The organism is Clostridium sp. TF06-15AC, assembly GCF_003481165.1.
GTDB classification, from domain to species: Bacteria; Bacillota; Clostridia; order Lachnospirales; family Lachnospiraceae; genus Otoolea; species Otoolea fessa.
The window spans coordinates 53,151-168,493 of the sequence record NZ_QUKS01000003.1; the positions used below are offsets into that span (position 1 = coordinate 53,151).

At 48.3% G+C, this 115,343-nt stretch carries 97 protein-coding genes, 2 tRNA genes and 3 pseudogenes (1 of these 102 only partly in view); 25 read left to right on the forward strand and 77 right to left on the reverse strand.

Annotation, left to right across the window (positions count from 1 at the left end; genetic code table 11):
- Positions 1–7: 7 nt before the first annotated feature.
- The 8 genes from DXC57_RS07670 to DXC57_RS07700 form a co-directional block, all read right to left on the reverse strand.
- Positions 8–811 carry a PD-(D/E)XK nuclease-like domain-containing protein gene (locus DXC57_RS07670; protein ID WP_317346892.1) on the reverse strand — a complete coding sequence of 268 codons (804 nt, stop codon included), beginning with the start codon at positions 809–811 and terminating at the stop codon, positions 8–10.
- Positions 812–814: 3 nt separating this feature from the next.
- Positions 815–1,774 (reverse strand): DUF1351 domain-containing protein, encoded by a 960-nt coding sequence (locus DXC57_RS07675; protein WP_118651946.1) that lies wholly within the window; start codon positions 1,772–1,774, stop codon positions 815–817.
- Between the two features lie 15 nt (positions 1,775–1,789).
- A complete protein-coding gene (locus tag DXC57_RS07680) occupies positions 1,790–2,758 on the reverse strand; it encodes a RecT family recombinase (protein ID WP_118651948.1) in 969 nt (322 codons plus the stop codon).
- Positions 2,661–3,014 carry a hypothetical protein gene (locus DXC57_RS15340; protein WP_147354088.1) on the reverse strand — a complete coding sequence of 118 codons (354 nt, stop codon included), beginning with the start codon at positions 3,012–3,014 and terminating at the stop codon, positions 2,661–2,663. Before DXC57_RS15340 ends, DXC57_RS07680 begins: the two co-directional genes overlap by 98 nt.
- 189 nt (positions 3,015–3,203) lie before the next feature.
- Positions 3,204–3,755: a cell wall hydrolase gene (locus tag DXC57_RS07690; RefSeq protein ID WP_182457238.1), complete on the reverse strand. Its 552-nt coding sequence runs from the start codon at positions 3,753–3,755 to the stop codon at positions 3,204–3,206.
- Positions 3,756–3,789: 34 nt separating this feature from the next.
- Positions 3,790–3,945, reverse strand: coding sequence for a hypothetical protein (locus tag DXC57_RS15490; RefSeq protein WP_177957878.1), 156 nt, complete (start codon positions 3,943–3,945; stop codon positions 3,790–3,792).
- A gap of 5 nt (positions 3,946–3,950) precedes the next feature.
- Positions 3,951–4,412, reverse strand: a complete 462-nt coding sequence (locus DXC57_RS07695) for a helix-turn-helix transcriptional regulator (RefSeq protein WP_118651954.1) — start codon at positions 4,410–4,412, stop codon at positions 3,951–3,953.
- 21 nt (positions 4,413–4,433) lie between these two features.
- Entirely contained in the window at positions 4,434–4,676 is a 243-nt protein-coding gene (locus DXC57_RS07700) for a helix-turn-helix transcriptional regulator (RefSeq protein WP_118651956.1), read from the reverse strand.
- Positions 4,677–4,860: 184 nt separating this feature from the next.
- Between DXC57_RS07700 and DXC57_RS07705 the strand changes: the two genes are divergently transcribed.
- The 3 genes from DXC57_RS07705 to DXC57_RS07715 all read left to right on the forward strand — a co-directional run bounded on the left by DXC57_RS07705 (position 4,861) and on the right by DXC57_RS07715 (position 7,255).
- A complete protein-coding gene (locus DXC57_RS07705) occupies positions 4,861–5,220 on the forward strand; it encodes a helix-turn-helix transcriptional regulator (protein ID WP_118651958.1) in 360 nt (119 codons plus the stop codon).
- A 68-nt stretch (positions 5,221–5,288) separates the two neighbouring features.
- A complete protein-coding gene (locus DXC57_RS07710) occupies positions 5,289–5,474 on the forward strand; it encodes a hypothetical protein (protein ID WP_118651960.1) in 186 nt (61 codons plus the stop codon).
- A gap of 41 nt (positions 5,475–5,515) precedes the next feature.
- Positions 5,516–7,255 (forward strand): recombinase family protein, encoded by a 1,740-nt coding sequence (locus DXC57_RS07715; RefSeq protein ID WP_118651962.1) that lies wholly within the window; start codon positions 5,516–5,518, stop codon positions 7,253–7,255.
- Between the two features lie 121 nt (positions 7,256–7,376).
- Here DXC57_RS07715 and queA read toward each other — a convergent pair whose 3' ends face one another.
- On the reverse strand, positions 7,377–8,402 hold the full coding sequence (gene queA / locus DXC57_RS07720; protein WP_118651964.1) for a tRNA preQ1(34) S-adenosylmethionine ribosyltransferase-isomerase QueA: 1,026 nt from the start codon (positions 8,400–8,402) through the stop codon (positions 7,377–7,379).
- 72 nt (positions 8,403–8,474) lie between these two features.
- Positions 8,475–9,260 (reverse strand): hypothetical protein, encoded by a 786-nt coding sequence (locus DXC57_RS07725; protein WP_118651966.1) that lies wholly within the window; start codon positions 9,258–9,260, stop codon positions 8,475–8,477.
- A gap of 120 nt (positions 9,261–9,380) precedes the next feature.
- Here DXC57_RS07725 and DXC57_RS07730 point away from each other — a divergent pair.
- Together DXC57_RS07730 and DXC57_RS07735 are read left to right on the forward strand one after the other, a co-directional pair.
- A tRNA-Arg gene (locus DXC57_RS07730) sits at positions 9,381–9,452 on the forward strand.
- Between the two features lie 75 nt (positions 9,453–9,527).
- Complete coding sequence (locus DXC57_RS07735) at positions 9,528–10,427, forward strand: MBL fold metallo-hydrolase (protein ID WP_182457240.1); 900 nt, start codon at positions 9,528–9,530, stop codon at positions 10,425–10,427.
- Between the two features lie 33 nt (positions 10,428–10,460).
- Here DXC57_RS07735 and DXC57_RS07740 read toward each other — a convergent pair whose 3' ends face one another.
- The 22 genes from DXC57_RS07740 to DXC57_RS07845 all read right to left on the reverse strand — a co-directional run bounded on the left by DXC57_RS07740 (position 10,461) and on the right by DXC57_RS07845 (position 33,011).
- A complete protein-coding gene (locus DXC57_RS07740; protein WP_118651970.1) occupies positions 10,461–11,063 on the reverse strand; it encodes a DedA family protein in 603 nt (200 codons plus the stop codon).
- Between the two features lie 107 nt (positions 11,064–11,170).
- Positions 11,171–11,833 (reverse strand): phosphate signaling complex protein PhoU, encoded by a 663-nt coding sequence (gene phoU / locus DXC57_RS07745; protein WP_022359896.1) that lies wholly within the window; start codon positions 11,831–11,833, stop codon positions 11,171–11,173.
- A 72-nt stretch (positions 11,834–11,905) separates the two neighbouring features.
- Positions 11,906–12,661: a phosphate ABC transporter ATP-binding protein PstB gene (gene pstB, locus DXC57_RS07750; RefSeq protein WP_118469519.1), complete on the reverse strand. Its 756-nt coding sequence runs from the start codon at positions 12,659–12,661 to the stop codon at positions 11,906–11,908.
- Positions 12,662–12,682: 21 nt separating this feature from the next.
- Positions 12,683–13,558 carry a phosphate ABC transporter permease PstA gene (gene pstA, locus DXC57_RS07755; protein WP_118524736.1) on the reverse strand — a complete coding sequence of 292 codons (876 nt, stop codon included), beginning with the start codon at positions 13,556–13,558 and terminating at the stop codon, positions 12,683–12,685.
- Positions 13,548–14,486: a phosphate ABC transporter permease subunit PstC gene (gene pstC / locus DXC57_RS07760; RefSeq protein WP_022359893.1), complete on the reverse strand. Its 939-nt coding sequence runs from the start codon at positions 14,484–14,486 to the stop codon at positions 13,548–13,550. The genes pstA and pstC overlap by 11 nt, the downstream gene beginning before the upstream one ends.
- A 197-nt stretch (positions 14,487–14,683) precedes the next feature.
- On the reverse strand, positions 14,684–15,601 hold the full coding sequence (locus DXC57_RS07765; protein WP_118651972.1) for a phosphate ABC transporter substrate-binding protein: 918 nt from the start codon (positions 15,599–15,601) through the stop codon (positions 14,684–14,686).
- 323 nt (positions 15,602–15,924) lie between these two features.
- On the reverse strand, positions 15,925–17,148 hold the full coding sequence (tyrS, locus tag DXC57_RS07775) for a tyrosine--tRNA ligase (RefSeq protein WP_118638585.1): 1,224 nt from the start codon (positions 17,146–17,148) through the stop codon (positions 15,925–15,927).
- Between the two features lie 891 nt (positions 17,149–18,039).
- Positions 18,040–19,107, reverse strand: a complete 1,068-nt coding sequence (locus DXC57_RS07780) for a M56 family metallopeptidase (protein WP_118651976.1) — start codon at positions 19,105–19,107, stop codon at positions 18,040–18,042.
- Positions 19,104–19,499: a BlaI/MecI/CopY family transcriptional regulator gene (locus DXC57_RS07785; protein ID WP_107001486.1), complete on the reverse strand. Its 396-nt coding sequence runs from the start codon at positions 19,497–19,499 to the stop codon at positions 19,104–19,106. The genes DXC57_RS07780 and DXC57_RS07785 overlap by 4 nt, the downstream gene beginning before the upstream one ends.
- 64 nt (positions 19,500–19,563) lie before the next feature.
- Positions 19,564–19,869: a hypothetical protein gene (locus DXC57_RS07790; protein ID WP_107001485.1), complete on the reverse strand. Its 306-nt coding sequence runs from the start codon at positions 19,867–19,869 to the stop codon at positions 19,564–19,566.
- 17 nt (positions 19,870–19,886) lie between these two features.
- The gene (locus tag DXC57_RS07795) at positions 19,887–20,294 is read right to left on the reverse strand and encodes a hypothetical protein (RefSeq protein ID WP_147354089.1); all 408 of its coding nucleotides are present in this window, start codon (positions 20,292–20,294) and stop codon (positions 19,887–19,889) included.
- 31 nt (positions 20,295–20,325) lie between these two features.
- Complete coding sequence (locus tag DXC57_RS15495) at positions 20,326–20,469, reverse strand: hypothetical protein (protein ID WP_182457242.1); 144 nt, start codon at positions 20,467–20,469, stop codon at positions 20,326–20,328.
- Positions 20,470–20,664: 195 nt separating this feature from the next.
- Positions 20,665–24,195, reverse strand: coding sequence for a transcription-repair coupling factor (mfd, locus tag DXC57_RS07800; protein ID WP_118651978.1), 3,531 nt, complete (start codon positions 24,193–24,195; stop codon positions 20,665–20,667).
- Entirely contained in the window at positions 24,192–24,821 is a 630-nt protein-coding gene (gene pth, locus DXC57_RS07805) for an aminoacyl-tRNA hydrolase (protein WP_022359889.1), read from the reverse strand. The genes mfd and pth overlap by 4 nt, the downstream gene beginning before the upstream one ends.
- A 239-nt stretch (positions 24,822–25,060) precedes the next feature.
- Positions 25,061–26,329: a S41 family peptidase gene (locus DXC57_RS07810; protein ID WP_022359888.1), complete on the reverse strand. Its 1,269-nt coding sequence runs from the start codon at positions 26,327–26,329 to the stop codon at positions 25,061–25,063.
- Between the two features lie 212 nt (positions 26,330–26,541).
- Positions 26,542–27,819, reverse strand: coding sequence for a M23 family metallopeptidase (locus tag DXC57_RS07815; protein WP_118651980.1), 1,278 nt, complete (start codon positions 27,817–27,819; stop codon positions 26,542–26,544).
- A gap of 67 nt (positions 27,820–27,886) precedes the next feature.
- Complete coding sequence (gene ftsX, locus DXC57_RS07820) at positions 27,887–28,795, reverse strand: permease-like cell division protein FtsX (RefSeq protein ID WP_022359886.1); 909 nt, start codon at positions 28,793–28,795, stop codon at positions 27,887–27,889.
- Positions 28,785–29,468, reverse strand: a complete 684-nt coding sequence (gene ftsE / locus DXC57_RS07825) for a cell division ATP-binding protein FtsE (protein WP_022359885.1) — start codon at positions 29,466–29,468, stop codon at positions 28,785–28,787. The genes ftsX and ftsE overlap by 11 nt, the downstream gene beginning before the upstream one ends.
- Before the next feature lie 79 nt (positions 29,469–29,547).
- On the reverse strand, positions 29,548–30,636 hold the full coding sequence (locus DXC57_RS07830) for a helix-turn-helix domain-containing protein (RefSeq protein ID WP_118651982.1): 1,089 nt from the start codon (positions 30,634–30,636) through the stop codon (positions 29,548–29,550).
- Between the two features lie 293 nt (positions 30,637–30,929).
- The gene (locus DXC57_RS07835; RefSeq protein WP_118293414.1) at positions 30,930–31,304 is read right to left on the reverse strand and encodes a RidA family protein; all 375 of its coding nucleotides are present in this window, start codon (positions 31,302–31,304) and stop codon (positions 30,930–30,932) included.
- Between the two features lie 21 nt (positions 31,305–31,325).
- Positions 31,326–32,159 carry a S1-like domain-containing RNA-binding protein gene (locus tag DXC57_RS07840; protein WP_022359882.1) on the reverse strand — a complete coding sequence of 278 codons (834 nt, stop codon included), beginning with the start codon at positions 32,157–32,159 and terminating at the stop codon, positions 31,326–31,328.
- Positions 32,160–32,294: 135 nt separating this feature from the next.
- Positions 32,295–33,011, reverse strand: a complete 717-nt coding sequence (locus DXC57_RS07845) for an acyl-ACP thioesterase domain-containing protein (RefSeq protein WP_118522683.1) — start codon at positions 33,009–33,011, stop codon at positions 32,295–32,297.
- Between the two features lie 283 nt (positions 33,012–33,294).
- On the opposite strand from DXC57_RS07845, the gene DXC57_RS07850 reads away from it, so the two are divergent.
- A tRNA-Gln gene (locus DXC57_RS07850) sits at positions 33,295–33,367 on the forward strand.
- 183 nt (positions 33,368–33,550) lie between these two features.
- Here the strand turns inward: DXC57_RS07850 and DXC57_RS07855 are convergent.
- Both DXC57_RS07855 and DXC57_RS07860 read right to left on the reverse strand, forming a co-directional pair.
- Positions 33,551–34,051 (reverse strand): DUF1700 domain-containing protein, encoded by a 501-nt coding sequence (locus DXC57_RS07855; RefSeq protein ID WP_107001476.1) that lies wholly within the window; start codon positions 34,049–34,051, stop codon positions 33,551–33,553.
- Between the two features lie 90 nt (positions 34,052–34,141).
- A complete protein-coding gene (locus DXC57_RS07860) occupies positions 34,142–36,079 on the reverse strand; it encodes a fructose-bisphosphatase class III (RefSeq protein ID WP_022359879.1) in 1,938 nt (645 codons plus the stop codon).
- A gap of 233 nt (positions 36,080–36,312) precedes the next feature.
- On the opposite strand from DXC57_RS07860, the gene DXC57_RS07865 reads away from it, so the two are divergent.
- Complete coding sequence (locus DXC57_RS07865) at positions 36,313–37,125, forward strand: MBL fold metallo-hydrolase (RefSeq protein WP_118651984.1); 813 nt, start codon at positions 36,313–36,315, stop codon at positions 37,123–37,125.
- A gap of 15 nt (positions 37,126–37,140) precedes the next feature.
- Here the strand turns inward: DXC57_RS07865 and DXC57_RS07870 are convergent, their stop codons facing one another.
- Together DXC57_RS07870 and DXC57_RS15835 are read right to left on the reverse strand one after the other, a co-directional pair.
- Positions 37,141–37,590, reverse strand: coding sequence for a PaaI family thioesterase (locus DXC57_RS07870; RefSeq protein WP_182427328.1), 450 nt, complete (start codon positions 37,588–37,590; stop codon positions 37,141–37,143).
- 53 nt (positions 37,591–37,643) lie between these two features.
- Positions 37,644–37,769, reverse strand: coding sequence for a hypothetical protein (locus DXC57_RS15835; RefSeq protein WP_279221093.1), 126 nt, complete (start codon positions 37,767–37,769; stop codon positions 37,644–37,646).
- 126 nt (positions 37,770–37,895) lie between these two features.
- Between DXC57_RS15835 and DXC57_RS15710 the strand changes: the two genes are divergently transcribed.
- Positions 37,896–39,173, forward strand: a complete 1,278-nt coding sequence (locus tag DXC57_RS15710; protein WP_347501888.1) for a M23 family metallopeptidase — start codon at positions 37,896–37,898, stop codon at positions 39,171–39,173.
- A 199-nt stretch (positions 39,174–39,372) separates the two neighbouring features.
- On the opposite strand, the gene DXC57_RS07885 is transcribed toward DXC57_RS15710, so the two are convergent.
- From DXC57_RS07885 to scfA, 10 genes are all read right to left on the reverse strand, one after another.
- A complete protein-coding gene (locus DXC57_RS07885) occupies positions 39,373–40,536 on the reverse strand; it encodes a phosphoglycerate dehydrogenase (protein WP_022359875.1) in 1,164 nt (387 codons plus the stop codon).
- A gap of 140 nt (positions 40,537–40,676) precedes the next feature.
- The gene (serC, locus tag DXC57_RS07890; protein WP_107001472.1) at positions 40,677–41,762 is read right to left on the reverse strand and encodes a 3-phosphoserine/phosphohydroxythreonine transaminase; all 1,086 of its coding nucleotides are present in this window, start codon (positions 41,760–41,762) and stop codon (positions 40,677–40,679) included.
- A gap of 54 nt (positions 41,763–41,816) precedes the next feature.
- Positions 41,817–43,499, reverse strand: coding sequence for a biosynthetic-type acetolactate synthase large subunit (gene ilvB / locus DXC57_RS07895; protein ID WP_107001471.1), 1,683 nt, complete (start codon positions 43,497–43,499; stop codon positions 41,817–41,819).
- A 239-nt stretch (positions 43,500–43,738) separates the two neighbouring features.
- Complete coding sequence (gene ilvD / locus DXC57_RS07900; RefSeq protein WP_107001470.1) at positions 43,739–45,415, reverse strand: dihydroxy-acid dehydratase; 1,677 nt, start codon at positions 45,413–45,415, stop codon at positions 43,739–43,741.
- Between the two features lie 107 nt (positions 45,416–45,522).
- A complete protein-coding gene (gene leuB, locus DXC57_RS07905) occupies positions 45,523–46,608 on the reverse strand; it encodes a 3-isopropylmalate dehydrogenase (protein ID WP_118651986.1) in 1,086 nt (361 codons plus the stop codon).
- A gap of 257 nt (positions 46,609–46,865) precedes the next feature.
- Positions 46,866–47,141 carry a preprotein translocase subunit YajC gene (gene yajC, locus DXC57_RS07910; RefSeq protein WP_022359870.1) on the reverse strand — a complete coding sequence of 92 codons (276 nt, stop codon included), beginning with the start codon at positions 47,139–47,141 and terminating at the stop codon, positions 46,866–46,868.
- A 17-nt stretch (positions 47,142–47,158) separates the two neighbouring features.
- The gene (gene tgt / locus DXC57_RS07915) at positions 47,159–48,295 is read right to left on the reverse strand and encodes a tRNA guanosine(34) transglycosylase Tgt (protein ID WP_118524726.1); all 1,137 of its coding nucleotides are present in this window, start codon (positions 48,293–48,295) and stop codon (positions 47,159–47,161) included.
- 17 nt (positions 48,296–48,312) lie between these two features.
- The gene (secD, locus tag DXC57_RS07920; protein ID WP_118651988.1) at positions 48,313–50,475 is read right to left on the reverse strand and encodes a protein translocase subunit SecD; all 2,163 of its coding nucleotides are present in this window, start codon (positions 50,473–50,475) and stop codon (positions 48,313–48,315) included.
- 19 nt (positions 50,476–50,494) lie between these two features.
- Positions 50,495–51,898, reverse strand: coding sequence for a thioether cross-link-forming SCIFF peptide maturase (gene scfB / locus DXC57_RS07925; RefSeq protein ID WP_118652179.1), 1,404 nt, complete (start codon positions 51,896–51,898; stop codon positions 50,495–50,497).
- Positions 51,899–52,083: 185 nt separating this feature from the next.
- Positions 52,084–52,230 carry a six-cysteine ranthipeptide SCIFF gene (gene scfA, locus DXC57_RS07930; protein ID WP_022359867.1) on the reverse strand — a complete coding sequence of 49 codons (147 nt, stop codon included), beginning with the start codon at positions 52,228–52,230 and terminating at the stop codon, positions 52,084–52,086.
- Between the two features lie 149 nt (positions 52,231–52,379).
- Between scfA and DXC57_RS07935 the strand changes: the two genes are divergently transcribed.
- Positions 52,380–52,739, forward strand: a complete 360-nt coding sequence (locus tag DXC57_RS07935) for a TIGR04086 family membrane protein (protein WP_118651990.1) — start codon at positions 52,380–52,382, stop codon at positions 52,737–52,739.
- On the opposite strand, the gene DXC57_RS07940 is transcribed toward DXC57_RS07935, so the two are convergent.
- Positions 52,674–54,002 (reverse strand): hemolysin family protein, encoded by a 1,329-nt coding sequence (locus DXC57_RS07940; RefSeq protein WP_107001466.1) that lies wholly within the window; start codon positions 54,000–54,002, stop codon positions 52,674–52,676. The two genes, DXC57_RS07935 and DXC57_RS07940, sit on opposite strands and share 66 nt — an antisense overlap.
- A gap of 604 nt (positions 54,003–54,606) precedes the next feature.
- Between DXC57_RS07940 and DXC57_RS07950 the strand changes: the two genes are divergently transcribed.
- Positions 54,607–55,449 carry a BadF/BadG/BcrA/BcrD ATPase family protein gene (locus DXC57_RS07950; RefSeq protein ID WP_118651992.1) on the forward strand — a complete coding sequence of 281 codons (843 nt, stop codon included), beginning with the start codon at positions 54,607–54,609 and terminating at the stop codon, positions 55,447–55,449.
- On the opposite strand, the gene DXC57_RS07955 is transcribed toward DXC57_RS07950, so the two are convergent.
- On the reverse strand, positions 55,379–55,918 hold the full coding sequence (locus DXC57_RS07955) for a signal peptidase II (RefSeq protein ID WP_118523802.1): 540 nt from the start codon (positions 55,916–55,918) through the stop codon (positions 55,379–55,381). The two genes, DXC57_RS07950 and DXC57_RS07955, sit on opposite strands and share 71 nt — an antisense overlap.
- A 137-nt stretch (positions 55,919–56,055) precedes the next feature.
- Between DXC57_RS07955 and DXC57_RS07960 the strand changes: the two genes are divergently transcribed.
- Positions 56,056–57,747, forward strand: coding sequence for a S8 family peptidase (locus tag DXC57_RS07960; RefSeq protein WP_118651994.1), 1,692 nt, complete (start codon positions 56,056–56,058; stop codon positions 57,745–57,747).
- Between the two features lie 110 nt (positions 57,748–57,857).
- Here the strand turns inward: DXC57_RS07960 and clpX are convergent, their stop codons facing one another.
- Positions 57,858–59,345, reverse strand: coding sequence for an ATP-dependent Clp protease ATP-binding subunit ClpX (gene clpX, locus DXC57_RS07965; RefSeq protein ID WP_022358527.1), 1,488 nt, complete (start codon positions 59,343–59,345; stop codon positions 57,858–57,860).
- A gap of 291 nt (positions 59,346–59,636) precedes the next feature.
- Positions 59,637–61,166, reverse strand: coding sequence for a trypsin-like peptidase domain-containing protein (locus tag DXC57_RS07970; RefSeq protein ID WP_118523799.1), 1,530 nt, complete (start codon positions 61,164–61,166; stop codon positions 59,637–59,639).
- A gap of 290 nt (positions 61,167–61,456) precedes the next feature.
- Here DXC57_RS07970 and DXC57_RS07975 point away from each other — a divergent pair, with 290 nt between their 5' ends.
- Positions 61,457–62,665, forward strand: coding sequence for a class I SAM-dependent rRNA methyltransferase (locus DXC57_RS07975; RefSeq protein ID WP_118469426.1), 1,209 nt, complete (start codon positions 61,457–61,459; stop codon positions 62,663–62,665).
- Positions 62,666–63,202: 537 nt separating this feature from the next.
- Here DXC57_RS07975 and DXC57_RS07980 read toward each other — a convergent pair.
- The 9 genes from DXC57_RS07980 to DXC57_RS08020 form a co-directional block, all read right to left on the reverse strand.
- A complete protein-coding gene (locus DXC57_RS07980) occupies positions 63,203–64,117 on the reverse strand; it encodes an AEC family transporter (RefSeq protein WP_182457244.1) in 915 nt (304 codons plus the stop codon).
- 28 nt (positions 64,118–64,145) lie between these two features.
- On the reverse strand, positions 64,146–65,846 hold the full coding sequence (locus tag DXC57_RS07985; RefSeq protein ID WP_118651996.1) for an LCP family protein: 1,701 nt from the start codon (positions 65,844–65,846) through the stop codon (positions 64,146–64,148).
- A 13-nt stretch (positions 65,847–65,859) separates the two neighbouring features.
- A complete protein-coding gene (locus DXC57_RS07990; protein ID WP_118651998.1) occupies positions 65,860–67,281 on the reverse strand; it encodes an undecaprenyl-phosphate glucose phosphotransferase in 1,422 nt (473 codons plus the stop codon).
- A 21-nt stretch (positions 67,282–67,302) separates the two neighbouring features.
- Positions 67,303–69,168: an LCP family protein gene (locus DXC57_RS07995; RefSeq protein WP_118652000.1), complete on the reverse strand. Its 1,866-nt coding sequence runs from the start codon at positions 69,166–69,168 to the stop codon at positions 67,303–67,305.
- Between the two features lie 159 nt (positions 69,169–69,327).
- Positions 69,328–70,326, reverse strand: coding sequence for a glycosyltransferase family 2 protein (locus DXC57_RS08000; RefSeq protein ID WP_118652002.1), 999 nt, complete (start codon positions 70,324–70,326; stop codon positions 69,328–69,330).
- A gap of 6 nt (positions 70,327–70,332) precedes the next feature.
- Positions 70,333–72,519, reverse strand: coding sequence for a glycosyltransferase family 2 protein (locus tag DXC57_RS08005; protein WP_118652004.1), 2,187 nt, complete (start codon positions 72,517–72,519; stop codon positions 70,333–70,335).
- Positions 72,509–73,483, reverse strand: a complete 975-nt coding sequence (locus tag DXC57_RS08010) for a glycosyltransferase family 2 protein (protein ID WP_107001455.1) — start codon at positions 73,481–73,483, stop codon at positions 72,509–72,511. The genes DXC57_RS08005 and DXC57_RS08010 overlap by 11 nt, the downstream gene beginning before the upstream one ends.
- Positions 73,484–73,734: 251 nt before the next feature.
- Entirely contained in the window at positions 73,735–74,670 is a 936-nt protein-coding gene (locus tag DXC57_RS08015; RefSeq protein WP_118652006.1) for an NAD(P)-dependent oxidoreductase, read from the reverse strand.
- A 16-nt stretch (positions 74,671–74,686) separates the two neighbouring features.
- The gene (locus tag DXC57_RS08020; protein ID WP_118652008.1) at positions 74,687–76,618 is read right to left on the reverse strand and encodes a thiamine pyrophosphate-binding protein; all 1,932 of its coding nucleotides are present in this window, start codon (positions 76,616–76,618) and stop codon (positions 74,687–74,689) included.
- A 624-nt stretch (positions 76,619–77,242) separates the two neighbouring features.
- Here DXC57_RS08020 and DXC57_RS08025 point away from each other — a divergent pair.
- From DXC57_RS08025 to DXC57_RS08045, 5 genes are all read left to right on the forward strand, one after another.
- Positions 77,243–78,049 (forward strand): 3-deoxy-manno-octulosonate cytidylyltransferase, encoded by an 807-nt coding sequence (locus DXC57_RS08025; protein ID WP_118652010.1) that lies wholly within the window; start codon positions 77,243–77,245, stop codon positions 78,047–78,049.
- Positions 78,046–78,711 carry an HAD hydrolase-like protein gene (locus tag DXC57_RS08030; protein ID WP_022359155.1) on the forward strand — a complete coding sequence of 222 codons (666 nt, stop codon included), beginning with the start codon at positions 78,046–78,048 and terminating at the stop codon, positions 78,709–78,711. The genes DXC57_RS08025 and DXC57_RS08030 overlap by 4 nt, the downstream gene beginning before the upstream one ends.
- 30 nt (positions 78,712–78,741) lie before the next feature.
- The gene (locus DXC57_RS08035; protein WP_118652012.1) at positions 78,742–80,352 is read left to right on the forward strand and encodes an aldolase catalytic domain-containing protein; all 1,611 of its coding nucleotides are present in this window, start codon (positions 78,742–78,744) and stop codon (positions 80,350–80,352) included.
- Positions 80,353–80,663: 311 nt separating this feature from the next.
- Positions 80,664–82,043: a cell wall-binding protein gene (locus DXC57_RS08040; protein ID WP_118472958.1), complete on the forward strand. Its 1,380-nt coding sequence runs from the start codon at positions 80,664–80,666 to the stop codon at positions 82,041–82,043.
- 224 nt (positions 82,044–82,267) lie between these two features.
- The gene (locus tag DXC57_RS08045) at positions 82,268–82,807 is read left to right on the forward strand and encodes a hypothetical protein (protein ID WP_118472959.1); all 540 of its coding nucleotides are present in this window, start codon (positions 82,268–82,270) and stop codon (positions 82,805–82,807) included.
- Between the two features lie 154 nt (positions 82,808–82,961).
- Here DXC57_RS08045 and DXC57_RS15500 read toward each other — a convergent pair whose 3' ends face one another.
- Positions 82,962–83,117: a hypothetical protein gene (locus tag DXC57_RS15500; protein ID WP_182427968.1), complete on the reverse strand. Its 156-nt coding sequence runs from the start codon at positions 83,115–83,117 to the stop codon at positions 82,962–82,964.
- A gap of 269 nt (positions 83,118–83,386) precedes the next feature.
- Complete coding sequence (locus tag DXC57_RS08050; RefSeq protein ID WP_118472960.1) at positions 83,387–85,042, reverse strand: O-antigen ligase family protein; 1,656 nt, start codon at positions 85,040–85,042, stop codon at positions 83,387–83,389.
- A 465-nt stretch (positions 85,043–85,507) separates the two neighbouring features.
- On the opposite strand from DXC57_RS08050, the gene DXC57_RS08055 reads away from it, so the two are divergent.
- The gene (locus tag DXC57_RS08055; protein WP_243101386.1) at positions 85,508–86,692 is read left to right on the forward strand and encodes an IS110 family transposase; all 1,185 of its coding nucleotides are present in this window, start codon (positions 85,508–85,510) and stop codon (positions 86,690–86,692) included.
- 14 nt (positions 86,693–86,706) lie between these two features.
- On the opposite strand, the pseudogene DXC57_RS15715 reads toward DXC57_RS08055, so the two are convergent.
- Positions 86,707–87,147, reverse strand: a pseudogene (locus DXC57_RS15715) (glucan-binding protein); the annotation flags it as partial.
- Between the two features lie 107 nt (positions 87,148–87,254).
- Between DXC57_RS15715 and DXC57_RS08065 the strand changes: the two are divergent.
- The 3 genes and pseudogenes from DXC57_RS08065 to DXC57_RS15885 all read left to right on the forward strand — a co-directional run.
- Positions 87,255–87,575, forward strand: a complete 321-nt coding sequence (locus DXC57_RS08065; RefSeq protein ID WP_107001446.1) for an AAA family ATPase — start codon at positions 87,255–87,257, stop codon at positions 87,573–87,575.
- Positions 87,576–87,677: 102 nt separating this feature from the next.
- Positions 87,678–87,965 (forward strand): hypothetical protein, encoded by a 288-nt coding sequence (locus DXC57_RS08070; RefSeq protein ID WP_107001445.1) that lies wholly within the window; start codon positions 87,678–87,680, stop codon positions 87,963–87,965.
- Positions 87,966–88,031: 66 nt separating this feature from the next.
- Positions 88,032–88,156: pseudogene (locus DXC57_RS15885) on the forward strand (hypothetical protein); the annotation flags it as partial.
- 40 nt (positions 88,157–88,196) lie between these two features.
- Here the strand turns inward: DXC57_RS15885 and DXC57_RS15890 are convergent.
- From DXC57_RS15890 to DXC57_RS15505, 3 genes and pseudogenes are all read right to left on the reverse strand, one after another.
- A pseudogene (locus DXC57_RS15890) lies at positions 88,197–88,411 on the reverse strand (type II toxin-antitoxin system YafQ family toxin); the annotation flags it as partial.
- 75 nt (positions 88,412–88,486) lie between these two features.
- A complete protein-coding gene (locus DXC57_RS08080; protein WP_118481949.1) occupies positions 88,487–89,815 on the reverse strand; it encodes an RNA-binding domain-containing protein in 1,329 nt (442 codons plus the stop codon).
- A gap of 1 nt (position 89,816) precedes the next feature.
- Positions 89,817–89,957 (reverse strand): hypothetical protein, encoded by a 141-nt coding sequence (locus DXC57_RS15505; RefSeq protein WP_182430020.1) that lies wholly within the window; start codon positions 89,955–89,957, stop codon positions 89,817–89,819.
- 106 nt (positions 89,958–90,063) lie between these two features.
- Between DXC57_RS15505 and DXC57_RS08085 the strand changes: the two genes are divergently transcribed.
- Together DXC57_RS08085 and DXC57_RS08090 are read left to right on the forward strand one after the other, a co-directional pair.
- Positions 90,064–91,611: a glucan-binding protein gene (locus tag DXC57_RS08085; RefSeq protein ID WP_118468350.1), complete on the forward strand. Its 1,548-nt coding sequence runs from the start codon at positions 90,064–90,066 to the stop codon at positions 91,609–91,611.
- A gap of 228 nt (positions 91,612–91,839) precedes the next feature.
- On the forward strand, positions 91,840–93,516 hold the full coding sequence (locus tag DXC57_RS08090) for an AAA family ATPase (protein WP_118468352.1): 1,677 nt from the start codon (positions 91,840–91,842) through the stop codon (positions 93,514–93,516).
- A 203-nt stretch (positions 93,517–93,719) separates the two neighbouring features.
- Here the strand turns inward: DXC57_RS08090 and DXC57_RS08095 are convergent, their stop codons facing one another.
- Both DXC57_RS08095 and DXC57_RS08100 read right to left on the reverse strand, forming a co-directional pair.
- Complete coding sequence (locus tag DXC57_RS08095; RefSeq protein ID WP_107001442.1) at positions 93,720–95,291, reverse strand: AAA family ATPase; 1,572 nt, start codon at positions 95,289–95,291, stop codon at positions 93,720–93,722.
- Positions 95,292–95,652: 361 nt separating this feature from the next.
- On the reverse strand, positions 95,653–97,251 hold the full coding sequence (locus DXC57_RS08100) for a glucan-binding protein (protein ID WP_118472622.1): 1,599 nt from the start codon (positions 97,249–97,251) through the stop codon (positions 95,653–95,655).
- Between the two features lie 630 nt (positions 97,252–97,881).
- Here DXC57_RS08100 and DXC57_RS08105 point away from each other — a divergent pair.
- Both DXC57_RS08105 and DXC57_RS08110 read left to right on the forward strand, forming a co-directional pair.
- Complete coding sequence (locus DXC57_RS08105) at positions 97,882–99,669, forward strand: phosphotransferase (protein ID WP_118468357.1); 1,788 nt, start codon at positions 97,882–97,884, stop codon at positions 99,667–99,669.
- A gap of 324 nt (positions 99,670–99,993) precedes the next feature.
- Entirely contained in the window at positions 99,994–101,364 is a 1,371-nt protein-coding gene (locus tag DXC57_RS08110) for an N-acetylmuramoyl-L-alanine amidase family protein (protein WP_118652014.1), read from the forward strand.
- A gap of 113 nt (positions 101,365–101,477) precedes the next feature.
- Here the strand turns inward: DXC57_RS08110 and DXC57_RS08115 are convergent, their stop codons facing one another.
- From DXC57_RS08115 to DXC57_RS08160, 10 genes are all read right to left on the reverse strand, one after another.
- Positions 101,478–103,595 carry a glutamine synthetase III gene (locus DXC57_RS08115; protein WP_117796044.1) on the reverse strand — a complete coding sequence of 706 codons (2,118 nt, stop codon included), beginning with the start codon at positions 103,593–103,595 and terminating at the stop codon, positions 101,478–101,480.
- A 103-nt stretch (positions 103,596–103,698) separates the two neighbouring features.
- A complete protein-coding gene (fba, locus tag DXC57_RS08120; protein ID WP_022360285.1) occupies positions 103,699–104,562 on the reverse strand; it encodes a class II fructose-1,6-bisphosphate aldolase in 864 nt (287 codons plus the stop codon).
- A 118-nt stretch (positions 104,563–104,680) separates the two neighbouring features.
- Positions 104,681–106,165 (reverse strand): threonine synthase, encoded by a 1,485-nt coding sequence (gene thrC / locus DXC57_RS08125; protein WP_118472626.1) that lies wholly within the window; start codon positions 106,163–106,165, stop codon positions 104,681–104,683.
- 188 nt (positions 106,166–106,353) lie between these two features.
- Positions 106,354–107,865: an SEL1-like repeat protein gene (locus DXC57_RS08130; RefSeq protein ID WP_243023768.1), complete on the reverse strand. Its 1,512-nt coding sequence runs from the start codon at positions 107,863–107,865 to the stop codon at positions 106,354–106,356.
- A 37-nt stretch (positions 107,866–107,902) separates the two neighbouring features.
- On the reverse strand, positions 107,903–108,784 hold the full coding sequence (locus DXC57_RS08135) for a TPM domain-containing protein (protein WP_118652016.1): 882 nt from the start codon (positions 108,782–108,784) through the stop codon (positions 107,903–107,905).
- The gene (locus tag DXC57_RS08140; RefSeq protein WP_107001436.1) at positions 108,781–109,866 is read right to left on the reverse strand and encodes an ATP-binding protein; all 1,086 of its coding nucleotides are present in this window, start codon (positions 109,864–109,866) and stop codon (positions 108,781–108,783) included. The genes DXC57_RS08135 and DXC57_RS08140 overlap by 4 nt, the downstream gene beginning before the upstream one ends.
- A 5-nt stretch (positions 109,867–109,871) precedes the next feature.
- Positions 109,872–111,182, reverse strand: a complete 1,311-nt coding sequence (locus DXC57_RS08145; RefSeq protein ID WP_118481937.1) for an SPFH domain-containing protein — start codon at positions 111,180–111,182, stop codon at positions 109,872–109,874.
- Positions 111,183–111,237: 55 nt separating this feature from the next.
- On the reverse strand, positions 111,238–112,131 hold the full coding sequence (locus DXC57_RS08150) for an ABC transporter permease subunit (RefSeq protein WP_243023767.1): 894 nt from the start codon (positions 112,129–112,131) through the stop codon (positions 111,238–111,240).
- 7 nt (positions 112,132–112,138) lie between these two features.
- The gene (locus DXC57_RS08155; protein ID WP_118570288.1) at positions 112,139–113,101 is read right to left on the reverse strand and encodes an ABC transporter ATP-binding protein; all 963 of its coding nucleotides are present in this window, start codon (positions 113,099–113,101) and stop codon (positions 112,139–112,141) included.
- Positions 113,101–115,343: the 3' portion of a hypothetical protein gene (locus DXC57_RS08160; protein WP_118652020.1), read on the reverse strand. 214 nt of this gene lie beyond the right edge of the window; 2,243 of the gene's 2,457 nt are visible here — the last part of the coding sequence; its start codon lies beyond the right edge, outside the window; it ends in the stop codon at positions 113,101–113,103. The genes DXC57_RS08155 and DXC57_RS08160 overlap by 1 nt, the downstream gene beginning before the upstream one ends.

The following is a 115,343-nucleotide window of genomic DNA, read 5'->3' on the forward strand; positions in this document are numbered from 1 at the left end:
AATTTCTCTAAACTTCTGCTACAAGGTCGGCTATTCCTATCGGTCTTTTCAGGACTTTAGTTTCCCGGCAGTAATCGCAGCAATGGCATCTCAAAGGTTCGATTTCTCCTCTCTTTACTGCCAGTACGTGATTGATATTTGCTTTTACAACCTCCCTCGCCTCTCTCAGGTAATTATCCTGTACATGGATAATCTCAATATTCGGTGTGCTTTCCTTACTGATTCCGGCAATATAGAACGGCAATCTCTTTCCGGTATTCTGATATACGACTTCCTGATATATTGCGCCCTGGATGTCGTACCCCCAGTAGCGGACGAAATCTAAGTATCCTATATCTCGCACCCACTCCAATTTTGTAAGGGATGCCATAACTTTAAGGTCCACAATCGCAACTCCCGGAATATAACTGTCCATTTTGATTTTCCAGGGTGTTCCATACAGTTCTGCGGTCATTATGACCTGCTTTTCCCCGGACATATATTTCATAAAGAGTTCGTCCCTCTCTGCTCTCTGAATCAGCGCATCCGCTTTTACATATTCCGCTTTCAGATTTCCATCTTTTTTGAACATTTCCGTGTGTTCACTCTTAAATGCATCAAGTGTACCCTCGAAATATCTATCAACATAGCTGCCAACCATCAATGCTGTTGAGCTTGCCTGCGCATACTCGCCTTTGAGTTTTGCAAGGGCAGCCTCCTCGCAAGCCACCCTGCCATATGTACCGTTGAAATCCTTGAACTGGGATACGGACATATACTCATAATTTGCAATGTCTGAATAATAATTTTCTTCTGTCAACTGCATTCCCATTTCTTAGACCTCCCTGTACTCTGCTCCAACAAATTTGATATAATCCAGAATCTTTTTATGCTGTTCTTCGTTTCCTCTGACCTGGATTGTCCAAATCTTTTTGCCTCCACTTAATCCCGGCTGCTGTGTTACCGGATTAGCAATCGTTCCGGTTACTGCCTGCTGATATGCGTGTCTTTCAATGCTTTCGATTGCCTTTCCCATTTCAGTCTTAGGTTCTGCAGAAGCGACAGGCTCCGGTGCTTTCTCTGGTTCCTGCGGCTGTTCTTCCTTTTTGGCAAGTGCTTCACGCTTTGCCGCCTCTTCTCTCTCCCTCTTCTGTCTTTCTCTTTCCAGAATCATTTCTTTCTGCTTGCGAAGCTCCTGGACCTTAGATAACGCCTCGGATAATACCAGATTTCTCTCATATACCTTTTTCGCATCCTCTCTGAAATCTTCCTCAATTCCATCAAGGATGTTCAGGTCGCCTTTTGTATTCTCAAATGCAGTATTTACCGCATCCTGCCAGGTTTTCTTCGTGGTGGATTTGTTCTCCCACTTACTGTCATAAATCTTAGATTTCAGCTTAGAGGCAACTGTTTCCGGTAATTCTGCAAACACTTCTGCCATGTATGCAAGAATTTCCTCTTTTTTCTTCTTTTTCTGTTCCTCTTCGTAATCCTTTACCTGCTTTGCAATCGTATTGATAGGCTCATCAATAAGCTGTGTCAGCTCCTTTGCCTGTTTTTCCATCTCATTGTATGGCTCCAGGCACTTCTTTTTGACGTCTTTTCTTCTGTCCTCAACGGATTCTTTTAACTTTCTAAGATATGCAACGGTTTTCTTCGCATCTGCGATTGAATCATCGTCAAACACAATGCCAGTGTATTTCTTCATCTCTGTGGCAAGTGCCGTTTTCAATTCTTCAAAATTCCAGTTAATTTTTCCTACTTCCTGTTTTACTACTACCTGTAATTCGTTCATTTTCTCATCCTCCTGTTATTTCCAAGGTAAATCGTCCATTGCTGATTCATCCGGCATCATAAAACCCGTGCCATCAGGCATCGGCTGTGGCTGTTCCTCCTGCTGCTGTTCAAAAGGAATTGCCTGCTGTGTCGGTTCTTTTGTTTCCTGCGGTTGTGACTGTTCTACCGGTACAGGCTCTTTCTTCGCCTGCTCCATCTGCGCGAACACATCAACCGGCGCGCCATTATCCGGTAATGCGGCTGTAGCTGTTCTTCCATCAATGAACACCGGCTGACCGTTTTCAAACTCCACATCGCCGCCTGCAAGATATGCTTTCTGCTGTTCGATGTTGTCAAAATCAAGGTCAATCAGCTTGCACAATCTGCGGAGGACTGTCTTTTTATACATCTCTCCTGTGCTACTCTTCCAAGCCTGGCTGTCTTTGGCTTTGGAATATGTATTTCTGACATTCTCGATTTCTTCTACGCTCATGGTGTCATACATCATTGAGCCATCTTTGAAAACTACAATCGCAAAAGCTCCAATCATTGGCTTGTTGGAAAACGGCTGTGGTCTGTAGATTACATTCTGAACGCCTGCGTCCACCTCTTCTGTAAAGAAATCATCCTGTCGGACCACTTTTGCAAAAATGTCCTTAATCGGATTTCTGGAAAATCTCTTGCACATTTTGATTTCGCCTTTATAGTCCGTTTGAAAATTAAGTTCCCCTCCATACGGAATTGCGTAACATTCTCCGTTGAAATAATCCAACCCCAGATATGCCGCTTTGCACAAGCACACTGCCATTGATTCAAATGTCAGCTTGCAAAGCTCCGTCTTTTTCTTTTTGTCTTTCAGCATTTCGGAAATAACCGTAACCGTATTCAAGGCGAAACGCTCCTGATTAAATCCTGCTGGCAATGCTGCTTTGTGGGTAGTTAATTCCTTGATAATCGAACTCTGCACCCCTGAAAGCCACTGTTTTTCTGTCATTTCTGCCATCGTCTGTAACCTCCTGTTTTTGTGTTTTTATATATCTCTCAAATTCCATCATCCCGGTTGAAACTTCATTTATTGCATTTCTGATAAAATATTCTTTTATCACGTCCGGGAGTAAATACGGAATGTAAGATTCATCCTTACCGGCTACTGCCGCTTTTCTCTCTGCGTACTGCACCAGTTCTGTAAACTTCCTGTCTGTCATGCTGTACCCTTGCTTTTCTGCGTCTTTTCTTATGTCCTCGTATAATTCCTGCATCAATCAGCACTCCTCTCATCATCCTTATGAGCCATTCCAGAAAAAGCATAAATGCCGGTGCTAACCATTCGCCGCCTATTGCAAAATGCCCCTGCGTGTTGTATCTCACTCTGATGAGCACTCCTAACAGTGTGAATCCAACAGTTAATGCTATCCAGTGTTTCACTATCATGCGTTCCAGCATCTTTCTCATTCCTCCCTGTCTATGTAAAAATCATGCCCGCCATGCGAATACAGGTAATTCAGATTATCTCTGTGCCATGTTCTACTGCTTTCACTCTCGAAATAGGTTGCTCCCAGGCTGCCGTCCCATTTTTCTGATACAATCATCTGCAAAGCCTCAAAGCATTCTTTGTTCGGCTCAACTTTTTGGAATCTTCCGTTTGCAACCGGTGTGAATTGCCCTTTTTCGTAAATCACTTCTGACACCGTATCAGGAAATCCCTCTGCTTTTGTTCTATTCAGAACTACCAACATGACAAGAGCTTTCCCCTCCACATCTTCGCCCTCGGCTTCTGCCATGGCTATTTTGCAAAGCATATAGGCATCATCTGCATTTATTTCTTCATTCATGATTGTGCTGGTATATTCTGTCTTGAATGTTTCCTGCGGTTCCTCTGTGGTAATTGTTTGTGTGTTATCTTCAATAGAAACTTCATAACCAGATACATCCTGCGCTGATGCAGTATATCTTTGTTTCCCATGCATACACACTGTCATTTGAACTGCGGCAAACATCATCGCCGCATCAACTACAAGGACCTTAATTTTTCTTTTATGCGCTCTTTGCATTGTTATCTCCTTTCAGCGGCGTAACGAATATCCCTAAATCAAGTTCTGGCATCGACTGTACAGCCTCCAAAAGTTCCTCGTCAGAGCAAATATTAAATTCTTCTTTCAGGACTTCTTTCAGTCTGTCAATCAGTTCCATGATTTTTACTTCCTCTCCGCCATCATTCGCAGTTCTGTAATAGCCTTATAAACTCCATCTAAAGACTGAACCATTTCTTTCAGTTCTTCTCTCTCGGCTGCCTCAACCTTTCCGTCCTCGGCAATCCTCAATAATGTTTTTTGGATTTTGTCGATTTTCTCATCCTCCAACCCTGAAAGCATTCTTACCGTAATGCCCTCTATGTTCCCTGCCTCTGTTGCTATTGGCAGTTCCTTTCCTATCGGACATTCGCTCTTGCAGTAGATGCATTTCAGCTCTGGTGCGTTGTACACCTCCGCCATCATCACAACCACATCTACAGGAATGTTTTTCGTTATTCCCAATTCGTAATGTGCAAGGGTTGATTCGGAAATCCCAAGTATTTCAGCCGCCCCGGCTCTGCTGTTCAATCTCTCATTATGTATTGCAGCTCTTTTCCTGCACTCAAAATACACGTTTTCGTTCATATCCTGTAACCATCCTCTATGTCAGTTCTCTTCGCTTTGCCCTATACTATTAGCAGGTTGATAAATGGCGTCGTAATCATTGCTGATTCCCAGGCAATCGCTCACTTTGTTTACTGCCGGTTGGCTGTAAATCCTGCCGTTAATAATTGAGGATAAATATGGTCTTGCCAGCCCGGTTTTTGTTGCCAGCTCGGACACATCCATGTCCTTGTCAATTAAGGTGTGCTTTACCAACTTGCACCAAGGCGGAAGTCTTTTCTTCATCTCGCACCCTCCCTTTCTCGGTTCCGCTTATTCTTTACTTTTGTAAGGTTCTCATGTAAAATAATGAGTATGTAATCTTTATTTCATTCTCAAATGCATCTTACATTGGTAACTATAACTCATAGTTTTGAGTAGGTCAACCCCTGTAACGCATTTTTTTGAGTTTTTATTTTAGGAGGTCATTATGTTATACGATAGATTTCGTGAAGCCTGTGAAAAGCGAGGCACTACAATAACACAAGTTCTGCGTGATATAGGGCGTGCAGAGGGAAATACAGGGAGCTGGAAAGCAGGAAAATCCCCGAAACTGGACATTGTTATGGAAATGGCTGAACACCTCAACATGACATTGGATGATTTTGTATATGGCGATAATCCACCTATCGCAAAACCATCAACGCAAAATAGTGAGTTATCCGATATGGAGCAGGAACTTCTTGAGGTTTTCTCCCACATACCGGCGGACAGACAGCAACTGTGTCTGGACTTCTTACGCACTCATATGGTCCAACCCGAAAAGTATGCCGACAAGATGAACGCGTAATCACTTTGGACTATGCCAGATACCGGCGTCTTAATAAACCGGAATAATTTCAGAAAGGACGGTGTGCTATGTCAAAAACTGACAATATCATAAAGCTGTATGAGCCATCATCCAAAGGCAATGACAGCGAGCGTGATGCTTACGTTCAGGAACTCCAACGTTTGCTCGCTTGCTATCAGCTTGCCAGTTCAGATGATAAAAATGTCGTTTGGGCAGTGCTGAACAAATATGCACCGCATATCGACACGATATAGCCCCAGGCATGGGGCTTTTCTTGTTGTATGGGAAAATCATTATGAGAAATAAATCATTGGCAGGAAGAGCCAATAACCGGGCAGAACGCCCTCGTAAGGTTGCTATTTACATTCGTGTATCTACAACCCATCAGATAGATAAGGATTCTCTGCCAATGCAGCGCAAGGACCTTATCGCATATTGTGAACTTATCCTCGGCATTGAGGATTACGAAATATTTGAGGATGCAGGGTACTCCGGGAAAAACACCGACCGGCCTGCGTTTCAAGAAATGATGCAGAAAATACGTGCCGGCTCATTCTCCCATTTACTTGTCTGGAAGATAGACCGTATCTCTCGTAATCTTCTGGACTTTGCAGAAATGTACGAAGAGCTTCAATCCCTGCGAGTAACTTTTGTCAGCAAAAATGAGCAGTTCGATACTTCAAATGCTATGGGTGAAGCTATGCTCAAAATCATTTTAGTGTTTGCGGAACTCGAACGCAACATGACATCGGAGCGTGTTACTGCAACAATGATTTCAAGAGCTAACCAGGGATTGTGGAATGGCGGCAGGATTCCTTATGGATATTCCTACGATGCGGAAACTTCTGCGTTCTCCATCATCCAGGATGAAGCGGATGTGTGTCAGCTTATGAAAACAGATTATTTTGAGCATAAATCCATTATTCATACTGCCAGGTTACTGAACGATAAGAAAATTCCTACCCGGTCAGGTGCGCTCTGGTCCCCTACTGCGGTATGGAAAATACTGTCCAGTCCTTTTTACGCCGGTGTCTACCGGTACAACCATTACAAAGGAACTGAAAACAGAACTCTCAACCCGGAGGAAGAATGGGTGCTTGTCCCAGACCATCATCCTGCAATATTCACTTTGGAAGAACACGAAAAATTATGTGATATTCTTGATGCGAACAAAAGAACCGCCAATCTTCCAGGGCAAAAACACCGGGCAAAAAATGTGTATGTGTTCTCCGGCATCCTTTATTGCGGAAAATGTGGTAATAAACTGGTTTCCACTCCCGGCAGATTGCAGGCAGATAATTTCCGCACTACCACTTACTCATGCCCGAAAAAGAGGAAAACGCACGAGTGTGATAATCCATCTGTAAATGATTTGATTGTTGGAGAATTTGTTATAAATTATATTTTGAATATGCTCAACGCAAAAAGTTCTTTTTCCTCCATCAACTCCCCTGCGGAACTTGAAGAGCGTTTGCTTTATGGTGGCTCATTCAAGGACGTGCAGCATATCTCGGAAGATGGTCTGAATGAATTTTACAATCTTCTATCTCGGTACGGCTCGGATAGTTCCTATGTCTTTGCTGTAAAACACCCTCGCAAGAAAAAGGCTGCTGTCAATCCAGAAGTCGAAGCTCTCCGTAAGGATAAGGAAAAGCAGGAACGTGCCTTGAAGCGATTGCAGGATTTATACCTTTATTCCGAAAGAGCAATGACCGAAAAGGATTTCATCATACAGAAAAATGAAATATCCTCCAGGATTCAGGACATTAACACCCGGCTTGGTATGGTTACGCACGATGCCAATTCCACATTATCGGATGAGGATTTTGTGCGGCAAGCAAGCCATCTCCTCATTACGAAAAAACTCATTGGTCGGGATTATATTTATTATAAAGCCCTGGCACAGACCGTTTCGCCGGATGTCCTCAAAATATACATGGAAACTATTTTAGATTCTGTTTATGTGATTGATGGGCGTGTTTCCTCCATCGTGTTTAGAAATGGTCTTACTCATACTTTCATATACCAAAAATGATACCGGCATGAATGTCGGGAACAAAATAACCCAGAAGCCGCATAGCTCCTGGGTTTCATTTTATCCCATTATTCAATTATTTTTCAGATGTGGGATTCCTTACTTTTGTAAGAAAACGGTGTTATTCTATAAACATGGCATCCCCAAAACTAAAGAACCGATATCTCTGCCGGATCGCCTCTTCATACGCCGTGAGCACGTGTTCTCTGCCTGCCAGTGCGGATACCAGCATGACGAGTGTGGACTCCGGCAGGTGGAAGTTTGTGATCAGGCAGTCCAGAATCTTGAACTGGTAGCCCGGATAGATGAAAATGTCGGTCCAGCCGCTGCACGCGCGGATCGTGCCGTCCTCAGCTGCTGCGGATTCAATCGTCCGGCAGCTTGTCGTACCGACACAGATGATGCGTCCGCCATTTTTCTTCGTCTCATTGATCATGTTGGCGGCATCTTCCTCGATACGATAGAACTCCGAGTGCATATGATGATCCAGTACATTCGAAACCTTGACCGGCCGGAAGGTTCCCAGACCCACATGAAGTGTGACGTGCGCGATCTTGACGCCCATTTCCTGAATCTGTGCCAGCAGCTCTTTCGTGAAATGCAGACCTGCTGTCGGTGCAGCCGCCGATCCTTCATGTTCCGCATAAACCGTCTGATAGCGGTTCTTGTCCTGCAGACGGTGTGTGATGTATGGCGGCAGCGGCATCTGGCCGAGCTGGTCGAGAATCTCCTCGAAAATACCCTCGTAGGAGAACTGAATCAGCCGGTTTCCTTCCTCTACCACATCAATGACGGTTCCCTTTAACAGACCGTCGCCAAAATTAATCACGGTTCCCGGCTTTGCCTTTTTGCCCGGCTTTACCAGCGTCTCCCAGATATCGTTCTCACGGCGTTTCAGAAGAAGAATCTCGATGTGTGCATCCGTTCCCTCCTTGCTTCCGATCAGACGCGCCGGGATAACCTTTGTGTCATTGATCACCAGGCAATCGCCCGGATGAAGATAATTGACAATATCCTTAAACACCTTATGCTGCATCTCACCCGTCTTTTTATCCAGCACTAAAAGCCGGGAAGAAGAACGATCTTCCAGCGGATCCTGCGCGATCAGCTCCTGTGGTAAATCATAATAAAAATCTTTTACATCCATTCTTTCTGCCTCTTTTTCTTTCTATCTATAAATCTCTTTATTTTTCCATTCAGTTAGACAAAGTAAAACATTTTAAGGATTCGACGCAGACGGCTCTGTCTCATCCCGCATATACGACGCGCCCTGTTTCATAAATTCCACGCGCTCTTTCAACGCCTCATCCTGCTCCATCGCCGCATCCATTGCTTCATCCGTCTGCTTGCTGAGAAGGCGCACATCCTCATTGACCGACAGCTCTTCAAAATACTGCGTCAGCTCTTCGGACATTTTCCCGTCATCGATCTGCCAGCTTCCGTCCTCCGCCCGGATTGCATAGATCCGCACCAGACTCGGTGCCGGTGTCTCCACGCCCGTATACAAAATCTCATAATACACATACGCTGCCATCTCACCGTCCCTAAGCCCCGGCGTCGTATAACATTTCACATTCTGGTACCCGGAAATGTACTGCTTCTGTTCTTCAAATTCCTGACGGTAGTGTTCTTCCTCACTCGTATCCTGTGAGGTAAACAACTTCACAAACGTATCCATATCACAGTCGGAAACCGCCTGAAAATAAGTATTCATCAGCTCTGTGATCCCCGACTCGCCATTCTCTGTCAGAATACATCCGCCAAAGTCCTGAATATATTCTTTCGTGTCCGGCTCAATCACCATTCCAGATCCGCCTGTATCCACCATTTCTGCCGGTAAGCCATCCTTTTTCCCCAGAATGTCTGTTATTTTCCCGGAAAACATCGCCACCGCGCCAATCAGAATCAATACAATCACCGCCGCAAGCAGCATCACATAGCGGCGCAGTTCCCAGTCCGTTCCGTTCTTCCGGCTGCGTCCCGGTTTCTTTTTCGGTTCTCCCACCCGACCGCCTCCTGACTTATTCGATTGTTAATATTATAGCGGTGATTTGGTTACTCGGCAAGCGGTATTTCCGAAAAAAAACTTGCAATTTTCTAAATATTATAGTATCATATAAGTAATGCGTCTGTAGCTCAGTGGATAGAGCGCCGGCCTCCGGAGCCTGAGGCGTAGGTTCGATTCCTATCAGACGCATTCTTAAAAAGCGACAGCGGAGATATCTCAGCCGTCGCTTTTTGCGTTATTCATGATAAAAGGAGGACTCTTCCCGTGGAACTCATACACGTTTCTGGAAATACAGACTGCCTGCTTGGCAAAACAGCCGTCGGCATCTACCGCATCGACGACACCCGCTGCATCCTGTTTGACAATGGTTACTCAAAGGAATATGACGAGCTGGTCGGCTCTCTGAAAGATGCCGGGCTGACCCCGGCGGGGCTGATCGTTTCCCACGCGCACATCGACCATCATGGAAACAGCAAACGCCTGCGCGAAGTCTTTCAGATTCCACTGGCTATGTCGCTTGGCGAAGCCGGGCTGATCGCCTCCCAGGCGGCGCTGGAACGGTATACCAATTATTTCGGGCGCTCCGAGGAGGAAAAGATTTCCATCGACACCGAGCAGCGCTGCCCGGTTGACTGTATCATCCAGCCGGAGGATACTTCCGTGACACTCTGCGGCGTAACCTTCCAGGTTCACCATATGCCGGGGCATTCCCTCGACCACATCGTCATCGGCACACCGGACGGCGTCTGCTTTGCCGGGGACGCGCTTTTAACCGAAAATGTCCTGCGTCACGTCAAGCTTCCATACTGCGACCACGTCGGTCTGGATCTGAAAAGCAAGGAAGCAATCACAAAACTGCCTTACCAGCACTGGATTTTATCGCACAAAGGTCCATTTGATGGCAATATCCGGGAACTGGCGGACAAAAATATGGATCTTGTCCGTCTGCGTCTCGCAGAGCTGGCAAAGCTTTTGCAGAGACCGATGACGCGTGATGAATTTTATCAGGAAAGCCGACGCCTGATCGGAATGCACATCGGTACCTACGACCAGCTCATCCGTCAGGAACGCCACCTGCGCCCATATCTGGAACAGCTGGTGATCGATGGGACGGCACGGCTGGAAGTAAAGAATGACACGATATATTTTTACTTGAATGAATAAACTCTTTCTGCATGAATTTTCACTCTCCTGTTGTTATCGTTTCCGAAAATACACACACGCCACCGCAAATCCCAAGATTCCCGCTCCCATCACGGCGAAGCGGGAATATGTTTTTAACAGCACCAGAATACGTTCCCACGATGCCCCCGCCACCGCGCCGGCTCCGATGAGCACCGTATTCCAGATAAGACTGCCCGCTGTTGTCAGAAGGAGAAACGGCAGCAGTTCCATCTTTGCCATCCCCGCCGGAATCGAGATCAGGCTTCGGATGATCGGAACGAACCGGCAAAAAAAGACGGCTGACCGTCCCGTTCTCTCCAGCCATCCGTCTGCATCTTTCACATCTTCCACTTCTACTCCCAGCCGTTTTCCCCATGCCCCGCCCAAAAATGCATAAAACTTCTGCACGGGAATGTGCCGCCCCAGCTCATACAGAATCAGCGCCCCCAGCACCGAGCCCGCCGTCGCTGACAGAACTGCCCCGGCTATGTTCATCCGTGTATATGTTGTCATAAATCCACCAAAGGTTAAAATCACTTCCGACGGGATCGGCGGAAACAAATTCTCAATTAGAATCAGGGCAAACATTCCCGCATATCCGTATGAACTTAAAAGTTCCAGCACTATATCACGCATGATATATCGCACTCCACGTTATTTCCACATATTCTATTTATTTTATGCGGAACGGAAAAAATCCAGGCATCTAATTTTCATTTTTCATGCCCGGATTTTAATTAAACCTAGAGAATCATCACATCCCCCACGGCCCCCGTATCCGAGAACTCTGTCCACTCGCACACATTGACCGCGTGATCGGCGATTCGCTCCAGGTACTTGGCAACCATCAGCACATCCACCGCCACATCGGATTTGTCTCCATCTTTTTTCAGAAATTCGATGACTTCCCGTTTGACACGCTCAAAAAAGGCATCAATCAGGTCATCTCTCTGCTCAAAGGTTTCTGCGGTTTCGGTATCGCGCTCGATGAAAGCGCGAATTGCATCTTTAACCATCGTTTTTACATTTGCCACCATCGCCGGAAGGTGTTTGCTCACAAGACCGTAATCCGCTGCCTCTAAGCGCAGGGACAGATCGGCAATATCCGCTGCCTGATCGCCCATCCGCTCCAGATCGGTCACTACCTTCAGTGCCGTCGAGATATGGCGCAGATCGCTGGCGACCGGCTGCTGCTTTAACATCAGCATCAGGCAGTGTGTCTCGATCTTTCGTTCCATATTGTCCACATCGCGGTCGCCTTTGATTATCTTGTCTGCCAATTCCGTATTATGTTCGCTGAGAGCCTGAAAGCTGCTGTCAATCGCATCCTGCACCATCTGGCTCATCGTGATTACCTCCTGATTCAGGTTCTTTAACTCCTGTAAAAATGTTTCTCTTGTCGCCATCCCGCGTCTCCTCCGTTTATATTGTTTTCTGCCTGATTTTCTACCCATTCCAAATTTCCAACCATCCGGTTATCATCCAAACCGTCCGGTAATATAGTCTTCCGTCTTCTTCTCCCGCGGATGCGAGAACAGATCCGTCGTCGGTGCATACTCGACTACCTCTCCCACCAGGAAAAATGCCGTGTAGTCCGCAATACGGGTCGCCTGCTGCATATTGTGGGTAACGATGACAACGGTATAATTCTTCTTAAGCTCGCCCATCAGATCCTCGATTTTCAGCGTGGAAATCGGGTCCAGTGCCGAGGTCGGCTCATCCATCAGGAGAATCTCCGGCTCAACCGCCAACGCACGCGCGATGCAGAGACGCTGCTGCTGTCCGCCGGAAAGTCCCAGTGCAGAACGTTTCAGGCGATCCTTGACCTCATCCCACAGGGCCGCGCCGCGCAGACTCTTCTCCACAATCGCGTCCAGCTCTGCTTTTCCCTTAATGCCGTGAATCCGCGGTCCATACGCGATATTGTCATAAATACTCATCGGAAATGGGTTCGGCTGCTGAAATACCATGCCGACCTTCTTGCGAAGAAGCGTCGTATCAACCTTCGGATCATAGATATCCTCGCCGTCGATCCACACCTTTCCATTGATTGTTACATTCGGCACCAGATCGTTCATGCGGTTCAATGTTTTTAAATAGGTAGACTTACCGCAGCCGGACGGTCCGATAAACGCTGTGATCTGATTTTCATATATATCCAGATTGATATTTTTTAATGCATGATTGTTTCCATAGTACAGATTCAAATCCGACGTAGAAATTTTTGTCTCCATATCATTTCCTCATTTTTTACTTTATTTTAATTTTGTCACATCAAACCGGTTGGTCAAAAATCTCGTCAGCAGGTTGATTCCCAGCACGATAATCAGAAGCACGACCGCGATTCCAAACGCCTGATCGTATTTTGCTTTCTGCATCGACAGGTAGAGCTGGATGGTCAGCGTGCCGCTCGACTCAAACAGTTTTCCAAACAGGTTTTTCGGAAGCTGGAAGCCGCTTCCGGCAGTAAACAGAAGCGCCGCCGACTCGCCCACGATACGGCCAATCGAAAGGATGACGCCGGTCAGAATACCCGGTGCCGCACTCGGCAGCAGGATCGTCCGGATCATATACCATTTCGTTGCACCGATTCCCAGTGCGCCGCTGCGGTAGCTGTCCGGAACGGTTTTGAGTGCTTCCTGTGTGTTCCGCGTAATCAGCGGAAGCACCATCAGGGTCAGCGTGAAGGATCCGGTCAGAACCGAATAGCCCAGCTTCAGCGTCATTCCGAAAAAGACCATACCGAACAAACCAAAAATAATCGACGGAATACCGGACAGGATCTCGGTTGTAAATTCAATCGTCCGCACCAGTTTTCCCGGCTTTGCGTATTCGTTCAGATAAATGGCGGAGCCGATTCCGATCGGCGCTGCAATGATAAGGGTAATTACAATGATATAAATCGTGTTGATGATATTTCCCAGAATACCAAAGGTGCCCTTGAGGGAGCTCTGCACCGTGGACAGAAGCTGCCAGGAAACCTGCGGCAGGCCGCGCACAAACACATACCCCATGATGCCAACTAACAGCGCGATCGCCACGCCAGCTGCCAGATAAATCAGCACTTTTAAGATATTGTCCCCGATGCGGGTGCGCTTCTGGCAAATACTTTTCATTCTATTATCGGTCATTTGCGCCGCCCTCCTTCACAAACATCCGGCTGAGCACCGTGTTGATAAACATGATAAATACGAACAGCACCAGACCGATGGTAAAGAGCACTTCCCGGTGAAGTCCCTCTGAATAAGACATTTCCGCCACGATCGCGGTTGTCAGGAAACGGACGGAGTTAAATGGAAGCGGCAGATTGACTGAACTTCCAGATACCAGGCTGATCGCCATTGCCTCCCCGATCGCACGTCCGCAGCCTAAAACCACCGCCGTGATGATGCCGGAGTGCGCCGCCGGAACGATTACTTTGAAAATCGTCTGGATATGCGTTGCACCGAGCGCCAGCGATGCGCTTTTTAAATGTTTCGGGACTGCCCTAAGCGACGCCTCGCTGATATTGATGACGGTCGGAAGAATCATGATTGCCAGAACCAGAACCGCCGATATCAGGTTCGCACCGCCGGTAAACTGATGCGTCGTGGAACCGGCAAAGATTTTCATTTCCAGCTTATACATCAGGGGATTTAAAATCAAAATTCCTAAGAGTCCGTAGATAACCGACGGAATACCTGCCAGAAGCTCAACTGCCGGGCGGACCACTGCCGCTACCTTCGGCGGCGCAACCTCTGCCAGAAAGATGGCGGTAAACAGCCCGATCGGAACACCGATCAGGATCGCCAGAAAGGTTCCGACGATGGAAGTTAAAATTACGTAGAGAATTCCGAAAGACGCCGGATTTCCAGTCGGCTTCCAGACGGTTCCAAATAAGATTTCCGGAACACCCACCTTAAAAAGTGCCGGGGTACCGCTGATAATCATGTATAAGGTAATTGAAAAAACTGCCACCACCGCCAGCAGGCCGCAGGCAGTAAAAATAATTTCCGCTGCCCTCTCTACCGCTGATTTCGTGGCATGGCTTCCAAAAATGGTAAATTTCTTTTCGTGCATATGTCTCTCCTGTCTCGGATTGAACAGCGAGCCGCTTTCGGCCAAAGCAGAGTTTCCTTTCTGCGGCTTGACTGCAAGCGACTCGATATTATTTGAATCTATTCAATATTATATGTATTCGTGAATTACTGATTTTTCTATCCTTACCTGTTTTCACCGGTAATTTTATCCACATTCACAAATTCCGATGCAGTTTCTTACTTCGTAGTAATCAGGCCTACAGATTTAATCAGGTCATCGCCTTCTGCAGAGTATACATAATCAAACAGCGCCTGTACCAGCTCGTTCTGCTCAGAAATTTCTCCCTTGGTTGCCATAACGAATGGACGGCTTAAGAAATAGCTGCCTGCCTTGATGTTCTCCTCCGTCGGCTCTACATCATCCAGTTTAACTGCCTTAACGGTATCATCGACTACATCCAGAGAAACGTATCCGATGGAACCCGGTGTAGATGCTACTTTTGCCATAACTGCACCGGTGGAATCCAGCTCGTTTGCATATTTGCAGGCATCTTCCAGACCCAGAAGCTCCTCAAATGCGCCTCTTGTACCGGAACCTGCTTCCCGTCCGACTACGACAATCGGCATATCGCTGCCGCCTACATCCTTCCAGTTTGTGATGCTTCCGTCGTAAATGCCAGTCAGGTCATCCTTGCTCAGACCATCTACAGCGTTGGACGGGTCAACGACAACGGCGATACCATCGATGGCTACGATATTTTCAACAGCACCTTTTGCTTTCTCATCATCCTTTAATGCTCTGGAAGAATCACCGACATCACACTGACCTGCCAGCACGGACTCGATACCTGCGGAAGAGCCGGTAAATTCAGCCTGTACAGTCACGTTCGGATATTTCTCCATGAACGTTTCTGCCAGTGCATTTGCAAATTTTTCCATCGAAGTGGAACCTGCTAAAGTGATAGAACCACTTAAATCTTTTGTATCTGCGCTGTTCTCGGTTGTATCTGCTGCTGCACCACTTTCAGCTGCGCTGCTATCTGCGCTTGTGTCTGCTGTACTTGTATTTGTATTGCTGGAACCACATCCTACCATTCCAGTTGCCAGAACGGCTGCTCCTAATACTGCGATTGTTTTCTGAATATTTTTCTTCATAATAAAATTCCTCTTTCCTCTCTCTTTTTTCTCTCAGAGTTTTTTATCCTTGATTTCTTACAGTACGCAGTATAAAAGATTCCTGGATTTACAGAAATCATGTTTTGGTATCGTTTATGTAAAATTTGGGTAATTTTTGTGGGAGTGAATGTAAGATATGGTTTCGGATCTGCTCTGTTTCTCTCCATGATCCGAACCGCCGCCGGACATCTCTTCGGGCTTTGCTTGAAAGTCCGGGCAGAGATCGCCGGCGGCATGATTCTGATTTTTATACTGAGTTTCATTCTGCTCTCAAACAAGGCAGGTGAATTTCCCCAGACATCCTACTTCAGAACAACCTTCTTAAAGTTTTTCTTACCTCTCTTGACAACCATTCCTTCGCCGGAAAGCTGATCCTTCGTAAAGACTGCCTTAATATCCTTTACCTGGTTTCCGTCTACAGATACGCCGCCCTGCTCGACATTTCTTCTTGCCTCGGAACGGGACGGAGCCAGACCGGATTTCTGCAGGATGGAGAGAATATCGATCTCATCACCGTTGAAATCATCCTCCGTCAGCTCGTAGGTCGGCATATTCGCTGCATTTCCGCTGGAAAACAGTGCTTTCGCTGCTGCCTGTGCCTTCTCAGCCTCTTCCTCGCCGTGTACCAGCTTGGTCAGCTCGTAAGCCAGGATCTCTTTTGCAGTATTTAACTGGCTGCCTTCCCATTTATCCATCTCATCGATCTGCTCAAGCGGCAGGAAGGTCAGCATACGCAGGCATTTTAATACGTCCGCGTCAGCGACGTTTCTCCAGTACTGGTAGAACTCGAACGGGGATGTCTTGTTCGGATCCAGCCATACAGCGCCGGACTGGGTCTTACCCATCTTCTTGCCCTCGGAGTTTAACAGCAGGGTGATGGTCATTGCGTGTGCGTCCTTGCCAAGCTTTCTGCGGATCAGCTCGGTACCGCCTAACATATTGCTCCACTGATCATCGCCGCCGAACTGCATGTTGCAGCCGTATTTCTGGTATAACATATAGAAGTCGTAGCTCTGCATAATCATGTAGTTGAACTCTAAGAAGCTTAAGCCTCTCTCCATTCTCTGCTTGTAGCACTCAGCGGTCAGCATACGGTTGACGCTGAAATGCGGACCAACCTCGCGCAGTAAGTTTACATAATTCAGATTCATCAGCCACTCTGCGTTGTTGACTAAGAGCGCCTTGTCATCAGAGAAATCGATGAAACGGCTCATCTGCTTTTTGAAGCAGTCGCAGTTATGCTGGATCGTCTCCGGTGTCAGCATCTGGCGCATATCCGTACGTCCGGACGGATCGCCGATCATGCCGGTGCCGCCGCCAAGTAATGCGATCGGCTTGTTGCCTGCCATCTGCAGACGTTTCATCAGGCACAGTGCCATGAAATGTCCTACATGAAGGCTGTCTGCGGTCGGGTCAAAACCGATGTAGAAAACGGCTTTTCCTTCGTTGACCAGTTTTTTGATCTCTTCTTCGTTTGTAACCTGGGCGATCAGACCTCTGGCTACTAATTCTTCGTAAATCTGCATTTTCCTGTTTACTCCTTTTTATAAAAAATAATTTTGCTTACTCGTTTTGCTTCTCCACGGGATTCCTTTTTTCAAAAATACATCCGATTCATCCTTTATTTTCTCTCCGAAAATCATTCTCAAAACAGAACAATAAAGGTACTTTGGAACGTCTGTGATTTCACAAGACACATTTTTCTATAAAATAAAAAAGCCCCGTCCTCCAAAAAGGACGGGGCAAAATTCCCGTGTTACCACCTTTGTTCGCAGACAGCTCGCGCCCATCTGCCTCTGCCGGTACCCTCTGATACCGTGACCGGATAACGTGTGTCTCTCACGTCGCAGCCTACCAAATCAACCGCCGCACATTTTCCACGCAGCCTTTTCATCGGATCCGATTTTAGATTCTTCGGTGCGAAGCTCCGGGATGTATTCGAATATCCGGTTCACGCGCGCCTCTCATCATCCGGCTGCTTTCTGTGCGCTCTCCTGCGGATCTCTACTTGTTCCCTTCATTGCCTTTGTAAGGTTATTGAGTATATTCTGTATTATAAGCGAAATTTATTATTTGTCAAGGCAATTTCTCAACTTCAAACTTCACGCTATAAAATTTTTACATTACTTTAAATTCAAAGCGTAAAAAGTAGTGTACATATTTATTAAATATAATTATCATATTATTACTTTAGTCACACAGTTCCCAATCTCCCAGCCACGTATCCTTAGAATAATTATATAATCTTCTATATAATTTCCCGTTTTCAACTTTATAAACATATTTTATAACATCTGCTCTAGCTATTGAACTCGATTTTTCAACAGCCACCTCTTTCTCTTGTGCAAACGCAGTCCCTGAAAAAATACATGTCATAGCAATTATTACTGCTAAAATTCTGATCGTTTTTTTTATTTTTATTTCCTCCTAATATTAATATTCTTTAATTCATTTGGTATTTCATCCAATGTTCCTATATATGTACCATTCATATATAATTCATACCCGTTTTCTGTCTTTACAAAAAAGTTATTTTTTTTGACTATATCATCTTCTTCAAAATACGGTGCATGCAACTTCAAATCAGCTACTGGTTCTATTACTATTGTACCAGACAATATAATAGCAATTAAGAAAAAGAACAACTTAATATTGACCTGTTTTTTTTGTTCTTCATTCAATATAGAAGAAATTCTAATTTTCAAAAAACTTCCATTAAAAAAAGATAGTGTTCCTCTCCTTTTTAACGCTTTTGTCCTAGACATTTTTAACAATATTTCAACATAATGAATTTTTTCTATTTCAGATAACTCATTACAAACAATTAAATCATTTCTTATTTCTAATATGTTAGAAAAATAATACCGAACTATGTATACTAACGGATTCCACCAGTATAAAAGACATAATATTTCAAAAAAACACTTTAAAAATAAATCTCTTTTAATGTAATGTCCCACTTCATGCAAGAGTACTATTTTTTTTGTTTCTTCATCTATATTCGGTATTATTATATACGGATTTTTTATACCAACAATAAATGGATCTTCTATACTACCAACTTTCAATATTGGTATTTTTTTCACTTTTTTATACTTTTTAACACGAATATACTCTATCGGTCTTATTTCTTTTATTAATTTTATAAATGATATATATGATAAACTTTTTTGCACTAAGATAAGAAAACTTCCAAGTAAACTAATCAAAAAAAGTACAGAAAAATGACTTAAAAATCCTATTTTCCCCCGCATAAAGCGACAAAGTTCTGGATATAATATTTTTATTCCTATCGTATGACTTATTCCGCAAATATCTATTGGAAAAAATAATTTTACTCCTGTTAGTACAGTGCAAAAAATAAGTAATTTTACTTCATACAAGCTATAATTTTCTTGCTTTTTCCATATATAAACCGACAAAAAACCCAATAGCAAAATTGAACTACATATTGCCGATAAAATTGATGTATATGTTATTTTCATAAAATCTCTTTTTTTCTTTTTTGAACTATACGTTCTAATTCGTCAATAACCGACTCTTCATCTACTGCTCCATTCAACAAAGCTGCTGTTATTGTATTTACAAAGGACATAGGATTTCTAGAATTTTTCATACATTTTTCTATTTTTTCTTCTATTTCTTCATCCTGAGTCTTTTTCGCTTTATATCGCCTAGCAAAAACTTTTCCAGTCTGAACTGTATCAATAACCTGAACATAACCCTTATCAAGCAATTTTCTTAACACAGTATGGACTGTTGGCGTTGTCAATTCTTTTTCAGATTCTACAATTTCTGTCACCGTCATGGGTTTTTCATACTTCCACAAAACCTGCATAACATTCATTTCTCGTTCACTTAAATAATTATTCTTCATAAAATTCCCAATCTCATAATTTATAGAAACAAAGGGAGCAACTGACGCCCCCTTTGTTTTTCACTCAAGTTCCAATACTACTAACTAATATTATCATTTCCAAGATCCACATTCCATAAATCACTCTATCTTTTTTCATTAGCTCATACCATTCAGGCGTATCTAATAATCTTGGTTTTTTAATTATATAATAATAACAAAAAATCAAAATACAAAGAAAAATTCTAACAGTTCCCACCTGATCATACCAATTTCTAATTCCCATTATGGAAGCAATTCGCTCCCCACAAAGACACAGTTCCATTAATAAAGCGGCAAACGTTGCTTCTCTTCCTTGACGGAATTCATTTGATACTCTATTCTCTTTCATTGCATCTCCCTTTTTTATTACCAATACTCATACTTGGTATAACCTGGCGTCCACCCTAATACCCCATCATTATTATAGCCATATGTATAAGATATTGTAACTTTTGCATAGTTTATGCCACCCTTTTGTGCAGCTGCTAAAACTGTTTTAGCAACAAGTGCTGCCACTGCTACCCCTGCTCCTGCTCCGCCTACCTGTCTTGCGATAAAATTAGTTATTGTCGCTAAATCTTTCATTTCTTGCAAATCAATTGTATACACAATATTTACAACGGTTCCTATAGCAGCTGTTGCTGGTAATCTTCCAGTTATACTAGATGCCCTCGAAGCACCTGTAGATCCTCCACTACCACTTTTGCTTACTTCCAATAATTCTTTAACTTCCGATCTTGAAAAACCAAAATCTTCCATTAACATATCTTCCACAACAGTTTCATCCGTTACCGAAGCATATTTATCATAAATATCTCAATTCATGTTGATCAATCACAACCTTTGTTGCCACTTTATCTATTGAATATGGCGGCGCTTCCGCAAATGTTGGGATTACCAATGAAGTTGACATAACTATCGACAATAAAATACTCATAATTTTTTTCATAAAACCACCTCTTAACGTTATTCACATTATTAATGAGCATCCCACATTTTTGCTGCATTGGAATCCCTCCCTTCTTTAAATTTAGTAAACAAGCTTTAATTTGATTATATATTATCATCTTTGATTATATATGTCAATATTAAAAATATATTTTCATTTCAAATATACTTTCAATCTTTTCTACACAATTAAAAACTACTCTTTCGCCAGCGCCGCGAGCCCGGAAAGAATCTCCCGCGCCTTCACAAGCATCGTCTCGCAGTCCGTATGTTTCTGCCGCACATCGCGGTAATAGAACGACGGTACATCACCCGTCCTGAAGGTCAGCGTGCCCTTGTACTTCTCCATCAGCGCCGGAATGCCAGAGACGTCCAGATTGGCTTTCTGGTACATCTGGATCGTGATATCCTGCTTCTTCACATCGACCTCCACGACGCCCGCCTGATGAGCAAGCGCTTTCAAATCGGCGATCTTTAACAGATTCTCCACTGAACGCGGAAGCTCGCCAAAGCGGTCGATCAGCTCATCCTGCATATCCAGGTACTCTTCCTGGTTCTCGATACCGGAAATCCGCTTGTAAACGTCGAGTTTCTGGTACTCATTCCGGATGTAAGACGGCGGAATATACGCGTCGATGTCGCAGTCCACCACCGTTTCGAAATCCTCCGCTTCCTTCTCCCCGCGCAGCGCCAGCACCGCCTCGTTTAAAAGTTTACAGTACAGATCGTAACCGACCGCCTCCATATGACCGTGCTGTTCCGCGCCCAGAAGATTTCCGGCACCGCGCAGCTCCAAATCACGCATCGCAATCTTGATACCACTTCCCAGCTCCGTAAATTCACGGATCGCCTGCAGACGTTTTTCCGCCTCCTCACGCAGCAGCTTGTCGCGCCGGTACATGAGAAATGCATACGAAGTCCGCCCGGAACGTCCGACGCGCCCGCGGATCTGGTAGAGCTGCGACAGCCCCAGCCGGTCGGCGTCGTGGATGATGATCGTGTTTGCATTCGGAATATCCAGTCCTGTCTCGATGATGGTCGTGGACACCAGAACGTCAATATTTCCCTCGACGAAATCCAGCATGATTTTTTCCAGCTCATGTTCGTGCATCTGCCCGTGGGCGAATACAACGTTTGCCTCCGGCACCAGCGCCGCCACGTGGTTTGCCACCTCGTCGATGTTATTGACACGGTTGTAGACATAATAAACCTGTCCGCCCCGCGCCAGCTCCCTGTGAATCGCCTCGCGCACCATCTCGTCGTTGTACTCCATGACGTAGGTCTGAATCGGCAGGCGGTCTACCGGCGGTTCCTCCAGAACACTCATGTCCCGGATGCCGATGAGGCTCATATGCAGGGTACGTGGAATCGGCGTCGCCGTCAGCGTCAGAACATCCACATTTTCCTTGAGTTTCTTGATCTTTTCCTTATGCGCCACACCGAAACGCTGTTCCTCGTCGATGATCAGAAGCCCCAGATTTTTAAAGACAACATCCTTAGAAAGGACGCGGTGCGTTCCGATCACGACATCCACCTGCCCTTTTTTCAGATCTTCCAGCGTTTTTTTCTGCTCGCCCGCCGTGCGGAAACGCGACAGCATATCGACCCGGACCGGGAAATCCTTCATTCGCTGCACAAAGGTATTGTAATGCTGCTGCGCCAAAATTGTGGTCGGCACCAGATACACAACCTGCTTCCCCTCCTGAATCGCCTTAAATGCCGCCCGGAGCGCGATCTCCGTCTTGCCATATCCAACGTCGCCGCAGATCAAGCGGTCCATGATGCGGCGGCTTTCCATATCTTTTTTTGTCGCCTCGATCGCCTCCAGCTGATCCTCCGTCTCCTCAAACGGGAACATTTCCTCAAACTCCCTCTGCCAGACCGTATCCGGTCCATACTGGTAGCCCTCGCTCCGCTGGCGAGCCGCATAAAGCTCGACGAGATCCTTTGCAATATCGCGGACCGCCCCGCGCACCTTGCTCTTCGTTTTATTCCATTCCGTTCCGCCCAGTTTATTGAGCTTCGGCGTCCTGGCATCCGATCCCGCATATTTCTGGATTCCTTCCAGGCGCGTCGCCGGAAGGTAGAGATTGCCGCCATCACGGTACTCAATCTTGATGTAATCCTTGACAACCTTGTCCTGCTCGATCTTCTCGATGCCCCGGTAAATGCCGAGTCCGTGGCTCTCATGCACCACATAATCACCGATCGAAAGCTCGGAAAAGCTCTGGATCTTCTTACCCTGGTAGGAGGTCTTTTTCTTCTTTTTCCGCCCCCGTCCGCCGCCGAACATGTCTCCCTCGGTAATCACGACGAACTTAATCAGCGGATATTCAAATCCCCGGTGCAGCTTTCCATAGGTCACCAGGATTTCGCCCGGTTTCACAGTGTTTTCGCCCTCATCCGGACAGAATGCGCTCAAATCGTACTCCCGCAGATCGCCCGCCAGACGGCTCGCGCGCGTCCGCGAACCCGCCAGCAATACCACACGGTATTTTTCTTTCTTCCAGCGCGTCAGATCGCTGATTAAAAGCTCAAATCCATTCTGATAGGAATTGACATTTTTGACGCTCAAACTGTACTTTTTCTTAACCGTCATGCCAGAGAGCTTCTGATCCAGCCCCAGCAGTAAAAGAGTCCGCGGGCGCATCGCCATCGCCAGCGTCTCCTTCGCCGAATAGAGGAAGGAAGTCTGCCCCGGAAGCAGATAGCCGCCCTCGAGACGGTGCGACATACTCTCCCGGAACTCCGTCTCGGTCGTCTCTGCTTTTTCCTTCAAGCGCAGCGGCTCATCCAGAAAAATCGTCAGCTCATCCGCTGGAAAATAGTTTAAAAACGACACCGTTTCCTTGCAGAAATACCGGATATAGCTTCCCAGCCCATGCACCCGGAAGCCCTCGCGAAGCCCCTCTAAGACCTCCGAAACAGCTGAATCCATCCGGTACGCCTCTTCCGTCTTCATGGCATCCCGGAGCTTTTTCACGTATTTCTTACGTTCCTTCTCGATCGCCTCGATTCCATCCTGAATCTGCTCCGGCGTGAGCGCCATCTCCGTCGCCGGATAGATCACCGCCTCGTCTACCTGCTCGATCGAACGCTGACTCTCCGGGTCAAAGGTACGGATCGAATCGACCTCATCGCCCCACAGCTCGATCCGGTACGGCACTTCCTCCGTCAGTGGAAAAATGTCGATAATACCGCCACGTACCGAAAACTGCCCCGAACCATCGACCTGCGCGACCTTCTCATATCCCATTTCCGCCAGGGCGCGCGTCAGCTTCCCGACCTCGACCACATCTTCCGCCCCGATCGTGAGACTTCGCTCTTTCATCCATGCAAGCGGCAGCAGATGTTCCATCAGCCCGTCGATCGTCGTGACCACCACGCCGCTGGAACTCTCCAAGACCCGCCGCATGACCTGAATCCGCTGTTTCGTCAGCAGATTTCCGTGGATATCTGACGTATAAAACAGCAGATCCCTCGCCGGGTACAGCGAAATATCCGGGTCAAAACACCGGTAATCCTCACAGATCTCCCGCGCCCTCGAATCATCGTAGGTGACAATCAGCTTCCAGGGCGTCAGATCCGAAAGCTCGGACAGCAGATGCACCTTCTGCGAATCCAGACATCCCGTGACAAGAAGCGGTCCCTGTCCGCGCTGTAAATCCGTTTTGAGATCCTGGAACTCGATCATCTCCTCTAACGGATTTGCAAATACATCGCTCATTGTGTCTTGACTTCCTCCTTCCTCTCCGCCTTCTGCTTCTCTAGCTTCTCCTTCTCCCCGCGCGCCGCGCCGTTAAAATGGTTCATCGCCGCCTCAACGCCCTCGGTCATCATATCCACGACTGCCGCCGCACCATCCTTAAACGCCGTCGTCATCGTCTCGGCTTCCTCTTTCGGAAAATGTCCCAGCACATAGTCTGCCAGATCCATGCGCGCCGGCTTCTCGCCCACACCGATCCGCACGCGCGGAAATTCCTGCGTTCCCAGATGGGCGATGATATTTTTGATTCCATTGTGGCCGCCCGCGCTGCCTTTTTTGCGGATCCGGATGCCGCCCGGAACCAGGCTGATATCGTCATAAATCACGATAAACTCCGATGGATCTACCTTATAATAATCCATTACCTGACGGATGCACTCGCCGCTCAGGTTCATATACGTCTGCGGCTTTACCAGAATGACCTTATTTCCCTCGATCACGCCTTTTCCAATCAGTCCCTTAAATGCTTTCTCCCGGACATCAATGTTATACTTGTCCGCCAGCGCATCCAGCGTCATAAATCCCACATTGTGGCGGGTTCCCTCATATTCTCTTCCCGGATTTCCAAGTCCTGCAATTACATACATAATTCTATTTCTCCCTCTTTTTCTATAGTATCAAAAATACCAGATTCTTCACTCATCGTCTTTCTCAAAAAGCCAAAACAGACACGACTTTAAGCGTTAAATCCTGAAACTGCCACTTTTTCAAGCTGTTTCAGGATCTAACGCACTTATTTTTCTGGATACTTTTAAAGTTACTGTTCACGGATAGGCACTTTTGGAATCGAAAGTGCCGTAAGTTTTGGGGTCGTGTAAATAAGAAGTTACTTTCCCTTCACAACCTCAACCGCCTTCTGCAGCTGATTATCCTTCTCCTCTGGAATCACGACTTCCTGCGCCGCCTCTTCATCCAGCTCCACCTCGAGATCCGGCTCGATGCCTTTTCCATGGATATCATTTCCATTCGGCGTATAATAATGGTCGGTCGTCAGCTTGATCGCGCTTCCATCCGAAAGCGGCATCAGCGTCTGCACGATACCTTTACCGAAAGTCTTCGTTCCGACGATCGTCGCCACGCCGTAATCCTTCATCGCACCGGTAAATACCTCCGACGCGCTGGCGGAATTGCCATTTACCAGCACAACCATCGGGATCTCCAGGCTGTGTCCATCCTCAGCGTCGTATGTCTCCTCCGTGCCCTTCTTATTTGCCACGGTCAGGATCCGTCCGCCATCTTTCAGGATATAATCCGCCATTGAGACAACCGTCGTCACCTCGCCGCCCGGGTTGTTCCGCAGATCGATGATCAGGCGCTTCATGCCCTCGCCCTGCAATTCCTCGATCTTGGATTTAAACTGATCGGCAGTCACACGGTCAAACTCCGCAACGGAAATATATCCGATCTCTTCATCCAGCATCTTGCCTGACACCGTCTGCACATCGATCGGTCTGCGGGTCAGGGTGATATCCTTGTACTCATCGCTATTTTCACGATAAACCGTGATCGTCAGCTGGCTGCCTTCCTCGCCCTTGACGTAATTATTGACCAGAAGCGACAGATCCATGCCAATCACCTCGGTGCCGTCTACCTTATAAAGCGCATCACCCGGAAGGATGCCCGCCTCCTCGGCCGGGCTGCCCTCAAAGACGCGCACGATCGTGCTGACGCCGGTCTGGACATTCTGGGATACCAGAGCGCCGATGCCGCAGTAAGAACCATTTGTCTCATCCAGGAAGCTTGTCAGCTCGTCCGGCGTATAGTAAACCGCATACGGATCATTTAAACCACTCAAAAAGCCCTGATAAATGCCGGCTTCCTCCTCGGATGTATCAATTTTTTCCTCAAACAGGTACTTTTTATCGATAATATCCTGTATCTGCTCCAGCTTTTTCGTGACATTCTCAAAATTGACCGGCTCCTGTGCCTGCGACGGTGTTCCCTCGGTCTGTACCTGTACCTGTGTCTGGTTATCGATCACACGGCGTCCAAACATGTAAATACCCGCCGAAGCACCGACCGTGATCAGACACACCAGTGCTGTCACCAGCACACCGACCATCACACCGCGCCAGAATTTATTTTTACTGTCCATCTCTTATGCCTCCTGATTCCTGTCTATTCCTTCCGGATTTGTAACTGTTCAGTACCTTCACAGTCACGCGCAAAAATCCATCAAAAATTGCCTACGGCAATGGGATTTTTTCCTGCTGGTCCATGTTTTCGTACGGTCAGCGCAGTAAATGCGCAGACCTACTGAACAGTTACCCGGATTTCATCTTTTGCAGCCACCTGATACTTTCCGCACTACGGACTTACATAGCTCGAAGGGTTTACATAACTTCCGTTCTTGCGGACTGCAAAATGCAGATGAGAACCTGTCGAATATCCGGTCGAACCTACCTTCGCGATCGTCTGTCCGGCTTTTACCGTATCCCCTGCCGATACCAGAAGCTGGGAACAGTGCATATACACGGTTGAAAGTCCATTTCCATGGTTGACCACAACATAATTTCCAGCCGAATAACTGTAGGTTGCAATCGAAACCGTTCCTCCGGCGGCTGCCACGATGCTGCTGCCGGTCGAAGCGCTGATATCAATGCCCTTATGGTTCGAGGACGCGCCCGCCGTCGGTGATTTACGTTTTCCGAATCCAGATGTAATGCGTCCGCTTGCAGGGCACGGCCAGCGCAGCGAAGAACTTCCCGTCGAAGTGGTAGTCGTACTGCCAGTATTCCCTTTCGTGGTCGAATTATTCGTCTTTCCCGCTGCGGCGGCTTTTCTGGCAGCTTCCTCTGCCGCTTTTTTCGCCGCCTCTTCTGCTTCCTTCTTCTTAATCTCCGCCTCCATCTGCGCGATCTTGGCTTCCTGCGCCTTGATATCGTCCTCATACGCTTTCGCCTGCGCTGATTTCTCGCCGATCTGCGCGTTGACGTTCTGGAGTTCTTTATTTTTCTCATTCAGGAGAAGCTGGACCGAATCCTGCTTTGCCTCCGTCTGCGTCTTCATCTCCTGCAGCTCCGCCTTCTCCGTCTCCAGCTTTTTCTTACTGTCCGCGATGGACTCTTTCGTCGCCACATACTGGTCGAGCATCTTCCTGTCATACTCCGAAATCTTTGAAACATACTCTGCCCGGTTTAAAAGCTCCGAGAGCGAACGGGCTTCCAGAAGCAGATTTAAGTAGCTGCTGTCGCCCTTCTCATACATATATTTGATACGCATTTTCATCGAAGCATACTGCTTTTTTTCGGTTTTCTGCGCTTCTTCCAGCTTTACCGCCGTCTCATCGATGCTTTTCTGCTTGCTGGAAATATTATTTTCCAGCTTCGTGACCTGCGACTGCAGATCATTCATCTTCGTGTCCAGCTCCTTGACATAGCTCTCGGTGTTACTTTTCAGCCCCTGAAGGCTTTTGATCGCCTCCTCGGTCTTCATTTTCTCCTGTTCCAGGGCGCTTTTCTTATCCTTGGCGCTGCTTACATCCTTTTTCGTCGCTGCCGCCACCGAGGTCAGCACTGGGGAAGACGCCAGCGCCGCCATCACAAGGAACAGAGCCGCACGTATTTTCAATCCCTGTTTTTTCATGTTCTCATCCTTTTTACCGCAAATTTCCGCTGCCGCTGCATTCTCCTACAGCAGCCGCCAATGTTTCTTACACCTTTAAATGTCTGCGGATCGTAAAGAAACTTCCGACAAAACCGATTCCCACGCCCAGCGCCATCGCCACGGCTACCATGCTCGGAAAAATGGTCTGAATCGGGATAAATTCAATCAGGTTCGACAAGATATCAAACCGTTCCATCATATATACAACCGCCTGGCGGTACAGAAAATACGTGATCGCCAGCGGAATCAGCGCGCCAACCAGACCGATCATCACACCCTGTACAACGAACGGCGCACGGATCATGAAATTCGTCGCACCGATCAGGCGCATGATCCGGTTTTCCTCCCGTCTAAATGCAGCTGCCGTCGTGATCGTATTGCTGATAAGGAAGATAGCAACTGCCAGCAGAATGGCGATGATCACCGCCGACAAAAGTCCCAGCATCTTGTTGAAGCTCGAAAGCCCGGACGCCGTATCGCTCGAATAATTTATCTTCCGGATTCCCTGCACCGTGCCAAGCCATGCAACCATGTCATCCTGCATGTCAATGTCTTTCAGATAGATCTCGTAGGACGCCGAACCGGCTAACGGGTTGTCATCCGCAAATCCTTCTGCCAGATCCTCGACTCCCTTAAAATATTCTTTCTTAAAATTCTCCCATGCCTCCTCGGCAGAAACATACTTTACTTCCTTGACCTCATCGCGGGCGCGTATCTCATCCCCGATTTTCTGTATATCGTCCTCACTCATATCTTCATTGAAGAAAACCGTGATTCCTACTGTAGATTCTGCATTCCGCACCATATACTGTACGTTGGCAATCAAGCCAAAAAACATACAGAACAGGAAAATACATGCCGAAATAATCGCCACCGACGCCAGTGAAAACCAGATATTCCGGATGATATTGCGCATGCCCTCCTTGGTGCAGTAAATCAATGTACTAATTTTCATGCCAGATACCGCCTTTTTGATCTCCCGTCAGCACGCCGCGCGTCAGCGTGATCACACGTTTTCCCATCTCTGCTACGATCTCCCGGCTGTGCGTTACCACAAGCACCGTCGTCCCGCGCCGGTTTATCTCCTCCAGAAGCTCCATGATCTCCATAGAATTATGTACATCCAGGTTTCCCGTCGGCTCGTCCGCCAGAAGTATCTCCGGCGAGTTGATCAGCGCACGGGCAATCGCAACACGCTGCTGCTCGCCGCCCGAGAGCTGGTTCGGGTATGCTTTATATTTTGAAGAAAGCCCTACCAGTCGGAGCATTTCCGGCACATTTTTCTTAATCTCACGGGGCGATACGCCGATGACCCGCTGTGCAAACGCGACATTTTCATATACTGTTTTATCCTTCAACAGACGGAAATCCTGAAACACCATTCCCAGCCGTCTGCGGTACTTCGGAATGTAGCGTCTCGGCATCTTTTCCAGATCCATATCGTTGACTATAATCTGGCCGGAAGTCGGCTCCAGCTCCTTCAAAAGAAGCTTTAAAAGCGTCGATTTGCCGGAACCGCTTCGTCCCATGATGAAAACAAACTCGCCGTCCTGAATCTGAATATTGATTCCCTTTAAGGCTTTATTCCCCGTCTTGTACGTCTTGGTGAGATTTTTAACCTCTATCATGCGTAAATCCTCTTTTTCAATTCTCCAAATGAAATTGCTGCGGCAAAGGCAATCTTCCTCCCCGCCACAGCAATTTGGATTAATAATCCAGGTTTTCCATGTATTTCATATATTTTACAACCATCAGGGCAATCTTAAATGTGATCGCATCCTCAAACACCCGCAGATCCAATCCCGTGCTCTTCTGGAGCTTATCCAGACGGTATACCAGGGTATTGCGATGGATGTAAAGCTGTCGGGAAGTCTCTGATACGTTCAGGCTGTTCTCGAAGAACTTGTTGATTGTCGTAAGAGTCTCCTCATCAAACTCATCCGGCGATTTGCCATCAAAAATTTCCTTGATAAACATCCGGCACAGCGGCAGCGGCAGCTGATAGATCAGACGTCCGATTCCCAGCTTGCTGTATGCGACCACATTTTTGCTGCTGTAGAAAATCTTTCCTACATCCAGCGCCATCTTCGCCTCTTTATAAGAACGCGATACGTCCTTGATCTCGTTGACGATCGTACCGAATGCCACGCTGACACGTGTCAGTGACTCGGTATTGAGCATATCTACGATCGATGTGGCTGTCTTTTCCAGATCGTCGTACGTCTCGCCCGGCTTCACTTCCTTGACTAGAATAATGTTCTTCTCATCCACTGCCGTGATAAAATCCTTCGTCTTGGTCGAGAACAGGCTGCGGACGGTCTCAAGTGCATTCACATCCTTCTCATGCTGCGTCTCAATGATAAATACGATCCGCTTGACGTTCGTCTCGATGTGCAGCTTCTTCGCACGGTTATAAATGTCAACCAGAAGCAGGTTGTCAAGCAGCAGGTTCTTGATAAAATTGTCCTTGTCAAAGCGCTCCTTATAAGCTACCAGCAGGTTCTGAACCTGAAATGCCGCCATCTTGCCGACCATGTATACGTCGTCGCTTCCGCCCTTGGCAAGAAATATATATTCTAACTGGTGATCGTCAAACACCTTGAAAAACTGATATCCCTGTATCACCTGGCTGTCCGCCGGAGAGTCTACGAAAGCCAGAATTGCACTCTCATATTCCTCAGCGCCAGTAAATGTGGATGCCAGCACCTTGCCTTCCGTATCACAGATACAGAGATCGACACGCGTAATTCCTTTTAACCCCTCAATGTTTGTCTGGAGTATCTGGTTCGAAATCATATTCCTCTCTCCTTTTCTTTTATCCTCCGTCCAGCTGTGTTTCCGGGTCTTTCAACCTGTCATTCCCCAAACCCGTTTGTTACCCCTCCGGCAATCTGTGCCTGTGGACCATAACCGTTCCCCATCTGAATCTTGGACGGATCTTTCCCTTTATTTTAAAGCAAAGTGACGAAAAAAAAAAGAGGGCGGACGAAAAAAAGTGAATTTTTTCGTCATTTTGCCCTCACACGCCGGGATTTTCACAGACTGGAACTTGTTTTTCCGGCGAAATTTTCCAAATATGCGATTCATTCTTATTTTGCTGCGATCGCTTCCATCTCCATCAGGACGCCCTTCGGAAGTTTAGATACCTCGACGCAGGAACGTGCCGGGCATGCGCCCTCGAAATATTTCGCATAGATTTCATTTACTTTTCCAAAATCATCCATGTTCTGGATAAATACGGTGGTCTTTACAACCTGCTCCATGGAAGCACCTGCTGCCGCCAGAAGATTCTTTACATTGGTTAAAACCTGCTCTGCCTGAGCCTCGATTCCCTCCGGGATCTCGCCGGTTGCCGGATTGACCGGAATCTGACCGGATGCAAATACCATTCCATTTACCTCGATTGCCTGGGAATACGGGCCGATCGCTGCCGGTGCATTGGTTGTGCTGATTACTTTCTTCATGTCAAATCTCTCCTTTGTCTTTTATTTTAAACGGATAGAATCTTCGTTTACTTCTACTTTTCCTTCTTTTAAAAGGTGTCCAACCGCACGCTTGAACGCGTTTTTGCTTAGATTAAATTCGCGGCGGATAATCTCCGGCTCCACGCGGTCATTGAACGGCAGAACGCCGTTTTTTTCTTTCAGACGTGCCAGCACCGCCTCGGCATCCGCATTCATCTGACGGTACGCCACCTCGCGCAGGCTCAAATCCATTTTTCCATCCTCGCGCACCTTCGTCACGCGTACCTTTAAAACCTCGCCCAGACGGCATTTTCCATACAGCTCACGATTCGGAATCAGACCGAAATAGCGGTCTGCCACTGCCACGAACACACCCAGATTTTCATTAATCTCATAGACGCGTCCCTCGGTCCACTCGTCCTTCTTGTACGGCGCATCGCTGCAAAGATACGAATATACCTTCATCGTCGCCGCCAGACGACCGCTCTTATCGATATACAGCGCTACCAGGCACTCTTCCCCGGCGCGAACCGGATATACCTGCTCTTTAAACGGGAGCAGCAGATCTTTTTCCAGCCCCATATCAAGAAAGGCGCCGATCTTCGATACATCCTTGACCTTCAAAACCGCCGTTCCGCCCAGTTCCAGCTTCGGCATCGAGGTCGTCGCAATCAGGCGATCCTCGGAATCTTTATAAATAAATACCTTGAGCTTATCGCCCACTTTTGTGCCCTCCGGCACCTGTTTCTTCGGAAGCAGGACCGCCGCCGCGTCATCTTTCTTCTGTCCCAGATACACGCCGAAGTTTTTCTCCCGCACTACCATCAGTTCCTGTACTCTTCCCAGTTCAATCATGTCATTCGTCCTCTCTTTTCTGCCGATCTCTTTTTTTATTTAACGGTTGCATTTTTCATTCACTGGCAGACAATCCACGCCGAATCTTTCTTCGGCTGCAATGATTCAGCTTCTTCACTGCTACATACAAACTCTTTACAAACCAGTCTTTGCCAGCCACAAATTCGCATACACCTGACCTTCCGCATCCTGCAGCGATACCACGTATCCTTCCGGCACCTGCGCCAGCTTCGGGTACATCACATCCCCAAGCACTGCCGCCTTCCGGTACTCCACCCGCAGTTCTCCGAGTGCAAAGTCCACAGGCAGCAATTCACGCGCAATCGCCACATACTGTGCATTGTTCACGTGCCGGTTCGTATCGAGATGATGGCGTTCCACCGTGACCGGCGCCGCCGTCTCATACGTCTCAGGCAGGCGGATTTTCTTCGGCGCTGGCGGCATTGCAAGCGGTTTATCTTCAATCTGGTAGCCCTCCAACTGGCTTTCCGGCACCCGCACCGGGCATCCTTTTTCCAGATCGTAGTAAAACCAGGTCGAATCCGCCCGCACCAGCGGGTTTCCCATCTCATCCTCGATCGTGAAATTCCGGTAGCCATAGATTCCCTTAAACCCATACGGCCAGGTCGAAATACGGATCCGCTCGCCAAAATGCGGCTGTCTGAGAATCTCTATCTGCCATCCGCTCAGCCACCACGCCCGTTTTTCCTCATTCAGATAGGAAATCCCGAGTTTCAGATCCTCCGACTGGAACGTCGAACAATCCTGAAGATAATTCATGATTCCCACTACAGAAAGATTTCCCTCTTCATCCGTCTCACTGTACCGGACCCGGCTGTCAAATGTATACATATCGCTCTCTTTTCCTTTCCAGCTTCCGGCTCCCCGCACCATCTTAGCGCATCCGCCATCTGCCGTTTCGTCCTATATTGCCTTAACATTCTGTCATGAAACTCATTATATCCGATTCGAACCACGTTGTCTACTTACAGACCCAGAATATTGCAGAATTTGCCGGACGCATGGCGCGGTTTCTGCCACAGCAGCCGCCCAAACAAAAAAAATTATCAAAAAAGCGAAAAAAGTAGTTGACGAATCTGTTTCCTTACAGTATAATACAAATCGTTCAATTCATTGGGCTATCGCCAAATGGTAAGGCAACGGACTCTGACTCCGTCATTTTCAAGGTTCGAATCCTTGTAGCCCAGCTAAAAAGCATTTGTTTGCCAAAGACGGCATGACAAGTGCTTTTTTTGTATTATGGAAACTCCCTCTGAAATGTTCCATAATACAACATTTTTCAACTCAATAAACCTCCATATGTTTGCGAAAAAACAAGAAAAGAACCCCCGCTCCGGTCATCCCTCACAGCCGGCGGCAGGGGTTCTTTTCTATTTCCAAATACTCTTAATAACTGTATAGATCAGCCAAATCAGAAGAATCGGCCCCGCCAGATGAATCAGGATGGTGAAAATACCTCCGACCAGTGCAAACAGCACAAATAAGATCGCGATAACCACCACGCTGAGAATCACCTTCCAGTACCATTTGTTCAAATCGATGTAATGGAAGTTCGGCGGCAGACCGCTGTCGTCCCGCTCCGAAAAACCGCCGTTGTAGGAGGACGCTGTGCGCCCGCTCCCGGCAGCGTCTCCCGAAGTGTACGAACCGCCCTGGCCGGTCTCCCCGGCGCCCTCGCTGCTGTCGATAATGGTTTTCGCAATCAGGCGTGGACTGCCGATCTCCTCGATCACTTCTTCCTCCCTGCGCCCTTTCGCCGCCTCCTGGCTGATATACTGATCGTAATAGCTTATGTTGCTCTGGATGACTGAAGCCGAAACCTCGCCGTCCAGCGCCTCCCGAAGCTCCTGTAAAAACTCTGTCTTTCTCATCTTGTCTCCTTATTCCTCAAACCGTCCCGTTTCTTCCGTTTCACCCAGCCGAAAGAAACAAGCTTCCAGTTCCCGTCCCTTTCAACTGCCTCAGCGCACGCGCTCTTTCAAAAGTCCGCTCCGGTACGCTTTCAAGAGCTCTTTCAGATCCTCGATGCGGCCCGCCAGCTCCTTGCCCTCATCGGTATCCGCCACTGTGATGCGCTTCTGCATTTTCTCCACAATATATACCTTCGGCGTCCGCTCGCGCTCCGGGTCAAATGGCTTGTGTTCCGCAAGCGCGAGATGGTGCGAATTGAAAATCAACGTATATCCGGCGATTCCCGTCCGCTCCTGGTAGGCTTTCGACAGCCCGCCGTCAATGATGAAGAGCTTGCCGCCAGCCCGGATCGGTGTCTCTCCACTCTTAATCTTCACCGGCATATGCCCGTTGATGATATGCGAGCCCTTCGTCGGAAGTCCAAATTCCTTCAAAATCATATCGCAGGTCTCTTCTTCCTCACTGAGCTGGTAATACGGGTTCATCGTCTCTCTCATCACTTCCGGATCCTCGATGAAATAATGCTCAAAGCTGCGGTTTTTGTCCTTTCCAAATACCGGCGATTTCGCACCATTCCACAGATACCACATAAAATCGCGGCACGCCTCCTTCTCCGGCGCGTCCTCTGGAAGAAAATAGGCATTTTTAACCTGTGTGTCAATAAAATCCATCAATTCCTTGCCGCGGTACATCTTGCCGCCCACCATCAGACCGTCAAATTCCCGATTCTCCGTCATCGGGATACAGCCGTGATAGAGCAGGTTGGAATTGCAGCATTTATACATGCTTCCGTTGGAATATAGGAAACGGACATGCTCATGCAGCCGCGCATTGTGGCGGAACGACAGCTCCAGCGTGTGAAGCAGCTCTTCCTCTTCGTCCGTCAGCCGCAGCGGATCCGCCGGATCCACCGTCGGGAAATTCATGTCGCGCATCGGATACTCTTTTCCATCGATCGTGACCGTGCCGCGGTCATAACGAATCGCTGACAGAAGTATCCGCTCTTCCATCCCGTACTCCGGATGGCGCTTGATGATCTGCCCCTCTTCCTTATACTGTAACACCGCGATCGCCTTGTGCATCTTCGCCGCCAGCTTCGGATCCACTGCATCGTAAATATTTTTGTCAAGAATCTGCGGCAGAAAACAGGTACACGGATCGTCCCGGTACACGCGCTCCGCAAACATCGACAGCGGGCGCAGGTTAATTCCGTAGCCGTCCTCCAATACATCAAATCCATTGTAACCGAGCGCCATACGCAAAACATTGCAGATACACGCCCGGTTGCCCGTCGCCGCGCCCATCCACGAAATATCATGATTGCCCCACTGGATATCCACATCATGGAAATGCATCAGTTCCTCCAGAATGATATCTGGTCTCGGACCACGGTCAAATATATCGCCCAAGATATGAAGATTATCGATCGTCAGACTCCGGATCAGGCTGCAGATCACGACAATAAAGCTGTCCGCCACCCGGACGTCAATCAGGGTATTGATGAGTTCGCTGTAATACTCCGTCTTATTGTCATCGGTATTATCGACATATAAAAGCTCATCGATCACACCCGAAAATTCCTTCGGCATCTTTTTTCTCACCTTGGAACGGGTGTATTTCGACGAAACCTCCCGGCAGATCTGCACCAGACGGTACACCGCCGTCTTCTGCCAGTCCTCCGTGTATTCGTTCGCCTGTTTGATCTGATTGATCATTTTTTCCGGATAATAGATAAGGTTCGCCAGCCGTACCTCGTCCTCCTCCGAAATAATATGTCCAAATGTCTCGCGGATCTTCTCCCGGATGATACCCGACGAACTGCGGAGCAGATAAATAAACGCCTCATGCTCACCGTGCAGGTCACTGAAAAAATATTCCGTGCCCTTCGGAAGTCCACAGATTGCCTGTAAATTAATAATATCACTCGCCGCCGCCCGGATATTCGGATACTCCCGCGAAAGCAGCTTCAAATATGCTAAATCCCTCATGTTATCAGCTCCCAAACTGCGCTGTCTGCCGGGATATTTGTCGTGACTCGTTATCGTCGCGCTCGCTTTGGGTAAACAGCACATTATCTACATTGCATTTGCCTTTTTGATAGATTTATAGTAGCATAGATTCAGATCAGGGTCAAAATATATTTTCGGCACTTTCGGTTCCAAAAGTGCCTACTCGTGAACAGAAACATATTTTTCCATACATAAATACAGGAGGAACATTCATGACGCAACCACACACTCTCTACGTGTTTGGCACCGGCAACGCCACGATGACACGTTATTATAATACCTGCTTCGCCATCCGCTCCGGCGAGGAATATTTCATGACAGACGCCGGCGGCGGCAATGGCATCCTGCGGATTCTGGAAGAAATGCAGGTTCCATTAAACCACATCCACCATCTCTTCGTGACACACGAACACACCGACCACATTCTCGGCGTGATCTGGATGATCCGGATGATTGGCACTGCCATCAAAAAGGGAAATTATGAGGGAATTTTTCATATTTACTGCCACGACGGGCTGATCGACACGATTCAGACCTTCTGCCGCCTGACACTCCAGAAAAAATTCTGCGACCTGATCGGCGATCCGATCCAGCTCATCCCGGTTTCTGACCGCGAAACCCGGCAGATTCTCGATATGGAAGTCACCTTCTTCGACATTCATTCGACCAAGGCGCGCCAGTTCGGCTTCCGCGCTGTGCTGCCGGACGGCAAGATCGTCTGCTGCCCGGGCGACGAACCGCTGAACCCGCTCTGCGAAGAATTTGCCAAAGGCGCCGACTGGCTCTTCCACGAAGCCTTCTGCCTCTACCGTGACCGGGAAATCTTCTCCCCTTATGAAAAACACCACAGCACCGTCAAAGATGCCTGCGAACTCGCCGAACGCCTCGGTGCGCGGCATTTGATTCTGTGGCACACTGAAGATAAGACTTATCCGGAACGCGCTGCTTTGTACCGCGCTGAAGGGGAAGCCTATTATCACGGGGATTTGCTGGTACCGGAGGATGGGAGTGTGATAGAGCTGTAATTGTATCTTGCAGCTCTACCTCCTCCTCAAATGATAATACGTCATCGTCGCCGATGCCAGCAGCGTCTCCTTATCATCATAAATCTTGCATTCGCACACCGAAAATGCATAACCATTCTGTATTTCCTGCGCCCGGGCGATGATTTTGGATGTGTTTTTTCCAGCTTTCAGATAATGGATCGTGCCATCCACGGTCGGGACTGCGTAGTCGCGACCAGTCATCGCTGCGGTGCCGCCCACGGTATCCGCCAGTGAATACAGGACGCCGCCGTGCACGATACCTAAGATATTCATATGCCACGGTTTCAATACAATCTCTCCAACTGCATAGCCCGGGCGTGCCTCGGTGATCTCCATCTCGATTTTCTTCCGGAAATCATTGGCTGCGTCCGTCTCCTGTCCGCGCTTGTCCCAGACTTCTGAGAATGAGCCGGACGGCTTTTTCTTTTCTTCCTTCTTTTCCATTTCATGTACCTCCTTGTATATATGATTTACTCTCTTTTTTATTTCTCTGCAGGTCATCTATTATTTTCTTCTATTTTTTCTATCACTTTTCTCTCTGATATAATCTGTTTGCCTGAATCAGCCCATCCTTTTCCTCGCCTCAAACGCTTTTTCTCATATTTTTCCAAAGATGGACTCATACTTTCTCCCATCCTCTCATACAATCTTATCAGATTGCAAAAATGTTATTGTTCACGCATACGTGCCCAGTAACGGAATTTGCCGTAGCTTCGCATTTAAATACTATCGCACAGGAGGGATCTGTCTTGAAACGAAGTTCTGTTATCATTGCACTGGAAATCTGCGCCATTGCGGCGCTCTTTGTCAGCTGGTCCTTCCAGCGTCCGAACAGCCGTCAGGTCACGGTCGGGAATGCGTCGGAACATTTTATCCGCTGGGTGGATTTCGATGTAACCGCCGACGCCATGACACAGGCGTTCCGCTATGATGTCGATACCTGCCAGCAGGATCTCCATCTGAACTGGGTCGATCTGCTCGCTTACCTGGGGGCGCGCTACGGGGGCGATTTTTCACATTATCAGGCGTCCGATATGACGGAAGCTGCCGAACAGCTCCAAAATGGCGTTACAGTGGAAGAATTGACGAAAAATATGACCTCTTTTGCCTATTATCGTGAGGCTTACGGCGCGGTTCTGGATGGAATGGTCGGACTGTATGAAATTGAGATTCCGAAATCGGAAGCACCGGCTTTTGCACTGGCGGACGCGCAGATACAGGAAGGGGATCCGGCTGCCAATACTTCCTACGCAACGACACCACCAACAACAACAGCAACCACAACAGCAACCACAACTGGTACAGACACAATCGACTCAGCCAGTCAAGCTTCACCAGAAACTTCAGCCTCATCCAACACACAAACTTCTCTCGACCCCCCAGCCCCCACTCTCTCCGATCCCGACGCTGTCCCCCTGACTCCCTCCGGTGAGGAAAAAGTCTGGGTTACCAAATATGGTCTGAAAGCGTTTCTCCCACTGGCGAAAAACTTTCCCTACAGCCACTATGACGATTTCGGTGTCTCCCGCAGCTACGGTTACCGGAGACGGCATCTCGGGCATGATATGATGGGGCAGACGGGAACGCCTGTGATTGCTGTGGAATCCGGGCGCGTCGAGGCGCTCGGCTGGAACCAGTACGGCGGCTGGCGCATCGGCATCCGCAGCTTTGACGGGAAACGATACTACTATTATGCACATTTACGCAAAGACTACCCCTACCAGTCAAACCTGAAAGAGGGCAGTCTCGTCACCGCCGGGGACGTGATCGGTTATCTCGGGCACACCGGCTACAGCAGCACTGAAAACACCAACAACATCGCTGAACCGCACCTGCATTTCGGATTGCAGCTCATTTTTGACGAATCCCAGAAAGAAGGAAACAACGAAATCTGGATTGACTGCTATGAACTGATCCGTTTTCTGGCGATAAACCGCTCCGAAACTGTCAAAAAAGATGGCACTAAGGAGTGGACGCGTGTTTATGAAATGAAAGATCCTAGTATCGATCAATTTTTCACCCCATGACAAAGTTTTCTTACCAAGTCAATCCTGTCGCTTAATATAACCCGCCACTGACAGTTTCTCACCAATATATACATATAATTATCACGTTAGAAAGCCATGCAGAGATTCTTCAATAAAAACATTCTGCAATCCATAAAAATACAGCCGGAAAAGGTGCACCCAAAACCGCACTTTCTCCGGCTGTTTTCAATAAAACTTATTATTTGATCACGCGCACGCGCATCATACCCTGAATAGCTTTCAGCTTCTCAATCGTCGCCGCGTCTGCCTTGGTCTCCAGATCAACCAGCGTATAAGCGTATTTATCACGGCTCTTGTTCGTCATGTTTGCGATGTTCATGTCAGTCGATGCCAGGATCGAGGAAATCTGTCCGATCATGTTCGGCACGTTCTTATGAAGAAGTGCAAGACGACCTACGGTTGTGCACACGCCCATATCGCAATTCGGGAAGTTGACGGAATTCTTGATATTACCATTGTCCAGGTAATCCATCAGCTCTTTGACTGCCATCACGGCACAATTATCCTCGGATTCTTCTGTGGATGCGCCCAGATGTGGGGTTGCGATGACGTTCGGCATCTGCATTACTTTTGCATTCGGGAAATCGGTGATATAGCGTTTTACACGACCGGAAGCCAGCGCCTCTGCCATATCGTCGTCATTTACCAGAAGGTCACGCGCAAAGTTTAAGATAACCACGCCGTCCTTCATCTGTCCCAGGCTGTCTTTGTTGATCATCTGGCGGGTGCTGTCAAGCAGCGGTACATGAACGGTGATGTAATCGCATTCCTGATAGATCGTATCAACCGATGTGATGTGCTTTACGTCTCTGGAAAGCATCCACGCTGCCTTGACAGAAATAAACGGATCATAGCCGTATACTTCCATGCCAAGCGCTGCAGCTGCGTTTGCAACCTCTGCGCCGATGGCGCCCAGTCCGATAACACCAAGCTTTTTGCCGCGGATCTCATGACCGGCAAATTTCTTTTTCGCCTTCTCCATATCTTTGGAGATATTTTCATTGTCCTTCTGCTCCTTGCACCAGTCGATGCCGCCGACTACGTCTCTGGCTCCCAGCAGCATGCCAGCCAGCACCAACTCTTTGACACCGTTTGCATTGGCGCCCGGTGTATTGAATACGACAACACCAGCCTCCGCACACTTGTCAAGCGGAATGTTGTTGACGCCCGCTCCGGCACGTGCAACAGCACGCAGTCCCTTCGGAAGTTCCAGATCATGCATGGCAGCACTGCGGACCAGAATGCCCTCTGCCTCCGCCAGGTTGTCAGTCATCTCATAATTTTCGGTCAGTAAACCGGTTCCCAGCTTGGAAATCGGGTTCAGGCAATGGATTTTTCTCATTTTTTAACTCTCTTTTCTTTCAAAATTTCAAATCTTCCCATACGCGGGCTGTTTTTGTTTTAAAAAGTCCACTGCTGCAGCAGAAAGGAACGGATTCCCCCTCCCTTTCGCCGCAGCAATGGCATAAATTTTAAAATTGACTAATTTGTATGTTTTTTCTCAAATTCGCGCATGAAAGCAACTAATTTCTCAACGCCCTCGATCGGCATTGCATTGTAGATGCTGGCACGCATACCGCCGACGGTACGGTGACCTTTTAAGTTCACAAAACCTGCCTCTTTGGCTTCCTTGACAAACAGGGCATCCAGATCTGCATCGCCGGTGACGAACGGTACGTTCATCAGGGAACGGTCTTTTTTCTCAACGGTACCCTTGAAGAGCTTGCTCTCATCGAGGAAATCGTAAAGGATCTTCGCCTTCTTCTCGTTGCGCTCCTTCATGGCACTTAAACCGCCCATTTTCTTGAGCCATTTAAATACCTTGCCGCACATATAGATGGTGTATGTAGGCGGTGTGTTGTACAGAGAGTCATTGTCTGCGTATGTTTTGTAGCGCAGCATGGTTGGTGTTCCCGGAAGAACATCCTCGGTGATCAGATCCTCGCGGATGATGACGATCGCCATACCAGCCGGACCTACGTTCTTCTGGACACCACCCCAGAGAATACCAAACTTACTCACATCGAGCGGCTCTGACAGGAAACAGGAGGAGATGTCTGCTACCAGTGTCTTGCCCTTGGTGTTCGGAAGCTCATGGTATACGGTTCCGTAAATAGTGTTATTTAAGCAGATATACACGTAATCTGCGTCCTCATCCACTGGAAGGTCCGAACAATCCGGGATGTAGGAAAAGGTCTTGTCAGCGCTGGATGCAATCGCGTTGGCAGTACCAAACATCTTTGCCTCCTGATATGCTTTCTTTGCCCACTGTCCGGTGATGATGTAATCCCCCACCTTATTTTTGAACAGGTTCATCGGAACCATGGCGAACTGCATATTGCCGCCGCCCTGTACGAATAATACTTTGTAATTGTCCGGAATCTGCATCAGTTCGCGCAGATCCTTCTCTGCATCATCAATGATGGCCTGGAAATCCTTGGAGCGGTGGCTCATCTCCATGACGGACATACCGCTGCCCTGGTAATCCAGCATCTCTGCCGCTGCCTCTCTCAGTACCTCCTCCGGAAGCACTGCCGGACCTGCCGAAAAGTTATAGACTCTGCTCATAATAAATCTCCTCCTGTCTTACACAAAAATGTGATAATAGCCCCCATTTTACAACTATTCGATGCGTAAGTCAATCTCATCAAACGCTTCCTCGATCGGTTTTCCAGCCGGAACCATCGGGAATACCTTGTCATCGCTGCCGATCTGGCACTCGATCATAACCGGGATATTTAAGCTGATCGCCTCGCGCAGCACCGGCTCCACATCCTCTTTCTTCGTGATACGGTATGCTTTCGCGCCCATGCCCTCTGCCACCTTGACGAAATCCATCTGATCGTAAAGCTCCGTCTGGGAATAGCGTTTTCCATAGAACAGGGTCTGCCACTGGCGCACCATACCCAGAACATGGTTGTTAAATACAACCTCGATAACCGGAATATTGTAGCGAGTTGCCGTCGCAATCTCGTTCATGTTCATACGGAAACAGCCGTCTCCGGCAATATTGATAACCGTCTTATCCTTGCAGCCCATCTTCGCACCAATCGCTGCACCCAGACCGTAACCCATCGTGCCCAGACCGCCGGAGGTCAGAAGCTGTCTCGGACGTTTGTATTTATAATACTGTGCCGCCCACATCTGATGCTGTCCGACATCGGTACAGATGATCGCATCGCCGCCGGTTACCTTGTAGATCTCTTCCATGATATACGGACCGGTCAGAACTTCCTTGTTGTAGCGGAGCGGGTACATATCTTTCAGACGCTCAATGTGGCTCAGCCACTCGTCATGGTTCATCGGATCCAGACGCGCGTTTAGCTTACGCAGAATAATCTTGACATCACCAATAATGCTCGCATCGGTCTGGATATTTTTGTTGATCTCCGCCGGATCGATATCTATGTGTAAAATCTTTGCATTGGTTGCAAAATGGTTCGGATCGCCCACAACACGGTCACTGAAACGCGCGCCTACAACGATCAGCAGATCGCACTCTGCCACACCGAGGTTGGATGTCTTGGTTCCGTGCATACCGATCATACCGGTATAAAGGACATCGGTTCCGTCAAATGCACCTTTACCCATCAGGCTGTCGCCCACCGGCGCCTGAATTTTATGTGCAAATGCACTTAATTCATTGGCAGCATCCGATGCCACTGCACCGCCGCCGACAAAAATAAACGGTTTTCTCGCCGCCTTGATCATCTCGATCGCCTTTTCCATGTCTTCCTCACGGATCAGCTCTGTCTCGCGCTCGATCGGCTGCGGTTCCTTCGGCTCGTACTCGCAGGCCGCTGCCGTCACATCCTTGGTGATATCCACCAGAACCGGACCCGGACGGCCACTCTTAGCAATCACGAACGCACGGCGGATCACATCTGCCAGCTTCGTGACATCCTTTACGATAAAATTATATTTCGTGATCGGCATGGTAACACCCAGAATGTCGATCTCCTGAAAGCTGTCTTTTCCAAGAAGCCCTGTCGTTACATTACAGGTGATGGCTACCATCGGAATGGAATCCAGGTTAGCTGTTGCAATACCCGTAACCAGGTTTGTAGCTCCCGGACCGGATGTCGCCATACACACACCGACCTTACCGGTTGCTCTCGCGTAGCCGTCTGCCGCGTGGGACGCTCCCTGTTCATGAGAGGTCAAAATATGGGTGATTTCATCCTTGTGTTTATAAAGTGCATCATAAATGTTGAGGATCGCGCCGCCCGGATAACCGAACACCGTGTCTACCCCCTGCTCTTTCAAGCATTCAATGACAATCTCTGCTCCTGTCAATGTCTTCATCTGTCTAACCTGCTTTCCTTCCTTAAACCATTTTAAATGCATATACTCCCGGGCTTTCATCAACCGCAAAAGCGGGGCTGAAAAACTCCGAGAGTACATATCCCCGCAAAGCTTCCGAAAGCGTCTGTCGCGCTGTCAAGCTCTCCGTAGGGGCAGCCTGATAAATCGTCCCATCCACTGCCTTTTGGCATCAAGCAGTACTTTCCGTCTCAAAAGCACCTGTCTGAAGCCCGCAATGATTACTTCTGTGTCTTCGGAACCTCCAGGATTGCGCCCCGGTTTCCGCTCGTTACAAGCGCTGCGTAACGTGCCAGGTATCCGGTCGTAACCTTCGGTTCTCTCGGCTGCCATTTCTTTCTTCTCTCTGCCAGCTCCTCGTCAGATACGAGTACGTTCAGGGAGTTATTATTGATATCGATGGAAATAATATCGCCTTCCTCAACCAGCGCGATCGGTCCGCCGACTGCCGCCTCCGGAGAAACGTGTCCGATGGATGCACCTCTGGATGCGCCGGAGAAACGTCCGTCTGTAATCAGAGCTACGCTGGAACCAAGTCCCATACCTGCGATGGCAGAAGTCGGGTTCAGCATCTCACGCATGCCCGGACCGCCCTTCGGTCCCTCGTAACGGATGACAACAACATCGCCAGCCACGATCTTGCCGCCCTTGATCGCTGCAATCGCGTCTTCCTCACAGTCAAACACACGCGCCGGTCCCTGATGTACCAGCATCTCCGGTGCAACGGCAGAACGTTTTACAACGCCTGTATCCGGTGCCAGGTTTCCTTTCAGGATCGCGATACCGCCAGTCTGGCTGTACGGATTGTCGATCGGTCGGATAACCTCCGGATTCTTGTTGACACAGCCCTTGATATTCTCGCCAACGGTCTTGCCGGTTACGGTCATGCAGTCCAGATTCAGAAGGTTCTTCTTGGACAGCTCATTCATAACCGCATACACGCCGCCTGCCTCGTTCAGATCCTCCATATAGGTCGGACCTGCCGGCGCCAGATGGCACAGGTTCGGGGTTCGCTTGCTCATCTCATTGACCAGCTCCATGTTCAGGTCTACGCCTGCCTCATGTGCAATCGCCGGAAGATGCAGCATACTGTTGGTAGAACATCCGAGTGCCATATCCACGGTCAGTGCATTTAAAAATGCCTTTTCTGTCATAATATCTCTCGGACGGATGTTTTTCTCATACATCTCCATAACCTTCATACCAGCGTGTTTTGCCAGTTTGATTCGCTCGGAGTAAACTGCCGGGATCGTACCGTTGCCCTGAAGGCCCATGCCGAGTACCTCTGTTAAGCAGTTCATGCTGTTGGCGGTGTACATACCGGAACAGGAACCGCAGGTCGGGCAGACCTTACATTCGAATTCTTTCACATCTTCTTCCGTCATGGTGCCTGCTGCGTAGGAACCAACTGCCTCGAACATGCTGGAAAGACTTCTCTTCTGTCCCTTTACATGACCGGCTAACATCGGACCGCCGCTGACAAATACAGTCGGTACATTGACGCGGGCTGCTGCCATCAGAAGTCCCGGTACGTTTTTATCACAGTTTGGAACCATAACCAGCGCATCGAACTGATGTGCCAGCGCCATACATTCGGTGGAATCTGCGATCAGATCACGGGTAACCAGGGAATATTTCATGCCGACATGTCCCATAGCGATACCATCACAGACTGCGATCGCCGGAAATACAACCGGTGTGCCGCCAGCCATCGCTACGCCCAGCTTCACGGCATTTACAATCTTGTCCAGGTTCATGTGTCCCGGAACAATCTCATTATAAGAACTTACGATACCGACGAGAGGTTTGTTCATCTCCTCTTCCGTCATACCGAGTGCATTAAACAAAGAACGGTGAGGTGCCTGCTGCATCCCTTTTCTTACTGCATCACTTTTCATCTTTTCGTCTCCTTCTATCTCTTTCGACGACCTCCGCCCCTGGTGACAGGGGCGGTTTTTACGTTTATCTTTGATTTTATCGCATTTATGGAATTTTTGCAATCTTTCTATTTAATTCTCTCACAGATCAGCCTGCCCATCTCAACGGTTCCAACCTGCTTGCAGCCATCCGCCATGATATCCACGGTACGGTAGCCCTCGGTCAGTACCTGCTGTACGGCATCCTCGATGGCTTTTGCTTCCTTATCCAGATCGAAGGAATAGCGGAGCATCATCGCTGCGGAAAGAATAGTTGCAATCGGGTTTGCGATGTCCTTGCCCGCGATGTCCGGTGCGGAACCGTGGCTCGGCTCGTAGAGACCAAATTTGCCCTCGTTTAAGCTGGCCGAAGACAGCATACCGATGGAGCCGGTAATCATGCTTGCCTCGTCAGAAAGGATATCGCCAAACATGTTCTCAGTCAGGATCACGTCGAACTGTCCCGGATTCATGACAAGCTGCATCGCGCAGTTATCAACCAGCATATGGGTCAGGGTAACTTCCGGATAATCTTTAGCAACTTCCTCGACTACCTTTCTCCACAGGCGGGAGGAATCCAGTACGTTTGCCTTATCGACGCTAATAACGCTCTTGCGGCGCTTCATCGCGATATCGAACGCCTTGATTGCGATCCGGCGGATCTCATTTTCATTGTAGGTCAGGGTATCTACCGCGGTCGTCACGCCGTCGATCTCCTTCGTGTAACGGTCGCCGAAATACAGACCGCCGGTCAGCTCACGCATGATTACCATATCAAAGCCATCGCCGATGATCTCTTTCTTTAACGGGCACGCATCTGCCAGCTCTTTGTAGAGGTATGCCGGGCGGATATTCGCGAACAGTCCCAGACCTTTACGGATGGCAAGAAGACCGGCCTCCGGACGCAGGTTCGGAGCTACATCGTACCAGCGGGAATTTCCCACGTTGCCGCCGACTGCACCGAGCAGGACGGAATCATTCTTTTTCGCGATCTCCAGTGCCTCATCGGTCAGCGGTACGCCGTACTCGTCGATGGAACAGCCGCCCATCAGGATTTTTGTATAATTAAATGTATGACCATAGACAGCGCCCACCTTGTCCAGCACGCCGCATGCCTCTCTCACAATCTCCGGTCCGATTCCGTCACCCGGAATCACAGTAATATTGCAATTCATAATAAAATACCTCCCTTGTTTCAAACGGTTACTTTTTATCATATCGGATTCCGTCCTATTTTGCAATCTTCTGACGAAGAAAAACCGGTATTCCCCATATAGTAATTTGGAATTTATTCTATAACCTGAGGTTATCTGCAAAACAAAGAATGTGCCTTTTTGTGTCATAGGGAATTCCAAGGAATTTCCTGTTACACAAAAAAAGGACCGCCGCCCCCATCGGGAGCTGCGATCCTCTCACTTTCTTACCGTTCTTCTTAGACTTCCGGTTTCTCAACCTGAACGATTGCATCCTTACGCATCGGGATGCGGCAGTTCTTGTTGCTTCCGAACTCTACGATTACAGTATCATCGGTCATATCGATAATCACGCCGTAGAAGCCGCTGGATGTCAGAACGCTGTCGCCTACTGCTACGGTTGCCATCAGTTCTGCCTGTTTTTTCTTTTCCTTGGACTGTGGACGGATTGCCATAAAATAGAAGATGGCAATGATAAATACAAGGTAAACGATCATTCCGCTTGTGCTGCTCATGTGGTATATTTCCTCCTTTAGTTCGATTCACCCATCATGCCTGCAAGTTTCTTTGCTTTATACTCAGCATAACAGTGATGTTCGATCGCGTCGCGAATCTCTTCCATCATTTTATTATAAAAATACAAATTATGCAAGACGCATAATCTCATCCCCAGCATTTCCTTCGCCTTAAACAGGTGGCGGATATATGCGCGGGAGTAAGAACGGCATGCCGGGCAGCCGCAGCCTTCCTCGATCGGGCGCGGATCCAGCTCATATTTGCTGTTCAGGAGATTTAATTTGCCATGGTTCGTGTATACATGGCTGTGGCGTCCATTCCGGGACGGGTACACACAGTCAAAGAAATCAACGCCCCGGTCTACCGCTTCCAGGATGTTTGCCGGTGTGCCGACGCCCATAAGGTAAGTCGGCTTATCCTCCGGCAAGTGCGGAACGACTGCATCCAGAATCCGGTACATTTCCTCATGGCTCTCGCCAACTGCCAGACCGCCGACCGCATAGCCGTCGAGGTTCATTTTGCTGATTTCCTTCGCGTGTTCGATACGGATATCCTCATAAACCGCGCCCTGATTGATACCAAACAGGAGCTGTTCCCGGTTGACCGTATCCGGCAGTGCATTGAGGCGTGCCATCTCATCCTTGCAGCGCGCCAGCCAGCGCGTCGTGCGCTCCACTGATTTCTGTACATAGTCCCGATCGGCAAGACTCGGCGGGCACTCATCAAATGCCATCGCGATCGTCGAACCTAAGTTGGACTGAATCTGCATACTTTCCTCCGGTCCCATGAAAATCTTGTGACCATCGATGTGGGAGTTAAAATAAACGCCCTCTTCTTTAATCTTCCGCAGTCCCGCCAGGGAAAACACCTGAAATCCGCCGGAATCCGTGAGGATCGGGCGATCCCAGTTCATAAATTTGTGCAGACCGCCAAACTGTCGGATCAGCTTGTCGCCGGTACGGACATGGAGGTGGTAGGTATTGGAAAGTTCCACCTGCGTGCCGATCGTGCGGAGATCATCGGTCGAAACCGCGCCCTTGATCGCCGCCACCGTGCCGACATTCATGAAAACAGGCGTCTGGATGGTTCCGTGGACCGTTTTCATTTCCGCGCGTTTTGCGCGGCCATCTTTGTATAAAATCTTGTATTCCATCTTTTTTCCTATACTTTTTACTTCTCTGCCTTTGCCTTCTTGCCAGCCGGTTTGGCATTCTTCTCCATGCGCTTTTTATTCAGCACATACCAGACAGAGCCGGACAGGCATACGGACGAATACGTACCGCAGATCAGACCTACCATCAGCGGAAGAGCAAACTCACGGATGGAAGATACACCCAGAATGTAAAGAATCAGGACCATGACGAAGGTCGTCAGCGTCGTGTTGATGCTTCGCGTCAGGGTCTGGCTGATACTGGTGTTGACGATCGTCTCAGCGGACTCTTTATTGCCCAGAAGCTTCATATTCTCACGGATACGGTCGAAGATAACGATCGTCGCGTTGATTGAGTAACCGACAATCGTCAGCATGCAGGCGATGAACGTCGAACCAACCGACCAGCGCAGCATCGCATAGCAGGTCAGGACAACCAGCACATCGTGCATCAGAGCAAGAACCGCGCCCGCCGCGAACGTGATGTTGCTGAAACGGAACCAGATGTAGATCAACATGCAGATCGTCGCAATCGTAACCGCCACAATCGCATCGCGCTTCATCTCCTGGCTGACTGCACCGGAGATACTGTCGGCTGTGATCTTCTCTTTATCCACACCAAACTGATCCGCCAGCGCCTGGTTTAACTCTTCGCGCTCGTCCATGTTCAGGGTACGTGTCTTGATGATAACCTCGTTGCTTCCGGCTACCTTCTGGGTCTGTGTGCCAGCTTCGCCGGTAATCTTTTCTACCACCGGAACCACCTGGGAGGAAATATCTTCCAGAGACATATCCTCGTTAAAGGTAACGTTTGTAGAAGTACCGCCTCTGAACTCCATGCTGTAGTTGAGCGGCACACCCATCGAAGACTGATTGTGAATCATGCTGCCGACGCCTGCCAGAATGATCACGAGCGACAGAGCAAAGTAAAGCTTGCGGAATTTCAGGAACGGACGCGTCTTCATATCCTTGCGGCATCCGTAGAACTTCGCATCCTCAAAGCCCATCTCATAGAAGCAGTTCAGGGCAAATTTGGTTACAAACAGCGCCGTGAACATAGAAAGCACGATACCGATTGCCAGCGTCGCCGCAAAGCCCTTGACGGTACCGGAACCTCTCCAGAACAGAACCGCTGCCGCAATCAGGGTGGTTACGTTTCCGTCGATGATCGCGGAAAGTGCCTTGGCGAAACCTGCCTTGATCGCATTCTTGACGGATGTTCCCAGACCGATCTCCTCTTTGATACGGGTGAAAATGATAACGTTCGCATCCACCGCCATACCAATCGACAGGATGATACCAGCCACGCCCGGAAGCGTCAGAGTCACCTCAAATGCAACTAACAGGATCAGGATCAGACCGACATACAGGCACAGAGCCAGAGATGCAGCCAGACCCGGAAGCAGATATACGGCAATCATAAATACAATGACAATGGCAAATCCGATCAGACCTGCCTTTAAGCTGGTGGAGATCGCCTCCTGGCCCAGCTTCGCGCCAACTACGTTGGAACGCAGCTCTTCCAGCTCCAGGGACAGGGAACCGATACGGATCGTGGACGCAAGATTATTTGCCTCTTCATAATCCGCCATGCCGTCGATCTGGCACTGTCCGCCTGTGATCGCCTCACGGACGGTCGGAGCAGAAATAATCTGGTTATCATAAATGATATAAATTGGTTTTCCGACGCCATTCGTGGTCGCCTCAGCAAATGCCTGTTTACCTTCCTCGGTAAAGGTCAGAGAAACGACATACGCCTTGGAACCGGTCGCCTTATCCTCGGTCATGCCGGCTTTCGCGCTGGCAACCTGTTTACCATCAAGGATCTGATTTCCTTCAGAGTCCACAAAAATCAGGGAACCCGGTTTTCCTAACTCTTCCAGAATCGAGTTGGCATCCGATACACCCGGAATATCTACGTTGATACGGTTATTACCCTCCTGGTAAACCTCCGCCTCGGTACTGTAATTCTGTACACGCTGCTGGAGCTTGTAGATCGTATCCGCCATATCCTCGGAAGACGGATTTTCTTCTTTCGCCTGATAGGTAATGCTGACACCGCCAGCCAGGTCAAGACCCAGCTTGATCTGATTCATCGTCGAATAGCCGAAATAGCCGAATACGCCGATGGCAATCAGAAGGAGCAGCATCCCCAGGAAGCTTTTTCCTTTTTTGTTCTTCATTCCTCTCTCTCCTTGTTCTCTACTCGTCAGAGCCGTCTGCAAGAGCAGCTTTTATCATGATCGCGCATTCGATACGTTTTTTCTGCATCTCACACCCGATATCATACGCATCCGTGATGGAACCGTGGAAGTTGTAGGAATTGGCCGCACAGCCGCCGCTGCAGTAAAATCTGGCAAAGCAATCCCGACATTTGTCTTTCGCATAGACATTGCAGAGCTTGAACTCGTCGCGGACTGCCGTGTTGGTCACGCCCGTATCCACGTTGCCGAGCAGGAAATCTTCGTTTCCTACAAACTGATGGCACGGATAGAGGTCGCCCCATGGGGTAACTGCCAGATACTCAGTTCCTGAACCGCATCCGGACAGACGTTTTGCCACGCACGGTCCCTGTGTCAGATCGAGCATAAAGTGGAAGAACGTGAAGCCGCGTCCCTCTTTGTGTCTCTTGACATACTCTGCTGCCAGACGGTCATATTCCTCGAGAATCTGCGGAAGATCCGCCTCTTTGATCGCGTAGGACTCTTCATCCGGTGCTACGACCGGCTCAACCGACATTTTCTTGAATCCAAGATCGGCAAAATGCAGAACATCTTTGCCAAAATCCAGGTTGTTGTGTGTGAAGGTACCACGCACGAAATAATCGCGGTCTCCGCGCTTTTCTGCAAATTTCTGGAACTTCGGCACGATCAGGTCATAGCTTCCGGTTCCGTTGCGGAATGGGCGCATCTTGTCGTTGACCTCTTTTCGTCCATCCAGACTGAGCACGACGTTTGCCATCTCGCGGTTGCAGAATTCCATAATTTCATCGTTTAACAGAACGCCGTTAGTGGTCAGTGTGAAACGGAATTTCTTGTTGTGCGCCTCTTCCTGGGAACGTCCGTACTCGACTAACTGTTTAACCACCTGCCAGTTCATCAGCGGCTCACCGCCGAAGAAATCGACTTCCAGGTTCCGGCGGTTTCCAGAATTGGCAATCAGGAAATCCAGCGCTTTCTTGCCGACCTCAAAGGTCATCAGCGCTCTGCGTCCATGATACTCGCCCTCTTCTGCAAAGCAGTACTGACAGGCAAGGTTGCAGTCATGCGCGATATGCAGGCAGAGTGCCTTGACAACCGTCTGGCGCTTCTTGAAATCCATAACGAAGTTTTTGTAAATGTCAGCGGTAAAGAGTTCTTCCTGATCGATGAGCTCCTGAATGTCCTCAAACGCCTCTCCGATCTCTTCCTGGCTGTATTTTTCTTTTAATGCTGCCGCCGTCTCGTCTTTCAGGGACTGGGCAATCTGAAACGGCTTCTCGCTGTCCGGAATCCGCTCCGATAAAAAGGAAATCACATCGTACAGAAGCGGATCGACCGAATGGACGGAGCCACTGTTGACATCCAGTACGATATAATATCCATTATTTATATACTGATGAATCACTGTCTTTCTCCTTCTATAAGACATAGGCAGGCAGACAACCCGGAACATATGCAGTCCTCTCCTCGGACCGCGCTCCGTCTTGTCTGCCTCCCTGTGTCAACTCTGCGTTTTCTCAGACTCCAGCTCTCCCACTCATGAAAAGCTCTGATTTATCAGAAAACGCCTCATTTGTTTTGTACTGCCAATTAGCGGTTCTGGTTCTCGCAGCTCTGGTTACCTACAGTACAGGATGTCTTACATGCAGACTGGCAGGATGTCTGGCACTCGCCGCAGCCGCCTTTCTTCATGCTGTTCTTCAGTGTGCTTGCGCTCAGTGTCTTTACGTGTTTCATCTCTATGTCCTCCTTCATTTTTTTAGTATATAAAGTCCTACAGATTATATCATATGTTGCCCGCTTGTGCAAGTATTTCAATTTGTGGCGGCATATTTGTCCTCCTTGGTTCATATGGATAGAACAAGAATGCACACAGGTATTTTATCATGGAAAAATCAGCTATCCAGATTCTGCTCCGTTCTGCCCTCTTCTCCTACGCGGCAACTGCTATCTTTCTGCTTCTGCTCGCGTTTGGGATGTACCGTTTTCAGTGGGGTGAAAAGGAAATCACGCTAGGAGTGCGCGGCATCTACATTCTCGCCTGTTTTCTGGCAGGACTCGTCGCCGGGAAGAAAGCGAAAAGGCGCCGGTTCCTCTGGGGATTCTGCGCCGGCGCCCTTTATTTTCTTATTTTTCTAGCCCTGTCTTTTGCGATCCGACAGCCCCTCAAGGAGACTGCCTCATCCCTGCTGCTTTCCTTCGCCCTCTGCGCCGGAAGCGGCACCATCGGCGGTATGTTTAGCTAACGCCGCCTCCGACGGGCTTAACAGGTACAGATGAATCTTATCGATCCGGTTCTTATCCACACATTCAACGACGAGGCGGACGTTTTCCACCACAACCTCTTCTTTTTCCTGTGGAAGATGGTTCAAAAGTCCGATCACCAGTCCGCCGATGGAATCATATTCGTCTGACTGGAGCTCCAAATTCAGGCGTTCATCCAGATCGTCGAGTTTGACCGAACCATCTACCATGTATTCCCGCGGGGCGATGCGCTGAATGGATTTTTCCTCGTCTCCATCGTACTCGTCCCGGATATCTCCGACAATCTCCTCCAGCATATCTTCCAGCGTGATAAGACCGACCGTCGAACCGTACTCGTCGAGCACGATCACGATGCTGATCGCTGCTTTCCGCATCTCGCGCATCAGCTCAGCAACCTTCTTAAACTCATATGTATAGAGAGGTTTCCGCAGATATTTCCGGACAGAAAAGCCCTCTTCCCCGCCTTTTAAGAAAATATCCTTGATGTTCAGAACACCGATGACATTGTCCGTCGTCTCCTCATAGACCGGGTAACGCGTGTATTTCTCACTGCGGAATACCTCCATCAGCTCGTCATACGTCGCATCCACGTCCACAAACGTCATGTTGACCTTCGGAAGCATGACATCGCGCGCCACGGCGTCCCCGAAATCAAACACATTGTTGATCATCTTCTTCTCTTCGGACTCGATGACGCCCTCTTCGTGGCTGACCTCCACGATCGTTCGCAGCTCATCCTCCGTGATGGACTCGCCCTTCGCCTTCACATCCACGCGAAGCAGCTTCAACACTAAAAATGATAGCTGGTTGACCACAAAAATGACCGGTGTCAGCACCGTCATGATATAATAAATGATTTTAGCGAACCGAAATGCAATCCGCTCAGCCTGTATCGTCGCAACCGTCTTCGGCGTGATCTCGCCGAAAATCAGGATTAAAAGCGTCAGAATGCCCGTCGCAATCCCTACGATCTTGTTGCCCCAGATGTGGGTGGCAAGAACCGTCGCAAGAGAAGACGCATACAGGTTTACCACATTGTTGCCGATCAGAATCGCACTCAGCATTTTGCTCGGATCCTCTATGATCTTCAATACATACTCTGCCTGCTTATCGCCATTCTCCGCCAGCGTCCGCACCCGGATCTTGTTGACCGTCGTCAGCGCCGTCTCCGTCGAAGAAAAGAAAGCCGACATCAAAAGCAGAAGTATCAAAATCAATAGCTGTATCCCATCACCAGAACTCAAAAAACTCAACTCCTATCTCCCCATGTAGGGGATTACTCTTTTTTAAGGTTGATTCTACCGTATTTCATAGGTTCTGTCAATAAAGACAGACCTGCATTTCCATACTTCTGCCGTCTCCGGGAGTTTGACCGTTGAATAATAGAAAAATACCTTGCAGGCCGTATAGAACCTGCTTTTTTTGTGTCAAAAAAATTCGGAGTCTTTTTATATTGCAAAAAGCTATATTAATAACGAGGGAAAAAGTACATCTGTTAATGTGCGTAAACTGGGAACACTTAAAGAACTCCTTATTAAACATGGACCTCATACTCTCTGCTCCACCATGCCTGATATCCCGTATTTTCGGTCACTATTTCCTTATCATTAAAGCATATTTCAGTCTCTGCCGGAATCTCAACAAAGCTTGGGCGTGACATATAAATCTTTATGTTATCCATTTGAAATATCATTTTAAGAACATTCGGACCACATTCTTCCATTGCACTTTATTTTACTTTACCCTATAATGTTTATAAAAACAATCCAATTCTTACAGTCATAAAAGATACGGAACGACTGCCCTGGCAGCCATATCCTATTTTTATATCATAAAGGAGATAAGCAAATGAAATTATCCCTCGGAATCGACATCGGCAGTTCCAGCACCAAGGCGGCAGCGCTGGATGAGCATGGCACTCTGCTTGGTACGCTTCAGGTTCACGCGGATGACCCGCGCACCTCGGCTTACGGTGTTCTCGGGCGTTTCCTGAATCAGCAGGGTGCTTCGTTTGGCGATGTTGAAAAAATCGTCCTGACCGGGCTCGGTTCGACGTATTTCCATGAAAATATCTTCGGCATCCCGACCATCCATTCCCTGGAGCTGGATGCCATCGGGCGCGGCGGCTTATACCTGTCCGGGCTTGATGAAGCACTGGTGGTCAGCCTTGGAACCGGCTCTGCCTTTATCCGCGCTTCCAAGACAAACGGCTTCCGTCATCTGGGCGGAAGCGGTGTCGGCGGTGGGACACTTGTCGGCATGGCGGAGCGCTTTCTCGGCGTCACCGACATTTTTACCCTCTCAGAGATGGCGCTGCGCGGCAATAAGGCCTTGGCAGATCTCCGCATCGCCGACGTGCAGGAGGAAGATGTCCCGGGACTTGCCGCCGACTTAACCGCTGCCAATTTTGGGCGAATCAAAAGCGGCGCCTCGGATGCTGATCTGGCTGCCGCTCTTTTCAATATGATTTATGAAAATGTGGGTGTGATGGCGTCCCTGGCGCTCAGCCAGGACACCACCCGGAATGTCGTCCTGACCGGTTCTCTCGCCAGCCTTGCACCTGCTGCAAAGACCTTTGACATTTTCAATCAGATGCACGATGTCTTTGGAATCGACTATATCATTCCGCCTCATCCGTCTTTCGCCACGGCAGTCGGAGCGCTTTTATGTGATCCTCTGCCGGAGAACTAAGATCACGGACGGCTCCCAGCAGATCGAAGGCTGCGATCAGGGCGCTTCCTGCGAAGATAAAAAAGTCTCCCAGATTAAAGACGACCTTTTCCAGGTATTTACACCGGATGCTGAAATAATCTACCACATAACCGCGTTTGAGGCGGTCATACAGGTTGCTTAAACCACCCGCCGTGATGAGGGCAAAACCGATCCGATCGGCTTTTCTGCCTTCGTCCCGGCACAGTAACCATGTCAGAATGCCCGCTGCCGCCGAGGTAAAGACAACCGGCACCATGCGGACCAGTTCTTTCTTTTCTTTTTTTACCCCAAAACAGAAACCGTCGTTGTGATTGCGGTACAGGCGGATCTTTCCATGGCTTTTTTCCATGTCACGCGGAAAATCTTCCGGTTTCTGGGCTTCTATGTTTTCCTTGCAGAAATAATCGATACCGAACAGGGCAGCTATCATATACAGATATTTTTTCATAAGGGCACCTCCTCATATAAATGTCATTATCTAACTTATATTTATTATAACAAGTTTTTCCGACAGAGTATAGGGAAGCTTTCGTATTTTACCGCATATCTTATCTTAAATTCTAAAAAATCTCTATGGAAAACGCTATGAATTGCTCTTCTCTTCCAGACAACCAAACCGCCGATTTTATCGAACGTTTTTTTCCTTTTACCTATAACCAGATTTTGGATAATGATTCCGGCTGCTATGATTTTGTCAATCATGAGTATGTGATCTGGCACCGGTCTCTGGCGGAGGCGCTGCCGCTCTCAGTCCAGCAATATGGCTATGACTCGATCCCGAATCTTTATACCATATTAGATACATCCAGCCTGGACAGCGCAGGAATTTCCCGGACCGCAGAACAGCCATTCCTGGGAAATAAGGGGCGCGGGACGCTGATTGGGATTGTGGATACGGGGATCGATTATACAAATCCCTTGTTACGCGATCCGGATGGAAGCACGCGCATCGCCGCCATCTGGGATCAGACGGTTCCGGGCGTGGGGCTTAGCACGCCGGATCCGATCGATGCGCTGCACTACGGAAGTGTCTACCAGCGTTCCCACATCAACGAGGCGCTGCGCTCGGAAGACCCGCATTCCATCGTCCCCACCTCGGATCCTCTCCGCCACGGCACGCAGATGGCGCTGGTCGCCGCCGGTTCCGAAGATGCCGATGCTTTTTTCTCCGGGGCGGCGCCGGAATCGGAACTGGTCGTTGTCCGCTTGAAACCAGCCAGAACCTATCTTCGCGATTTTTTTCTGATCCGCGAGGATGCCATCGCCTTTCAGGAGGACGACATCATGCTCGGAATCAAGTTTCTTCTTTATATTGCCAGGCAGGAGAAAAAGCCCCTTGTGATCCTGCTGGGTCTTGGCACCAATACCGGAAGCCACAGCGGCACTTCGCCGCTTGGTCTATATCTGAGCAGCCTGTCGCGCGCCAGCGGGCAGATTCTGGTCGCCGCCGGAGGCAATGAAACCGGGCGCGGGCACCATTTTCGCAATGTATTTCCTGCTTCCACCTCCTATGAGGATGTGGAACTGCGGGTCGGTCCCGACGAACGGGGATTTACGCTGGAACTGTGGGCGCGTGAATCGGAGCTTTACAGTGTCGGATTTTTATCCCCCTCCGGCGACGAAACGGGACGCATCCGGCTCTCCGGCGACGAAGAACGCCGGATTCCCTTTCTTCTGGAAGGAACGACCATTCACCTCAACTATACCAGCTCCGAGCTGGCGACCGGAAGCGAACTGATCCTGATGCGCTTTGATGCCCCCGCCGCCGGAATCTGGAAAATCCGCGTCTACCACACGCTCTCGATTCAGGGTGAATACCATATGTGGCTGCCGGTGCACGGCTTTATCTCGGATGAAACCTTCTTTCTGCGCCCGGATCCGGACACAACCATCACCGATCCGGGCAATACAGCAGCCATCATCACCACCGCCGCCTACAGCCACCAGACGGGCGGGATCTATCTGCATTCCAGCCGCGGTTTTACCCGCACCAGAACTATCAAGCCCGACCTTGCCGCCCCCGGCGTCCGGCTCCCGCTTCCCGATTATCAGGAGGTAACCGGAACCTCCTTTGCCGCCGCCATGACCGCCGGAGCCGCCGCGATCCTGCTCTCCTGGTCTGCCTATACGCCATCAGCCCCGCGGATCAACACCTCGATTGCCAAGGCGTTTCTGATCCGCGGGGCTGACCGCCGAAATTCCATCGAATATCCCAGCCGGGAGTGGGGGTATGGGACGTTAAACCTATATAACTCTTTTTTATCCATGAGAAGTTAATTAACTTCTGCTGTTTTCTCTTCACACACAAATTGCTTTTCCGGATCCTTACATCGCTAACTTTCACCACATCCATGACACCGTTCACCGATCATGTTCCTGAAAAGCTATTACCCCCGCATCTCTATCCGCGGACCGCCCTTCTTCTCCAGATACGGGCGCGTGATCACAACGGATCCGATATTCGGATCTTTCGGGATCTCATACATGATATCCATCATAAAATCCTCTAAAATGGCACGCAGCGCACGGGCACCCGTATCTTTTTCCAGTGCCCGCTCAGCGATCCACTCCAGTGCATCGTCCTCAAACACCAGTTTGACCTCATCCAGCGCCAGCAGGCGCTCATACTGCTTGAGGATCGCATTTTTCGGTTCTTTCAGAATCCGCATCAGCAATTCCTTTGTCAGCCCCTGCAGGCTCACAAGCACCGGCAGACGTCCGAGGAACTCCGGAATCATACCAAAATTCCGCAGATCTTCCGTTGTCACCTGGCTCAAAATATCCGGATCATTGTCAAATTCATCCTTCAAATGGGAGTTGAAACCCATCGTGGAACGCTTTTTCAGGCGCTCCTTGATGATATCATCCAATCCTGGAAACGCGCCGCCACAGATAAACAGGATGTTGTTCGTATCCACAGTCGCCATCGGCGTGAGTGCATTCTTCTGGTTTGAGCCGACCGGCACCTCTACCTGGCTGCCTTCCAGAAGTTTTAAAAGTTCCTGCTGTACCGACTCACCGCTGACATCGCGGCTCATCGTATTTTTCTTTTTCGCAATTTTATCGATCTCATCGATGAAAATGATGCCTTGCTCAGCTTTCTCCACATCATTTCCAGCCGCTGCCAGAAGCTTGGAGACTACGCTTTCTATATCATCTCCGATATATCCAGCTTCCGTGAGCGCCGTCGCATCCGCGATCGCCAGCGGCACATCCAAAAGCTTCGCCAGCGTCTTGACCAGGTACGTTTTTCCGCTTCCGGTCGGTCCCAGCATCAGGATGTTGGATTTCTCAATCTCCGGCTCGCCGCCCTGCATCTGCATTCCCTGTGCCGCCGCGTTTTCCGCCTTTTCTTCCGTATTTTCATTTGCCCGAAGCTCGTCCTGCTGCCGGAGAATCACGCGCTTATAATGGTTGTAGACTGCCACTGAAACTGCCCGTTTCGCCCGCTCCTGCCCGATCACATACGCATCCAGCTGCGCCTTGATCTGGTGCGGTGCCGGAACATCCTTCATCGTCAGAAATTTCTCCGCGTCTTTTGCCTTGCTCTTTTTCTTGATCTTATTTTTCTCTGGAATCTCTGTATTCGGCATCTGCATGCCCGCAAAATCATTGAGATTCATGTTCATAAACGGCATATTTTGAAGCTTGGAAAAGTCCATGCCCGACTTGGAAATCGAGTCAAATGCTTTCTGCATACACTCATGGCAGAAATTCATCCCGCCCGGCATCGTGATCATCTCTCCCGCCTTGCTCTCCGGGCGGCGGCAGACGTAGCAGATTTTCTCGTAATCATCCGAATGATCTGTACTGGTTTTATTTGTATCTGTTTCGTTTATATTGGTTGTCGTATCTATATTCTGGTTATCACTCATATTTTTATATTTCCTCCAATCTGAAAGCACCTTTTCATTTTATCATAGCTTGTGAAAAACGTAAATCATAACAGCAGCCGTCATTTCGTTTTAAAAATAAAAAAATTTCCTATGAAACAAAAAGACAGATGAATCACCGCCCTCTCTGATTACAAGAGGATCTACCGGCGGTTCACCTGCCTTCTTTTCTATATCTTCCTGATTTTATTCATTTCCGCTTCGCAACAGTTCCGTATCTTCACCGTTACGGGCAAATATCCATTCCAGCCCACTTCGCTGATGGGATATTTTCTATCTTCCCAGTTTTCTCTGCGGACTTGCCTGTGATTCACTCCGACTCTCGTTCTGGCTATCCTGGCTCTGCGGCATATCGCTCTTGGAGCCCAGTGTAATCTGTACGTTTCTCTCGACATATTTGCCATTTTCCAGACTCTGTACCGTCATGGTAACGGTGGAACCTGCCTTATAGTAAGTCAGCAGTTTCTTGAGATCATCACCATTCTTTACCTTTTCACCGTCAAACTTGGTGATAATATCACGCTCCCGCAGATCCGACCTGGATGCCGCGCCGCCCGCAACAATCTTGTATACATAGATACCTTCCGGCATGCCATAGGCCTGCGCCATCTGGCTGTCGATATTCTGAAGCTGGATTCCCAGATATCCCTGCTCATTCTCATCGACAGCTACCTTCGTCGTCTTCGTCATCAGGTCGCTGATAATATCCTTTGCCTGTGAAATCGGGATCGCATAGCCGATGCCCTCAACACTGGTGTCCGAATACTTCGCCGCATTGATGCCGATAACTTCACCGTTCATATTTAAAAGTGCGCCGCCGCTATTGCCTGGGTTGATCGCCGCATCGACCTGCAGAAGTGTCCGCTCTACGTCGTTGATGGTTAGCTTTTTATTTAAAGCGCTGACATAACCGACGGTAACCGACTGCCCCTGTCCCAGTGCGTTACCGATTGCCACAACACCCTGTCCCAGCTTCAGGGAATCAGAATCGCCCAGATCGGCTGCCTTAATCTGTTTTCTCGTTTCTTCCGGTATATCCGAAAGCTGTACGGCAATGACTGCCAGATCCGAATCGGAATCAGTACCTTTGACCGCTGCCTTAACGCTCTGGTTATCAATAAAGGTAACCGAAAGTTCCTCGGAATCTTCAACGACATGGTTATTGGTAATAATCAGAAGTTCCGTGTCATTCTGTCCGGCAATGATTCCTGAACCGCTGCTCGGCACCTCGTACTGCTGCTGACCAAACAGCCAGTTGTCCTGTGTATAAATCATCTTGTTGTTGATCGCTACAACGGACGGCATCGCTTTCTCTACAATCGAAGAAACATCGTTGCCAATGGAGGCCTGCGTTTTAGTGCCCGCATCTGCCTGTGTCTCCTGGGAAACCTGACCGATCGTTTCCTGTGTAGCCTCACCCGGAAGAAGCCGGTTTGAAAGTGCATTCACGCCAACCATGGTTCCGCCTGCCACACAGCCAAACAAAATGCCCGACATCACAAGTGCCGCAATTTTCTTACCAGTATTCTTAGAGCCATGTCCCCGGCCACTCCGTTCTTCCGGAATATAGCTGCGTTCCGGCTGCTTCTCTGCATTCTCTTTCGGATCTGCTCCGGCTGCTGCCTCCGGTTCTCCATCGAGACTGCCCCGGTAACGGGAATCATGATAACCGCCATAATCGGAAGTTTCTTCTTTTTTAGCAGTATCGTTATTCTTTTCCTCATAAGCGCTGTCCGAATAAGCGCCCTCCGTATAATCTACATCCTGATCGTGTCTCTCATTTCTTTCATTCTCGTCATACATATATTCATACCTCCTGTTCTCAGGAATCACAGCCGCGTACTGTCCATTTTGCGAACCTTCCCGCAGCGGATTGTTCATACTCTTATATTCTATCTCAGGCTTTCTGCCCTCTCTCTGTTTACATGAGATAGTCTATCAGTTATTTGTGATGTAATTGTGAAAATAAAATCATAAATCTGTGAAGCTTAAAAACATCTCTCGGTTTTCACTTGTCAGTCTTTCTCTCCTCTTGTATACTTAATGAATGAAACGAATTTTACATTTTATATGAAAGGACTGTTACATCCATGATGAATACACAGGCAGTTGTCCATATCCGCAAAGGCGAGGCTCGTTCCCTGAAAGCCGGCGGTATGTGGATCTATGATAATGAAATTGAACGAATTGAGGGCGAATTTGAAAATGGCGATATCCTTCGTGTCGAAGATTTTGACGGTTATCCGCTCGGATGTGGTTTTATCAACACCCGCTCCAAGCTTACCGTGCGGATGCTTTCCCGCAAAAAGGATACTGTCATCGACGATGCTTTTATCGAAATGCGCGTCCGCAATGCCTGGGAATACCGCCGTCAGACAGTTGATACCAGCAGCTGCCGCCTGATTTTCGGCGAAGCAGATTTTCTTCCGGGCATCGTGATCGACAAATTTTCCGATGTGCTGGTCGTTGAATCCCTGGCGCTCGGTATCGACCGTCTGAAACCGCTGATTCTGGAAAAACTCGTCAAGGTGCTTGAGGAAGACGGCATTCATATCCGCGGTATTTACGAGCGCAGCGACGCTAAGGTCCGCTTACAGGAAGGCATGGAGCGCTATAAGGGCTTTATCGGGGAACCATTTGATACAAAAGTAGAGATCGTTGAAAATGGTGTCCGCTATCTGGTAGATGTCAAGGACGGGCAGAAAACTGGCTTTTTCCTCGACCAGAAATACAACCGTCTGGCAATCCAGCGTCTCTGCCCGGGCAAACGCGTTCTGGACTGTTTTACCCACACCGGCTCCTTTGCCTTAAATGCAGCCGTCTCCGGCGCCAAAGAGGTCATCGGCGTGGATGCGTCCGAACTTGCCGTCGCACAGGCGCGTGAAAATGCAGAGTTAAACGGTGTTTCCGGCACTACCACCTTTCAGTGCGCGGATGTCTTTGACCTGCTTCCGGAATTAGAGGCAAAAGGTGAGCAATTTGACGTCGTGATCCTCGATCCGCCTGCCTTCACAAAATCCCGCAGCTCGGTCAAAAATGCCATCAAGGGCTACCGCGAGATCAATATTCGCGGTCTGCGTCTGGTAAAGGACGGCGGCTACTTCGCCACCTGCTCCTGCTCCCATTTCATGACGCCGGAGCTCTTCACAAAGGCGATTCAGGAGGCAGCCCGCAGCGCCCACCGCCGCCTGCGCCAGATCGAATACCGCACCCAGGCAGCCGACCATCCGATTCTGTGGGCGGGGGATGAGACGTCCTATTATCTGAAGTTCTACATTTTCCAGGTTGTGGATGAAAAGTAAAATCACAGAATGTTTGTAAGACTATAACCAAGCAATATGAACTGCTATTATAAATCATGAATCTGCAAATCCTCTCAGAGCAATCTGAGGGGATTTGTTTCGTTTTATCATTGTCTGTTCTGATAAATTATGATATACTTCGTACATGGGAAAAACCAGAGAGCCAGGCGGCTTACCCTCTGTTATCGAAGGGTTGCTAGATTTCAGCAAAGCTTGTTTATCAAAGACTGGAACGAGGCACAAATCTAACCCTCCAGAAGAAAGAAAGGAGGGCATTGCCAATGTATGTTACATACTCTGATTTGATTCAGATTGGAATATTCATTTGCGCCCTTGTTGGATTGTGTTATACAATTTTCAAGGGAAAACGAAAATAGCCGCCATTACTGCAATAATGACGGCTGTTAATAAACCAGTTGTTTAATTTATTCAGGTAAGCCGCTCCTCTGGCTTTTCCTTTTTCTATCCCTAATATAACATATCTTTTCATCCAATGCAAGCGAAACCCCCTTTATAGAAATACGAACTCATAAGGGATTACCGCTGCAGCACCATACACCAAACCGGTGCCGACACCATCGAAAGCAGCGTCGTAAATACCACGCACTTCGTCGCAAAGACTTCATCCCCGCCATATTTCGCGGCAAGAATCGCCGTCGTGCTTGCTGCCGGCATCGCTGCCAGCACCACAGAAATCCCCATCACCAGCGTGTCGATATGGAACAGGAGGCAGCCGATCCACACAAGCGCCGGAATCAGGAGCAGGCGCACGGCGGCATAGTAGCAGCTGAGCGGCGTGATCATCGTCTTCATATCTGCCTCCGCCAGAACGGTTCCGACAAAAATCATGGAGACTGCCGTGTTTGCCTTGTTTAAGCTATGTACCGTATCTCCCAGGAATCCCGGAATCTGCATCTGTAAAAGCATCAGCACAAAGCCGATGAATACGGAGACAATACACGGATGCGTGCATATCTTTTTAATCAGCGTCTTCCGATCCGGCGCCTTCGTAAAATACGTCATTCCCAGCGACCACATCGCAGTTCTCTGCGGAATCAGGTAAAAAGAGGCGTAGAAAAGCCCCATCGAGCCGAAGATGCCCTCCGCCACCGGATTTCCCAGAATCCCGGCATTGGACGCCATCGTCGCGTATTTGAGGACCTTCTTCTTTTCCTCTCCCACACCCGGATACAGTACCATATTTAAGATATAACAAGCCACCTGAACCATACACGAGACGAGCAGCGCCTGTGCGCTGCTCTTTAAGATATCCATGCTCAGTTCTACTTCAAATGACTCGATGATACTGCAGGGAAGCGTCACAAAGATGACCAGATCCGCAATGACCCTTTTTCCCTCATCCGTGATAATTACCTTCTTCTTTAAGAATGCACCCAGAATCATCAGGGAAAATAACATTCCCTGCATCCGGTACAAACCATCTAAATTCAAAGCATTTCCTCCGTTTCACACTCTCTCATCACTCAATGATGATTCCCACATCCGTCTTACTTCCCGGTGCACTGCTTCCATTCGGGGAACCGCTGCCGGAAGGTTTTTCTCTGCCATTCTCCGTCTCGCCGATGCCAGAATTTCCGCCCGGAAATGCCGACGAAGAACCGCCAGACTCTGCCTCACTGCTCTCCCGCGCATTTTCCTTTGATGCATGCGTACCGTCCGGACGGCTTTCCTGCTCAGAAACGCCATTCTCCTGTGTTTCCGAAGCATTACCGTTCTCTTTCTCCGACTCGTCGATGCCGCTCCCGGCTTCCTGGCTTTCGTCCGCGCCACTCTCCTGCGTCGGATCCAGGATGGAAATTGTCGTCGCCTCGGTCGTCTTCGGCAATGCCTTCGTTTCTGCCTGTTTCGTGCCATGAACGCCTGTATCTGATACAATTTTCTGACTGATCGTCCGGACCGTCTCAGTCGGCGTGTATTCCTCATCGCCAAACAGGAAATGATGCAGCTCGATGACATTGCTCTCCAGCGTCTGCGGGATGACGCAGGCGCCCTTGCGTCCCATCTTCTTTTCCCTCAGCTCCGACGGGAAACCGGTCGTCTCGGTCAGATGATAACGCGTAATATTTCGTCCTATCTTCAACAGATCATTGATCTCGATGCTGGTCGCCACCTGTGGAAATACCGTCTGCACAATATTGTTGATCGTCGCCCAATCTGCTTTTTTCATCTTCTCAAACGCGAGGGAAATAACCTTTCTCTGCCGTTCGGTACGGGCATAGTCCGTATCCATCAGACGGAGACGCCCATATGCAACCGCCTGCACACCGTCCAGATGGTTCATGCCCGCTGATTTAAGCTGGGTCGAAGCGACGCCGGTCGCCTTGACCGTCTCAGAAATGAACGCATTGATATAATAAAACTCTGATTTCGTGATCTCCACGTCAATGCCGCCCAGAATGTTGATCGCATCTGCAACGGCTTTCCAGTTAAAGGTCGCATAATCGTCAATATCGATATCCAGGTTCCTATTGAGCGCCTTGACAACCTGCTCCGGTCCGCCCTGCATATAAGCGGCGTTGATTTTGTTGTAGGTATTCTTGTCGCTGATATTTAAATATGAATCCCGGTACACCGAAACCAGACGTATCTCACCGGTTCCCTGATCGATGTTGCAGAGAATATTGACATCCGAGTTGTTGCCCTTTCCGACCGATGAGTTACGGCTATCCACACCGAAAACCGCGATCGTCCAGTAACCGCTCATCTGCTCCTGCTTCTCCTCCGAAATCTCGACGTTTTTGATCTCATCCGGGTTCCACGGAAGCCGCTGCATCAGATCCAGACGGCTGCTGATATACGAATATCCCGCAAAGCAGAGAATCCCGATCAGCACTGCAATCTCCAGAAGAATAAACCATATCTTCCGCTTCTTTTTCCGGCGCGCTTTCAATTTAACCGGGTCGGCGTAAATATCCGACCGGTTCATGGTCCGGGTTTTCTCCTGATTCCGGCTCTCCCGGCTGCTGCCAGGCTGCGTCTGTCCCCTCTTTGCCGCTTTCTGACCACTTCGGCTTCTATCTCCGCTCCGGTGGGATCCGTCCTCCCGGCGTTCCGTAAATGAATCCGTGATCAGTGTCAGACCATCGTCTTCCATCTCCGACGGTTTTGCCCGTCGGCTCCGGCGGTGTCCTGACCTATCTCTTTCTTCTTCATATCCCATGTGGTTTTCCTCATCAATACGCGTTTTTATTTATAAAGCCCTTAAAAACCGTCAAAAACATGATTTTAAAATCAAATCCCAGCGTCCAGTTCTCGATGTAATACAGATCATGCTCAATCCGCTTCGTGATCGAGGTATCGCCCCGGTAACCATTGACCTGTGCCCATCCGGTCATTCCCGGACGCACCTGGTGTTTGATCATATAACGCGGAATCTCTTCCTTGAATTTTTCAACGAAAAACGGGCGTTCCGGGCGCGGTCCAACCAGGCTCATATCGCCCTTCAGAACATTAAACAGCTGCGGAAGCTCGTCAATGCTCGTCTTCCGGATAAATCTTCCAATCGGAGTCACACGCGGGTCTCCCGGCGTCGTCCACTGGCTTTTCTCCTTTGCCGCCGACTGTACCGCCATCGAGCGGAACTTATACATCTTAAACGGCTTATTGTGAAGTCCCACCCGCTCCTGACAGAAAATGACCGGTCCCGGCGAAGTCGCCTTTATAAGAATCGCCGTCACCAGCATCACCGGTGAAAACAGGATGAGCGCCATCATGCCGCCGACCAGATCCATCGTCCGCTTCATCGTTGCGTTGAGCAGATTTGTGAGCGGCACATGGCGGATGTGGATCACCGGAAGTCCCTGCAGATCCTCCATAAACGGACGGGTCGGGATAAAGTTATAATAATCCGGGATAAATTTCGTATGCACACCCGATTTTTCACAGCCTGCCACGATTTTTTCCAGTTTTCCATACTCCTGGATGCTCAGGGTGATCGCGATCTCATCCAGCGTATTGAGCGCCAGAATCGTATCCAGATCGTCAATTTTGCCGATCACGCGCACTCCCTTATATTCTTTGCCCCACTCCTCATGGTCATCCAGAATACCGCGGATTTTATAGCCCCACTCCGGGTTGACATTCACACGGTCAATAAATCCTTCCGCTGCCCGGCTATAACCGACCAGAAGCAGATGCTTCTGGTTATATCCCTTCGACCGCATCGACCGGAGCGCTATCCGCAGGATATTCCGCATCAGAATCTCAGCAAAGAGATTGATGCCAAAAAACAAAAATACCATCGGACGGGAGAAGTTGTGGAAATACTCATTTTTACCGCCCAGGTAAAGAATCAGTGAGATCACCAAAAGACCGATGATGTTCGCCTTAAAAATATTGGCTAACTCCACCCGTCTTCCCTGAACCCGTTTGGGCGTGTAAAGATGAAAAAATGCGTATAAAATCAAATAAAACGGTACAATAAGAACGCCAGCCGCCAGATAGACGACTGCCATTGCGCTCTTATTATGCCCTGTTACATTAAACCACGACGTTCCATTGACGATAAACCACGCAAGTGCGTAGGCGCATGCAATGACACATGCGTCCAGCACTACGTGGAAATGGTTCAGCCGTTTCTGGTTATCTTTTATCATAGTATATCACCTGAATTCAGATTAAGCTCCCGGACCTGCCGGACCGCCGGGGCCTGCTGCATCGCTGTTTCCGGAATCCCCCGGTTCCTGAATCTCTGTGACCGGGCTTTTCACACCGGAATTATCTGATGCACCCGGAGAAGTCTTTTCACTGGATGCCGCTGTCTCTGCCGCTGTCGTGGTTGTAGATCCCGGTTTTGCAACGGAAGACTTCGTCTCCGATGTGCTGCCTGGTCCGGATAAAGAATCATCCGCCTCGGTTGTCTTATCCGTATGATTTTTCTTGCCGGGAGTCGTCGTTGTTCCTGGTCCCTTACTGCTGTTGCTCTTCGACTCTTCTTCCTCCCAGTCAATCCAGTCTTCATCCGGATCAAAGATCTCGTCCAATCCGATCGAGCTCTCGCTCTCGCCCTTCTTGGTCTCATCCCCGCTCTCGTCATCCGACTCGTCCGAAGCACTCGTCGATGACTTCTTAGCGGCATCCTTCGCCGCTGCCTGCGCGGCAATCCGGCTCGCCCGTTTCTTGATAAACGTCTGGGCGCTGACACCCTGATCGACCGGAACATGACCGATCAGCTTCGCATTCGTCGTAAGCCCCGTTACCTGCGCGATATGGTTGCTATACTCCTTGACATTGGACGGAACCTGATAATCTTCCTCATCAAACAGGAACTTATGAAGCTCTTTTACGTTGTACTCCAGTGTCTGCGGGATAACGCAGTCGCCGATCTTTCCAACATCCTGCTCGCCTCTGGCTGCCGGGAATCCGGCGGTCTCACCGATATGGAACTTCGCGATATTGCGTGCCAGCGGAATCAAATCCGTAATATCAACATTGGTTGCAAGCTGCGGCATGATCGTCTGAATCAGACAGTTGAGTGTCGCCCAGTCTGCATTTTTTGCCTTATCAAAGGCTTTCTGAAGAATAATTCTCTGACGCTCGGTACGCGCATAGTCCGTATCTGAATAACGGATACGTCCGTATGCAACTGCCTGGATACCATCCAGATGTACATTGCCCGCATGGGTCAGCTGATGAGAACCGATACCAGTCTCCTTTACGGTCTCCGTGATGAAGGCATTGATCCAGGAGAACTCTGCATCGCTCAGCTCGACATCTACACCGCCCAGAATGTTGATGGCATCCGCAACCGCTTTCCAGTTGAACGTCGCATACTGGGTAATGTTAAGACCCAGGTTCTTATTCAGCGCCTTAACTGCCTGCTCCGGACCGCCCTGTGCGTAAGCGGCGTTGATCTTATTATAAGAGTTTTTATCGTTGATATTCAGATAACTGTCCCGGAATACCGATACAAGGCGGATCTCACCCGTCTCCAGATTGATATTGGCAATCATGTTGACATCCGCGTTCGTACCTTTTCCGACATTCATCTGCCCGTGCTGACTTCGCGAATCGACACCGAAGCACGCTACGGTCATGTAGCCCTTCATATCATCGATCTGTTCCTGGGACAGGTTGACGTTCTTAACCTGGTCCTCGTTGAAATCAATCTTCTGCATAGAACCGAAGGTTCTGTGATACATATACCAGAACGCACCGCCCAGAATCATCAATATAATCACGACAATCTCCGCCGCAATGATCATATGCTTTCTGTGGCGCGCCGATTTACGGTAATGGCTGCCGCGGCGTCCCGAACTCTTTTTTCCACTTCCAGCGCTCTTAGGACCGCTGTAGCCGGAACGTACTGAACTGCTGCCCGCCTCACCTTTTCTCTGGCTATTTTCGACTGTACTGCTGACTCTTCTGCGGCTGGTGCCGGAAGCAGAACTGCCGCGCGAAGAATACCCTGCCTGACTGGCACGGCTGCTTCTGCCCTCGCGGCGCGCCCTCATGCGCTCCAGCTCATCATCCTCATAATTCATAAGCTACCTCATCTTTCACTTGCTTGCTGCCGCTCAGACATTGTCTGATAAGCAGCCTTTCTCCGTGTTTCATCTGCTAAACCATGACCGTTCACACATCGCGCAAACTCTAAGTTACTGTCCACTCATACGTGCCCAGTAACAACTCTAACCTTTTCCTCACGATTTATCAGATGCTGCTTTTTTCTCGATCTGTCTCACAGCAAATTCATAGACATAGAGAAATGTCCCGGCTAAAAGTTCCAGCTCTATCGCCAGATAATTTTTAAGCCGTTCCGGGCGGTACGCCACTTTTTTACACTTCTTTGCCGTCCGTATGCCTTCTTTCAGACCTTCCAGATAATCTTTTCCAAACCCGAGTTTCCTGAAAAATGAATATTTCACGAAAATCCCCGCTGCGATCGGAATCGCATTTATGATAAGCTGTAAGCACGGCATATTTTTATAATTCAGATACACATTGTTGCGTGCCGCCAGCTTAACCTTGAATGAATTGTACTTGGAACCGCTGGTTCCGCTTCCGACGTGCCATACCAGCGCCGCCGGGCAGTATATATTGTCATACCCCGCAATCCGGGCTCTATATCCCACATCAATATCTTCCAGATAGGCAAAATGCATCTCATCGAAATAGCCTATCTCCTCAAATACCTCTCTCCTGTAGATCGCTGCGCCCGCGCACGCCGAGAATACCCGGCTTGAACGGCGGTAATGCGTAAGATCCCGTCCCACGCCGCGCTGGTACGCCCAGCCAAGCAGGGAATACATATCGCCTGCATCATCCAGCCTGTCTGGATGGTACATCTGGATCATCCGGCTGCTGACGGAAAAGATGCGCTCCGACTGACCGATCGCACGCACCATCTCCGCCACGAAATACTCGTCCACCCGGACGTCATTATTTAAAAGCAGCACATATGGTGTGTCTGCCGCCTTGATTCCGACGTTGACTGCGCCGGAAAATCCCGTGTTTTCCGGCAGGAAAATCGTATCGATCTGATGTTCCTTCAGCCACTCCACGCTTCCGTCCGTCGAACCGTTGTCCACCACCAGCGTCCGGAAATTCGGATACGTCTGTACATTCAGTGAACGGATGCATTCGTCCATAAATTTCAACCCATTATAATTGGGAATAATAATTGTCGTTGTAATCTCCATCCCGGGTTATACCTCCAGATGATACGGTTCTCCGATTTTCTCTTTTTTCAGATCCCTGAGGGCGAAATTGGACTTCCGCAGCGTCAGGTTCGGATTGTAATAAGGATCTCCATTTTTAAGGATCTCCGGCCAGCGCTCCGAGAAAATCCTGATCTCCCGGTTAAAACGCGCCACCTTCTCCGGCGTATCCTCCAGTCCTCTTGACTTCGACTCATAATGATACAGCAATGCGTACGGATTGTAAACCACTAAATGATTTGATGCCCGCACTTTCATGCAATAATCGATATCGTTAAATGCGACCGCCAGCTTCTCCGTAAAGCCGCCGACCTCATCAAAGAGCGCTTTCTTTGTCATCAGGCACGCCGCCGTCACAGCGCTATAATCCTGTGTACTCATCGCACGGTGGAAATAGCTGTTTTCCGCCTTATGAAGTCCGATAAACGTATGCCCTGCGATGCCGCCGAAACCAATCACAACGCCCGCATGCTGGATCGTATCATCCTGATAGAGCAGTCTCGCGCCAACTGCGCCGACATCCTCCCGCTGGCACAGTCCCAGCATCTCCTCGATGAAATTCTCCGCAATCAGCTCGGTATCATTATTTAAAAACAGCAGATATTCGCCCTTTGCGAAGGTCACGCCGAAGTTGTTGATCGCCGAATAGTTAAACTCGCGCTCCCAGGTTACCACATGGACATTGGAAAATTCCTTCTGAATCTTTTCATAGTATTCAAAGGTTTCCTTCTCCGTGCTGTTGTTCTCTACAATGATAAACTCAACATTGCGGTACGTTGCCCGCGTCTCAATCGCCCGCAGGCATAGATCCAGATCCGTATGGTGATCCTTGTTCGGAATGATGATCGATACCAGCGGTTCCCCCTGAATTTTATATACAGAGTGATAAATGCCGTAGTCCACACCTTTTTCCACGCGCTCCGCCTCGATACCGACGCGTTTATAATGATCCATGATCGCGCGCGCACCCGCATCAAATGCGTACAGCTTGCTCTCCGGGTTGCTCGCTGTCGAATCCTTGTGGCAGCGCCAGTGATACAGCACCTTCGGGATATGGCGGATCTCCTTCGCCTTCTCCGTACAACGGAAAATAAAGTCATAATCCTGCGCTCCGTCGTATTCCTGACGGAAGCCGCCCACCTGCGCTGCCAGATCGTGGCTGACGACAAACAGATGGCAGATATAGTTGACGCTGCAGAGCAGATCGATATTGAAATCCGGCTTAAAATGCGGATCAAACAAAGCGCCGCCGTCCATATCCAGCTTATCCTCATCCGAATAGAAGCAGTCGCATCCCGGATGTTCCTGTAACAGTTTCGCACACTCATAGAGAGCATTCGGTGTCAGCTTATCGTCATGGTCTGCCAGCACGATATAATCGCCGGTCGCCATATCCATTGCTGCATTCGTATTGCCGGAAATGCCCTTATTTTCGCCTAAAATTACGTATTTAAAGCGGCTGTCCTTCTTCGCATACTGCTCCAGCACCCGCTCGCAGCTTTGTCCTGCCGGACTGCCGTCCGCCACGCAAACCTCCCAGTTTGCGTATGTCTGTTCCGCGATCGAATCCAGCATTTCCCGCAGAAATCGCTCCGGTGTCTTAAATGCCGGAATCACGATCGAGAATTTAACCGGCGCGTCAAACACCTTTTTCCTCTGTTCCTCCAGCTCCTCCGCCGTCGGCTTCGTCAGTGAATACCACTCGCCGTAATCGTAGTCATTGTCAATTCCCTGCAGTTTGTGCTTGGATTTTACCAGCAGGGCTTTCAGACCATTTTCCTTCCAAAAATCCAGACAGACCCGCACAGTCTCCATGTTCATCAGATCGCGGATCTTCTGCATCCGCTTGTGCGCCACACTGCTGCGCTTGCGGATCAGTTCTTCATTATATTTAATGCGGATTTTGCGGCCCTCGCCTTTTGCAATCAGATAATAATCTTTTCCGCGCTCATACGGGAACTGGATATCAAATCCAAGCTCTTTTTCTACCGTTCGCCCAAAATAAATCTGGCTGACGTCGTCGCGGCGGGTCGCCACATACTGAAACCGGATCGGCTGATGTGCCCCATCTTCAACCTGATAGGTGATCTCCGTCTCCGGCGTCTTTCCGATCGCCCAGCCATTGAGCTGAATCGAATTTTCACGAATCCGAACTACATCGACATTACATTTCATGCTGTTTGCCCCCAACTTTTTTTACCGGTGTATCAAAATTCAGCCGCTCTTCCTCCACTACCAGCGGACGCTTCATGACTCTCGAATTGATCGATAAAATATACTCCCCCACCAGACCGATGAAAAAGATCTGAACCGACCCTAAAAAACACATTCCAATCAGAACCGGCGCCATACCAGCCGGAAAATCATACCAGTGAAGCAGTTTCATCACCAGATATACAATCGCCACGATCATACTGATCGCCGCGCAGATACTTCCAAAGATCGTCGCCAGGCGCAGACCGACCTTCGTATAGGAGGTCACACTGAGCATCGCGGCATCGTAGAGCCGGTAAAAATTGTTGTGTGTCTTGCCTGCGCGGCGCTGCGGCTGGATATATGGGATCTCCTTGCGCTTATAACCAAGCTCCGCCACGATTCCGCGCAGAAACGGCGTCGGATCGTCAAGCTCCCGCAGAATCTCAATAAAATCGCGGTCATACAGACCCGAACCGGTAAAATGCTCAATCTGCTCGACATCGGAGAGTTTCTTTATCATCTTGTAATAGCAGCTCCTCAGCGCATACATGATCGGGTTTTCCTTGCTTCCCGTCTTGATGCCGATGACAATCTTGTAGCCATTTTCCCACTCATGGACATATTTCGGGATCATATCGACCGGATCCTGAAAATCTGCCACCATGCTGATCACGCAGTCGCCGGTACACTGTAACATTCCATAATACGGGGAATTGAACTGTCCAAAGTTTTTGGCATTAAAAATTGCCTTGATCCGTGGATTCTCGCTGCAGATCTTCCGAAGAATCGGGCGCGTCTGGTCCGTCGAATCATTGTCGATAAAGACAAGCTCATAGTCATATTCCGGCAGATCGCGCTCCAGCGTCTCCACAACCGCCTCGCTGATCGGACCTACATTCTCTTCCTCGTTGTAGCAGGGAATTAATATACTGATTTTTTTCATACTTTTCTGATTCCTATTAATTTGCTTTTTGTTTGAACTCTTCTGTTTCGTTCCACCAAATTTCGAACACAAAAAAAAGAGAAAGCCGCTTCGGCTATACTGCCTTTATTTTAAACGTCTTTCTCCCTTTTGACAACCTACAATTTTCTTAACGATTTTTGGCTGCTTCGCTATTTACTTGGCATAAACTGATAAAATATGTCCAAATATTTACCATTCTCTCCCGTCACTCTGCACAGAGGGCAGAAAAATCATTTCTGAAAAGCCAGAATTCTCTTCATTCCTTCTTCAAAATATACCTGCGGCTTCCAGCCAACCACCCGCTCCATCTTGCGGATATCCGGGATCAGATTGACGATTCCCTCTGCATTCGGCGGGCGGACGCCAAATTCCATGCTGCCCTGCCTGCCGCACAGCTCATAGACCGTCTCGACAAACCCGCGCAGCGGTCCTGTCTCATCCATCGGACCGCCCAGATTGTAGACACATCCGTGATCCGTGAGATTTCCCTCATATTCTGCCAGATCCGCCAGAGCGCGCCCCGCATCGTCAATATACATGAAGTTCCAGAGCTGCGTGCAGGCAGTCATCGTCATCTTTTCCCCTGCCCGGAAGACCCGGACACAGGAGGAAAGAAGCGACCACGGGTGATCGCCCGGTCCATACGTGCTGAAAATCCGTGCATGCCCATAATCCAGTCCCAGTTTCCGGCAGAGCACTTCCGCCTGCTGCCGGACTGCCAGTTTCGCGCGTCCATACGGGGAGGTCGGCTCGCAGACCGCCTCCTCGTCTGTCAGCTCGCTCTTGACACCATACTCCGCCTGCGAACCTGTAAAGAGAAACCGCCGGCACCCGAGGTCTTTCGCCACGCGGACGGCATTCAGCGCGTCCTGCACGCTCTCCTCCTGGACTGACTCATTTTTCCGTGAATCACTCCCTGCACCGCGCCAGCCCATATGGAGAAACACATCGCATCCGCCCGGAATCCGTTCCGGCAGTTTCGAGAGATTCCCCAGATCCTCCTCCAAAATCGTGAGTCCCTGCGGAAATTTTCCATTTTCCCGCAGCAGATCCGCTTTCGTCGAATGTTCCCGCAGTACGGCGTATACCTGATGTCCGCGATGTAACAGCTCGCGCACCGCCCCCAGACCTACAAAGCTGGTGGCACCTGTGACAACTATCTTCATTCTATCGTTTCCTTTACTATTTTTTAATACGCGGAATCAGCATGATACGGTCCATCTCCTCGTCCGGCAGGAATGGGGACAGATCCTCCAGCGGCGGCGATACAAGCGTTCCGTCCGGCAGTCTCTTCGCCGCGGACTTCGGCTCAAAGTTCTGATCCAGCGTTACAAATACCTCGCAGATCACCGGGCCGTCCATCGCCAGCGTTTCTTCCACCTTCTCGCCCAGCTCCTTATTTCCATGAATCGATACATATGGGAATCCATACGCCCACGCCAGCTTTTCCATGCTCGGGAATCCAAGATCGCCGCTGTCCACGCCGATACCGATGAGCGGCTCGCCGAAGAAATTCTTCTGGGTCTGGCGGATAGAATGGTAACCGCCGTTATTGATAATGAAGATCTTGATCGGCATCCGGTGGCTGACAACTGTCTCAAGCTCCTGTAAATTCATCTGAATACTGCCGTCTCCGGTGATCAGGATAATATCCTGGCTGTGATCTGCCACGCACGCGCCGATCGATGCCGGAAGTCCGTAGCCCATCGAAGCGATGCCGGAGTTCGAGATAAATCTCTGTCCCTTTTTCACAATATTTGCATGTCCACACACAACATTTGCAGATCCATTCCCCACAACCACGATCTGGTTCTCATTTAAGCGACGGCTCATCTCATACGCAAATGCATATACGTTTGCCTCTGTCTCCGTGCCGCCGTTCATGTGCTTCGGCAGAACCACCGGATAATCATGCTTCCAGCCCTGGCAGATACGCAGCCACTCTGCCTGCGCGTCCTTGTACTCCTGCGTCATCGAAGCCGCGCCGTCCGCTTTTCCTTCCTCCGAAAGAACCTCGTCCATCACGGTCAGAAGATCCTTCACATCCGCGTGAACCGGCATGTCCACATGCAGGGTCGGCTTTTTCAGCTCTTCGGCATCGATATCATTCACAATCACATACGCCTCGCGCGCCCAGGTAGTAAAACGGTAACCGACCTGACGGAAACTCAGACGGCTTCCGAGCGACAGCACCAGATCGCTGTTCTGGATCGCGAAGTTGCCCGGGCGATCGCCGACGTTGCCGCCTTTTCCGATGTACAGCGGGTGTTCGTCATAGATACAGTCGATGCTGTCCGCGCCGGTCACAACCGGGATTCCCAGCTTTTCAACCACGCGCATGAAAACATCGTGTGCCGCGCCGATACGGATACCATTTCCGGCATTGATCACCGGACGTTTGGAGGTGCGGACTTTCTCGATGATCGCACGCGCCGTCTCCTTCGTCACACGTGCCGGAAGTTTTGCACGAAATTCACCTTTTCCGGCGGTATCCTCCGGGATCTCGGACGCGCTCTCTGCCGCCCAGCCAGTTCCGCCTGCCTCATAATTCTCCGGTTCAAAGCCGATCAGATCGTCTGTCTCGATCATTGCCGCCTGCACATTCAGCGGAATATCCAGCCAGGTAGGACCCGGACGACCGTTGTAAGCCAGATACAGGGCTTTTTCCACACAGAAGCGGATACGCATCGGATCGATCACCATCTCACAGTATTTTGTCATATTGGCAACCGATTTGGTGATATCATACTCCTGATCGCCCATCGCGCGCAGGTGAAGTCCCGTGCTGCGCGCTGTCGTGTCATAACGCACCTGTCCGGAAATGACAAACATCGGGATTGAATCCAGAAATCCGCCCGCAACGCCGTTCATCGCATTGATGCCGCCAGGTCCCGTCGTCACGCACACTGCCGCAATCTTGTTGTGGATGCGGGCATACGCCTCCGCTGCCATCGCACATGCCTGCTCATGATGATTGTAGAGGCAGTGAAGTCCTTCCTGGTGCCCCAGCGCGTCATCCAGATGCATCGCGCCGCCGCCCGTGATCATAAACACATCCGTGATGCCGGATGCGAGAAGCTTTTCTGCTATATAATTAGAAAGTTTCTGTTTCATTTTGATTTCCTCCTGAAAATACCTTGTCAAGTGTTCATACTACATCATAAGAACGTATTCTCACCCGTCCACTCACGAACCCGCGCTATCGCGCTCTACCGCCCTGCTTCGCATGGCTGTTCGTTCGTTAATGGCGCAAGAAAAGAATATGTCTGCTTCGCAGCCGTATTCGTTTCTTCTGCGCTCATTATACCATGACCACTAAATTCGTGAAACACCTCATTAAGTGGTCAGGTATATGTTCTCACTAGACTCGAAAATACCTCGTCAAGTGTTCACATTATATCACACATATTTCTCTTTTCATAGCCAGCACGGCGTTTTCCCTTCTTCTGAAACGTTCTTTTGTTACTGTTCACGCATACGTGCCCAGTAACGGAATTTGCCGTGGCTTCGCATTTAAATACGGCAAATTCCTGCTGCCACCACGTTTTCTTACGGCACTTTCGGTTCCAAAAGTGCCTACCCGTGAACAGTAACTTACATTTTTCTTATGTTGTCTTGTGTTTTTCCTATTTCTTTTCTATAATAAAGGTCGGCATCCGATTCACATCGGTATGCCTGAATCGTTACGGTTCAGTTTACTTTATGTAACTGCATTTTTATCATACAGAGGAACGTCTTATGAATCGATTAGCACAGAAAAAAAAGGTCTGCGCGCTGATTCCGGCGCGGCTTAATTCGGTTCGCTTTCCGGGAAAGGCATTGAAACAGATTGATGGGATTCCAATGGTTGTGCGGGTTCTCGCGGCGGCGCGGGACAGCGGTGTATTTGATGCCGTTTACGCTGCGACCGACAGCCCTGAGATTGCTGCTGTTTGCCAGACATATGGATTTGAGGCGGTTTTCACCTCCCATTCCCATCAGAATCCGACCTCCCGCATTCAGGAGGCGGTGACGATTCTGGAAGATTCCAAGTCTGCTTCTTCGCGGAAATTTGATTTTTATGCGATGATCGGCGGGGATGAACCGCTTCTGACACCAGAGATTCTGCAAAATTTTATGGAGCAGGCGCTTACTGTTATTACCTCAAAAGAAAATGTACAACGTCCATTTCTCATCAATGCCATGGCAGATATCCTGAACGATGCCGAGACAGCCGATCCATCCAACATAAAAGTGGTCTGCCGCCCGGACGGCACAGGGCTTTACATTTCCCGTGCGCCAATTCCATTCCGCAAGGGGACGCTTGACAAACCTTCCCGGAAATTTGTGAGTATCGGGCTTTATACGCGGGAATCGCTCGATTTCTTCTGCCAGAGCAGACCGGGTATTCTGGAACAGATCGAGGGCGTGGATTTGCTGCGTTTCCTCGAATATGGGAAAACGATCCTATTTCTTCCCATCTGCGGATATACGCTTTCCGTAGACACCCCCGCCGACCTTGAAACAGTACAGGCGATTTTACACAGGAGGACTAGCACCCTATGAATAAGAAAACATACCGCGGCGTGATCTTCGACCTCGACGGCACGCTGCTCGATACATCCGAAGGCGTCTTTGCGAGCGTGCGTCACACGGTAGAAGCACTTGGAAAACCTGCCCTCGACGAGGCGACACTCCGCACCTTTATCGGACCGCCCGTCAAGCTGTCGCTCATCCGCCTCTATGGACTGGACGAGGACGCCGCGAACCACGCAACCGAGATTTTCCGCACCCAGTACAAGGATCACGACCTGCTGAAAGCCGAGCCATACGCCGGTATCAAAGACCTGATCCGCGCACTCCGCGCACAGGGCTGCAAGATCGGGGTTGCCACCCTGAAACGTGAAGATTATGCGCTGACTCTGCTGGAACATTACCATTTCACAGAACTCTGTGACTCCATCTGCGGCAGCGATTTTGCCAGCAAAATGACGAAGGCTGACGTTCTGCACAAGTGCTTAAAAGCTTTGGAGTTGTCTCCATCCGAGGCAGTTCTTATCGGTGATACCTCTTCCGACGGAAAGGGTGCCAAAGAGGCAGCTGTCGATTTTATGGCAGTCACCTACGGCTTCGGACCAGATACCGCGGAGGCATGGCAGGAATATGCGCCGGTTTATACGGCAAAGGATACGCATGATATCGGGGCGTTTCTGGGAGTCAATTTTTAAAATTACAAACATAACAAGAGGACAAACATCATGAAACAAGTCAAATTACTCGACTGCACTCTCCGTGACGGCGGCTACGTCAACGACTGGGAGTTCGGTCACGACAATATTGTTACTATTTTTGAACGTCTGATCAGCGCGGGCGTGGACATTCTGGAAGTTGGTTTTCTGGATGACCGCCGCACTTTCGACCGCAACCGCACGATCATGCCGACAACCCAGTGTGCCGATCAGATTTTCGGCAAGCTGGACAAGGGAAATACGATGATCGTCGCCATGATCGACTACGGAACCTGCGATATTTCTAATTTAAGCCCGTGTTCTGAGTCCTACATCGACGGCATCCGCGTCATTTTCAAAAAACATGTGATGCATGAGGCGATCCAGTTCTGCCACGAAGTCAAAAAACTGGGCTACAAAGTGTTTGCACAGGCGGTTTCGATCACCAGCTACTCCGACCGTGAGCTTCTGGATCTGGTTGACCTTGTAAACGATCTGGAACCGTATGCGATGTCCCTTGTAGACACCTACGGTCTGCTTCATCAGGATAACCTGCTGCACTATTTCCAGCTCTTAAACTACAACTTAAAACCATCGATCGCGATCGGCTACCACTCCCACAATAACTTCCAGCTCGCATACTCGAACAGCATGGAAGTCTTACGCGAACCGGCAGACCGCACCGTTTTAGTTGATGCCACCCTGTACGGCATGGGAAAAAGCGCCGGAAATCTTCCGATCGAACTCATTTCCATGTACATGAACACCGTATTCGGACGCAATTTCAATGTCAGTCAGATGCTCGAGGCGATCGACATCAGCATCATGCCGTTCTTCCGCAAGAGCCCATGGGGATACAACCTGTTCTTCTATATTTCCGCCTCCAACAACTGCCATCCGAACTACGTCCGCTTCCTGATGGATAAACACACCCTGTCGCTTAAATCCATCAATACGATTCTGGATGCGATTGAGCCGGAGAAAAAACTGCTCTACGACAAAGATTACATTGAAACACTGTACCGCAGGTATCAGAGCACAGAATGCAATGACGAAGCCGATATTCAGGCATTGAGTGCTTCCTGGAGCGAGCGCCCGCTTCTGCTGCTCGGTCCGGGAAAGAATCTGGAACTGGAAAAGGAGACAATTCTTTCCTATATTAAGGCGCACAATCCGATCACAATCTCCGTCAATTTTATCCCGGAGGGAATTCCAATCGATTATGCGTTCTTAAGCAATTCCAGGCGGTATGTCCAGCTCAACAACCGCCTGCTCGAGCACGCCGACGCCCAAGGACGCCCGGTGCGCGTCATCGCGACCTCGAACGTGACGAATGTCAAAGATACACATTTTGATTACACCTTAAACTATAATTCCCTGATCGACCAGAATGCAGAGATCATCGATAATTCCTTTGTCATGCTGCTGAACGTCCTGACCAAAACAAGCGTCCACCACGCCGCCTGCGCGGGATTCGACGGATATACGGTCGATGGAGACAACTACTATAATTCCGCGATGGACTACCGGATCGCGCGGGAAAAATCACAGAGTATTAACCAGTATGTGATAGATACGCTGGAGAGGCTGGCAGGAACGCTGACGCTGGAGTTCCTGACGGATTCGAAATACGTAAAATAAAAAATTATATTTTCATATAGAAAAAGGGGTGTTCCAGCTGGTTCACCCCTTTTTCCGTTACTGTTCACGCATCGTGCCCAGTAACGGAATTTGCCGTGGCTTCGCATTTAAATACGGCAAATTCCTGCTACCACCACGTTTTCTTACGGCACTTTCGGTTCCAAAAGTGCCTACCCGTGTACAGTAACCTTTTTCCACATCTCTCCACCCTTTCCAGCAACGCACACTATCTTTTTACGCATAATCCCCGTATAATAAGCCCCGTAATGCAGCGATGGATTTTCGCATTTTCAAAAAGGAGAGATTATACCATGCGTAAGCAAACTAAAACTTTAGCTGTTTTATCCGCTGCGGCTTTGTTCGCGGCTGCTGCACCTATAATGACAAATACGGGAACTTACAGAGTTCTGGCGGCTCAGAGCGGCTGGACAGAGGAAGATGGTCGTCTTTATTACTACGATGAGGACGGCTATAAAGAGACAAACACATGGAAAAAGCGGAATGGCGACTGGTTTTATCTCGATGAGGAAGGCGAGATTGCTACCAATCAGAGAGTCGATGACTATTTCGTCAACGATGAGGGGCACATGGCAAAGAACCAATGGGTTTCGGCTGAAAATGAGATCAGCTATGACAGCCCGGATTCTCCGGACGGCGGCTCCTGGCTCTATTTTGGCAAGGACGGCAAGATTGTAACTGCCAAATGGATGAGCATCAACGGAAAAACCTACTATTTCGACGAGGACGGACTGATGCAGACCGGGCTTCTGGAGCTGGACGGACAGACCTACTACCTCGGCGAGGAGGATGACGGCGCCAGAAAAACCGGATGGATTCTGCTGGAAACCATCACGAAAGACACCGACGATGAAGATATCTGGTGCTATTTTGACACCGAAGGACGCATGATCGTAAACCAGATGGACCGCAAAATCGACAATGGCTACTACACTTTCATCGACGGCCAGATGCAGACAGGCTGGATCAATGTCGCGGAAGCTGGCTTTGTAAGCTCCAGCACACCTTCAAACGAAGCAGCAACAGCGGACAACTCTGCCACAGACACTGTCAGCTTAAACGATTTCCGCTATTACGATCCGGAAAATGGCGGACGCCGGGCAAGCGGCTGGTACACCATTGAAGGGGCACCGGGCATCAGCGAAGAAGAAGAGCCATTTTCCTTCTTCTTTAAAAACGGAACCGCTTACTTTGCCGAGAAGGATCTTGCTATTTTCACCATCAATTCCGAGCGCTACTGCTTCAACGAGCGCGGTGAAATGCAGACCGGACTTCAGAGCCTGAAACAGGCGGATGGCAGCTTCGCCTCCTACTACTTCGGCGACGACGGCGTGATGCGTACCGGCAAGCAGACCATTTACAATGATGATTTAGAAGAAAACCAGATCTGGTATTTCCAGACCAAAGGCTCTCTCAAAGGACAGGGCTACCATGGCGAGCGCGATAACCAGGTTTATGTAAACGGTCTTTTAAAGAAGGCGGATCCGGAACTCCGCTATGAGCCGGTTTCCATCAGTGAAAAACGCTACCTGGTAAACACCAGCGGCACCATCCAGAAAGCAACCTCTTCCTCCTCTTCCGCTTCCCGTCCGGAACTCGGAAAAGGGTTCAAGGATATCAAAGACAGCAATGATACTGTCTGGACAGTTGACACATCTGGAATCATCCAGTAGAATATAATATTGCATCCGTTCAAATACCGCAGGACACTTTTGTGACACCGCGGTATTTTTTCTAAAAGATGTCTTTTTTTATCGTTTTGAAATTTTTTTTGGAAATTTTTAAATTTTTTTCTAAAAACCAGTTATAATGTTCTCGATTAAAACGTATTATAATAAGGGGGATATTTTCATTTTTCTCCTAATGACTCAACTCTTACTTCTACGGAGGCAACTCTATGCGTGGTTTAAATGTTTATTGCTGTCCAAACTGTGGACATTATGGATTCTTTCAGCTCGTTGCCAATGCGGTGTGTCCGCATTGCTCAATTGCCATGACTCCTCTTCCCATTCCGTATCAGGATTTCATGGACTTAGACTATCCACAGCGGCAGATCCTGATTTCCAGACACATGATTAATGCGGCGATCCCTTTGGATTCTAAAGCCAAACCGGCGAACAAGGCTAAGGCACCAGAGCAGACAAAGCCATCCGGCCGGAGCAAATCACTGGATGATGAAAAATCGTCGGTTCAAAATGCAGCACCCGATAACACCAAACTGATGACAGATCCTTCTGCAGCACCGGGTAAAACAAAATCGTCTTCCACTTCCTCGAAGATCCATCCGGATATTTCAAAAGATTCCGACAAGGAAACGCTCTATCAGGAAGTATTGGCTCTAAGAGAGAAAAACGAGCAGCTGGAGCAGACTGTCTCCTGGATGCATGATTTAATCTGGGAATTGACGCGCCGACTACATATTACACAGAGTAGATAAAAAATGCCGCATGATTCATTCTGGTTTGATAACATACCTTCTGAATCATGCGGCTTTCATATTCGATCTACTATTTAATTTTTGATTTGATTTTTCACCTGCTCCATCTGGTATAAATGAGCCTCTTCTTTTCCATCTTATCCAGGCTCTCCGCTTATCCCGCCTTCTCCGTCTTACAGAGTATGTAGTGGTCAATCATCCGGTTTAAGCTTTGATTCATCTGATCCAGAGTTTTAAATAACTCCCTCAGCTCACGCTTTAATTCTTCATTTTCCTGCTCTAAAACGACCAATTTTTTAGCTTCATCCATAAACTCTCCTCCTTTTGACTGCCTGTTCTTCCATTCAGATGACCACACTGCATAACGCAGCTCTGCCAGGCGATCATATCGTTTTTTCTTTTCATATTATTTATAAACCGATTTTAAGAAAAATAAAAGAGTCTATCGATCGCAAATTTCGACACGGGTTACTGTGCACACATTACTTTAAATTCTAAATCGACAAAGTTCGTCATTTCGGCTTTTCCGCCGAATCTGCTCGGATTTGCTGTCTATTTAATCCGTTCTGTCTATTTGAGCTATTCTGCCTGTTCTGCTTTCTCTCTTGTGAGTGCAAGCCCAATCGCCAGCATAGCCCACATAATCGGTGTCGCGATCGGGAGGTTGATATTAACAACTGCCTGTGCTCCATAGCAGAGCACCGCCAGAACAGGCGCCAGGATCCAGGCGCACTCTTTCCATTTTTTGCACATCTGCACGCAGGTGCCGCCCAGAAACGCAAGATAAGATACAAGCGCAAGCGGTCCCATTGTAACAAGGTACTGGAAATATTCGTTGTGGGCGCTCTCATAGAAAACTCCATACCGATCCAGCGCATCCTGCCTGAAATCCCAAGTCAGAATTCCATATGTGTCTGGTCCAAAACCAAACAACTGATGCAGGAACGGCAGCTCGCGATAGGACTGCCAGCCAATTCTCCAGCAATATCCCCGGTTCGTCCCCCAGTCATCATCAAAAACAAGATACTGGGACAACGCGCTGTACCGTTCCGCATGTCCTCCCAGATTTGCATCATAGAGGACAAATGCCACTGCCAGGCATCCAAGAATCAAAACGGCACACCAGCCACGCCAAATCCATCGTCCCGGTTTGCTCTCTGGATTCGTCTGTTCCATCTTCCGTTTCCAAACACAGAGAATCCCCGCCAGAATCCAGAATAAAACGACGATTCCCTCCAGATAACGATAGCGCACCAACACGCCAAACACACCGCCCAGACCGATGACCTGATCGGCATATACTTTATTGACCGTATCTACTGCCTTGATCACGGTCATAAACGTAGCCGCCAGAATACCATAATCTGCGATGCCCCGCCATGTCGTAAATAAAAACAGCGGCATCACCGCAAACAGCATTCCAAGTGATAAATATGCATTATCACTCTGTCCGGTAATCAATGCAAAAAAGGCCAGCGCCGAAACCAGATAATACCAGATACGGCGTCCCACTTTTCTCTCACTTACAAAACAGCCGCAGGCAACCGCCATCGTAAGCGCCACAAACGCCGTATACGTGTTGATATTTCCCAATGTAGATACAAACAGGTTTCCCTGTTCATTGCTCACGCCCTTTTTCCATCCCAATAAATCCATCTGGAAATAATCTGTGATTCCAAACAGGCAGACCAGAACGGACGATGCCAAAAACACATCCAGGTACCATTTTCTCATCCGACCATACTTGCTGCTCACAATCGTTCCCAGCACATACAGCGTAATCAAAAAAAATCCGCTGAATCGTCCTTCATTGCCCCAGAACGACTCATACACATAATCCGACAGCACCGTCGATATCAGTGCCAGTCCCCAGAAAACTGCCAGTGCCTTATAGGCAAATGGCTGCTTTTTTAATTCAGACGGTCGAAACGCGCAAAAAAAATGCCGCACATGCGCCCCGCCAAACCGCTTTAAGTCCATGCACGCAAATACTATCGCTGCGATCAGGCATGACGCCAGCATCGCAACCGTGCTGAGCCAGTAAAACTGATATTTCGATACCAGAATATCATAATAATAATTATGGAAATATAGCGGAAATGCCCCAAACACCACACACAGATACACCGACACAATCCATGAAAAAACTTTTCGTACTTTTCCTTCCCATGCCTGCTCTGCCAAAATGGATGCAGCCGGAGCTCCCTGCTCTCTTGCAATCTCTGTCTGTTCCATCACATTCTTCTCCTTTTCTTATTCGTAAAACCAGAGAAACGGCTTGTATCAGTATAGCATTTCGTTTTGTGGATAGCAAGGAAGGAAATCTTAAATTTCCCCTATTATCTCGTTACTGTTCACGCATACGTGCCCAGTAACGGAATTTGCCGTGGCTTCGCATTTAAATACGGCAAATTCCTGCTGCCACCACGTTTTCTTACGGCACTTTCGGTTCCAAAAGTGCCTACCTGTGAACAGTAACATTATCTCTCCCTTTTTTTGCAACTTGCGATACTTTTCCATATCCGAAGTATAATGACCTGGTAATGCAGTTAGGATTTCGAGAAAAATATTTCAAAAAGTAAAAGGAGCTTCCTGTATAATAAAAAGCGTAGACGTTGAAAATTGAAAATACCTCAGAGTACAATAAGACTACTGACTGGCAGGTTAGTAAAAATCTTATTATACAGAGAGGTATCTACAATGAAGTCTAACACACAGAACGCAAAAATTGAAGCTATTACAGAAAAAACTTTGGTACTCGGAATTGATGTCGGAAGTGAAATGCACTATGCCAGAGCTTTTGATTACAGAGGAATCGAGTATTCGAAGAAGCCATTTAAGTTTAGCAATACAGAGGCTGGATTTGTGACATTTAAGGAATGGATCCTGAACCTCAAAGAAAGACATGAGAAGGATAAGGTGGTTCCAGGTATGGAACCGACAGGGCATTACTGGTTCAATCTTGGAAAGTTTCTACAGGATAATGAAATGAAACCGGTGCTTGTAAATCCTCACCATGTGAAAAAATCAAAAGAACTCGACGACAATAATCCGACTAAAAACGACCGTAAGGATCCGAAAGTTATAGCAGGATTAGTTAGGGAGGGACGTTACATGATCCCATATCTGCCGGATGGTGTTTATGCTGATCTTAGAACAGCATCAAACATAAGATTCCAGTTACAGGCGGAACTTACAAGAATTCAAAACAGAATCAGTCGTTGGTTCAATATATATTTTCCTGAATATAAGACGGTATACGGAAAGCCGGATGCCAAGAGCGGAATGCTAATCCTTAAAGCAGCACCACTCCCTGAAGATATCCTGACGTTAGGTATCGATGGAGTGAACCAAATCTGGCGTGATGAGAAGTTAAGAGCAGTTGGAAAGGCGAGGGCGAAGACCCTGATAGAAGCTGCTGAGCACAGCGTTGGAAGCAAAGAAGGTGCGGTGTCTGCAAGAATGGAAATTCGAATGCTTCTGGAGGACTATGAATCCAGAAATACGCGTCTACAGGAAGTTATGGTTCTAATTGAAGAACTGATAAGAAAGATTCCGATGGCTGAAAAGCTGTTAGAGATCAAAGGTGTGGGAATCAGGACAGTGTCAGGATTCCTTGCAGAAGTAGGTGATATCAGCCGCTTCAACAATCCGAAGGAACTGCAGAAACTTGCAGGATTTCCGTTGATTTTCTTCTTAGCGGCGTCTTTGTACATCTTACCGGAAGCATTGAACCAGTACCAACCTTCGTCATCACAGATGTCATTTTCACTGCAACCAGGAACTGTTTTCTGTACATCCTCATCAGTATCTAACATACCGGATTTCTCAAGCCACAGCCACTTATTCTCTGTTCTTGCGCCATCCATTTCTTCACCGAAGTAGTAAATAGCTCCTTGCCAATCCTGCCAACCATACAGCATCTCACCATCTTCGTTGAAAAGGTATGTCTTACCATTGATCTTCTTATCCTGATCAGCAACTTTTTTACCCTTGTTGTTGAAATAGTACCAATGCTTACCATCGGAATCCGGATCATCCTGATCATCATCAGACATAGTATACTTCCAAGCGTTTGTCAGCATAGCGCCATCTTCGCCTACATAGTAGTCATCGTCTACCCATGTGTTGGTCTCCATATCTCCCTCATCATCGAGGTGGAACCATTTACCGCCATCTTTTTTCCACTCGCCTGTTACCATCTCATCATCGCTATCATAGTAGTGCCAAACACCAGCGTCATCTTTCTGCCAACCAGCTGCGAAAGAAGTCATGGAAGCACCCATAGCGAGTAAAGCTGCTGCAGAAAGTACTGCAACTAATTTAGTCTGCTTTCTCATAATTAATGCACTCTCCTTTTTACTTTTTGAAATATTTTTCTCGAAATCCTAACTGCATTACCAGGTCATTATACTTCGGATATGGAAAAGTATCGGGAGGTGTTTTCATGTATCGAAAAATTACAATATTTTTAGAATACTGGAAAAACAGTAAACATCGCAAACCATTGATATTGCAGGGGGCCAGACAGGTAGGCAAAACCTATTCTGTTCTCGAATTTGGACGTACCCATTACGAAAATACTGTTTACTTTAATTTTGATACAAATCCAAAGCTTAAGCAGACATTTGATGAAGACATTAGTCCTGAATACTTGGTTCCGATTCTTTCTCATATATCCAGTCAGACGATTGTCCGCGAAACAACATTAATTGTATTTGATGAAAACAAGAAAATCGTGCCTCTGTATGCTGCTTTTTGTATATAAAATACTTTTTACAAAGATAACCAGAAATTTTATGTATTCTTCACAAAAGGAACACATCTTTGCGTTACACTAAAGCCATCAATTTTAAGGAGGCAATCGAGTATGACAGCTAATACAAAAACAACCTGGAGTGTCTGGGGAATCCTTTTTGGCATGGCGATTGTGCTGGGAATCGGAGTGGCATTTTTAGCATTTACTTTAACCAGAGATCCACAGATTCTGGCATTTTTATATGATAAAATCACAGTTCCGCAGAGCCTGCACTTCATTACCAATTTTAAATGGATTTTTAACCTGCTGGTTGTCTGCGTAACAGCAATTCCGGCCGCAGCCGTACTTTATGTAAGCGAGCGGGGATTCAGCCGCTGCGTGCAGCCAAAAGAAAAATAAAGACAGATAAACAAGAAATGATATATGCTCTAAGTGACTTCTTAATCATGATATTTGTCATGGTTAGTGAAGAAATCACTTAGAGCATTTTTGTTTCAAGACGAACTTGAGATTGAGATCGCGGAACTGGAAAAGGCTGTTACCGGCTACGAGCAGAGCCAGAAATCAGCAGAGAAATTTATAGCCTTGATTGACAAGTATGAGAATTTTGACACGCTGACAAACACCATCCACAAGCAGCCAGTCGGGAGAATATGACATTCCCGATGACCTGCCCAATCGCCGGACAGGTCATGGTCGCGGTTCTTATCCGGCAGCGGCTCGCCCATTGCCAGCAATGCTACGACCTGCTCCAGCAGCTCGATCTTCATGCCACGCTTTATGGCTCGTTTGTAGTCTTTTTTGAAACCGGTCGTGTATTTAACGGTATATTTGGTTTCTTTCATCTTTTCAGGTCAGCAAAGCTGAATCGGAATCCGAGCTTCCAGTTTGCACGTTTAAGTTCTGATTTAGCTAATCGCTTACTCTCCTGTATAATAAACATTTTTTCCAGAACCATTTATATGCAATTTTCCGGCACTGGATAATTCCTTTAAGATCCTATACGCTTTTGTTGTACCTATATTTAAAAGCGCTTCGGTTTCTTTTCTTGTTATTTTTTTATGCTCTGCTACATATGAGAGAATTTCAGCTTTTTCAGAAGATAGCGGCTGTCGGTAAACTGCTACCAGACGTTTCCTTGGTTTTGACAGCTTTTGTATTCCTTCGTTTCTATTTGGAAGTGTAACACGGAAAACACCTTTTGCTGTTTCAAAAAAAGGCTTTTTTTCGTTATCTCCATAGGCTCGTTGAATTTTTCCAATTCCTGTACCATAACTTTCTATTAACATCATGCGATAAAAAATAGCTGCCAAATTAGGATTCCTTGGCTGCGATACACCCAGAAAAATAGAATTTAATTCCAGTCCGGAAACCAATCCTCCCAATGAGACAATTTCTATACGATCGTCATAAATATTTATAATATTACTTCCACTAAACGAATAATCTCGATGAACGATACTATTTAAAAGCGCTTCTCTGATTGCCTCTTCTGGGTAATCTTTTTTATCAATACGGATTAAACCCGAAAAACTGGCTTGCGTTTTATTGTTTAAATCAATAAACTGATAAACGTCTTCCAATTGTTTTAAAATAGAACCAGAAAATTCCTTTCTATCTCTGAAAACCGCTTTATCTGTTCCTTGAAAAAGAGCCACTTTTGTTGTTACTTCACATTGATCCGATAATAGCAATGCAAGATTTGTGTATAAATGATCATCACCTATCAGTTTTAATGTTTGCATCTGTGATCTTCCAAACGCAATTTTTCGTTTGTGCATCTCATTTTCAAAATACTCAAATGTCAAATCCTGATTCATGCTTCGGCTTGTTTCATAGGAACATCTGCCGCTTTGAATGATCATTTCCCGGATGCCCTCATCTGTCATGGGTTGTGAAGAACTTCCTTTTCGAACATATACACCACTGGGCTTTAGACCTTTTTCCCGAATATAATATGGACGATTCGTTCCTGTTGCAATATTAATTTCAACGACCGTTTTTCCGTCAATTTCCACAGTTTTTATATTGACAAAAGGCATAATATCAGGTGCGATAGAATCTTTTAAAGAACCTGCAACCTGAAGCATGATTGCATCTGGATCATCTACGCCAATAATTGCTCCATCTTTTCTAACACCAATCAAAATAGTACCTCCAGAAGCATTTGCAAAGGCAATTACTTCTTTTCGAATCTCAGGTACATATTCTTGCTTAAATTCCACCTCTTGATTCTCAAACGAAAGCATACTATTCACCTTTCTTTCTTTCTTTTTTTCTTTCTTTCTTTCTTTCTTTCTTTCTTTCTTTCTTTCTTTCTTTCTTTCTTTCTTCTATTGTATTTGGGAAAGAAAGAAAAGTCAACGAAAAAAAGAAACGAAAAATCGACAAATCCCACCTCCCGATACTTTTCTATATCCGAAGTATAATGACCTGGTAATGCAGTTAGGATTTCGAGAAAATTATTTCAAAAAGTAAAAAGGAGAGTGCATTAATTATGAGAAAGCAGACTAAATTAGTTGCAGTACTTTCTGCAGCAGCTTTACTCGCTATGGGTGCTTCCATGACTTCTTTCGCAGCTGGTTGGGAGAAAGATGACGCTGGTGTTTGGCACTACTATGACAGCGACGATGAGATGGTAACAGGCGAGTGGAAAAAAGACGGTGGTAAGTGGTTCTATCTGGATGATGACGGCAACATGCTGACAGATTCTTGGGTAGACGATGACTACTATGTAGCTGAAGATGGTCATATGCTGACTAACGAGTGGAAGAAGACCGTGTCCGATGACGATCAGGATGATCCGGACGAGGATGGCGAAAGCTGGTACTACTTCGGCAGCAAGGGTAAAAAGACCACTTCTGATGATAAAAAGATCAATGGCAAGACTTACTTCTTCGATGAAGATGGAAAAATGCAGTATGGTTGGTATGCTGATTCTAACAACAACGTATACTACTTAGGCGAAGAGGATGACGGTGCTAGAACCAACTCTTCTTGGCTGTGGTTAGCTGCTCCGGATTCCGAAGATGATGATGAGAAAGATGCAGCAGATGCCGTAAGCCATGATTCTCAGAATGATGATGATCCGTGTGATGAAGAAGGTTGGTACTGGTTCGGTAGCGACGGTAAGATGTACAAAGACGCTAAGCAGAAAAAGATCAACGGTAAATACTACTACTTCAACAATCATGGTCAGATGCTGTATGAGTGGATCAATGGTGTTAAAGCAAACGTGGCTTCCAATGCAAAACTGGATAGCGATTCCATCGAAGCTACCGCTTCTGAAGTACGTTACATGAACGTAGTTGAAGAGGGCTGGAGAGCTGATGGCTGGTATCAGATCGATGGTGCTGATGCACTTAAGGCAGGCGATGATACCGATTGGTATTACTTCAAAGACGGTAAGGCTAAGAAAGCTGATGACGGTGAGAAGAACAATACTGACTTAACTGATGACGGTGCTAAAGTATATACCAAGAAGATCAAGATCAATGGCAAGAACTTCTGCTTCAATGAAATTGGTCAGATGCAGACTGGTTTACAGATGATCGATAAGAAATTCTACTACTTCGACAATGATGGTTATATGAAGACCGGCAAGATTGCTAATGTTGAAGAAGAGGATGATAACTACACCTACTACTTCGAGACCAAGAATGGTAAGAATGGTCAGGGTTATACAGGTGAGAAATCCGGTTACCTTTACTGGAATGGCAAGAGACTGGAAGCAGATGATGATTACAGAATCTATGTTGTAGATAAGAAATACTATCTGGTAAACAACAAAGGTAAACTTCAGAAATCTACTTCTAAAGAGTATGATGTAGAAAATTTTGGTGATGACGTTAAGTTTACGTTCAGAAACACATACGAGATTGCCTCTTCTACTAAAGATGGTTCTGAGGGCACCTATAAGAACGCCGCTACATTACCGAAGATTGAGCTGTTCGACAATGCAATTTATCAGGATGCACTGGGCGTTACACACTACGAGAATACAGATGCTTACGAGGCAGCACAGAACGCTGTAGCTAATAAATAATCTATATCTCAAATAACATTTAAAGAAGAGCTGTTACACAAACGTGTGGCAGATCTGAATAAAATGAAAAGGGTTGTGCACTTATATGGTGTAACAACCCTTTTTTGTTAGGGCGATTCCCAGGGGACTTTTTCTATCTTTTCAATCTCTTTCTCCACCTTGTTTCCCCCAGCCTTTCATGATATGATAATAAAAACAGCCTGATTTTTCGAAAGGAGCGATGATTCTATGACGAATCTTAATATTCCGGTTGGCGTCTCGGATTTTTCTCAGATACGTGAAAATGAATATTACTATGTGGATAAAACGGGACTCATTTCGGAATTATTAAAGAAAAGCACAGCAAACGTCACGCTGATTACTCGCCCCAGACGATTTGGAAAGACGCTGGCTATGAGTATGCTGGAACATTTTTTCGATATTCGACATGATAACCATTCGTTATTTCAAGATTTGGAAATCAGTCATGAATCAGCTATTTGTCAAACATGGATGAATCAGCGTCCGACTCTTTTTATTACCTTTAAGGATGTAGATGGGATTACATTTGACAGTGCTTTTGATATGCTGAAATTTGTCATATCCCAGATATGCATCGAATACTCTTATTTGGAGCAAAGCGATGCCGTCAGCGATGCATATAAAGAGATTTTTAAACGACTAAAAAATCAGACTGCATCTGCAACAGATGTAAAGGGTTCTATCCTGATTTTGATGAAAATGATGCAGGCTTATTATGGGAAGACAGTTATTCTTTTGTTGGATGAATACGATGTTCCCGTTGCGAAAGCAAGCAGCAATGGGTATTATCAGGAAATGCTGGAAATCATGAAAGCAATGATGAGTACCTCATTAAAAGATAATTCCAGCCTCTGCTTTGCGGTTGTGACAGGATGCTTGAAAATTGCTAAAGAAAGTATCTTCACTGGAACCAATAATTTTGTTTCGGATACCATCACAGATTCTCGATTAAATGAATATTTTGGCTTTACACAAAACGATGTAAATCAGATTTTAAAGGAATCCAATACTGCCGAATATTCGGATGAAATTAAAGCCTGGTATGACGGTTATCATTTCGGATGCTTTGATGTATATTGCCCGTGGGATGTGATGAATTATCTTCGGGATCTTCAGCATAATCCTTCCATGAAGCCTGAGAGTTATTGGAAGAATACAAGCGATAATGCAATTATTCGCTCTTTCATTGATTATGCTGGAAGCAGTATCACAATGAAATTGGAAAAATTATTGTCCGGCGGATATATTTTCCAAAAGATTGAAGAAAATTTAACCTATGATTATCTTCATTCTTCCGAGGATAACTTATGGAGTATTTTATATTTAACCGGTTATCTGACGCGCGTTCGAGAGATGGATATTCAAGAAACTATTCCAGATGGAACAACCGCGTTGATGATTCCGAATAGGGAAATCAAAGATATTTTTGAGTCAACAATTATAAAATGGTTTAACGAATCAACGAAGCATTGGAACCGCACAGAATTATTTCATGCGGTATGGGATGGAAACAGCGACAGGATGACGGATGAGATGAATAAACTTTTAAGAAAAACCATCAGTTATCATGATTACCGAGAAGACTTTTACCATGCATTTCTGGCAGGTATTTTTACTGGTGCCGGTTATGTGGTGGAGTCGAATAAAGAGCATGGAGAAGGACGAAGCGATGTGATTGTCTACGACTCTGAAAATGGACAATTGGCCCTTTTTGAAGTGAAATATTCCAGCACGCTTGACCAGATGAAACAATCCTGCCAAAAAGCACTTGCCCAGATCGATGAAAAAATGTATGCAAAAGAATTTGAGGATTCCTATGATAAAATTTTGTGTTATGGAATTGCTTTTTTTAAGAAACGCTGCCTGGTATATTTGAAAGATTGAATTAGTAAACGGTACAACGTTCGACCTTGACAAAAAGAGGACTCCGCCACCTCAGACTTCTCTGAAGTGACGGAGTCCTCTTATATCAAGCTATCAGCTTAATGATTCAGATTTGAATTGGATGTCAAATCACATCGGCCGCAAAAAGAGGATTTCTCAATCAACATCTCTTTTTACTGCCGCCGTGACAAATAACTTGCTTTTCATTTTTTAAATTCTAAAATTTTACATTCATGTTTTCGCGTCTTTAAATCATAATTGATTCCAACCAGCAGCATATTTCCTGAATAATCTTCCAGATTCTGGAAATATTGTTTTTTTAATATCTGGTGAATTGCGCCTTCGGCCGATTTGTTCCATTTTAGTTCGACAATCAAAGCTGGCTTATCCGGAAATTCTTTTCGCGGTAAATAAACTATATCTGCAAATCCAGATCCCGATGGAAATTCACGATAAACCTGATAAAAGTTTCTGGCAGCGTAGAGTGCCAGTGATACAGTATAACTCAGTGCATTTTCATTATTATACTGTAAATGGGATGTTTCAAAATGAGCCTGTTCCATATAGACAGCTACTTTTTCTTCATCTTTTCTCCAGATAGCATTAAGTAAATCAGCTGAGTTTTTTAATGCTTTCGAGACCTCTCCCCATTGAGAAACCGAAACCGCATTTACAAACTCTCCACGGATTTCATTATTCGGAATAAAAACTGATTTATGGCTGAAATCGTATCCAAGATATCCCAGATGAATCAGCAAAGTCAGGACATCATCCTCGCTGTGAAATGTCGTCATATCATTGCTGAAACTACCTGTATTGACCGGTACCATTTCTCCGGCCATCATGCTGAGAACATCGTCTTTCAGCCCATCAAAATTCATGTCAATATATCCGCGCAGTGCCTCAAATGTTTCGGTCTGGTTCCAATAAGAATCGCAGATACCAGAAGTCATAGCAGCCACAACCGAACGCGGACTGTAAATAGAAGAGGCTTTTTCAAAGCGATATCCATCATACCATTCTTTGATTTCTGCCAAATCCATTTGATAATCTGAGCAGAGGCAGCGCACCTCATTTTCTGTGAAACCGACATATTGCGCCAGAACACCTGGATTTGCCATCGAGAATTCATCAAACATATTGAGCGCAGAATGGGTACCGTATTTTTTTATTGGCAATATTCCTGTCATATATGCCAGATGTATATGTGCCTTATCCTTTAGAAAATCACGAAGAAAATCCAGATATCGTTCCTGAGCCGCTTTATCTTCTGCGTATTCCCTAAAAATACAATCCCATTCATCAATGATTATAATAAATGGCTCATTTGTTTCAGCATAAATTTCCTTCATATTTTCCGTCAGATCTAATTCATCATAAAAATCAATCGTTGGATATTCACGGCGAATTTCTCTCATGAGTGAACGCCGGATCCGCTGAATCAATTCTTCTACATTAGAGCTTCGACTTAAAAATTCCTGGATATTTAAAAATATAGTTGTGTAAGTGTTTAAATATTTTTTATAATCTTTTGAACAGCTGATTTTTCGGTCTTTAAATAAAGTATCAGACTGACATCCCTTACTATAATAAGCAGCCAGCATATTGGCTGTAATGGATTTTCCAAATCTCCTTGGGCGGCTGACGCAGATATTTTTCTGGTTTGTTGCCAGCACACTGTTGGTATAAGAAATCAGCTCTGTTTTATCTACATAGATCTGAGAATGCACCGCTTCTGAAAAAGCTGCGTTTCCGGGATTTAAATATATACCCATATGGCTCCCTCTCTTTTTAATAAAACTGCACGTTTATCACACATCATGATAATTTGTTGTTTTTATTATCATATCATGAAAGAATCAGTGAAACAAGACTTGGAAGATATGCTTAAACTCAAAATGATAGTACTGCAGAGAGTTTTGCATATTCTATTCTTTAACTGACAGAGGGCAAATGCAGTCATACAGACAGGCTTCATTTACATTGCGACCACATAAAAAACTCCGCCATCTCGAAACACTTCGAGGTATCGGAGCTCTTTTTACTAAAAAAGAAGCGGCATTCCAGGAAATATCCTGAAATACCGCTTCTCAATTATCCTAGGTCAAATGACTAATCGAATAAAATTCAGATTAATTATTTGTTTAATCCTAACCAACCTTCAACAGCCTTAGTACCAGCCAGATTTGTGTAGGTATAAATATCGTCATCATACAGCTGGATGAACGGTACAGATACGATCTGATCCTCTGTAACAACATCTTTACCAAACTGAGCTTCTGCATCAGCAATCAGATCCTCAGCTTTGATTGTCTTACCGCTAGCTAAAGTAACGGATACAACTTTCTTGCCGCTGATCTCTACTTTTACATCATCCTCAGCGATGCCCTTGTTCTCGATGTCATACTTCTTGGAGGTCTTCTGAACTTTACCCTTGGTATTGGTCAGATAGATATCTCCATCATAGTAGTACAGTCTGTAGTCATCATCTGCATCCAGTCTCTTACCGTTGAAGTACAGATAATCATCTTTCAGACCATTGTAGCCAAGACCATTCTTACCATTCTTGGTGTTGAAGTAGAATGTGTAATCATCATCGTCGTTCTCTACAGATGTTACGCGGCCAGTCTTCTGATAGCCGTTGGCATCGAAGTAGTAGAATCCGCCGTCAGCCTGGCAGTACTGTAAGCCATCCTGCATCTGACCTTTTTCGTTGAAGGAGAAGTATTTACCTTCAATTTTGATTCTCTGAACGTATACAGCTCCGTCATCATCGTAAGTAGCGAAGTCTTTGGAACCGCCATCAGCGTATTTAACTTCACCGTCATCGATGTAGTACCAGTCTGTATCACCATCAGCATCCAGATCCTCAGCGCCGTCGATCTGATACCAGCCGTTACCTCTGGAACCATCTTCAACTTCGTTGTAGTATCTCATTACGCTGGTTGTAGCTAATTCGCCCTTAGCAAGGTTACCATCAAGCTGTGCGTTGGAACCCTGTTCAACAGCCTTACCATCAATCCACTCGTACAGCATCTGACCGTGCTCGTTGAACATATAGTATTTGCCGTTGATTTTCTTCTTGCCTGTGTCATGATATGCTTTACCAGAAGACTGGAACCAGTACCAACCCTCATCATCACAGTTGTCATCTTCAGAACAATCAAGAACTACTTCCAGATCATCATCATCATCCAGATCGTTCTCATTGTTACCGGATTTCTCAAGCCACAGCCACTGAGACTCAGCTCTCCAACCTTCGTCCTCAGTACCTAAGTAGTATGCGTTGCCGTCTTCCTCGTGCCAGCCATACTGCATCTCACCATCTTCGTTGAAGTAGTAGGTCTTGCCATTGATCTTCTTATCTGTATCGGTAACTTTTTTACCTTTGTTGTTAAAGTAGTACCAATGCTCGCCGCCGTCTTCCGGATCATCTTCATCCTCATCAGCCATGGTCTTTTTCCACTCGTTGGTCAGCATATGACCATCTTCAGCTACATAGTAGTCATCATCTACCCATGTATCTGTCTCCATCTCACCATCTTCGTCAAGATGGAACCATTTACCGCCATCTTTCTTCCACTCATCGGTTACCATCTCATCATCGCTGTCATAGTAGTGCCAAACTCCAGCGTCATCTTTCTCCCAACCAGCTGCGAAAGAAGTCATGGAAGCACCCATAGCGAGTAAAGCTGCTGCAGAAAGTACTGCAACTAATTTAGTCTGCTTTCTCATAATTAATGCACTCTCCTTTTTACTTTTTGAAATATTTTTCTCGAAATCCTAACTGCATTACCAGGTCATTATACTTCGGATATGGAAAATTATCAATAGTTTTTTTACAGAATTTCCAACTTTTTATTTTGAAGTGGAATATTGTCTGTATTTCCTATGTTTCTCTTCCCTGTGAAGTACTGCCTTTCTCCGATACACCCACATTATAATACACGTTTTTCCAAAATACCATAACATTTATCTGTGCATTTTCTTACGGATTTTTTACGAAAATTCTTTATAGTTTCGTAATAGTATTTATATTTGTACAATCATGTTTTAACCGCCAAAATGCCTATATTTCCAGTATTTTTTACGTTTCTTATTTCCCACAGACCACCTTATCAAGCCTTTCGTCACTGTTCACGCATACGTGCCCAGTAACAGTCTTTATTCTTCCCCCCGCAGCATTGCTTTTTCCGTTTACTTTCTCTGTGTTTATGCTATAATGTTCATATATCACTTTTAATTTTATTTTTTGAACACACAACAGCTAGAACCTATTTTCACTCTTATCCATCTATAATGATGACGAAATACGTGAATATATAAGAGAAAAATAAAAGAATTTAATAATTCAGGAGGTTTTATATGGATCGCTATGGACTGATCTGCCGGAGTTTCTATGAGAATCCGGATGTGACCCAGCGGGAGCTTGCTTCGATTTTGAATCTTTCCCTGGGGACTGTGAATAAATTGCTTGGGGACTGCCTGGAGGAGGCATTTCTCATGACGGATATGGATACGGGGAAATATCTGCTGACCGAACAGGGGCTTAAGTATCTGGAACAATTTAAAGTGGATGGCGCCGTCATTACCGCCGCCGGGTTTGGCTCCCGGTTTGTGCCGCTGACGTTTGAGACACCGAAGGGGCTTCTGGAAGTGTTTGGCGAGCGGATGATTGAGCGCCAGATCAAGCAGCTCCATGAAGCGGGGATCACGGATATCACAATTATCGTCGGTTATTTAAAGGAAAAGTTTGAATATCTGATCGACAAATATCAGGTCAAACTCCTCTATAACCCGGAGTACGCCACCAAAAATAATCTGGCTACGATCTACCATGCCCGCGAGCTGTTCCGCGGCCGCAATATGTATCTGCTTGTCTCGGACAACTGGATTCGGAACAATATGTACCATAAATATGAGTGCGGCGCATGGTACTCTTCTGTTTATATGGATGGTGAAACGTCGGAATGGTGTCTTTCTTCTAATAAAAAGGGACGTATCACATCGGTGCAGGTCGGTGGGCATGATTCCTGGGTCATGTATGGACCTGCGTTCCTCTCGCGTGATTTTTCCAACCAGCTCATTCCGCTCATTGAGGAAGCCTATCATCAGCCTGGCACAGAACAATGGTACTGGGAACAGGTTGTCGTCGATCATATCAAAGAACTGGATTTTTCGATGAACTGCCAGCCGGCGGATCAGGTCTATGAGTTTGAAAACCTGGAAGAACTGCGCCTGTTTGATCCGAAATATCAGAATCATTCGGACAATGCCGCCATGCAGCTGGTCGCACACGTTTTCAATGTAAAAGAGGAAGCGATACACAACATCCGCTGTCTCAAATCTGGTATGACAAACCAGTCGTTCCTGTTTGAACTGGATGGAAAACATTATATCTGCCGCATTCCGGGTCCGGGAACAGAATTTCTGATTAACCGGAAAGAGGAGGAGGCTGTTTACAAGGCGGTCACACCGCTTGGCATTACCGAACATATTTTGTATTTTGACGGAAAAACCGGCTACAAGATCGCCCAGTATTATGAGGGCGCTCGGAATGCGGATGCAAAGAATCCGCAGGAGATGGCCGCCTGCATGGAGATGCTGCGGAAGCTGCATCATTCCGGCGTGACGGTTCCGCACACGTTCCGCATTCGGGAACGGATTGATTTTTATGAAAGGATCTGCCGCGGACATGAGGAAATGCTGTTCGAGGACTACCCGGCGGTCCGCGCCCGGATGAATGAACTGATGGATCGGCTGGATACACTGAAACGTCCTTGCTGCCTCTCCCATATTGATTCGGTTGCAGACAATTTCCTGTTTCTGCCGGACGGCTCCCTGCGTCTGATCGACTGGGAGTATGCAGGCATGTGCGATCCGCTCATTGATATTGCGATGTGCAGTATTTATTCATATTATTCACAGGAAGAGCTTGACCACCTTCTGGAAGAATACCTCCAGCACGCCCCATCAGACGAGGAACGCTTTGTCACGTATGCCTATGCGGCGCTCGGCGGTTTCCTGTGGGCGCTCTGGGCGGTCTTCAAGAGTATGGAAGGGCGCGAATTTGGCGATTACACGATCGTGATGTACCGGTATGCGAAAAATTATTATCGAAAAATTGTTTCCGAGGACTTGTTAAAATTGTAATATTTCCGTTAGGTATTTTACATTTTTCTATGTTATACTTATAAAGTAATTTGATATGATACCAGGGTCAAAAGGTCAGAAGTTCGACGCAAGCTTGCTTGCAGGAGAATTTTTGCCCTTGGGACCCGCCAAAAACATGAGTAAGTAGCCATTTTTCAAAGAAAAATGAGCGAATTACGAATGTTTTTGAAGATTGCGGGAGCATATAGTGCGGAGCAATCTGGTATCAGAGGGGTCAAAATGCCTTTTGACCCCAACATCTTTGATATTAATTTCTACTGTAATCATAGATAACGATAAATCACATTGCAAGGGGGATACGCGATGCGGAAAAGATATGCAAAGCTGCTTGGGCTTGCCTGCCTGATCGGTGCCATGGGGCTGCTTCCTTCTTCCCAGAGCCGTGCGGCCGGATGGCTGAAGGACGGAAACTACTGGTACTACATGACCGACGACGGTCAGAAGCATACCGGATGGGTACATATCGGAGAGAAATATTATTATATGGATGAATCGACCGGCAAAATGGTGACCGGATGGCGTCAGGATTCATCCACTTCCGCCTGGTATTATTTCAACCAGAGCGGCGAGATGATGACTAAATGGCAGAAAATCAACAACTACTGGTACTATTTTAACCAGTACGGTGTGATGCAGAAGGGCTGGCTCCAGCTTGATACGGTCTGGTATTATCTGGGCGATGATGGACGGATGTTTACCAACTGGCAGAAGATGGATAACGGCACCTGGTACTATTTCGGCACGGACGGGGCGATGCGGACTGGCTGGCAGAAGGTAAACAGCACCTGGTATTATCTCGACGAAAATGGAAAACTGTTGACCGGTTGGCAGCTCATCAAAAATGAATACTACTATCTCCATGATGGCAAGATGCTGACTGGCTGGCTCAATGACAGCAACGGAAACACCTACTACATGGACAAGACAGACGGCAATATGAGCCGCGGCTGGAAGCAGATCGACGGCACCTGGTACTATTTCAATGAGTACGGACACCGTCAGAAAGGCTGGATTAAGGTATCCGGCACCTACTATTATCTGGATGAGAACGGTAAGATGGCTTCGAACACAACCCGGACGATTGATTCGGTGAAATACACCTTTGCCAAGAGCGGTGCGTGCCAGAATCCACCGTCCAGTCTCTCCGGCATGAGCGACAGCTATTTTGACCCAAGTGCTTCACAGGGAACAGGGACTTCGTCTGGCAGTTCTTCTTCAAGCAGCACTTCGGGGCCAAGCGGAACGGCTTCGAACAATTCCAATTCAGGGACCTCCAGTTCAGGTAACACCAACAATTCGAATAGTTCCGATCCTTCGACCAGTTTTACTGCACCGGGAAGTTCCAACAGCTCCAGCTCGTCAAATGCTTCTTCGTCGGGCACAACCGTTCCGATTCCTGGAAGCGGCTACAGCAGCTCCACTTCCACGCCGGGCGGGACTTCCAGTTCGTCAGGCTCTTCGAATAACCAGACAAGCAGCAGTTCCACCAGCGATACCGGCAATGTACCAAGCCGCATCTACAGCAACGGCACGTCTTACACCGCACCGACGACATCGAACTCCAGCTCGTCAGGCTCTTCGTCAAATTCGTCCGATAAACGGATTAACGGATTTACCTCCAATCAGGGCGATACGATTCAGGAGGGACAGACGCAGGGTCCTGGACGGAAATAAACCGTATTTGCAAAATATATAAGTGTTGTTAAAAAAAGATTTTGACCAACGATTCATAGCTTATATCGATGGTCAAAATCTTTTTAATTAAAATCATACCTTCTAAAAGCTGCCTACACCTCAAACACCAAATCCCCATAACTCGGAAATGGCCATAATTCTTTATCTACCAGCATTTCCAGTTCGTCTGCCGGTTTACGGAGAGCTACCATCGCCGGGCACACCTCATGCAGATAGGCGAATGCTTTTTCTTTGTTATCCTTGATCGCAGATGCCTTTGCCAGGATATCTTTGAGTGCCGCCAATGCCACCTTCATCTCTGAAAGTTTATCAGAGGTCTCTAAAAGCAGTTCTTTCTGGACACTGACATCGGCCTCCTCACAGGCAGTCCGGACGGCTGTCAGGGAGGAAGCAAGCTGAGTCGTATATTTGACAACCGCCGGGATGATCTGCTTGCCCGCCATGTCGATCATCGTCTTTGCCTCGATGTTGACGGTCTTGGAATATGCCTCATACTCAATCTCGGCGCGGGATTCCAGCTCGGTCCGGGTGTACACGCCAAATTCTTCAAAGAGCTTGATCGCTTTCTCGGTCCGGATTGCCTCGACAGAATCGATACCCGCTTTCAGGTTCGGGAGTCCACGGCGCTCTGCCTCTTTAACCCATTCCTCAGAATAACCATTTCCGCTGAAAATGATACGGCGGTGCTCTGCAAACAGACGCTTGATGATATCATGGACTGCGCTGTCAAAATCATCGCTGTTTTCCAATTCGTCCGCAGCCTCTTTAAACGCTTCTGCCACGATCGTGTTGAGCACGACGTTCGGGGATGAAACAGAATCCGAAGAACCAACCATACGGAACTCGAATTTGTTACCGGTAAACGCAAACGGTGAAGTACGGTTGCGGTCGGTTGCATCCTTGACGAAATCCGGAAGTGTCGCTACTCCCGTCTGAAGTACCTCGCCTTTCTTAGAATGTGCGGCTTCGCCCGTGCTGCACAGCTGATCGATAACATCCTCCAGCTGCTCGCCCAGGAAAATAGAGATGATCGCTGGCGGCGCCTCTGCCGCACCCAGACGATGATCGTTGCCCGGAATCGCGGTGGACTCGCGCAGCAGATCCGCGTGTCTGTCAACTGCTTTCATGATGCACGCCAGAACCAGAAGGAACTGTACATTTTCGTGCGGCGTCTCGCCCGGATTCATCATGTTGATGCCGTCGTCGCTCGTCAGGGACCAGTTGTTGTGCTTACCGGAACCATTGATTCCGTCAAATGGTTTCTCATGCAGCAGACAGGTCAGACCGTGATGTCCTGCGACACGCTTCATCGCCTCCATGACCATCTGGTTGTGATCGACTGCCAGATTGACCTGACAATAGGTTGGCGCTAATTCATGCTGTGCTGGTGCAACTTCGTTGTGCTGTGTCTTTGCACTGACCCCCAGACGCCACAATGTCTCATTTAACTCTTTCATGAACGCACCGACTCTCGGACGGATGCTTCCAAAATAGTGATCATCCATCTCCTGCCCTTTCGGCGGCATCGCGCCAAACAGGGTACGACCGGTGTAGATCAGGTCTTTTCTCTGTAAATATTTGTTCTTATCAACCAGAAAATACTCCTGCTCCGGTCCCACATACGGAATCACACGGTGGGAAGTCGTATTTCCAAACAGGCGGAGAATCCGGAGTGCCTGCTCGTTGATTGCCTGCATGGAACGCAGCAGCGGCGTCTTCTTATCCAGTGCTTCGCCGCGGTACGAACAGAATGCAGTCGGTATGTAGAGTGTCACGCCCAGCGTATCTTCCCGCAGAAATGCCGGGGAAGTACAATCCCAGGTTGTATAGCCGCGTGCCTCAAAGGTGGAACGAAGTCCGCCCGACGGAAACGAGGATGCATCCGGCTCGCCCTTAATCAGCTCTTTACCGGAAAACTCCATGATAACGCGTCCGTTGGAATCCGGTACGGAGATAAACGCATCATGTTTTTCTGCCGTGATGCCGGTCAGCGGCTGGAACCAATGGGAATAATGCGTCGCACCGCGCTCGATCGCCCAGTCTTTCATCGCGTGTGCGACAACATCTGCGATGGACGGATCCAGCTCAGCTCCGTCTTCAATGGTTTTCTTCAGTTTTTTGTAAACACTTTTCGGAAGGCGTTCCTGCATCGCCTTGTCATTAAACACATTTTTTCCGAAAATTTCCGGTACATTGATAATCTCGCTCATTCAATCCCTCACATTAATATGAAAACAGACCGGACCGCCGGTATGTATATCCGCGTTGCGAAATGTACATTCCTGCAGTCCGGTCATGAACCTTACTTATTCATCAGGCTTTTCCGATAGAACCGAACAGTTCCATCTTTGTCTTAACCGTCTCTTTGATCGCCTCAAAACCAGGTGCAAGAAGTTTACGCGGGTCAAATCCTTTGCCCTGCTGATCCTTACCAGCCTCGATATACTGGCGGGTTGCCTCTGCAAATGCCAGCTGGCACTCAGTATTTACATTAATCTTCGCTACACCTAAAGAAATGGCTTTCTTGATCATATCTTCCGGAATACCGGTACCACCGTGAAGAACCAGCGGCATATCGCCTACTTTTTCTTTTACGGCTGCCAGCGTCTCAAAGCTTAAGCCTGGCCAGTTTGCCGGATATTTGCCGTGGATATTGCCGATACCTGCTGCCAGCATATCAACTCCGAGGTCTGCAATCGCCTTGCACTCGTTCGGATCTGCACATTCGCCCATACCGATCACGCCGTCTTCCTCGCCGCCGATGGAACCAACCTCAGCCTCCAGGGAAATACCTTTCTCCGCGCAGACTTTGACTAATTCTTTGGTTTTCTCTACGTTCTCGGCGATCGGATAATGGGAGCCGTCAAACATGATGGAAGAAAATCCAGCATCGATACATTTGTAGCAGCCCTCGTAGGTGCCGTGATCCAGATGCAGCGCAACCGGAACCGTGATGTTCAGCTCTTCGATCATCGCTTTTACCATCGCAGATACTGTCTTAAAGCCAGTCATATACTTGCCTGCGCCCTCAGAAACACCTAAGATAACCGGTGAGTTCTGCTCCTGTGCCGTCAGTAAAATCGCTTTGGTCCATTCAAGATTGTTGATGTTGAACTGACCAACCGCATATTTGCCATCTCTTGCCTTCTGAAGCATTTCCTTCGCACTAACTAACATATACAAACCTCCTCGTTGTCTCTTTTTGATCTAACCAGAGTCTATTATATACCATAATTCAGTATTTGCCTAGCCTGTCAAAAAAATAACAGGCAATTATTTTAATATTTTGTAACTTTTACTGTAAAATCTCCGAAACGGTCTTCTCCATCTCCTCCGGCTTGCACTGGCGGTTGTGACGGATCTCTGCCTTGCGGATCTCCTCGATCGCCTGCGGGATCTTCACGCCGGATGCTTTCTCCATCTCGTCGATAAGCTCGAACTCGCCCTTGCCTTCTTCGCTGCCGAAGATTGCCTCCATGACGCTGCGGGAGAATTTATATGGGCTTGCCGTCGATGCGATAACTGTCTTCTTGGTATCGCCTGTCTCCTTCACATAGTTATGGTATACGCAGGATGCAACGCCGGTATGCGTATCGATCATATAACCGGTCTCATCGTAGAGACGCTTGATCTCGGCTGCATTTGCCGCCTGATCGGCATAACCGCCGACAAAATCTGCCATACGCGCACGCATCTCGTCGGTAACCGAATATTTGCCATCTTTCGAAAGCTCTTCCATGCGTTTCTTGGTCTCCTCCGCATCGCAGCCGGTGGAGAGATAAATCAGACGTTCCAGGTTGCTGGAAATCAGAATATCCATCGACGGAGAAGAGGTCAGGATGAATGGACGGTTCTTGTCATATACGCCTGTCTTAAAGAAGTCGTACAGAACTTTATTGTCATTGGACGCGCAGATCAGCTTGTCGATCGGCACACCCATCTGTTTTGCAAAATAAGCAGCTAAGATATTGCCGAAGTTTCCGGTCGGAACGGTTACATTGATCTTCTCACCGTTCTCGATCTCGCCGTTTTCAAGCAGCTTTGCATACGCATATACATAGTACACAACCTGTGGTACGAGACGACCGATGTTGATGGAGTTTGCGGAAGAGAGCTGATAGCCTCTGCCTGCTAATTCTTTGGCAAATTCTTTGTCACCAAAGATTTTCTTGACACCGCTCTGTGCATCATCAAAGTTTCCGGAAATACCGACAACGCTTGTGTTCGCGCCCTTCTGGGTCAGCATCTGCAGCTCCTGCACACGGCTGACGCCGTCCTTCGGGTAAAATACGATAATTCTGGTTCCCTCAACGTCTGCAAAACCAGCCATCGCTGCTTTTCCGGTATCGCCGGAGGTTGCGGTCAGGATCACGATCGTATTCTCCGCATGGTTCTTCTTCGCCGATACGGTCATCAGATGCGGCAGGATCGAGAGCGCCATATCCTTGAAGGCAATCGTGCTTCCGTGGAACAGCTCCAGATAATATGCTCCGTCTGCTTTGACAAGCGGCGCAATCTCTTCCGTATCAAACTTACTGTCGTAAGCGCGCTCGATACAGGTTTTCAGCTCTTCCTCTGTGAAATCAGTCAGAAACTGCTTCATAACTGCATAAGCTACTTCCTGATATGTTTTATGGGATAATTCTTCCAGGCTGCAATCTAACACCGGGATATGATCCGGCATGAACAGGCCGCCGTCTGCTGCCAGTCCCTTTAAGATCGCCATCGAAGCCGTTACGTTGTTTTCACCGCCACGGGTACTGCTGTAATTGATTGCCATGATTTTCATCCTCTCTTTTTATCTTTCCCCATCGTCCCCATCTTTGCAAAGGATGCCGGAGTCAAACTTTCTGCCATGTAAGTGTTCTGTGTGGTTTTGCAGTTCTCCCGCAAAGTTACGGGACCCCCTGCTCACTTTAGTTAAAAATTCTATCATACTTTATGGCACAGCGCAAGAAAAATTCCCCCTTAATACGTGATCTTCCAGCGCCCAAACAATCCCTTCTTAAAATGGGAAAACCGCCGTGAAGCACTCTCATTTCCCATCTCGATCGCCTTCTGGTAGCACTGTGCCGCCCGCTCGAGATCTTCCGGGGATTCATTTTTCCGTTCGTAGATAAATCCAAGCTCATAGAGTGCATATCCGTCACATTCCGTCTGTGCCGCCCGCTCAAAAAGCTCCTTCGCCTTATTTTCATCGGCGGTGCAGCCTTCTCCTTTCATATAGAGATAGCCTAACTTGGATGCAGACTGCAGGCTTCCGGCTTCTTCGCACCGGTTCAGCCACTCAAATGCTTTTGCATAATCGCGGTCTACTCCCTCTTCGCCCTGGAAATACAGGCATCCAAGAATCTCCATGCACTCTGGATTTCCCTGCGAAGCGCCTTTTTCGTACCAGGAAACCGCCTGCTTCATATCAATCTCGCCGTTCAGACCATCCCGATAGATATTTCCAAGCGCCAGACTTGCCTGTCCGTCCGTCTCGATCCCAGCTGCCTCCCGCAGAAGTTTTTCTGCCCGGACGGTGTCCTGCTCGTCGGACGGGCGCAGATACAGGCGGGCTAACGGAAGCGCCGCCTCTTTGATGCCTGCCGCATATGCTTTTCCATACCAGTAAAACGCTTTTTCATCATCGCGCTCCACCAGTTCATCCTGATAGAACAGATTTCCAAGTTCTTCAAAGCTCTCCGCCTCGTTCCGCGCCGCGGCTCCTTCCAGCGCCTGGACGGCCGCCTGGATATCGCGCTCTGTGCCCTGTCCGTTTAAGTACATCTGCCCCAGATACAGCATGGCGCGGGAAGACCCCTGCTTTGCCGCCGCATAGTCATATTGGAATGCAGCTTCCCAGTCTTCTTCCTGGCGATAATGTTCCCCCATCTGGAAGAGTCCCCAGACCTCCCCGCTGGCGGCGCACTGATTCGCCCAGCGAAGTGCCTCTTTTTCATCTTTTTCCCGGTATGTACCATTCTGGCAGCATTTTCCCATCTTAACCATCGCCGGGATAATGCCGCCGTCCGCCGCCCGTTCGTACCAGAAGAGGCACTGCTCACGGGCGCTCTCAGTCTGCGGCATATAATCGGCCAGATCTTCCCACTCAACTGCCTCGCCCATCTGCCACGCGGCATAGACATCGCCCATCTCAGCGGCATCCCGCACCTGACGGTAACTTTCCTCGATGGAATAACGTGCCGACCGCTTCATCTGTTCGTCATACTGACCGGCGCGCAGCGCTCCTAACACTGCCCGGGCACTTCCCGCCGAAGCCCCCCGCAGGTAACATTCATACGCTTTTTTCTCATTGAACCCGACAGCCCCGTCCCCCCAGCTGTAACAGTGTCCTAAAAAGAACCATGCTTCCGCATCGCCCGCATATGCCGCCTCTTCCAGCCAGGTAACTCCCTGGGCGTACATCGCATCGTTACACTGTTTCCAGATCTGGTCTGCACCTTTCTCACATAAGCCTGTCATCAGGATTGTCATATATCATTCATCCGCCTTCCACACGAAATTGTATCAATTAAAACTTTCTGCCTCCGCCGCCGTGCATCCTTCCGCTGCTGCCCTGATGTATGGTCGTCCTTCCAGCCGAACCGCCCGAAGCGCCCGGACCCGGATTTTTCGGAATCCGTCTGGTCACTACCGACCGGTTTACAAACTGCTCCTCATTTTGGACAAAATGCAGCGCACTGTCCGCCCGGTATGCCATATGGAAACCCAGCGACTGGCGGTGTTCTTTCTGCATCTTATACTGGCGCATCACCGAAAAGCACGGGAGTGCCGCCACGATCGCTGCCGCGACCGCCGCAAACAGCGCCTCATACCATTCCAGGGAATGTTTTTTCTCCTCGCGCACCTGCGTATACTGTCCCGCCGGAACGCCCATCTCCAGATAATTTTCGATGCTGTCGATCGCCCCCAACGCGCCTTCCGCATAGTTTCCATCCGCCACGCTGTCATATGCCGCATCCAGCACCTTCTCTACCCGCGCATCCGTCAGCACTTTCATCGCATACCCGGTGGTAGAAACGTATATCTCCCGGTTGTCCATATCGATCGAAAGCAGAATACCACTCGCATCGTCCCCGACGCCCAGTCCGTGGCTGTCGTAAAAATCATCGGCATAGCTTTCCGCCGATTCTCCCTGTGCGTCCTCGACTGTCAGTACCGCCAGATCGGCATCCTGTGAGTCACGCACCTCATCGATCCGTGTCTCCAGCTCCTGCACTTCTTCCGCGCTGAACAGCCCCGCCTCGTCGAAGACGCGCGTGCCTTCCGCCGCCCATATAGGGCTGACCTGTGAAAATGAAATAAATGCTGCAACAAAGAAGCATATAAAATCTTTCAGCCGTCCATATTTCTTCTTTTTCTGTGTGGCTCCCGCATTTTGATTCTCTATCATATCAGGTATCCTCCCAGCAGCAAAAGTACAAACACAGGAATGAAAATCGTCAAAAACAGGCGCACCAGTTTTTTCGAATCAACCGGCAGGACGCCGCAGACCTTTCCATTTTCCCCATTCATCGCAAAATAGTACATCTGCCCGTTCTTCGGATCCGGGTAGGTCATCATCCACACCGGAAGCATGGCATAGTTCCATTTTTCCCCCGTGATGGTCTCCCGGTGGTTCCGGATATCCACATGATCGTAGCCGGAGACGCTATTTTGCAGGGATTCTCTCGTATACTGCTTGATCTCCTGCTCAATCTCCTGTGCAAATTCTTCCTTTTCCCGGTCGCGCCGCTCCGCCCTAAATCCCAGAAAATAGCCTGCCTGAAACGGGCGCAGCTTCTTCATATCAAACGGAAGCACGGTCTCGGCAAGGCTGCGGTCCGCCTGCTTTAACGCGTTGCGCGCCACATCCTTGATGGGAAGCTCCGCCTTTTTCTCCAGATGGTAACGGCTCGTCTCGATATACTCGATCTCCCCCGCCACCGTCACGCGTTTCCGCAGCGCCTCCGCCTGCATCTCACCGGATACCTGGCAGCTATACATCCAATATGGATAATAAATTCCTTCCAGATACTCCATCTGACGCGGCGAGTAGAAATCATCCGGCACATACTTTTTCTTCTGAATCCAGTTTTTAAAGATTTCTTTTGCCTTTTTCTTGTCGATCTCAAACGGAATCAGACCGTCCGGGCGGTATTTACCGTCCAGACTTCCCGAAAGAACCACCGGATTGTGACAGTAACAGCAGTACGTGGACGCTGTCGTCTCCTGTGCCACGATCTCCGCGCCGCAGCTCGGGCAGGTATAGAGAACCATCTTAGACTCCGCCTGCTTCTGGCTCTCTATCTTTTCCGCTTCCGGCATTCCCCCCGGCTTCGAAGCTTCCTCTGACTTTCTGGCTGCCTCTTCCATCTCTTTCAACGTCTCTTCCGTAAACGCTGAGAGGCAGTATTCACATTTAAATTTCTGCGTCTTCGGATCAAACACCAGTCCGCCGCCGCAGTTTGGACACTTATATGATTGTATCTCCATACGCCCTATGACCTCGGTTTTCCGCATTCGGAACAAAACTTACCTGTATTGACCGTTCCGCAGCTGCAGGTCCACGGACCGGCTGGTCTTGGCTTGCCGCACTCGGAGCAGAACTTTCCGTGGTTGACATTGCCGCACTCACAAGTCCAGGATTCTGCCGGGGCTGCCGCACTGCCCTGCGGCGCTGCGTTCTGTCCTGCCGGTTGTGCATAGCCGCCCTGTGGTGCTCCCGGCTGCTGTGCATAACCACCCTGCGGCGCTCCATTCGCCTGCCCCGGCGCATAGCCGCCCTGCGGTGCCGCATATCCCTGCCGCGCCGCCTGCTGCATCTGCATCTGCTGCAGGTTGGACGCCGATGCGGCGCCCATAAATCCGCCGCCGAAGTTCATGCCGGCGCCCATTCCCATGAAGCCTGCCATCGCACCGCTTCCGTTGGAACCGGCTGCCTCAAAGCCGCGTGCCATCGCGCCCTGCACATACCCCTCGCGCACCGACGGGTCGCCGAGCATCGCGCCCTGATTCCGCATATTGATGAGTTTCTGCGATTCTTCATCATAGGAAATGCTGGCGATACCGACTGACTGGATCTCCATGCCACGCAGACGGTTCCACTCCTCATCCAGCGTCTCCGCCATATAGCGTCCCAGTTCCCTGCCTTTGGAGGCTACAAAGGAAATCCGCACGCCATCCGCCGACATCTGGTTGATCGAGGTCTGCAGCGCTTCCAGAAACTCCGCTAAATACTGCTCATTGATGGAATCAATCTCCACCTGATCCTGATTTTTCGGAATAGCCTCCGCATAAAATTTCAGTGGATCCGTAATCTTGATGGAGTAAGTTCCATGTGCGCGCAGAAACAGCTCGGAATTATAGAATAAATCAAAATAGTTGATCGGCGTCCGTGTGCCGAACTTGATTCCCTTGATCTCCTGGAGATTAATATAGTAGACCTTCTGTGCATACGGCGTCTGTCCGCCATAACGCACACGGTTGAAGGATTCTTTCAGTGCATCGCCGAACTGTCCGTTAAACAGAGACGGCAGGGATGAATTCTGCACTGTATAATAACCCTCTTCCGCTGTATAATCAACGACCTTACCGCCGTCCACCAACATCATAAACTGATTCGGGTACACATGGATCACAGAACCATTGGACACCGTTTCCGGTGTTCTCTTCCGGTTCTCCCCGCGGCGTGTCTGCACACCCGCTGAAAATACGGTCTGTTCCCCCATATTTTCCGGTTCAATCACTTCCAGCCACTGATCTGCCAGCCCGCCGCCGACCGCGTGTGCCGCTGCTCTGATAATTCCCATACTCACTGCCTCCTTCTCCAAATTCATAGTTTCTCTGTTTTTCTGCTTTTTCTATCTATCGGTTATTATTCCCTTTATTTTTCCCATGCCGATTCCATTTTCCCGGCGTGATCGCCCAGACTGCTGCCGCGATCAGCACCATCGCCAGCATACACTGCAAAATCAGGCTGTACGCCGTCCAGTGTGCTGTGATCGCATTGTCTGGAAATACGCCAAACAGTGGCTCGAACCATTTTCTCATGTCGCCGCTTCCCGCCTGTCCGTTAATTACATTATAAAACGAGACAGCCGGATTGAAAAGAAAGAGATAGCGTAAAATGCCGGAACTTGCCATTTCCGATGCATTGAGATTAGATGCATACGAATCTGCCGCCCGGAGCGCCATCCGGTATGCAAACAGATTGACCGCCATCGTTCCCGCCGTCAGCGCCACCACCGTCACATAGGAGCAGACGGTCGATACCGTCGAGCGGCGCAGCACCGATGAATAAAAGATCCCGATACTGCCCGTTAAAATTGCCACAACGCCGTGGCACAGGAACAGCATCCCGATGTCCTGCAGCGTAACGCCCCCGTAGACAAATACGAGCGCCTGTACCGGAAGCGCCGAGACCGCCAGCACCAGCATCGTCACCAGCGAGGACGCCAGTTTTCCAAGCACCATGTCACGCGGCTCCATCGTGGTCGTCAGCATCAGTTCCAGCGTCTGGCGTTCCCGCTCGCCGCTGATACTGCTGGCAGTCAGCGCCGGCATGATGAAAAGCAGCATGATAAATTCGATCGAGGAGACGAACGTGTAGAGATCCAGAAACTGCGAATACTGGATCTCCGCCGTCGTCCTGACCTGCTCCGCCACCGAATACATATTAAACAGCGCCACCGCCGCCAGAATACTGTTAAAAACAAACAGAATCGCCATCATGCGGATGCTGCGGCTTCCAACTGTCATTTCCCTCCTAAATACCGGATTCCATCTCATGTTTCAGCACCGCCCTCTCTTCTTCATGTCCTGTGATCTGCATAAACAGTGATTCCAGGCTTCCCTTCTCGCGCATAAAGCTGCTGACCATCACATCCGCATCGATAAGCTGCTGCAAAAGCAGCGCCTCATCCTGCCGATCCCCCAAAAAGCCCAGCTTGATCTCATCCCCCTGCACCGCGATCGTCTGCACGCAAGGATGGCTTTTCAGGATCGCAAGCGCCTTTTCTTTCTGGCTGAAAATCGAGATCAGAAGCGGATTGGACGAGTTGATCCGCGCAAAAATCTGATCCATGCTGCCCTGCAGAACCGTTCTTCCCTGCTCAATGATGCCGATCGAGGTACAAAGCTCTGACAATTCCGATAAAATATGGGAGCTGACGAGCAGCGTTTTTCCCTGATCGCGCAGTTCTTTCAGAATCGCCGTATACTCCACCCGGGTGCGCGGATCCAGCCCGGAAGCCGGTTCATCCAGGATCAGAAGATCCGGATCGTGGATGAGCGCCCGCGACAGACAGAGGCGCTGCTTCATACCTCTCGAAAGCCCGTCCACGAAAAAGTCCTCTTTATCTTCCAGCCGCACCTGTTCCAGAAGCGTATGGCAGCGCGTCCGCGCCTGCAGCCCCGTAATTCCGTAGCAGGATGCAAAAAATTCCATATATTCCGATACTTTCAGGTTATCATATACTCCGAAGAAATCCGGCACATAGCCGATCCGCCGCCGGAGTTCTTTTCCGTCTGAGTAAACATCCAGTCCGCCGATCTCCACCTCGCCCTCATCGGGAACGAGGAGTCCCGCAAGAATCTTGAGCGTCGTCGTCTTGCCTGCCCCATTGGGACCCACGAATCCAAAGAGTTCCCCGTCCGCGACCTCCAGATTCAGCCCATCCAGCGCTTGAAAATTGCCATATCGTTTTCTGAGGTTTTTAATCGTCAGCATCACTCTCTCCTCCCTACGACATAGATTCTTGGAAGCTGGCTTTCCCAGCCATACTCTCCCGTCTGTTCCGGCACATATTTGACGGTCAATGTGTTCGACGGAGACAGGTACGGCGAAAGCTCCTTTGCCGAATACTCTGATTTCAGCTCGATCCGGTCATTACGCCCGGTCTCATAGTTATAGAAATACATGCTTCCGGAGAAGGATGACATATACGGATAGAGCGGATTTTCCGAAAATCGCGGTGACAGAGTCTCAAACGTAAGCTTTTCAATGACAAGGTCACTTCCCAGCGAATATTCGACCGTCGCAGCCTCCGCTGTTTCCCCGCTATACATTGTGTTGTACGCCGCCTCATAATTTCCGGCGAGCACCGTTGGATCTTCCTCAAGCGCCGAACGGTAAAGTTTTCCGTCTTTTTCACGGTTCAGCGGGATTGACTCGGTCACCATGCAAAATCCTTCCCGAAGTGTCCTCGCATCCGCCAGAAAATCTTCCTCTCCCTGGAGCTTCCGGGTTGAAAATGCCACCAGGCACGCCTCAGACGGATTGCGCCCCGCGCCGGAATCCAGATAAAAGCTCAAAAGTCTCGTCCGCTCCTGCGCCTTTAAATAGTCCGGATCCTCAATCTCCGCTTTCTCATACTGATCCGCCCCGGTCACCATCTGTGCTGCCGCATACGAATAGCTGACCGGATAATCGCAGCTCTCCTTTCCATCCAGAGAAACCGTCTGCCCAGGCTCTAATCTTCCCAGCAGCACCGCTTTCCCATTGATGAGCAGAGCCGCATTCTCCAGCGGTTCCTCAAAACAGTTTTTTACCGTTCCCGACACCACGCCGTCAAAATAGGAAATATTTCCCTGAACGCCCATCGCGTCCGTTTTCTCCAGCTCACGACGCAGGGTAAACAGATTCGGTGAAAATGCGACCGTATCCCGCATTTTAATTTCGACCCGTTCCGGCTGATAAACAAAGTTTGTATGATACTCTTCCTCACCGGTAAAGCGCACCGCCGAAACCGCATCGTAATAGTAACTGCGCGTCATCGGGCGCACCTCATAGCCCGGCTTTAAGCTCACTGAATACGGCTTGTTATAAGGGCTTCGGATGTTCATATAAGTGGCTTCTTCCGCCTCTTCTCCCGAGGTATCCAGAATCGACGCATACGTCACAAACGGCTCCCGGAAGCGTGTCTTTACGCCCAGCGCATAAATAATGCCGGTAAACAAAAACGCCCCCAGTGTCACCGCCGGCAGATAATACCGGTAAATTCCCCGCTTTTTTAAGTAGAAATAGATGCCCGGACCAATCAAAAGCAGGTAGACCACCACGATCGCCGTGTACGCCGCAACCTTCGGAAGCCGCCCCGCATTGCCGGTGTTGACCAGCCCCTGTACGCTGAAATACGAGCCCGAATAACCGTAGTAATCCTCCTGTGCCAGCTCGTCCACGGTATCACTTCCCAGCACCAGCGTATACAGCTTTTCAAATGAGGATGGATTGGTCAGACACAAATCGCTGATCGCATCCATCGAAAAGGCAGCTGCCACGATCCGCCCCCGTTTGCAGTTCGTATGGGATAACAGCGGGAACACTTCCCCCGCCAGCAGAGTGCTGCCGTTCTTCAGGTTCACATCGACGCATTCTGCCTGGATCTCCCCCGTCTGCTCGCCCGGTGCCGTCTCCCCGCCCAGACTGACCGGAACGGTTACCGCATCCAGATACGGCGGCTCCAGCACCTTCTCTGCAAACCTGCCATAATTTCTCGCACAATCCACACCGCCGCCAAAGAGGATCGTACCGCCGTCTTCCACCCAGCGCCGCAGCGCCTCATACTGGACATCGCTGAGCGAATCCAGGTCAAATCCAGACACAATTACCAGATCCAGCGGATCGTAACCCAGCCGGTCATCCGGTGCCTGCTCGGCATCCAGAAAAACCGCCCGCGTCCGAAGCGTCCCATATCGGATGCCCGCGCCGTCTAAATAAGAAAGTGCCTCCGGCGTATCCGTCAAAATTCCGATATAACTCTCCGCAACGTCCTCCTCAGAACCAAGTTTCAGACGTTTCCGGATGACCGTTTTCCCGTTTACATCCTGTACCGATACAAACATCTGATCCGCCCGCACACCCAGCGGGATATAATATTCTTGTTCAAACTTCTCCCCCGCTGCCAACGATAACGGATAGGAATACTGGTACGCCTCCAGACTGGACTGCGCGGTCAGAAACTCCAGCGTTC

Coding starts and splice junctions, on each gene's coding strand:
- secD (WP_118651988.1), bottom strand. CDS start 50,475: ATGAAGAACAAAAAAGGAAAAAGCTTCCTGGGGATGCTGCTCCTTCTG.
- DXC57_RS08150 (WP_243023767.1), bottom strand. CDS start 112,131: ATGACAGTTGGAAGCCGCAGCATCCGCATGATGGCGATTCTGTTTGTT.
- scfA (WP_022359867.1), bottom strand. CDS start 52,230: ATGAAACACGTAAAGACACTGAGCGCAAGCACACTGAAGAACAGCATG.
- DXC57_RS07835 (WP_118293414.1), bottom strand. CDS start 31,304: ATGAAGAAAGTAATCAGCACAACCAATGCACCGGCAGCGATCGGCCCG.
- DXC57_RS07785 (WP_107001486.1), bottom strand. CDS start 19,499: ATGAAGAATAATTATTTAAGTGAACGAGAAATGAATGTTATGCAGGTT.
- DXC57_RS08020 (WP_118652008.1), bottom strand. CDS start 76,618: ATGAAACAGAAACTTTCTAATTATATAGCAGAAAAGCTTCTCGCATCC.
- DXC57_RS07845 (WP_118522683.1), bottom strand. CDS start 33,011: ATGTATACATTTGACAGCCGGGTCCGGTACAGTGAGACGGATGAAGAG.
- clpX (WP_022358527.1), bottom strand. CDS start 59,345: ATGAGTGATAACCAGAATATAGATACGACAACCAATATAAACGAAACA.
- ilvD (WP_107001470.1), bottom strand. CDS start 45,415: ATGAAAAGTGATGCAGTAAGAAAAGGGATGCAGCAGGCACCTCACCGT.
- DXC57_RS07995 (WP_118652000.1), bottom strand. CDS start 69,168: ATGAATTATGAGGATGATGAGCTGGAGCGCATGAGGGCGCGCCGCGAG.
- ilvB (WP_107001471.1), bottom strand. CDS start 43,499: ATGAAGACATTGACAGGAGCAGAGATTGTCATTGAATGCTTGAAAGAG.
- DXC57_RS08140 (WP_107001436.1), bottom strand. CDS start 109,866: ATGGAGATACAATCATATAAGTGTCCAAACTGCGGCGGCGGACTGGTG.
- DXC57_RS08115 (WP_117796044.1), bottom strand. CDS start 103,595: ATGAGCGAGATTATCAATGTACCGGAAATTTTCGGAAAAAATGTGTTT.
- DXC57_RS07790 (WP_107001485.1), bottom strand. CDS start 19,869: ATGAAAGAGAATAGAGTATCAAATGAATTCCGTCAAGGAAGAGAAGCA.
- DXC57_RS08050 (WP_118472960.1), bottom strand. CDS start 85,042: ATGGAACAGACAGAGATTGCAAGAGAGCAGGGAGCTCCGGCTGCATCC.
- DXC57_RS08030 (WP_022359155.1), top strand. CDS start 78,046: ATGAATAAGAAAACATACCGCGGCGTGATCTTCGACCTCGACGGCACG.
- DXC57_RS07860 (WP_022359879.1), bottom strand. CDS start 36,079: ATGAGGGATTTAGCATATTTGAAGCTGCTTTCGCGGGAGTATCCGAAT.
- queA (WP_118651964.1), bottom strand. CDS start 8,402: ATGGATGTAAAAGATTTTTATTATGATTTACCACAGGAGCTGATCGCG.
- ftsX (WP_022359886.1), bottom strand. CDS start 28,795: ATGAAAATTAGTACATTGATTTACTGCACCAAGGAGGGCATGCGCAAT.
- DXC57_RS07810 (WP_022359888.1), bottom strand. CDS start 26,329: ATGGACAGTAAAAATAAATTCTGGCGCGGTGTGATGGTCGGTGTGCTG.
- DXC57_RS08035 (WP_118652012.1), top strand. CDS start 78,742: ATGAAACAAGTCAAATTACTCGACTGCACTCTCCGTGACGGCGGCTAC.
- DXC57_RS08105 (WP_118468357.1), top strand. CDS start 97,882: ATGGATCGCTATGGACTGATCTGCCGGAGTTTCTATGAGAATCCGGAT.
- DXC57_RS07985 (WP_118651996.1), bottom strand. CDS start 65,846: ATGGGATATGAAGAAGAAAGAGATAGGTCAGGACACCGCCGGAGCCGA.
- pstA (WP_118524736.1), bottom strand. CDS start 13,558: ATGACCGATAATAGAATGAAAAGTATTTGCCAGAAGCGCACCCGCATC.
- DXC57_RS07975 (WP_118469426.1), top strand. CDS start 61,457: ATGAATACACAGGCAGTTGTCCATATCCGCAAAGGCGAGGCTCGTTCC.
- DXC57_RS08065 (WP_107001446.1), top strand. CDS start 87,255: ATGTATCGAAAAATTACAATATTTTTAGAATACTGGAAAAACAGTAAA.
- serC (WP_107001472.1), bottom strand. CDS start 41,762: ATGAGCAGAGTCTATAACTTTTCGGCAGGTCCGGCAGTGCTTCCGGAG.
- DXC57_RS07675 (WP_118651946.1), bottom strand. CDS start 1,774: ATGAACGAATTACAGGTAGTAGTAAAACAGGAAGTAGGAAAAATTAAC.
- DXC57_RS07970 (WP_118523799.1), bottom strand. CDS start 61,166: ATGTATGACGAGAATGAAAGAAATGAGAGACACGATCAGGATGTAGAT.
- DXC57_RS07780 (WP_118651976.1), bottom strand. CDS start 19,107: ATGAAAATAACATATACATCAATTTTATCGGCAATATGTAGTTCAATT.
- DXC57_RS08090 (WP_118468352.1), top strand. CDS start 91,840: ATGACGAATCTTAATATTCCGGTTGGCGTCTCGGATTTTTCTCAGATA.
- DXC57_RS08130 (WP_243023768.1), bottom strand. CDS start 107,865: ATGACAATCCTGATGACAGGCTTATGTGAGAAAGGTGCAGACCAGATC.
- thrC (WP_118472626.1), bottom strand. CDS start 106,165: ATGGCAATCAATTACAGCAGTACCCGTGGCGGTGAAAACAACGTAACG.
- leuB (WP_118651986.1), bottom strand. CDS start 46,608: ATGAATTGCAATATTACTGTGATTCCGGGTGACGGAATCGGACCGGAG.
- DXC57_RS07705 (WP_118651958.1), top strand. CDS start 4,861: ATGTTATACGATAGATTTCGTGAAGCCTGTGAAAAGCGAGGCACTACA.
- DXC57_RS08080 (WP_118481949.1), bottom strand. CDS start 89,815: ATGCTTTCGTTTGAGAATCAAGAGGTGGAATTTAAGCAAGAATATGTA.
- DXC57_RS07960 (WP_118651994.1), top strand. CDS start 56,056: ATGAATTGCTCTTCTCTTCCAGACAACCAAACCGCCGATTTTATCGAA.
- DXC57_RS07715 (WP_118651962.1), top strand. CDS start 5,516: ATGAGAAATAAATCATTGGCAGGAAGAGCCAATAACCGGGCAGAACGC.
- pstB (WP_118469519.1), bottom strand. CDS start 12,661: ATGGAGACAAAAATTTCTACGTCGGATTTGAATCTGTACTATGGAAAC.
- mfd (WP_118651978.1), bottom strand. CDS start 24,195: ATGAGCGATGTATTTGCAAATCCGTTAGAGGAGATGATCGAGTTCCAG.
- DXC57_RS08085 (WP_118468350.1), top strand. CDS start 90,064: ATGAGAAAGCAGACTAAATTAGTTGCAGTACTTTCTGCAGCAGCTTTA.
- DXC57_RS08100 (WP_118472622.1), bottom strand. CDS start 97,251: ATGAGAAAGCAGACTAAATTAGTTGCAGTACTTTCTGCAGCAGCTTTA.
- pth (WP_022359889.1), bottom strand. CDS start 24,821: ATGTATGTAATTGCAGGACTTGGAAATCCGGGAAGAGAATATGAGGGA.
- yajC (WP_022359870.1), bottom strand. CDS start 47,141: ATGAGCAGCACAAGCGGAATGATCGTTTACCTTGTATTTATCATTGCC.
- DXC57_RS07830 (WP_118651982.1), bottom strand. CDS start 30,636: ATGATTTCGAACCAGATACTCCAGACAAACATTGAGGGGTTAAAAGGA.
- DXC57_RS08000 (WP_118652002.1), bottom strand. CDS start 70,326: ATGGAGATTACAACGACAATTATTATTCCCAATTATAATGGGTTGAAA.
- DXC57_RS08070 (WP_107001445.1), top strand. CDS start 87,678: ATGACAGCTAATACAAAAACAACCTGGAGTGTCTGGGGAATCCTTTTT.
- DXC57_RS08015 (WP_118652006.1), bottom strand. CDS start 74,670: ATGAAGATAGTTGTCACAGGTGCCACCAGCTTTGTAGGTCTGGGGGCG.
- DXC57_RS07865 (WP_118651984.1), top strand. CDS start 36,313: ATGACGCAACCACACACTCTCTACGTGTTTGGCACCGGCAACGCCACG.
- DXC57_RS07815 (WP_118651980.1), bottom strand. CDS start 27,819: ATGAAAAAACAGGGATTGAAAATACGTGCGGCTCTGTTCCTTGTGATG.
- DXC57_RS07690 (WP_182457238.1), bottom strand. CDS start 3,755: ATGATGTTTGCCGCAGTTCAAATGACAGTGTGTATGCATGGGAAACAA.
- DXC57_RS08005 (WP_118652004.1), bottom strand. CDS start 72,519: ATGAAATGTAATGTCGATGTAGTTCGGATTCGTGAAAATTCGATTCAG.
- DXC57_RS07855 (WP_107001476.1), bottom strand. CDS start 34,051: ATGAGAAAGACAGAGTTTTTACAGGAGCTTCGGGAGGCGCTGGACGGC.
- DXC57_RS15495 (WP_182457242.1), bottom strand. CDS start 20,469: ATGAAAAAAATTATGAGTATTTTATTGTCGATAGTTATGTCAACTTCA.
- tgt (WP_118524726.1), bottom strand. CDS start 48,295: ATGGAATACAAGATTTTATACAAAGATGGCCGCGCAAAACGCGCGGAA.
- DXC57_RS08110 (WP_118652014.1), top strand. CDS start 99,994: ATGCGGAAAAGATATGCAAAGCTGCTTGGGCTTGCCTGCCTGATCGGT.
- DXC57_RS07710 (WP_118651960.1), top strand. CDS start 5,289: ATGTCAAAAACTGACAATATCATAAAGCTGTATGAGCCATCATCCAAA.
- DXC57_RS15490 (WP_177957878.1), bottom strand. CDS start 3,945: ATGGAACTGATTGACAGACTGAAAGAAGTCCTGAAAGAAGAATTTAAT.
- DXC57_RS07955 (WP_118523802.1), bottom strand. CDS start 55,918: ATGAAAAAATATCTGTATATGATAGCTGCCCTGTTCGGTATCGATTAT.
- DXC57_RS08155 (WP_118570288.1), bottom strand. CDS start 113,101: ATGCTGACGATTAAAAACCTCAGAAAACGATATGGCAATTTTCAAGCG.
- DXC57_RS07935 (WP_118651990.1), top strand. CDS start 52,380: ATGGAAAAATCAGCTATCCAGATTCTGCTCCGTTCTGCCCTCTTCTCC.
- DXC57_RS07670 (WP_317346892.1), bottom strand. CDS start 811: ATGGGAATGCAGTTGACAGAAGAAAATTATTATTCAGACATTGCAAAT.
- DXC57_RS08045 (WP_118472959.1), top strand. CDS start 82,268: ATGCGTGGTTTAAATGTTTATTGCTGTCCAAACTGTGGACATTATGGA.
- DXC57_RS07885 (WP_022359875.1), bottom strand. CDS start 40,536: ATGAGAAAAATCCATTGCCTGAACCCGATTTCCAAGCTGGGAACCGGT.
- DXC57_RS08135 (WP_118652016.1), bottom strand. CDS start 108,784: ATGATAGAGAATCAAAATGCGGGAGCCACACAGAAAAAGAAGAAATAT.
- DXC57_RS08055 (WP_243101386.1), top strand. CDS start 85,508: ATGAAGTCTAACACACAGAACGCAAAAATTGAAGCTATTACAGAAAAA.
- DXC57_RS07740 (WP_118651970.1), bottom strand. CDS start 11,063: ATGCGTGATATAGTGCTGGAACTTTTAAGTTCATACGGATATGCGGGA.
- ftsE (WP_022359885.1), bottom strand. CDS start 29,468: ATGATAGAGGTTAAAAATCTCACCAAGACGTACAAGACGGGGAATAAA.
- DXC57_RS07840 (WP_022359882.1), bottom strand. CDS start 32,159: ATGATTGAACTGGGAAGAGTACAGGAACTGATGGTAGTGCGGGAGAAA.
- DXC57_RS15340 (WP_147354088.1), bottom strand. CDS start 3,014: ATGCAGGAATTATACGAGGACATAAGAAAAGACGCAGAAAAGCAAGGG.
- tyrS (WP_118638585.1), bottom strand. CDS start 17,148: ATGCAGATTTACGAAGAATTAGTAGCCAGAGGTCTGATCGCCCAGGTT.
- DXC57_RS07950 (WP_118651992.1), top strand. CDS start 54,607: ATGAAATTATCCCTCGGAATCGACATCGGCAGTTCCAGCACCAAGGCG.
- DXC57_RS07680 (WP_118651948.1), bottom strand. CDS start 2,758: ATGGCAGAAATGACAGAAAAACAGTGGCTTTCAGGGGTGCAGAGTTCG.
- DXC57_RS07695 (WP_118651954.1), bottom strand. CDS start 4,412: ATGAACGAAAACGTGTATTTTGAGTGCAGGAAAAGAGCTGCAATACAT.
- DXC57_RS15835 (WP_279221093.1), bottom strand. CDS start 37,769: ATGAGTCCATCTTTGGAAAAATATGAGAAAAAGCGTTTGAGGCGAGGA.
- DXC57_RS08095 (WP_107001442.1), bottom strand. CDS start 95,291: ATGGGTATATATTTAAATCCCGGAAACGCAGCTTTTTCAGAAGCGGTG.
- DXC57_RS08025 (WP_118652010.1), top strand. CDS start 77,243: ATGAATCGATTAGCACAGAAAAAAAAGGTCTGCGCGCTGATTCCGGCG.
- DXC57_RS07870 (WP_182427328.1), bottom strand. CDS start 37,590: ATGGAAAAGAAGGAAGAAAAGAAAAAGCCGTCCGGCTCATTCTCAGAA.
- DXC57_RS08145 (WP_118481937.1), bottom strand. CDS start 111,182: ATGGGAATTATCAGAGCAGCGGCACACGCGGTCGGCGGCGGGCTGGCA.
- DXC57_RS08040 (WP_118472958.1), top strand. CDS start 80,664: ATGCGTAAGCAAACTAAAACTTTAGCTGTTTTATCCGCTGCGGCTTTG.
- fba (WP_022360285.1), bottom strand. CDS start 104,562: ATGTTAGTTAGTGCGAAGGAAATGCTTCAGAAGGCAAGAGATGGCAAA.
- DXC57_RS07990 (WP_118651998.1), bottom strand. CDS start 67,281: ATGATAAAAGATAACCAGAAACGGCTGAACCATTTCCACGTAGTGCTG.
- DXC57_RS07765 (WP_118651972.1), bottom strand. CDS start 15,601: ATGAAGAAAAATATTCAGAAAACAATCGCAGTATTAGGAGCAGCCGTT.
- phoU (WP_022359896.1), bottom strand. CDS start 11,833: ATGGCGACAAGAGAAACATTTTTACAGGAGTTAAAGAACCTGAATCAG.
- DXC57_RS15500 (WP_182427968.1), bottom strand. CDS start 83,117: ATGGATGAAGCTAAAAAATTGGTCGTTTTAGAGCAGGAAAATGAAGAA.
- DXC57_RS07700 (WP_118651956.1), bottom strand. CDS start 4,676: ATGAAGAAAAGACTTCCGCCTTGGTGCAAGTTGGTAAAGCACACCTTA.
- DXC57_RS08010 (WP_107001455.1), bottom strand. CDS start 73,483: ATGAAAAAAATCAGTATATTAATTCCCTGCTACAACGAGGAAGAGAAT.
- pstC (WP_022359893.1), bottom strand. CDS start 14,486: ATGCACGAAAAGAAATTTACCATTTTTGGAAGCCATGCCACGAAATCA.